Raw genomic sequence first — 115343 nt, 5'->3', positions numbered from 1 at the left:
GCTGTTAAGAATGCGGGATATTCCGTTAGTATTTCTTTTGCTCCGGGCAGAATGGATGCTTCCCAGGAACAGACAGATGTTGAATCTTTTGGTTATCTGGAGCCTAAAGCAGACGGATTCCGTAATTATAGAAGTACAAAATCGACAGTATCTACTGAGGAACTTCTTATAGATAAAGCAAATTTACTGACACTTACTGCACCTGAACTTACCGTACTTTTAGGTGGGTTACGTGTTCTGGATATAAACACTGACGGAAGTAAAAATGGTGTTTTCACCCATCGTCCGGGTCAGCTTACCAATGATTTCTTTGTGAATTTACTGGATATGAATACAAAATGGCAGGCTTTATCTGATGACAAGGAACTTTATGCCGGAAACGATCGCAATACGGGTCAGCCAAAATGGATTGGTACACGTGCAGATCTTGTTTTTGGATCTAATTCAGAATTAAGAGCTATTGCCGAGGTTTACGCAAGCAGTGATGCACAGGAAAAATTTATCAATGATTTTGTTGCTGTATGGAATAAAGTAATGAATCTGGATCGATTTGATTTAATTAGATAAAATCATGTTAAGTTAAAAAATAAAGGGGCCTGATCATGGCTCCTTTTCTAGTTTAATCCTGTAGTAAAATGGAAGTGTTTTACAAACGTAGTTCCTAATTATATTCGTAAATTAGTAATAGACAGAAATATCATTCAGATAAATAGTATTAAAGAATATAATTTGCATAGTAAGAGAAGTACTAATATTGTTTTTTTATTATAATTTTAATGTTGTATTTTTTTTATATTCAAAATAATAAGGAAATATAATGGCCTTTTTTGTGATTATTCAAAGAAATTCAATACATATTTGCTGAAAAATTAAAAATACATAGATTTGTTTTTTGTAGCTTATTTGCTTTTTTATACTTACTTTGGAAATAGATATTGTCTTAAAAGAACTTCAAAATCAAAATAAATCCGTTTACAAAAATGTATTTAACCATTTTTATAAAGGGCTGGTTATCTATGCCAACAATTTTTTATTCGATCAGGAAGCAAGTGAAGATGCTGTGCAGGAAGTATTTATTTCGTTATGGGAAAATGCAAAAAATATAGAAATAAAAACTTCTCTTAAAGCTTACCTGTATGCAATGGTACGCAACAAATGCTTGAATTATCTGAAGTTGGTAAAAATAACAGATGATTTAAATGTAATTGATTTAAATTCAATGCTGGTTTTAGAAGAAGATTTGGATTTGATTTCTGAAGAAGAGAAAACAATTCTTTACCATCATATTTTAAAGATTGTAGAAACTTTTCCGGAAAGCATGCAGCAGGTTTTCAAACTTAAATTTATTGAAAATTATAAATATGAAGAAATCGCCGATGAAATGGGTATTTCTGTAAACACTGTAAAAACGCAGCTTAAGAGAGCAAAGGTAAAAATAAGCGAATCATTGGTTATTATATTAGCTTTATTATCTATTTATTCGTAAGAAAGTTACCTTGTTTGTTGGTAAATTTAATTTTTTCTTCACTTTTTCTTAAACTTTTGTCACCCATTCTTTAGTTTCGGTTGTCTTAGTTATAAATTACATCAGGTAATTGTTAATTTAAAGAGATTCTGAAAATGGAATTTAAACTGATCATAAAGAAAATACATAATACTCTTACCCCCGAAGAAGAATCCGTTTTTGATTTATGGTACAATCAATCTGCAGCCAATAGAGCTTATTTTGCGAAAGTTCAAAATAACTATCAAACGGACATCAAGGATATAAATCTGGATGACGCATGGAAAGCTATTGACAAAAACATTAGTCCGGAAAAAAATAAAAATCAGTTTTATAAATATGCTGCTGCAGCATCGATAGTTTTATTGCTGGGTACAGGAATATTTTATTTTACAAAACCACAACAACAAATTATTAAGGTTGCTGAAAAACCAAAAGACATTGCCCCTGGAGGTAACAGAGGGATTTTAACCCTTTCGAACGGAAAACAAATTGTTCTGTCTGATATTTCTGCAAAAGATACTATTGCCCACGAAGGAGAAAAAGAAGAAGTTACAATCAAAATGGATGCTAACGGGGTTATTACTTATACCATAAATCCTGATGCTGATGTTTCAAAAGCTGATGCTAACTCTTTCAATACGCTTTCAACGCCTACTGGAGGGCAATACAATATTGTTTTGGCAGATGGAACGAAGGTTTATTTAAACACCGTTTCTTCTATTAAATACCCAACCCGTTTTAATGGCAAGGAAAGAATCGTAGAATTAGAAGGGGAGGCTTACTTTGAAGTAGCTAAAAATAAAAATAAACCCTTTATCGTAAAATCAGATACTCAGACTATAGAGGTTCTGGGAACTCATTTTAATGTTCATGCTTACCATAATGAACCATCTGTAAAAACAACATTACTGGAAGGAAGTGTAGCAGTTACTTCTAAAGATCAAAAAGCAGTCTTAAAGCCTGGAGAACAATCTAATGTAACTGCTAATGTTAGCAGGATTACCATTCGAAAAGTGGATATAGAAGCAGCTATTGCCTGGAAAAATGGTCGATTCAAATTTGATAATGCCGACCTGAAAACAGTAATGAAACAATTGGAACGCTGGTATGGAATTAAAGTTGAGTACCGTGGTGATGTATCAGACGTGAGGTTTAATGGTGGTACATTTATGAATAAAAATTTATCTGAAGTATTAAAAGTGCTTGAGCTTAGTAATATAAAATTTAAGGTCGAAGGAAAAACGATTGTTGTGTATCCATGATCTTAAGTTTACCCGATTATATTGAGCTTAAAACTAAAAAACCAGAGGCAGTTGCGATGCTTCTGGTTGTTAAAAAGTTGATAGCCAATATGAGTTTTCCACTATTGTTTAACTATAACTAAATGTAAATGTATGAAATTTAATTTACAACCAAAAAAACCTTACAAAGAACTCAGGAAAACAATTCCGGGGTTTCATTTTTCTAATTATCCGTGGATATTGGGTGTGCTGTTTATTCTGTTATGCAGTTATACGGTTCAGGCACAAAATGTTACTATTAATTTTAAGGATGCGCCGCTTGAGACAGTACTGAAGGAAGTAGCAAAACAGGCCAATTACGAAGTTTTTTATACGCAGAAACTGCTAAAAAATTCGAAACCGGTAACTATTAATGTTAAGAATTCAGGTCTAAAAGAAGTACTGAATCAAATTTTCAACTCTCAAAATTTAAAATATTCACTTACCAATCAAACAATAGTGGTAACTGAAGTAAAAGAAAAAGAAGAGAAACGGGGAAACGGATCCGGAAGAATACAAGGAAAAGTATTAAACAGTAAAAACGAGCCATTTCCGGGAGTAAATGTTACAATTTCAGGAACAAACAAGCATAGTATAACTGATTTTGACGGTAGTTTTTCTTTTGATGATGCGCCTCTGGATGCTATATTAGAGTGTACTGGATTAACTATTGAAAAAAAATCTTTTGCCATTGATGGACGCACCCAGCTAACACTTGTTGTTGAAGATAAAGTTTCTGTAATGAAAGATGTCGTTGTGACAGGATTCCAGACGCTTACCAGAAGCCATTCTACCGGTGCTATTACCAAAATAGATGAAAAAGTATTAAACGAAAATATCAACACTAATTTAGCATCTGCCCTTGAGGGACGTGTGGCAGGTTTGATGTTTCAGAAAAACCCGACAGGAGCTTCAGCTGACACTCCAATACTAAGAGGTATTGGCACTTTTTCTGTTGGTGAAGTAGGATATAGCCCGCTTTTGGTTATAGACGGTCTGCCAACCGAATTGACTCTTGATCAGATTAATCCGTATGATATTGAAAGTGTAAATGTTCTTAAAGATGCAGCAGCAGGATCTATTTATGGTTCAAGAGCAGCAAATGGTATTATTGTTTTGACTACCAAAAAAGGGAATGGCAAGCTTAAAGTGAGCATAAATTCTGATTTTTTTATTGGTACAAAACCAAATATTAAAGATATGAATTACGCTTCTACAAGTGATTTGATTGATTTTGAACAAGCTGTGTATAACAGAGAAAGAGCCAGATTTGCCAATACAGCTACAATGTTCAATGCTTATGGCGATATTGGAAGCAGCAGCCCAAAATATTATAGCCCTTTATACCAGCTTAACAGGGATCTTGAAGACGGAAAAGTGAGCAGTACAGATTACGATACTACTATCGCTCAATGGAGAAAGAACGATTACATAAAAGATTATCGGGATAATGTATGGCAAAACGAATTCAGACAGCGTTACAATGTGGCATTTTCCGGAAGTACGAGTAAGCAGAATACTTATGTTTCATTCAATTATGACGCCGCAGATAATCGTATCGTAAACAACACAAGTCAGGCATTTAATCTTTATGCTAAAAGCAGTTTTCAGGTAAACAACTGGTTAAATGCAACTTTCGGGGTAAATGCTACCTATAGCAACGATGATGTTACTGATTTTGATTTCGGTAATTATAATATTCAAAAAAGATACGAACGTATTACAGATGATAACGGAGACCGCGTATTATCACAGTTCGTAGGTATTAAAGATGGTTTTACGGGTAGTAGTGTTATTAACCCGGCTATGGCTGCAAAAATCAACAGTTTAAGTGGTTTTAAATCAGTGAATTTTAACGTATTGGATGCACTTAATGAAGGTATCACACATGAAAACTCATTAAGTTTAAGAGCCTTTACAAACCTTCGTGCGAAGATATGGAAAGGGTTGAGCTTTAATACACAATTCCAATATGAATTACGAAAAAATGATAACGATCAATATTATGCCGTTGACTCATACAGAATGCGATATGCCATCAATGCTTTGACAGGATATAACCCAACTACAAATGTCTACACTTATGTAGATGGTTTTTCTGCAGGAGGACGCTACAAACAATGGAGCAGTCAGGCAAGTAACTATTCTTTTAGAAACCAGTTAGATTTTAATCAGGATTTTAGTGAAGGCAAGCATTCTGTTAATGCAGTTGCCGGTTTTGAAATGCGCGAAACTTTTGTTCCAAGAGGTATTGAACAAATACGATATGGTTATGATCCGGTTACACTTACTTCTGCTACATTGAATAACCTTTCACTTAGCCAAACAGGAGTTCCTAGTTATATTTATGGAAATAATACAACGTTAGCAGCTATATCAAGATCACAAACGGAAGTTTTACATCATTACTTTTCAGTTTTCAGTACAGCGGGTTATACTTATTTATCTAAATATAACGTAACAGGAAGTTACCGTGTGGATCGTGCAGATTTATTTGGTGTAGATTCTAAATATAAAAACCGTCCATTATGGTCTGCAGGTTTAGGATGGAATATTAGTAATGAAGACTTCATGAAAGAAGTAAAATGGGTTAACATGCTTAAATTCAGGGCTACTTATGGTGTAAGTGGAAATGTCGATCAAAGTACAACACCCTATGTAACTGCTACAAGAAGAAATGACAACTTATATCAGTCTTTACAATACATAAACATTACGTCTCAGCCAAATCCAATGTTAAGATGGGAAAAAACACAAACAACCAACTTGGGTTTAGATTATACAGTACTAAACCATAAACTGACAGGTAGTATTGATGTTTATCGCAAACTGAGCAGTGATTTATTGGCAACAACCGATTTAGATCCTACTGTTGGAGCTACAAGCAGAAGAATCAATGCAGGCGCCTTGTTAAACAGAGGAGTTGAATTTACTGTTGGTTCTGAATGGTTTAATAATGGTAGTTTCCGCATTAATTCCAATGTTGTTTTTGGTTACAACAAAACGACAATTGATAAAGTTACCAGAGCACAGTCAAGTTCATCAGTGTATGTCAGTGCGCCATCAAATTACTTTTTTGAAGGTGACGTATTCAATAACCTGTACGCTTACAAATACGGGGGTACAGTTAATGGATATCCTTATGTTCTGGATGAAAACGGAAATCCGTCAATCACTTTTGATGCTAATGGAAATCCGGTATCAACGAGTATAAAAACAGTTTCTAATCCGAATGCATTGGTAAAAATGGGAAGTTTAACCCCAACTTATACAGGTTCATTCTCACAGCGATTCTCGTATAAGGGATTCGATCTGAATATGTTGTTTGTTTTCTCAGGAGGAAATGTAATGCGTAAAGAGACTATTGACATGAGTACTGATGCAGTAAATCTTTCAGGGATTTCAGATCGTTATACAGATGCAAATCCAAATGGTAATACACGTTTATATGTTGATTTCGCAGAAAATGTAAGATCTTATGCAGGAACAATTAGCAGCCAATGGAGAAATTCCGATGTGAATGTGGTAGATGGAGATTATATCAAACTTAGAAACATTTCATTAGGTTATAGTCTTCCGAAAATTTTCGCAAACAAAATCAAAATGGAATCAGCAAAATTTACTTTTCAGGTAAACAATATCTGGTATTGGAGTGCAGCCGGAAACCGTATTGATCCTGAAGTTTATTCTGTGAACTCAGGAACACGTAATTTGCCATTGTCCAAAACCTACTTATTTGGTTTTAATCTAACCCTTTAAAAAAAATGAAAAAGACACATATCATAATGCTGTTGCTGGTAATGTTTGGTGCAGCATCCTGCGAAGAATATACAGACCTTACTCCTAAAGGAGCTTTAGTAATAGAGACTGCAGATCAATTTTACGAAATGGTCTCCCTGCCAAACAGAGGTTATCCGATTAATAATTTTCAGTATTTGGTAGATGACCAATGGATGAAAGAATCAAATGTTATAGGAGTAACTCCTAATATCAATACGATCAATTTTACCTTTGACGAAACAACTGACAGGGTTTCTTTAATGTCTGGTTCAAGCTTTTACAACCAGGCTTACGTTTACATTAACAGATGGAATACTATTATTTCATTGGTAGATGATAGCAAGGGTGAAGGAAGTACTAAACAATTAGCAAAAGCAGAAGCAAAAATTTACAGAGCATACGATCACTTTTTGTTAGTAAATCACTATGCAAAAGGCTATGATCCGCAGACTGCTGCTACCGATGGAGGTATTTGTATTATGGATAAATTTGATTTAGAAGCTCAGCCGTCAAAATCAACAGTAGCACAGGTTTACGATTTTATTCAAAAAGATATTGAAGAGGCATTGCCATATCTTAAAGAAACCCCTCGTGATGTTTACCATCCGTCACTGGCATTTGCTTATGCTTTCAAAGCAAAAGTTCATTTGTTCAAACGCGAAATTGCTCTTGCAAAAGAAGCCGCAGAGAAATCATTAAGCTACAATAACAAAATATTTGATTTGGTAGCCTACAGCGCTCAGGGAGGACCAACAGCTGTTGCTGTACTTGCTGCAAATAATATAGAGGTGCTTAGCTATATGTACATGACAGGTTATAACGAAATGAACTTTGCACAACAAAATATTATAAGTCCAGAACTGAGAACGCTATTCGGTACTAATGATGCACGTTTTAATTTGTTTTTTAATACAACAAGTGCAACCAATTTAGATCTTGGTTCTAATACCGCTTACTGGGCAACACAGTATACCCGATTTTTTACCCAACGGTCGGAATGAAAACGACCGAGGTTTACCTGATGCTTGCTGAATGCTATGCGAGAGAAAACAAACTTACTGAAGCTGTTGATATCTTAAATCAATTAAGAGCAAAACGTATTTTGTCTGGTACGGTAAATTTAACGGTACCGGCTACCCGAAAAGAAACAATGGAATTGGTGATAAATGAACGCAGAAAAGAATTAATGTTTGGTTTTAATCGTTTTTTCGATCTTAAAAGGTTAAATACGGAACCGGAATATGCAAAAACAATTACAAGAGTATTTCCGCTTGTTAACAAAACTGTTCCGCAAAAAACATATACGTTGCAACCGAATTCCAGATTGTACATTGTGCCGTTTCCTTTGACAGCTTTGATGAAAAATCCAAAACTTACATTAAACACAGACGAAAAAGTCCCATTTTAATCCTGATGAATAAATTATTTTTAATTTTTGCCATGCTGCTGGCCACGCAGCAGCATGGTTTTTCACAAAACACGACTGAAAAAAAAGCGGATAGTACCAGTACACAACCGAAAGGTATGCTGGCTTATAATAAAGTAATTACCGATAAAGCCAAAAGCAAAGCAGGTCTTTTTACAGTAAGTCAGGTAGATACGAAATACTACTTTCAAATTCCGGACAGTTTGTTTAACAGATACTTACTTGTAGTAACCCGATACCTTTCAACGCCTGAAGGAATGGGAATTTTTGGAGGTGAAAAAGCGAATGAGCAGACTATTTATTTTGAAAAGGGGTCTAATAATACTGTTTTTTTAAGATCACTGCAATACAGACAGGATGTTCGTAACGCAGATTCAATGCTGGCAAAAGCATTGGCGGGCAGTAACGAGAATCCTATTGTAGGCGCTTTTCCAATAAAAACAACCAATCCTGATAATGGATATGTTGTTATTGATGTTACCGATGCTTTCAAAAAAGACAATGCCATGTTTTCTCTGGAAACCAAAGAAAAAACTGAAAAAAAATTAACCACTCTTGCTGATGATAAATCTTTTATTGAAAGTATTGAAACGTATCCAATCAATATTGAGGTAAAATCAACAAGAACCTACACGAGTTCTTTAGCAAGCAGCGGAACGGTAACAATAAGATTGAATACCTCAATTGTACTATTGCCAAAAACGCCAATGCGCAAACGTTTTGCAGATGAAAGAGTCGGTTATTTTGCCAATAAATATGTTTTGTTTGATGATGACCAGCAACGTGCCGAGAAAAAATATATTATTCAGCGTTACCGTCTGGAGCCAAAAGACAAAGACATCAAAAAATACTTAAGAGGAGAACTGGTTGAACCAAAAAAACAAATCATTTATTACATTGATCCGGCAACGCCAAAAAAATGGAGACCGTATTTAATTGCAGGTATTAATGACTGGCAGAAAGCTTTTGAAGCGGCAGGTTTCAAAAATGCTATTGTGGGTAAAGAATGGCCGGAAGATGATAAAACAATGAGTCTGGAAGACGCAAGATATTCTGTAATACGATATTATGCTTCAGAAACACCTAATGCTTATGGGCCGCGTGTAAGTGACCCGAGAAGTGGGGAAATAATTGAAAGCCACGTGGGCTGGTATCATAATGTGATGAAATTGGTGCAAAGATGGTATATGATTCAGGCTGGACCTTTAGATCCAAAAGCCAGAAAAATGCATTTAGATGATGAACTAATGGGGCAGTTAATCCGTTTTGTTTCTTCGCATGAAATTGGGCATACGATTGGTTTGCGTCATAACATGGGAGCGAGTAGTGCTACTCCGGTAGAAAAACTTCGCGATAAAAAATGGGTCGAAGCGAATGGACATACGGTTTCTATAATGGATTATGCCCGTTTTAATTATGTGGCACAACCGGAAGATAATATTGGCCCGGCAGGGATTTATCCTCGAATTGGAATGTACGACAAATGGGCAATTAAATGGGGATACAGTTATCTTCCAAATGCAAAAGATGAGTTTGAAGAAGAAAAAATACTGAGCAAAATGGCCACAGACAGCCTGTCCGTTAATCCTAAATTATGGTTTGGAGGTGAAGGAAAAGACGAAGATCCACGAAGCCAGTCAGAAGATTTGGGTGATGACTCAGTGCTTGCCAGCGATTACGGAATTAAAAATTTAAAACGTGTTGTACCTAAGCTTATAGAATGGACTTACGAGCCAAACGATGCTTATGATAATTTAGAAGACATGCATAAAGCAGTTTTAGCACAATATTCAAGGTATTTGTATCATGTACTGAAAAATATTGGCAACAACTACGTTACAAAAAGAACAGTTGATGAAAAAGGCATTGTATATCAGCCAATCCCTAAAGCAAAAGTAAAAGCAGCTATCGATTATGTAGGAAGACAATTGTTTGTTGCTCCTCTGTGGATGTATCCTCAGGAAATTGACCAGCTTATTCGTTTAAAAACAGCTGACCAAATACTAGACCAGCAAAACCAGGTATTAAATATGCTATTAAGTTCAGGCATGCTTTATAATATTAGTCTTAAATCAATGCAATTTGAAGGATCTTATACGGTTCCTGAATTTTTAAACGATCTACAGCAGACAGTCTGGATAAAATTCAGCGGTGATGAAAAGCAGGATTTTTACAGAAGAAGCCTTCAGAGGGCTTATGTCGAAAAATTAGGCATGCTTTTGTTACCAAAGGAATTGGAACCGGGGAAAGCTTCAAATACAGCACAACGCAGTGATGTCGTTTTATATGGAAAACAGCATTTGGTAAAATTAAGAACTGATGTTACCAAATTAATGAATCCTGCAACAGGAATCAATAAAGATCATTTCGAAAGTATTCTGATCGAGATTGACAAAATTATTTCAAAATTAAATAAAACAGATATATGAAAAAAATACTAGCAACAGCACTTATTTGCTTAAGCACATTCATGCAGGCACAGCTAACATCAAAACAAGAAGTAACACCTGAGTTAGTAGCAAAACGTGAAGCACAAAAAAAGGAAATCACAAATAATTACCTGGCTTTAAAAAACAGCCTTGTCCTGTCAGATAGTCTTGCTGCTGCTAAAAGTGCAGATGCATTAAAGTCCTCATTAAAAAATTTCAAATTTAAAAAACTGACGCTTGAACAAATGAATGAGGCCACCGCAAAAAGAAAAGTAATCATTGATCTTGTAAGTCGGGTAGCAGCAACGAAAAATATCAATAAACAGCGTGAGATTGTTCAGGAGCTTTCGGTTAAATTCTGGGACCTGGCTCCAAAGTTTAAGGCTGAGGACGCCACATTGTATCTTCAGGTGTGCCCAATGACAGGGGCAGCGTGGACAAGCGACAGTAAGGAAATCAAGAACCCTTACTATCCAAAAAATATGCTGACTTGCGGTGAAGTAAAAGCAAGTTTATAAAAATTGAATTAGTTGGACAAATACGGTATTCTGAAAGGAGCCGTATTTGCCTTTTTAATAAATGATGTTTTTGTTTGAATAGGTATTAAAATATTCAAAAAAAAACACTTTCATTTTTAGTTTTACATATACTAATGGAACGTTAATCGGGCAAAAAGATGAATATAGATTTCGTATCTTTGTAAAATATTACAGAAATAATGAAAAGGATTTTTCTTTTATTATTATTTATTTTGGGCTTCTTGCTGATGCCCGGCAGCGGTATGGCCTGTACTATTAAATCCTTGAAATCTCCTTCTCATAAAGAGATGGCTACAAAGAATGTAAAAGAACATTCCTGCTGTAAATCATCTGATTCCAAAAATAAAAATCATAATTGTGATGGTGGAACCTGTACACATAAAAAATGTGCCTGCACTTTTTCATGCTCAGTTTTTTTATTCTTTACCCCAACAGTCACTTCAAATACTGTAATAGAAATTGCTTCTGCAGTACAAAGATTCCCGGATTTTGAAACTCTTTTATCGACAGGTTACGGATCACTTTGGCTAATCCCTAAAATAGGCTAATAGAATTGTGTGACAGCCAAAGGTCTGTCCATTTACGAGCAGTTAATGCTCAGGATTTAATTATATCAGTTCTTTTTCAATTCAACCATGCTTTGAATAAGTTGCTGTAATTTGATTTTATTATTCTTTTAAAAAAAACGATTATGTATCCATTCAAAAATATAATGATGGCAATATTCCTGTTGCTATCAGTTCGTAGCCAGTCTCAGGTTAAAAATGATAGTACTGAGAACATCAAAATATATGGAAATTGTTCCATGTGCAAGGACAATATAGAACACGCAGGTAATGAAAAAAATGTGGCTGTCGTTATCTGGGATAAAAATACCAAAATGGCTTCTGTAACCTATGATTCCAAAAAAACAAATACAGATCAGATTTTAAAACGTATTGCTCTAGCCGGCTATGATAATAGCAGTTTTTTAGCACCACAATCGTCTTACGACAAACTTCCTGATTGCTGTAAATATGTAAGGGAATTAAAAAAAGCTGAACCAAAATCTGAAATGGTGTCTACTTCTCATAAAGTTCATAATGAAGCAGCTCAAGAAGGTCCATTTCAAAGAATTTATGATGCTTATTTTGCTCTTAATGATGCTTTTATTCAGTCTGATACTGAAGCGGTGGCGGCCAAAGCAAAAGCATTTCTGGATGCTGTTTCGGCTGTAAAAATGGAGTCATTATCTGAACAGGAACATACAATCTGGATGAAAGTAAATTCAGTATTGACAGCACATTCGGGCGCGATTGCAACAGCAAAAGGAATAGATAAACAAAGGGAAAGTTTTAAGGGATTGTCTAAAAATCTTTATGAATTGCTCAAAACTGCTAAAGGAGCAACGCCTGTTTATTATCAATATTGCCCAATGGCAGATGCTAATTGGCTAAGTAAAGAGAATACCATAAAAAATCCGTATTATGGTTCCCAGATGCTAAGCTGTGGTAAAACGGTAGAAACCATTCCATAATTCAAATTTAAAGAATGAAATCAATCTATATACTATTGCTGATTGCTGTTACTGCAACCGCACAAAAAGTGGTGCGGTACGATCTTTATGTCAGGGATACTCTTGTCAATTTCACAGGCACACAAAAAAGAGCTATTGCCGTTAATGGACAAATTCCGATGCCGACACTTACATTCACAGAAGGTGATATTGCCGAAATTTATGTACACAATGAAATGGATGAAGAAACTTCGCTTCATTGGCATGGACTATTCTTGCCTAACAAGGAAGACGGAGTTCCTTATCTGACTCAAATGCCTATAAAACCTCATACAGTTTATAAATATACTTTTCCCATAATTCAGCATGGAACGCACTGGTATCACAGCCATAGTGGGCTTCAGGAACAAATTGGGATGTACGGATCCTTTATAATTAATAAAAAAACAGATGATCCTACTTTTAGAAAAGGTATTGATGATCTGCCCACCGTTCCTGTTATTTTAAGTGAATGGACTGATATGAAACCTCACAATATTCACAGGCTTCTGCATAATGCCAGTGATTGGTTTGCGATAAAAAAAGGAACAACCCAAAGTTATGGAGAAGCGATCAGGCAGGGACATTTTTTTACGAAAGTGGTCAATGAATGGAAACGAATGAACGCCATGGATGTAAGTGATGTTTATTATGACCGTTTTTTAATGAATGGCAAAAATGAAAGTCAGTTGTCTCAGTTTAAAGGAGGAGATAAAGTCCGTTTGAGGATTTCTAATGGCGGGGCTTCAAGTAATTTTTGGCTCACCTATGCAGGAGGTAAAATTACAGTTGTAGCAAACGACGGCAATGACGTAGAACCTGTAGAAGTGGATCGTCTGCTTATTGCAGTTTCTGAAACCTATGATGTTGTGGTGAAAATTCCCGCAGATCAGACAGCGTATGAATTTTTGGCTACACCAGAAGACAGAACTAAATCGGCCTCCTTATATGTTGGTTCGGGGATCAAACAGCTTGTTGAACCACTTCCTAAATTAAAATATTTTGAAGGAATGAAGATGATGAACGGTATGATGAAAATGAATGGCGATCTTGATGATATGGGTATGAGCATGTCCCTGAATCAAATGGATATGAACGTAGTCATGTATCCTGAAATTACAGGTGAAACAGTTAAAAAAGCAAATTCTTCTCATGAAAATCATACCAAGGAAGGGGCGTTGCAATACAACAGTAATGCATTGTCCGATATTGTAACCTTAAATTACAGTATGCTCAAATCTACTATTAAAACGACACTTCTTAAGGATGCACCTGTCAAAGAACTTCGGTTTGAGCTTACCGGCAATATGAATCGTTATGTCTGGAGCCTGGACAATAAAGTAGTATCTGAAACAGATAAAATCCTGATCAAAAAAGGAGAGAATGTGCGTATTGTATTGTACAATGGCTCTATGATGCGTCATCCAATGCATTTGCATGGCCATGATTTTCGTCTGATTAATGATCAGGGCGATTATGCACCGCTAAAAAATGTGGTTGATATCATGCCAATGGAAACTGATACGATAGAATTTACTGCCAATGCTGAAGGGGACTGGTTTTTTCATTGCCATATTCTTTATCATATGATGAGTGGTATGGGAAGGATTTTTAGCTATGAAAACCAAAAGTCTAACCCTGAAATTCCGAATCCTAAAGCAGCTCAAAGAAAACTCTTTGCTGATGACAGGATGTTTCATTTTATGGCAGAAAATGATTTTGCTACCAACGGTAACGATGGTGAAGCGATGTATCAAAATACGCGATGGAGTATAGGAACAGAATGGAGGTTAGGTTATACCGATATGCACGGTTACGAAACAGAAACCCATATTGGAAGGTATATTGGCAAAATGCAGTGGCTGATGCCTTTTATCGGGTTTGACTGGCGATACCGTAAGATGGAGATGGGTGAGTATGAAAAGAACCTCTTTGGACAAACCAATACTAAAAATGAGAGAGCTGTATTTAGCGCCGGGGTCAATTACACTCTGCCAATGTTAATTGTTGCGCAGGCAGAAGTTTTTACGGATGGTAATTTTCGTTTTCAGCTGGAACGCATGGATATTCCTCTTTCGAAAAGGCTTCGAATGAACCTGATGTGGAATACCGATAAAGAATATATGGCAGGTTTGAAATATATAATAGGAAAGAATTTTGGACTTACCACGCATTACGATAGTGATATGGGAGTAGGGTTTGGTCTGAACCTGAATTATTAGAACTTACAGCAATTGAAATGAATAAAAAACTCCAAAGGCCATGTCTTTGGAGTTTTTTTATGATGATTTTCCTGTATTAGAAGAATAACTGTTTTCTATTTTTATTTTACTTCTCATTGGTAGTTCAATTGCTGCATTCAAGGCATCTGGAAACAATTGTTTACACAGAGTAAATTCATACCATTTGAAAGTTTTACTTTAATTTCGCAATATACTGATCCGTATTTTTGTTTTAAAAATAGTAAAGTATCACACTAATATATGGAAGAAGATTCGGGATTAGAAAACAATGGGATGTTTGCACTTTATCAGCTTATTACACAGTATATTGATATTTCAGATTCAGAATTGGAATATTGCCTCAGTATGCTAAGCTACGAAGTTTATAAAAAAAAGATATACTTTTAAAGGAAGGTGAAATATGTTCCAAAATTTATTTTGTTGCAAAAGGACTGCTTCGTATTTATTTTATAGATGACAAGGATGAAGAGAAAACATTTCATTTTTGTTTAGAAAATACTTTTGGTACTGATTATGAGAGTTTTTTGAAAGGGATTCCTTCCAGTTTTTCAATTCAGGCTATGGAAGATACCGATGTACTTGTAATATCGTTTGAAATGCTTCAAAATATTTATCGTGTATTACAGCATGGGGAAAAATTGGGAAGACGAATCACTGAAGAATACTTTTTTTTGGTCAATGACAAAATCAAAGCAATATATGTGAATGCTCCACTGGTGCGTTACAGGGATATGGATAAACGATTTCCAAAAATACACCAGCGTGTGCCTCAGCACTGTATTGCATCTTATCTTAATATTACCCCTGTTCATTTGAGCCGTTTAAAATATATGAATGATACAGCATAAAAGTAATAACATTTGTTATTGTTTTGATAGTTGATTGTTTTCTTTATTTGCTTAGCAAAAGCAAAAAATACCGTATTATTTCGATACTTAATTTTATAATGAAAACGTAATGACAGCCGGCATAAAAGAAAATATTAAAAATATTAGGGAATTAAAGAATTATACGCAGGAATATATGGCTGAAAGGTTGAATATTAGCCAGGCCGCGTATAGTAAAATAGAAAAAGGAAAAACAGAAATAACACTTTTGAAATTACAGGAAATTGCAACTGTGTTTGAAATTACCATAGAGGATATACTACAGTTTAAAAATGATTTATCTTCGACTGGAAAGAAAACCAGTGAATGTGGGATTGAGACCAGACATTGTTCCAATCATTTTGTAGAGCAGCTTTATAAAGATAAAATAATGCTTTTGGAGCGTCTGCTGGAGAAAACAGAATGGGAACTCAAAAGGTATACTGCAAATTTGTAAATTGAGGATTACTGGATAAATAAAACCTGACCATTATTTGTTTCAAAATTAAATTAAGCAATTGAACTCTAATTTTGCTGTTTAGATGTAAGGATTAAAAAATCCGGATATTCTCTTCTTAGAAAACATCCGGATTTAGTAAAGTGTATTTTATTTTACAGCTTTAAGCATATTATTTATATTTAATATTAAGGCTTATAATATCAGAAGTCAAATTGTTAGACCTATCGTAATGTCCGTATCGGATTTCAAGGGTATTCCAGTGTTTTAGGCCAAAGATACCATCAGGAGGAGTAAATTTCATCCCCATTCCAAAAAAACTGCTGTCAAACTTAGACAGGTCATAGTTGCTGGTGTAGAAATTATCAGCACTAGTATGAGCTCCGTATGGTTTGAAATACTTTGCGGCACTCTGCGTATAATATCTGTAAAAAGGACTAAGCGAAAATGACTGGGTGAGCTTTACCGGTATTTCAAGATCAGCCGTATGGGCTTTTAAATTCCAGTCATCAGTATAATACCTGTAGTAGGCTCTTATGATAATATTATCGCCTAGAAAATAACTGGCTCTTATTCCCAATGGAATTTTAAGTCTGGTATCAGGCATTTTTTCCTGATGTACTGTATTATCTGCAAAATAAACCCTGTGAAAAGGAAGACTTAAGTAACCGTTCTGACTGATAATATCCCCTACCAGCATAACCTGAAGCCTTTGGTTGATGATTTGAGAATAACTTAGTGTTCCGGCAAAAGTGTTTCGGTTTGCGCTTCCATAATTTTCACCTGATGTACGAAGCTCAAGGGGTTCAATAAGTTTTAACTGGTCAATAAACGTTTGGAATTTAGCAGTAAATTCACCATTCTTATTTTTTGTCTTTTGTGAGAAGCTGATGTTTCCTCCAAATGACTGATAATCGAATTCAGTTGAGGATGAAACGCCTATTCCAAAAGTCCTTCCTTTTTCTTCATTCTCCCTAAGATAGCTTAAGGAAGGGTAGAAGCGGTTGTCTGAAGAAGAAGCAGAAGAGTTAGCACTAAGGTCAATCATGTCTGAAGAAGCAGAGGTATAATGGTCGATTCCTGCTTCAATATCAAAGGTGTGTTTGATTCCGGTTTCGCCGTATTTAATCAGTTTAACATCAATAGTATTCGCTATATCAGTTAAATGCTGTGATCCGATTCCTCCGCCTACAGCTGAATTATTTCCATCCTGTTTGTAATAACTGGATACCAGATTAACTTCTTCAAGTTTTAACTTTCTGCTTTTGTAACCGGTAGAATCAGCAGGTGTATTTTGTGCTCTTAATTGGAATAAAGCCAATAGTGCAAATCCTGTTATGAATATCCTTTTCATCTGTTTATGATATCAAATTAGTTACAGCCACAGCCTCCGCCGCTTTTGCCTGCATTTGCCCCGGAAGCTCCCTCGCGGTAGGATTGAAAACTTAGTTCTGTTTTTTCAATTTTCCTGTTGGCAAGCACCATTTCAGAATCATTGATTTTTCCCTTCTGATATTCTTTTACAGAAGTACATGATGATGTGAGAATGCCTGCTAAAGCAATACTGCACAAGAGTACGAGATTTTGCTGCTTTTGATTTTTCATTTTAGGCGAATGTTTTTGGAAGTGTAAATTTTATTATTGTCATCTATTATTATACAATGCAAATCCGGAATCTGATCGATTAAAAATAAACCGGCCTTAATTCCCATAACCGCTATCGGAGTGGCCATGGCATCTGCAAATTCAGCATTTGATGCGATAATAGTGACGCTTTTTATTCCTGTTATCGGAAGGCCTGTTTTGGGATCTATGGTATGCGAATATTTTTTGCCATTAATGGTTACAAATTTTTCATAATTTCCGGATGTGGCTACTGCTCTATTGGATATTTCCATGTAAGAAAAAGCGGCATTTGGAGTGTCCGGATCAGCTACTCCAATAGTCCATCTGCTGCCGTCTGGTTGTAACCCCCATGCACATAAATCACCGCTGGCATTAATGATTCCGCTCTTTACATCGCGTTTCAGCAGGATCTGTTTTGCCATTTCGGCTGCATAACCTTTTCCGATTCCTCCAAAGCCGATACGCATTCCTTTTTCTTTTAAAAATACAGTCGTATTTTCTTTATCCAGAATTATATTTCTGTAGTCAATCAGGTGTACCATCTTTAACGCTGTTTCACTATCTGGAAGTGAGGTCATGGTACGGTCAAAATTCCAAAGGGTCTTATCGATGCTTCCGTATGAAATATCAAAGGCTCCCTGGGTGATGCCAGAAATGCCAAGTGACCTTTCGATTAGATTAAAAACTTCCGGCTCAACCTTTACAGGATGAATACCGGCAGCAGCATTAATCTGATTGGTCTGACTGTCATCTTTATAGGTGGTAAGAAGTTTTTCAATGCGTTTAATCTCTTCAGTGGCAGCATTAATGTGTTCGTCAGCAGTAGCCTGATCAGCTGCTGTAACAGTAATGGTGAATATATTTCCCATCAGTTTCATGGACTGGGAATATTTCTGTACAGCTGCCATCTTATTTTTGGTTGTCACATAATGATTTGATTTCGGCAGTCCACTGCTCAGGTGAGCTTTCCGGTTTTCCATGCCAGATTTTGATAACCTTACCCTCTGCGTCCAGAAGAAGGGTTAGTGGAAAACTGCCCTCTTTGTTGTAAATTTCGGCCAGTGCCTCATTTCTTTTTACCTGATCGGCAGACGGGATATTTTTCTTTTTGCGTGGAAAATCAGCATTGACCAGTACAAGCTTTTGATCGGCCATTTCTGTAAAGCCTGGATTCTCAAGATAGTCCCTGCGCGTTAGGATACAGGGACCGCACCAGTCGGATCCCGAAAAATTAAGCAGGATGAGGCGGTGCTGCTCTCTGGCTGTCTTTTTTGCAGTATCAAAATCAGTTTCCCATTTTATAGTTCCGGGAAGAATACCTAATAAAAGGAACATTGTAATTAGTTTCATCTTGATGACATGTTTATATTATACTAATTAACGAAATATGTGTCTTTTTGGTTTTTTATCCGACTTAAGATTTGATTAAATTTTGAATCTGTAAAACTTAAACATTCTGAACCCCAAAAGATGTCCTACAAGGGCTGAAGCAGCCATTGCAAATGTACCCCAAAGGCAGATACGCAACACAGCTTTTAAAGTATGCGATCCGCCTGCTTTAGCTGCCAGGATTCCGGAGAATGCTAAGAAAAGTATTGAAAAGCAGTACTGATATAGAACCATTTTTTGTACTGGTGCAAAAACTGCTGTCAGTAGCGGCAGGAGTCCGCCAATCACAAAAGAGAGAGCTGAAGCGAAAGCAGCCATAAAAGGATTGGCCTGCGTAATTTCATTAATGCCTAGTTCATCTCGTGCGTGTGCTTCAAGCGCATTATGAGCGGTTAACTCTTCTGCAGTTTTACGGGCGAGTTCTTTATTTAATCCTCTTTGAATATAAATATTGGTGAGCTCTTCCAGTTCAGCCTCAGGGTCGGTTTCGAGCTCTAGCTTTTCACGTTTCAGGTCTGAGGTTTCAACATCTGCTTGTGAACTTACCGATACATATTCGCCTGCAGCCATCGAAAGAGCTCCTGCAGTTATACCCGCAGCAGCGGCAAGTATAATAGGCTCTCTTGTTGTACTTGCTGCCGCAATACCAATTACTAAACTCGCAGTAGATAAAATTCCATCATTTGCGCCCAGTACAGCAGCCCTTAGCCATCCACTTCTGATGATGTAATGGTTTTCTGTTTTCATTTCTTTTGAGTTATTAAGTTTCTCAGAACGAATTACTATTGCCTTTTCCTCCGCCAAAGCTTTTTCAATGAAGCCTGTCTTATTTAAAACTGATTTTGGTTTTGGAAGATATCTTTACATTGTTTTAAATCAAACAAATGATTTTTCTTTGTATTTGAATTGGTTAGGAATGTAATTCTTGATATAACACATTTATATTTTTAAATTTCATTAGAAATGTGCCTGTGAACACTACAATTCGGATGTTTCTTAGTCCGGATAATTTTTAGCGGCATCTTTTTTTTCATGTAGACCCGGAAATTTAATAAAGGCTTTTGTTTTATTATTTACGTTATCAATTTTGATAGCAATTTTTTGAGAACGGAATCTAAAGTGTTTTTATTTGTAACAGGTTTAATTTCAGTGTTTTTGGTTTTGATTCAGTATAAAATTACATTAAAAAAGAATGTAATTGTATGGGAAAAATGTAGAATGGTTCTAAATTTGAAACTTATTATTTTTAGTAAAGAATTATGTTAATTTAGATTTGAAATAATCATATTATAGTTCTAATTCTAATAATCCGGAATGAGGGTGTTATTCCAGCAAATTTTATGCTATAAAGTGATCTGTTTTTAATTGAATATTTAATTGAAATGTTAAGAGAAAACAATTCATTTAATAATTAAAATCTGAATATAGATTTAATTTTTGTAAGACTAATTTATTATTTTTTTTAAATTTGAGGAAATTATTGACTAAGCCTCTAATATCCTTAGAAAAAAGCATTTCTTTTTAACCTTCAGTCTAAACCCAAGGCTGTAAAATTATAAAATGATGAAAATACAGCTGTTTATTGTAAGTAGCCTTTTGACTTTATGCACCTTTGGACAGTCAAAAAATCCAGATAGTCTTAGCTTTAATAAAGAGCTAAAATTTAAATATGAAGCATTAATTATTCCAAGTGTTTTAATTGGATATGGAGTTATTGGACTCGAAAGTCACACACTTAAAGACATCAATTCAGATACTAAAAATGAAATAAATGAACATATTGACAAGAAGTTTACGATTGATGATTTTTCGCAGTACTCTGCTTTTTTGTCTGTTTATGCTCTGAATTCAGCAGGTGTTAAAGGTAAAAATAATTTCAAAGACCGCACGATTATCCTCGCTTCAGCTTATTTAATTATGGGTACAACGGTAAATGTAATTAAAATGACCGGAAACGAGATGAGACCTGATGGGACTTCAAACAACTCATTTCCTTCCGGACATACAGCAACTGCTTTTATGGGGGCTGAATTTCTGTATCAGGAATATAAAGATGTATCTGTCTGGTACGGCATTTCAGGATATTTGGTCGCTGCAGGTACAGGATTTTTCAGGATGTACAATGACAGGCATTGGTTTAGTGATGTTGCAGCCGGAGCCGGTATTGGAATTTTGAGTACTAAAATAGCCTATTGGCTTCATCCTGTAATTAGCAAAAAAATATTCAAAAAAAGGAAAACCTAAACGGAATGGTTCTGCCAGTATATAATGGAAGAGAGTATGGACTTGCAATGGCTGTGTCATTTTAGAAAGATTTATTAGATTTTAGGTGTGAATTTTTAGAAAAATATATGCACTTTGCGTTGCATAAAAAGGATCGATTCCAGTATTAAATACTATTATATTTTGACACACATCCAGCTTGCCTTTATAATCTTTTTATCGGCCACATATGCAATTCCTGACTGTTTGATTATCTTTTCACTTAAACGAATATTTTTTATTATAAATTTTATTTGATCTTTAAATCTTGCAGCTGTATAAAATTCTGTATCTTCTATGGATACAAGACCAAAAAAACCACTGGTTATTCCTAAAAGTTTTACACCTGCACCTCCGCATTGGGCCATTGATTCGATCAAAATTGTTCCGGGAATATACTCGGATTCAGGAACGCTTCCTCTTAACCAAAGATCTCTTTCATCAAAAGTTTTGATACCAATAATTGTTTCATTTGAAAATGATATTATTTGATCTACGAATAAAAAAGGAGTCCGATGCGGAATTAATTTTTCAATTTCACACATACTATTTTTTAGCTATATTCATTTTAGGTTAAGAAATCAGTTTATTATTGAATTGTATATTTGTGATTTTTTTATCAAACATTAATGAAATTAATGATACTTGTTATTAAGCAAAATGAATGATTCCTAATATGTCAGTCGAAATCCTAATACCGTTTTATCTAAAGTAGGTACAATGAGCAAATTATCATTTGCGATGTATTCTATATCTGCGGTAATAATTTTTTCTTTTCCCAGATCAATCAGTAATTTTTTATTTCCGTCTCCATCAATATTAAAGAGTTGTCCCTGCCAGGCTCCTGAAACTATATAGCCATTTTTTCCATTACTGACAATACCATCAAGATTATCAATTCCGCTAAAAATCTGATGAGATTTTTTGGTTAGTTTGTTTATTGCGTAAGCAGTTTTACTTTGCATATTCAGCACTAAAAGATTTTCTTTAGTGCATAACAATCCATTTGGTTTAGAAAGAAAGCCGGATTCACACCATACATTTATTTTTCCATCAGATATTTTATAAATCTTGTTCCCAAAGCAGTCAGAAACGTAAATGTCTCCATTGGTATCTGTTGTTATATCGTTAAGGAATATAGCATTTTCTACATGATATACTTTTTCAATTTTAGCTGTTTTAGTATTTATCTGCACCACTCTGTTAAGATCTGCAACATATAATTTTTTCTTATATAAGCCCATTCCCTGAGGGTTATCCAATCCATCAACCCATTTTAAAACTTCAATTTTACCATTTGTTTTAAGCATGGAAATAAATCCATTGCCATCTTTTGCCAGATATTCGCCGTTTATATTTGAGATGTAAAGAACCTGTTTTGAAGAGTCATAAAGTGCTGATTCAGGTTTTAAGAAAAGAGAATCTGATTCCCATATTTTGGTAATGTTCTGACTAAAAGTGATAGCAGGAATCAATGTTGTAAATAAAATGAGAATTATTTTTTTCATTATTTAATATTCAAATAAATAGGGTTGTACTAAATTTTGATTTCAGGTTTTTTAAAATGAAATCTTATTTATTGATAATAAGTTTCTTTACTGCTTTTAAAGAATAAATTAGTGATTAGGAACGACAAAAAAATGAAGCAGTCTTTGATAATCTTTGGGTTATAATATCTGCAAAAGTAACTTCTTGCCAAGGAAGCCGCAATAACTAAATATAACCATTTTTGAAATCTAGCGACAGAAAGGTCAGGATTTTAATGTTATACATTCAATTTTTATTTTCTGTCAGTTTTTCAAGCCGTTTTGCCATTAATAAATAAAACTTCTTAAGTAGATCATTAACCTGAAAAGTTAAAAATTATCTAATAAAAACGTTTTTATATAATAAAAAATCGTTTTTGAATAATATATTTAATCCCTGTAGATTATAAATTTGTTTTGCTTGTTTTTTACTAAATAGTTTAAAAAATATAAATAATAAAATTTTATATATGTAAATATGATTTTAATTTAAAATATATGTCAATAATTTATGTTTTTTATACTTCTAAAATTATTTGTTTTTCGATGCTTATTGTGTTGTTAAAATGATAAAAACGTAAATATATAATTAAGCTTTATTTGAAACGACTTAATAACTATTTAAACCAAACAAATTATGACCAGAAAATTTTTAAAAAAGACAATATTTTATATGATATTGTTTATTGGGCTTTTTGCTAATGCTCAGGATGTTCCTGTAAAGGGAATAGTTACTTCAGTTGATGGGCAAACAGTTCCCGGAGTAAATATTACTGTTGATGGCACAAATAAATCTACAACAACAGATTTTGACGGTAAATTTGTGATCGATGCATCAAAAAATGATGTATTAACTTTTACATTTTTAGGATATATAACTCAAAAAGTAAACGTTTCAAATAATACCTTTTTTACTATTACTTTAAAAGAAGAATTGAGCCAGCTGCAAGAAGTGATTGTAGTAGGATATGGGAGTCAAAAGAAAGTAAACTTAACAGGATCTGTAAGTTCAATTTCAGCAAAAGAAATAGAAAATCGTCCTATTACACAGGCATCACAAGCATTATCAGGTTTAGCAAGTGGTGTAACAGTTCAGCAAGGTTCAGGCCGTCCCGGAAATGATGGGGCATCTATCCGTTTGAGAGGGATAGGTACTTTTTCAGGGGCAGGAAACGATCCGCTTGTTTTAATTGACGGACTTGCGAGTTCTTTAAATGATGTTGACCCAAATAACATTAAAAGTGTTTCGATATTAAAAGATGCCGCTTCAGCTTCTATTTATGGTACTCGTGCAGCGAATGGAGTTATACTTATTGAAACTAAAAGAGGAAAAAAAGGAATGTTGACAGTGGGGTATAATACCTATGTTGGATTTCAAAAAGTAACTGCGCTTCCGGATTTTGTTGATTCTGCCACCTATGCAACTTTACGTAATGAGGCAAATTCAAATATGGGAGGGAGTCCATCCTACACAGCTGCTGAAATAGAAAAGTTTAGAAATCAATCTGACCCCGATAATTATCCGAATGTTCCTCATTTGAAAAATCTTTTAACATCAGGGTCAGGTCTGCAAATGAGCCATAACTTTAGTTTTACCGGAGGAGATGAAAAAAATACTTTTCTTTTTTCTTTAGGATATCTTGATCAGGATGGTGTTGTTGCAGAAAATAATTATAAGAGATATAATTTTCAGTTGAATTTTGATAGTCAGGTAAAAAGAAATTTAAAGCTTACAACTAATTTAAGTGGGTATTCTGCAAACACAGATGAGCCTCGTCATTACGAAGGTGATATGACCAACATGATTAGTTTTGCAGTAAGGCAAGGACCAATTTTTGCAGCAAAAAAATCAGATGGAACTTATGGCTACCAGGATAATTACAGCCCTCAGGCCTGGTTAGATAGTGAATCTTTTACTAATAGAAAAAACAAATTATTTTTAGGAGGAACGGAATTGGCGTGGGATTTCATGAAAAATTTTACCTTAAGTGGTAAAGTAGGATATCGTTACACTAATTATCGTGATAAAGAATTTGTTTCAGATTTTAGATTTGATGCAAACAAATATTTAGGTCCTAATAGTCTTAGAGTAAGTTCAGGTTTTGACAATACCCTTACATTACAATCTCTTTTAAAATATGCAGTAAATATTAATAAAAATAGTATTAATGTTTTGGCTGGATTTTCTCAGGAAGAATTTTACTCAGAATATGTAAGCGGTTATCGTGATAATTTCCCTAATAATCTTTTGTATGAACTTAATGCAGGTTCGCCAAGTAATATGCAAAATTCAGGTTCGGCTGGTGAGTGGGGATTAAGATCTTATTTTGGTAGAATTAATTACTCCTATAATGATCGTTATTTATTAGAAGTAAATGGCCGATATGACGGAACTTCAAGGTTTCCTAAAGATGGGAGATGGGGATTTTTTCCATCTGTTTCTGCAGGATGGAAAATATCTGAAGAAAATTTCTTAAAAGATGTTGGATGGATACAAAATCTAAAATTTAGAGCATCCTGGGGACAATTGGGGAATCAAAACATTGGGAATTATCCGTATCAAAATGTTCTTAGTCTAGGTCAAAATTACACTTTCGGAGGAAACCTTGCTTCAGGAGCCGCAACAACAAGCTTGTCTAACGCTAATATTACCTGGGAAACTACTGCAGTAACAGATTTAGGTATAGATGCTACTTTATTTGGTGGAAGATTAGGCGTGGTACTTGATTATTTTGATAAAAAGACTTCTGATATTTTGACTGAAATAACAGTTTCGAAAGTACTAGGTCTTGAACCGCCTACTGTAAATGGAGGTTCTGTTAGAAATACAGGTTTTGAAATTTTATTGAATTATCAAGATAAAATAGGAGCCGTTAATTTTGGTATTTCTCCTAATTTTTCTTACACAAATAATAGAGTAACTAGCATAGGGAATGGTTTAAATCAGGATATAAACAGGGGATTATTTGTAGGACATTCAGTAAATTCTACTTATGGTTATGTAGCAGATGGTTTATTTGTTGATGCCAATGATGTGGCTACCTATCCAACCCAGCCGTATGCAGCTGAGCCGGGATTTGTAAGATATAAAGACATTAGTGGACCTAATGGTGTGCCAGATGGAAAAGTAGATAATACTTATGATCGAAAAGTGATCGGTAGTTATTTTCCAAAATATGCTTTTGGAGCTAATTTACAAGTTGACTATAAAGGGTTTGATGTGTCAGTACTTTTACAAGGTTTAGCAGGATTTAACAGGCAAATTGGTTCTTATCAGGCTTTTGCATTTTATAATGGTGGTCAGGTACAACAATGGCAAGCAGATAATAGATGGACGGAAGAAAATCCAAATCCAAATGCTGAATATATTAAATTGACTAGTTTGTCAGGAGGTAGTGGAACTATTTTGCCTTCAACTTTTTGGGATAGAAATGCCAGTTTTTTAAGAATTAAGAATGTACAACTAGGATACAATTTTCCAAAATCTTTATTGGATGCATTAAAAATTCAAAAATTAAGACTATACGTAACAGGACAGAACCTATTTACATTTAATAGTTTTTACGAAGGTTGGGATCCTGAGATGAGCCAATCAACAGGAAATAGTAGTCCTTTTTACCCTATTACCAGTGTATATAGTTTAGGACTAAACTTAAATTTTTAGAGATAATAATTTGTTAAAAATATAAAATTATGATTATTAATATTAAACAGTATAGAAACATTAGAAGCCTGGCTCTAATGATTTGCTTATTTGCACTAGTTGTGTCAAATAGTGCTTGTTCTGATGATTTCTTTGATAAAAACCCGTTAGATAAAGTTTCAGATGCTACTTTTTGGAAAACAGAAGAGGATGCAAAATTAGCATTGGTGGGATGTTATAAAACTGATGGTGCATGGAGTGGAGAAGATTTTTGGTCAGCAAGAGGTGTTATGTTTCTTGATTTTATGGCAGGTTTAGGTTCTGAAAAAGAAAAAATTCCAGATCAATTTACTAATGGAACTTTAAATCCGTCTTATTGGGCAGTAGAATCATATTGGGCAAATACGTACAGAAAAATTACTACCTGCAATAATTTTTTATCCAGGATTGATGCTATCGAAATGGATGCAAATCTAAAAGCCATTATGAAAAGTGAGGTGAGAACTATTCGTGCATATCAATATTTCAATTTAGCCTTTTTCTTCTCTGATGTGCCATTTACTACCAAGGTTTTAACTGTTGAAGAAGCTAATAGTATTCCAAGAACTCCAAAATCTCAAATCATGGATTTTGTTGAAAAGGAGTTGGAGGAAAGTGCTGCTGGTTTGCCTGCAATAAGACCAACTTCTGAAGACGGACGTATCACTTCCGGGGCAGCTTTGGCAATTTTAGGACGAGTACAAATGGCGAATAAAAAATGGAGTCCGGCAGCTGTTACTTATAAAAAAATTATAGATAGTCAGGCCTACAGTTTAGTACCTAGTTTTAGAACAATGTTTAATGTTGTTAATGAGGTAAACAAAGAGTTTATTCTTACTTCTCAGTATCAGCAGGATGTGTATGGACATGTCATTACGCAGTATTTGTATCCGGAAACATATGGCGGATGGCATCAATTTTCTCCTTACAATGAATTAGTTAAACAGTATCAATGTACTGATGGTTTAAGTGTTGAAGAATCACCTTTGTTTGATCCGGCAAATCCTTATGATAACAGAGATCCAAGGTTAGATTATACTATTATGATTTCGGATAGAACAGTTTTTAAAGGCGTAACTTATGTAAGTAGACCAGGAACAAACTCTCCTGATAGATTCAATAGATATGATTGGAGTGGTTATTCTATTAATAAATTTATGGATCCGTCATTTGATGGAAATTTAATGAATTATGGAGGAAACTGGTGTATTATTCGTTATGCCGAAGTATTACTGAGTTATTTAGAGTCTAAATTAGAAGCAAGCGAAGCTATAGACCAATCTTTGTTAGACGAAACTATCAACAAAGTAAGAGCAAGAGCAGATGTAAATATGCCGGCAATAACAACTACTAATCCCAGTGAATTGAGAGAGAAAATTAGAGTCGAACGTGAGGTAGAGTTTGCCTTTGAAGGACTTCACTATTATGATATCTTAAGATGGGGAATCGCTGCAGAAAAATTGAATCGTCAGTTTACAGGCATGAAGTTAACCAATGATCCGGCTAATTACACTGCCTTTAAAGTTGATGAAGAAGGCTATTTAATTTATCAAAAAGAAATTTTGTGAAAGGGGTAAATGAATTATGGCCTATCCCTCAGTCAGAAAGAAATGTCAATACTAAATTGACTCAAAATACCGGATATCCTAATTAATTGTTTTTCTTTTCCTGTCAGAAACGACAGGAAATGATTTTTTTAGGTAGGTTAAAAACTGAATTGAGATAAAAGATGTAATTTAAAAAAATGTAAATTCTAATGATTTATCAATAAATAGTTTAAGTTTTTAACACTCAGTTTCAAAATGATTTAATAATAAATAAAATAAAAAATGAGAACAAAAAATTTATTCACGATATTATTTTTACTTCAGTTGAGTATTTATGCTCAGGATAAAAATCCTATACCTGCTGTACCAACTCCATTAGCTGTTAATAGTGTTCCAATGGGAGATTTGGAAACATTTCCAGAAGTAAAATTAGATTTGCCCATTACAAAAGGGCCTTTTGAGCCTACCTGGGAATCTATAGAGAAAAATTATCCTGGTGAGCCTGATTGGCTTCGTGATGCAAAGTTTGGAATATGGGTTCATTTTGGACCACAAGCAGCCGGAGAAAGTGGGGATTGGTATGCACGTAACCTTTATAAAAAGGATAAAGTAGCTTATCAAAACCAGATCAAAAAGTATGGTCATCCTTCGGAATCAGGATATAAAGAAGTTTTGCGTGACTGGAATCCAACAAAGCTGGATCCTGAAAAACTTACAAAAATTTACAAAGATGCTGGTGCACGTTTTTTAATGATTCAGGGTGTGCATCATGATAATTACGATTTATGGAATTCTAAGTACCAGCCATGGAATTCGGTAAATATTGGTCCTAAGAGAGATTTGATTGGTGAATGGGCAAAAGCCTGTAAAGCAGCCGGAATGCGATATGGAGTGACTTTTCATCATGAGTATACATGGTGGTGGTGGCAAACAGCATTTGGAAGTGATAAAGAGGGAGCTAAAAAAGGAATTCCTTATGATGGTCATCTTACTCTTGCCGATGGTAAAGGAAAATGGTGGGAAGGATATGATCCTAAAATGCTTTATGGTATCGATTTAAGAGAATACAAAGGTGTAGAGCAAAATGCTCATACAGATTGGTCACCGCCACCAGCAGGAATTTTTAGTAATCATTTGGAATATGCGAAATGGTATACGACAAATTGGGCTTTAAGAATGATGGATGTTGTAAAAAATTACGATCCTGATTTTATTTATACTGATGGAACTGTTCAGGGACCATTTACCGGCGATGGAACAGGAACAGGTATAAAAGCAAATGCAATGCAGAGCGTTATGGCCGATTTTTATAATACTGCTTTGCAACGCCGCGGAAAAGTAAATACTTTTAGTATAGTTAAGTTTCGTCACAAAACTAATGGTACAGTAAATACAGAGGAATTTGGTATTCCGGCAGAGATTAAAAAAGACCAGCCGTGGATTGCCGAAGCTCCTGTGGGAGACTGGTTTTATGCGCCGGATTTTACCTATGATTCCGGAATGATGATTCGTTACATAATTGAAGCCATTGCACGTGATGGAAATGCTGCAATATGTATTTCTCTATTGCCTGACGGTTCTATTAATGAAGAGAGTCAAAAGATGCTGAAAGAAGTAGGCAACTGGATGCATATTAATGGAGAAGGTGTTTATGGAAGCCATGCCTGGGTCATTCCTGCTGAAGGAGAAATGGTTAATGGAAAATTGAAAATGCTCCCAGGAGGAAAATTAGGCCAAAACCAGGCTGAATTCAAATTTAATAATCAGGATATCCGATTTACAGTAGGTAAAAACAAAAAACTATATGCTTTTTGCATGAATGTACCAGCTCCGAATAGTCAAATAAAAATTAAGTGTCTTGCTAAAAATGAAAAGAATTATGGGAAAAAAATTGTGACTGTTAAGTTGCTGGGCTATAAAGGCAAATTAAAATGGACACAAAGCGATGAAGGTTTAGTAATTACATGTCCTCAAAATATGCCATTTAACACAGCAATAGCTTTTGAAATACAATAAATATCAAAATGGTTAAGCTCAAATTTCATTTTGAGTGAAGTAAAAATACTAACTTTAGGTACTTGTAAAAAACCTCTGCACTGAAAATGCAGAGGTTTTTTTAGTTTGTATATTTGTCTTTCTATTTTCCAATGCAGAAATTAGCGAAAATATTCCCGAGTAATTCATCGTTTGAGACCTGACCTGTAATCAGCCCGAATTGGTACAAAGCTTCTTTTATATCCAGTGCAATTAGGTCGCTGGAAAGATTGCTTTCCAGTCCAAATTTTACTTTTTGTATTTCATCCAAAGCTTTCAATAAAGAATCATAATGTCTTGTATTTGTGATAATAGTTTCATTATTACGTAATGCTCCTGTGTTTACAAATGACAATAATTCATTCTTTAATTCGTCGATACCAATTTTGTTTTTTGCAGATAGTAATAAAAGTTTCGCATTTAAGTTTTCGAGTTTGTAACTAATGTTTAAAGCATCCTCCTCGGATAAAATATCTTTTTTATTTACAACTATCAGTAAAGGTTTTAAAGGGTATTTGTTTTTAATCTGTTCAATTTCATTGATAAACTCTGAACTGGATGATTTGAATTTCAAGCCATCAAACAAATAAATGACAACCTGTGCCTGATCAATTTTTTCGAATGTTTTTTTGATTCCAATACTTTCTACAACATCTTTTGTTTCGCGAATTCCCGCAGTATCGATAAATCTGAATGCGATTCCGCCAATCACCAGTTCATCTTCAATGGTATCACGGGTTGTTCCGGCAATATCAGAAACAATTGCGCGCTCTTCGTTTAGTAAAGCATTCAATAAAGTCGATTTGCCAACGTTTGGTTCTCCAACAATAGCAACCGGAATTCCATTTTTAATAACGTTGCCAACGGCAAATGAATCAATTAATCGTTTTAAAACAAATTCAATTCGGTTTAATAATTCGTTAAATTGTGTCCGGTCAGCAAATTCAACATCTTCTTCTGCAAAATCCAATTCCAGTTCAATTAACGATGCAAAATTCAAAAGCTCTTCTCGTAATTTTGCAATTTCATTACTAAAACCGCCACGCATCTGCTGCATGGCAATTTGGTGAGAAGCTTCGTTATCAGACGAAATCAAATCGGCAACGGCTTCTGCCTGCGATAAATCCAGTTTTCCGTTTAGGAAGGCTCTCAGTGTAAACTCACCCGCATCAGCCATTCGGCAGCCTTTTCTCAATAATAACTGAATAATTTGCTGCTGAATATAGGTTGAACCATGACATGATATTTCGATAGTATCCTCACCTGTGTATGAATTAGGTCCTTTAAAAACAGATACGAGCACTTCATCCAAAGTTTTTGAATCATCGACAATGTGGCCTAAATGCAGCGTATGTGTTTTTTGCTTTGTTAAATCTTTATTTTTTACAGATTTAAAAACTGAATTTCCAATAGAAATAGCTTTAGCACCTGAAATACGAATTACGGCAATAGCCCCTGCTCCGGATGGAGTAGCCAGGGCGACTATAGAATCTTGATGTATCATGTTGTAAATTGCAAGGGTGCAAAGGTACAAAGTTTTTATAAGGCTTATGAATTTGGTATTTTATATTTTATAAAGTATTAATTAAATTGAATTTTGAATGCTTTATTTAAATAGACACTTTAAATATTTATTAGATTTTCTTTTATAACCAATTAGGGTTAAATTTTTGTAAAACTGATAATTATCAGGTAACTTCTAAGTACGATTTAGTAACTTTATGTACATAACCTAAAAAATGTAATAATGAAAAAGATAATATTCCCAACCGATTTTTCTGAAGCAGCAACAAATGCATTTGTACATGCGTTAGAGTTTGCCAAAGTCGTCAACGCCGAACTTGTTCTACTGCATACCTTCGAAATTCCCGTATATGACAGCCAGTTTTTTCCTGAAAATTATGCCGCTATCTACAGTTCTATAGAGCTGGCTAATTTTGAGATGTTTAAGGATGAGATTCCTAAACTGAAAACTATTGCAATGGAAAGAAATTTAGAAGAAATTGTTATCAAGCATCGTTTGATGGATGGTGATTTGCTTTATAACTTAAAAAATGCTGTAGAAGAGGAAAAAGCAGATTTTGTTATTATGGGTACAAACGGAATTTCTGACTGGACTACCTTCTTTACAGGCTCTAATACTAGTTCAGTCATTTCAGGTGTGGATGTTCCGGTTTTATGTGTGCCGATAGATGCTAAATTCAAAAAAATAAAAGTTATCGGATTTACTACCCGTTATCGCGAAAAAGATAAAAAAGAATTGAGGAAGGTATTGAAAATAGCTAAAAAAACGAATGCTAAAGTCCGAAGCTTGTACGTTAAAACCTCTGAATCTGATGTGGCTCCCGAAACCATTAAAGAGTGGGAGGTTGAGTTTGCCAATGAAAATGTAGAATTTTTAGTATTGCCAAGTGATGATGTTAAAGAGACTATACTTGACTTTGTGCTGTACAAAGATGTTGACGTTTTGACAACTATTACACATAAAAGATCTTTTTTTGAAAGTCTTTTTACCTCCAGCTTTAGTAAAAAAATAACAAAAGAAGTTTCTATTCCGGTTTTAATAATGCATAATGACTAATTTACATTGAAATTAAATCAAACTTTGAAGTCGTAAAACCTATATTTGTGGTTCAGCAAAATTGAAAAAATGGACTATTATAAAAACAGGTTTTCCCACTATACAGATTTATTAAACAAAACCAGCAAAAAGTTTAACACCATCAGTCTTCTAAGGCTTTTAAGTATTTTTATTTTTTTGTTTCTGATGTTTTATTACATCAAAAAAGATGAAGTTATATACTTAATTGGTGCGTTATTGTTTTTTGCTGGTTTTCTTTTTTTAATGCGAATTCATTGGCGTTTATCCTTTCAGAAAAAACTTTTAACGGCACTTTTAAAAATCAATGAAAACGAAATTTCTTTCCTGAAAAGAGAAAAACTTCCTTTTGAAAATGGTTTTGAGTTCAATGATTTTCATCATCCTTATGCCTACGATCTGGATATCTTTGGAGAACATTCATTATTTCAGAATTTAAACAGAACGGCAACTTTTATAGGGAAAAAAACATTAGCAAATCAATTCTTGAAATTGAATTCTAATGAAGTTATACTTCAAAATCAGAAGGCAATAAAAGAACTTGCTTCAAAAACAGACTGGCGTCAGGAATTTAATGCACTGGGAATTGTCAGTCATGACAATAAAGATTGTTATGATTCATTAATGCATTGGAAATCATTTAGAAATAATTCGTTACCTAAAGTTTTGGATGTATTATCAATTGTTTTGCCAACGTTGTTTTTAGGTTTCCTTACAGCTTATTTTATTACTTCAAAAACGATTCTGCTCTCCTATGTGACTTATATATTTATTGCGAATCTGATTGTTTTAGGAAGGGTAACAAAACGTATTCAGTCTGAAATCGCCAAAGCAGATAATATCGATAAAATCATCAAACAATATGGTCTTTTGGTTGAGAAGATTGAACTGGAAAAATTTGAGTCTGAAAAATTAATTGATTTGCAAAACCAGCTAATCTTTAAAAATACATCAGCCAGTTTACATTTAAAACAGCTTTCAGAATTGTTTTCCCGTATGGATACAATTAGCAACCTTGTGACTGCTACTCTTTTTAACGGAAGTTTTTTATTCAATCTTCATGTGCTAAGAGCTCTTTTGAAGTGGAAATACGATTATGCTGACCAGCTTGAAAAATGGATTGATGTAATCGGGGAGTTCGAATCTTTGAGTAGTCTTGCTAATCTGGCGTATAATAATCCTGATTTTGTTTTTCCTGAAATCAATTCGGAGTATAAAATCGGATTTAAAAATCTGAGTCATCCGTTATTAAATCCGGTGAGCAGAGTAGGGAATGACACGCATTTTTATCCGGAATCGTTTATGATTTTAACGGGGTCCAATATGTCCGGAAAAAGTACTTTTTTAAGAAGTCTTGGTGTGAATATGGTTTTAGGAGGAATAGGATCAGTTGTCTGTGCTTCAGAAGCAAAAATTCACCCACTTCCAGTTTTAGTTTCGATGCGATTGTCAGATTCTTTAGCAGATAGTGAGTCCTATTTTTTTGCTGAAATAAAGCGTTTAAAACAAATTATGGATGCATTAGAAGAAAAACCGGCTTTTGTTCTATTGGATGAAATTTTAAGAGGAACCAACTCAGATGACAAACGAAACGGAACAATTGAAGTAGTTAAAAAGGTCATTGCTAAAAATGCCATTGGTGCCATTGCAACGCACGATATCGAAGTTTGTCTGACCACAAATGAATATCCTGAAATTTTGACTAATCAGTGTTTTGAAGTCGAAATAAAAGACAATGATTTGCACTTTGATTACAAACTTCGAAGCGGAATCTGTAAAAATAAAAGTGCTACTTTTTTAATGCAAAAGATGGGGGTTATTTAAAAGAAAATGCTGCCTAAATAACTAAATGATTAGGCAGCATATTTATTATATTAGGTAATTATTTTTTCGCTAGGTCGTTTTCAATTTTTGCTACGCGCAGCACCAAATCTTTTAAAGTTTCAATTTCTTTTGATTGGGCTTCAATTTTTTTATTTTGCTCAATTGAATAAAGTGTCAGTTCCTCAATTTTTTCAACAAACTCATATTCATTTCTGCCAGCATTAAGCCATTTTTTTCAATTTCCTTGGCCGATGGAATTTCAGGCAAATGACTATTCTTTTTGATGTAATCTTCAACTTCCTGTAAAGTTTTAAGCTTATAATCATCTCTAAACACATAATCCGGCGCAGGGACTGATAAATCAATTTTTACCTCTTCTGCATGTATTTTTCCTTTTACAGTAAGTTTTTCATCTGGAGCTATTGTACCAATGCCTACATTTCCAAATTTCCCTGCATTGTAGCTTTTAATCACCATTGCAGCATCTGAAAGTCCAACTGATGAAGTGTCATTTCCATTTGCCAGACAAAAAAACAAATCCTGTCGATACCATCCTGCAGCATTTGGAGCAGATATTATAGCTGATTTTGTAAAATCAGGGTTTCCTCCCAGATGTATTTCGGTCGGAAATGCTGCAGGATTTCCATTGGCTATTTTTAATGTAGTATTTGCGTTGCTGTATATTTCTAATTTTTTTGTTGGATTTGTTGTTCCAATACCAACATTTCCATTTGACTTTTTAATAAATAAATTTGCCCCTTGTCCTGGGCCATCTTGATTATATAGAAAGAAATCATTACTTGCATTTGTAGTTAAATTCCATTTGAGTGTACCATTATCAGCAAATTGAATATTTCCCGAACCAACAGTAGACCCTGTGTTATTGTTTAGTAATATCCCAACTTGTGAAACTGGATCGTAATCTATTTGTAATTTACCTATTGGTGAACTTGTACCGATACCAACATTTCCAATATCAGAAATACGAATTCTCTCTATTCCATCAGTTGAAAATCCTAAAAAACCTCCTGATACACTACCTCCTCTATAAAAAGAGATAAAACCATTATTTTCATTTTCCAGATATTTTAATCCTATCCTAAAAGATTCTAAATAAGGAACTGTATTAAATGTCTTTGTGTACAATGAAAAAGGAAATTCATTTGCATTTGCAAGAATAGCTCCATATGAATTATCTCCGTTATTGATATGTAGTTTAGCAGTAGGATTATTTGTTCCTATTCCAATGTCATTATTCCACGAAGAGCCTTGTATTGTACCGCTTGGGGTATAAATTTGTGCATTAATTGATGAAGTTAAAATAAAAAATAATAAAATTGTAAGTCTGGTTAACATAGTATCTTTATTTAATATTATTTGATTTTGATTTTTTCTAAAGCCTTGATAATTTCTTTATGAAAATTGCGAATCGTTACATTTTTTTGCATTAAAAGTTTGACTGTTTTGTAGAAATTACAAATTCGCTTTAATTTTATCTATAACAACATTATATTCAGCATCAGATAAATAAGTTTTTTGTGGGTTCATTTCAAAAACACTTCCAAATCCGTAACCGTCTTTGTATTTAGGAACAATGTGTATGTGTAAGTGAGATAAGGTGTCACTAAAAGCACCGTAATTGATTTTATCAGGATTAAAAGTCTTCGCAATAGCTTTTGCAGTTGTTGCGACATCTTCCATGAATAAATTACGTTGCTCATCGCTCAATTCATAAAATTCAACAGCATGATCTTTATACACTACATTTAAGCGGCCTGTGTAGGACTGTTCTTTAAAAAGGAAAAGCTGGGATACTTTTAAATCGGCAACTTTTATCATTAACTTGTGTAAGGTTTCGTTATTTTGACAGTAAAGGCATTCTGAAACAGGACTAGGCATTTTTTATTAAATTAAAGGTTTATAATAATTGAAAGAACTTTCTGCAAAAATACCTTTAATACCGAGTTATGCAAAAGATATTTTTGAATGGATTGTATTATTTAAATAGGAGGGAGGGATACATTAAAAAAGAAAAACTTTTTCTGCTTTTCAAATTGAAAGAGGCAGAAAAAGTTTTAGTAAAGTTAAAACCTGATTTTAGGCTATAGTTTGTATTTTAAGCTCACCATTACCTGACGAGGAGCAATTGGGTTTGTGCTATAATTTTCGTGTACGGTATAGTTTAACTCATCTGTTAGATTAGATAATTTACATAAAAGAGATACTTTTTTCCATTCGTAGCCTACAGATGCGTCAATTGTAGCGTAACCTTCTAAAGGTATGTCACGATCTCTGATCGTAATTGTATATTTAGGATCATTTGGATTAGTAGGTGCTGGTTTAATTTCTGTCCATAAGTAATCATCATTCCAGCCTCCTGTACGGTCTCCAACATAATTAGCAATTGCGCCAAAAGAAAGTCCTTTTAATAATCCGTAAGGTAATTTATAGAAAAAACTCAAATTTGCTGTGTGCTTAGGAGTTCTGGCTAAAATATCACCTACCACAAGGCTTCCGTTTGTTCCTGATGACTTTGAAACTTTAGTTTCATTAAAGCTATATCCTCCCATAATATTTAAACCTTCAACAGGTCTTGCTGTAATATCAATTTCAATACCTTTTCCTTTTGTTGCCCCTACTAATTCTTTGAAATTACTGTTTGCATTTTGAGTAATACCATCAGCTAGAAATTGTGCAGTTTGAGCCAAATTGTTATTCTCAATCATATACGCCGTCACATTCGTACTTAAATCTCCTTTCCAGAAATCTTTCTTTATTCCTACTTCATACTGATCAATTATAGAAGGATCTAAAGCTTCACCATTAACAGTAGTTCCGGTATTGGGTGTGAATGAATTTGAATAGCTGGCAAATAATGACATGTCTTTGTTTGGCTGAACAACGAGTCCTGCTTTTGGAGAAAAGGCTCTGTTTAATGCTTTGGCTGCAGCTACAGGCACTGCATTTTCATATTTAATTTTAATTTCATTTACGCCCTGATCATTTTTTGCAATTGTTTCTTTGGTTGTAGTAGCTTCACTTTCCTGCCATGACCAACGAACTCCCGCTAAAACTTTAATATAATCTGTGATCGAAATTAAATCTTGTGCAAAGGCACCAAAACGTTTGGTATCTGTAGTTATAAGTTGTGTTATCCTGTTATTGAAAGGTACATTAAGACTTTGATTGTTATAATCGTAGTTTAAAATATTTATTGCTTTTGATTCTGTAGTTATAAGATCAGCAGGTTTTGCAGAATCATAAAAACCAAAAGTATAATTTGGAGCTGTAGAATATTCATAGTCAACCCCGGTAAATATTTGATGTTTAATTATTCCGGTATTAAAGATTCCCTGAAGATTCAATTGGTCTCCAAATATATTTTCTCCGGCATCAGCTTTTGTTAAACCTCTTTTCCACAGAACTTCTTTTTCACCAGTTGAACTATTTGTAGAATAGGCTAAATTAGACAGTTGTGCTGTTGATGTCTGAGTTCGTCTATATGACTGAAAAGAAGAATTAAAACCTAATTTCCAATTATCATTAAAGCTGTGATTAAGAATTAATGACACACTTGAAGACTTCGTATTTCCGGTTGACCAAAGTGCTCCGAAAAACTGATTGCGTGGTAAATCTAAAATTTCTTTTCCAACAATTCCGGTTCCAAAATCAGGAGTCCAGTCGGCACTTAGATAATCTCCTTGTAATGTAATATGAGTTTTTTCCGTAAGATTGAATAAGAGCGAAGGATTAAAATAAATACGGTCGTTTTTCACATAATCCCTAAAGCTTTCCGAATTTTCGTAAGAAGCATTAATACGATAAGCGATTGATTTATTTAAGGGACCGTAAAAATCGATCGATGGTTTGTAAAAAGCATAACTTCCCATTTGCATGGATAATTCACCGCCTTCTGTAAATTTTGGTGTCTTGGTAACTAAGTTTAAGATTCCTCCTGGTGTAACATTTCCAAATAATAATGCTGATCCCCCTTTTAAAAATTCTACTCTTTCTAAACCTGATACATCAGGAATAGATCCTGTATTGTAGCGAAATCCATTTTTAAACATATTATTGGTATCCATCGTATAACCTCTTGACCAAAAAGATTCCTGTGCACCACCACGGGCTGAACCTACATAAACGCCATTAGCATTTTTTATAACGTCACTTAAACGAATAGCCTGCTGTTGTTCGATAACTTCACTTCCAACAATCTGAACACTTTGTGGTAAATCCATTACCTTAATTCCTGAGCGAGCTGCAGAAATTGGTTTTTTAGGTTTATTTGCAGTAATCTTAACTTCATTGAGAACTTCACCCTTTTTGTTTTTTACAGTATCATTAATAGCAGATGCAGTATCGTTATTTGAATAATCCTGACTATAAGCAGCAAAACTTAGAAATGATAAACTGAAAAGTAAAATATATTTCATGGTGTTTATTTAGAATAATTTAAAATAATTTTTTGCAAATATAGAAGGTAAGTTTATTATTTAAAAGTTTATTTAGATTAATTATTTTTAATTTTACAACTATCTGTTTGTTAATTATTTACTAAGTTTTTTTAGGATATTTTTAAAATAATGTAAGTAAAATTTTATGTAATAATAATGTTTAAACAAAAAAAGCCCTTTTCGGGATTGAAAAAGGCTTAATACAATTAAATTTTAAATTTATTTTACGGCAATTAAATAAGTTGCCATTTTCCAGATTTCATCGTATTTTTTTCCGTTGTGTTCACCGGTCGTTTTTTCAGTATAAGCAAATTCTACCATGTAATTTCCAGACCAGATTGGCGTAAAAGAGATTTCTCCTTTATCATTTGTCCATAATTCTTTTTCCCAGCCATTTGGGGCAATCACTTTTACTTTTTGCTTTTTGGCAGATGCACCTTCGTACAAAGCAAATACGTTGATGTTAGCATTTTTCTTAGCTATATCAGCATTTTCACTAAATAGTCCAATTATATTATTATTTGCTGTAGCATAATTACCTGAAGTTTTGTTTCCTACTACAACTGTAGCACTTGAGTTATAATCTAAAACCATAGTTCCGTAAACATCTTTTACTTTATGGTGCATTACAATGGTGTAAACCCCGTCTTCATCAGGAGTGAAAAATGCCTGATATTTATTATCCAATGCTTTAGAAGTTAATTTTGTTTCTTTTTTTGAAGGTGAAACTAAAACTAAAGTAAAGTCTTTTAAATCAGAAAACCATTTGTCTGCTTTAGTAATATCGTTATCTGCGAATTCTCCAAAATAGATAGATATTTCCTGAGCTTTGCCTTTTGTACCAATAGCTTTTGTTTCGATCCATAAAGCGTGAGCAAATAAGGAAGGTGTTGCTATAAGCATCAGCAATAAGAGAGTTAATTTTTTAATTGAATTTGATTTCATAGTACAATCTGTTTATGTTGGGAAATTTATATTTCACAAACTTAATATTTATTTAGAATAATTAAAAACAATTATTTGTGTTTTTAGTCATTTAACTTTTATAGAATCTTCTGAATAAATCAAAAATGTTTATCATGTTATATGGTGAACATTCGCCAAATTCAAAACATTATTTTGGTTTGTGAGCCGTTATCGATGAATAGCTGAAAAAAAAGCAATGAATTCATTGACATTTGAGTAATAGCAGAAGATGCAAATCCTTAAATTATGCAATAGATAAATTGTTTTTATAAACTGTAGCAGAAAAAAAGTTTTCATCACTTTAGATTAAAAATTAAAGGGAGCTAATTTTAAAATCAGCTCCCTTTTGAATTAATCAGATGTTTTTTAGAGTTTATAGCTAAAACTAGCCACAAGATTTCTTGGTTTTTGAGGATTTACAGTACCCCATCCACCATTAAAATATTGTTTGTTGGCAATATTATTTAGGTTTAGAGCTACTCTCAATTTGTTTGTTGCGTAAAAAACAGATCCGTTTATAACAGCATAGGATGGGAGTATAAATTTACCGAGTATATCACTATTTACGATTGCATTTTCACTCGCATAATTTCCTCCAAAACCTAAACCAAAATCTCTCAGGGTTCCAGAGTTAAATTTATAGGTTGCCCAAAGGTTTAGTAAGTTTTCAGGTCCTGAATAGGTTGGTCTTTTACCTTCTTCCAGCCAAACATTATCTGTGTCCCCTTTTGTAACTTTACTATCGTTATAGCTATATCCTGCAATTACATTCAACCCTTTCGCTGGTGACGCATTCAAATCAAATTCAAATCCTTTGCTTCGGGCTTCTCCTCCCTGAACACTATAATTGAAATTACTTGTTACCAGATTCGCAACATTTATATCATAAAAACTTACAGTTGCATGTAATTTATCTGCTAAAAGATTTGCTTTTATACCAAATTCTAACTGATTAGCGTGCTCTGGTTCAAAAGTCTGAGGATCAGATGGGTTATTATTGTTTGGTGCGACATTTTTGAAACCATTCATGTAATTGGCAAATAAGGCTAACTTGTCTTCAATTGGCTGATATACTAATCCAAATTTTGGAGATAATGCCGTTTGATTATAATCATCTTTGTCGTTAGTAATGTCAGCTTCATTATCAAAATAATCTATACGCAAACTTGCCATTGCAATCAATTTAGAGGTTATATTAATTACATCAGAAGCATAAATGCTATACGCACTGTTTCTTAAATTATCATTGCTGGTTCCGGTAGTTGATAGTAATTTATCTACAGATGAACTAGTTAGATAATATGGATTGTTATCATCATATTGTCTGATTTCTCCCTGAGGCGTAACTTTGTAAACGCCATTCCATCCCGTGCCTCCGTACATTAAATTTTTTTGAAAATAATCAAGTCCGATTACAATTCTATTGCGCATTTTTCCAATTTTGAAATCGCCTGTGAAATTTTGCTGAATATCAGTTGTGGTCGTGAAAGAATTCTCTTTTGTAATGTAAATAGAAAAATCTCCCTGTCCATCTTCATTATCGGAAAGATAAGAGTAATATCCTTTAGATTTTGTCGAACTTTTTGATAGTACTGTTTGTGAAGTCCATTGTTCCGATATTTTATAATTCATCTGGGCCTGCAAATTGTATTTAGGGTTTTTTACAGACAAATCATTGTTGGTAAAAGATAACTTTGTGTTATAATTTAATTCTTCGATATTGGCAAATTGCAAGTATTTGCTTCTTCCTAAAAATAACATTGCAGGAGTTGTTTTTTCTTCCTGCATAAATTCGGTATTAATCAGGAAAGATAATTTTTCATTAACCTTATAAGACAGGACAGGAGCTAAAAAATAGGAAGTACGGAAACCGGCATCCTGAAAACTGTTTTCTGTTTGATAGGCGGTATTAACTCTGAGTAAAACATTATCAGATTCATCTACAACAGTGTTGACATCGGCAGCAACCCTGTTAAGTCCAAAACTTCCTGCCAGATAAGATACTTCTGCACCAAAACCGGAAAAAGGGGTTTTGGTTACTGTATTGATAAGCCCTCCATAGCAAATAAGACTACTTCCGAATAAAGTTCCGGACGGCCCTTTTATCACTTCGATTCTTTCAATATTAGCAGGGTCTAAAGTACCATTTGTTAATCCAGGTAATCCATTTACAATATTTGCTTGTAGTTGAAACCCTCGCAATGAATAAAAAGATCCGCCATTTCCGGCACTACCTGTAGATTCCCATAATTTTTGAATTCCGGGAACATTTTTCAGCGCATCATCGAAATTAGTTATAGCTTGTTCTTTTAGTAAATCAGCTGATACTACATTATAAACTTGTGGATTTTCAATGTTTTTAAGAGGCATTTTGGAAACATAATTACTTTGCTTTGGGAAAAGTTTTGCTCTGTTACTATATATGGTTACTTCCTTTAGTTCCTTATTCGAAACTTTCAATTGAAAATCAACAGAGGATGTTTTATTTTCTGAAACAGTTATTTCTTGTTCTAACGTTTCGTATCCAGTCAACGATACCTGTAATGTATACGTATTTGCCTTTATTTTCTTGAATTCAAAAAAACCATCGTCATTGGTTAAAGTACCATATTTTGTATTTTTAAGAACTATGTTTATACCAGCTGCGGGTTCTCCATCTGATGTAGTTATAGTTCCTTTTAGTTTTCCACTATTTTGTGAAAAAGAGTTGGTGGTTGAAATTAAGAATATACAGATTATAAAAATAAAATGCAGCATTCTTTGGTTAAGATGGTTCATTTTTTTGGGTATTATAGGTAATTATTACAAATCTAAAAATTTAATAATACAAAAATGAATTATTGACTTATACCTCCATCTTTAGTTGTTCTCATGTATGTTTTTATAAGAAAAAAACCTCAAGATGGAAATCCAAATTGAGGCGTAGTTGTAAAAAACAAATAGATTTAAACTGATAGGTATATTAAACCTATTCAGATTTTTTAGTTGGTAAAAATTAAAGCTTTAATGTTATATTAGCAGCAACATTTCTTGGGTTTAAAGGATTGTTATTGATTCCCCACATTTCATCATTAAGAAGGTTATTAACTTTTAATCCTAAACGCCATTTTGGCTGGTCATAAAATACGGTTCCGTCTACAAGGGTATAGGATGGAATGGTTAGCTGGCCATATTGGTTATCACTATAGGCTTCGCCTACATAATTGAAACCTCCTCCAAGACCAAAATTTTTAAGAAAACCATTACTGGCTTTATAACTGATCCAGAAATTGACAAAATTTGCGGGTAGCGGGCTCTCAGTTACTGTACTAGTTGCATCGCTCAATATATATTGATAATCATTAAATCCGCATCCGGCTACAATATTTAGTCCTCTTACAGGTGTTGCTGTTATATCAACTTCTACTCCTTTGCTTCGCTGTTTTCCATCCTGTCTGGTAAAACCCTGAGCATCTGTACGGGTGGCATTGCTCAGGTCAATATTATAATAACTAATAGTTGCGCTCAAACGGTTTTGAAGGAGTTCTGACTTAAGTCCAACTTCCCATTGATTTCCATTTGAAGGCTTAAAATTTTCCGTATTCCCATCAGGCTGTTTGAAGGGACTGTTATTTTGAAAGCCGTTCATATAATTGGCAAACAAACTCAATTGATCTTTGAGAGGCTGATAGACTATACCCAGTTTTGGAGACAGGGCTGTTTGGTTATAGCCACCGATATAGTCACCTCCCAAAGTAGAAGTTCCTTTGTTGTCGAATCGATCAACACGCAAACTAAGCATTACCAATAATTTATCGGTAAGATTAGAAACGTTTGATACATAAGCTCCGTAAGTGTTCCCTTTTGTAATTTGAGTTCCCCTAAAGAGCCCTTCTCTAACTGCTTTCGCTTTTTCTAAAGAAAATGGTGAATAGGGCTGATTTATATCAATTACATCTGAATATTCCGAACCACCTACATAGCCAGTGGCTTCAGAATTAGTAGAGTAAAGATCGAGACCAAACAATATGCGGTTTTTTATGGAACCTATATTAAATTCTCCGTTAAAATTTTGTTGGAATTGAAAATCCCTGCTATCTGTAAGTGAACTTGAGGCAGTTCGGGTTATCGTTGAATTATCTGTCCAGCTTGCAATCATTGCCATAAATTCATCTTCAAAACCATGGCTCAAAGACGAGATAGTTGTTGATTTCCATTTGTCTGATATCTTGTATTCTGCTTTGACGAGAACATTTGTTCCTCCGCCAGCATTTACAGGATCATTACTGTTAATTGACTGATCATAACGTAAAGGAATCTGATTGATATTTGTAAATGTTGTACCAGAAAAATCGCTAATAGGAAGGAGAGTAGATTTTGCCTGTAGATATTCTGTCTGCAAACTAAGTGTCAGGCGTTCATCAACTTTGTAAGTAAGGGAAGGCGCTATAACAAAACGTTTTAAAAATCCCCAATCCATAAAAGTTTTTTCGTCATGATAAGCTGTGTTTACTCTGAATAATATTGTTTTTTCTTTATTCAGAGGCATATTAATATCTGCAGAGATTCGGTTTAAGCCATAGCTGCCCAGAGTATAATCTATCTGTGCCATTTTATTTTCCGTTGGCTGTTTTGCAACTAAATTAATCAGTCCTCCAAAAGAAATCAGGCTTGATCCAAATAAAGTCGATGAAGGTCCTTTTATAGCTTCAGATCTTTCTACAACAACCGGATCAATACCATTCCATCCCTGAGAAGCAACTCCGTTACGAAGACGGACACCTGTCCAAAAGCCACGCATAATTGTATACGTAAAACCATTTGAATAATTACCGTGTCCTACTGCTGCACCCGGTATGTTTCGCAATGACTGTTTATAATCTGTAATAATCTGTTCAGCCATCAATTCTTTGGTTACTAAACTGTATACCTGAGGATTTTCTAAATTTTTGATAGGCATTCTGGCTACAGATTCTGTTTTTTTAGAGGTCCATTTATTATTGTTATTAATAACAACTTCTTTTAATTCCTTGTTAGAAACCTTTAGTTGTAAACTTAACGAAGCTGTTTCATTTTGAGAAACTGTTACTTCTTGTTCTAAGGTTTCATAACCCGTCAATGAAACTTGTAATGTATAATCATTCGGCCTAACTCTGTTGAATTCAAATTCGCCATTTTCATTGGTAACTGTAGTGTACTTGGAATTTTTAAGAATAATGTTGACACCCGGAGCAGCATCTCCATCAGATGTAGCTATAGTTCCTTTTATTTTTCCATGATTTTGTTGTGCAAAAGCACTAAAAGAGAAAAGTAAAAATGAATAAATTGTCAATAAAAAACAGAGTATTCGTTTATTAGAATTTTTCATATTATTTTAATTGGTTAATGATGAAGTATAAAACTAGTAGCTATAATGTTAATTAAGCTGATGTTTTCTTTTCTTATTGTTTCGTCCCCACCAGATATAGAATCCGGTTATCGGAAGGCTGGCACAAATCAGGCTGGCAATAAAAGCTAATATTTTTCCGGGGAATCCTAAAATGCTTCCTACATGCAGATCATAATTGATGAATCTAAACTTCTCTCCATTATTTTTATCATTGTAAGTTGTTGTTTTCAGAACTTTGGCGGTATATTGGTCAAATTGAATGGCGACATCGTCAAAGCGGCTTTCGTGTTTGGTAAAGGTTCCAACAATTGCCAATGAATCATTAACTTTAGGAATGAAGAGGAAATAGCTCTTGGCATCGGGCTGTAATTGTTTTATAGTACTGTAAATTTTATCCACAGGTCTTTTATGCGTATAATAAAGGGTATCTGACTCGATGACTTTATTTTCTTTTTCAATAGTTTGGCCACCGTTAAATAGCCATTGTACTCCTTTGTCATAACACTCAAAAGCCCAGACTAATCCGGTAAGTGCTATGATTAAAGCAAATATCATCGCGTAAAATCCCAATATGTTATGCAAATCATAATTTTTACGTTTCCATTTGGTGCTATCTTTCCAACGAAACCAAAAACGTTGTTTGGCTGCACTTTTGTTTTTTGGCCACCAAAGCACCAACCCTGTGAACAATGAAATAATGAATATTATGGTCGCGGTTCCCACGATTGGATCGCCTATCTTGCTGTTAAAACACAGCGTTTGGTGCAGCATTCGTACAAAAACAAAAAACTCAAAGTTGTATTCTTCAAGTTTTTTCACACTTCCGGTATAGGGATCCAAATAGACGTAAGTGCTTTGATAATGATTCCAGTACCAAATGGCATCTTTATCCAGTTCTTCAAAAAACCATATCATTACGGTACGTTTATCATCATTTATTACTTTGCATCCCGAAAGCGTTTGTTTAGGATTGTTTTTGTTGGCTTCTTTTGCAATTTCTATTAACCGGCTAACAGGTAGTTTTTTACCTTTTACCTGGTCTGCATAATAATAGTCATGAACGATAGGGCGTAATTCTTCTTCAAAAACATATAGACAACCCGTAATACCTAGTATGACCACAATTAACCCTGATGACAATCCCAGCCATAAATGTACTTTTTTTATAAAGTTTTTAAATGTCATGTTTAGTAATGTTATAACAGTTTCAATAAAAACTGCCGCTTTATTGAAAGCACCTTAATTTTCCTAAAGTATTAAGGTGCTTTTTTGTTATAATTTGTTTTTAAAATTTTAGAGATAAATTTACCAGAAGGTTGGTTGGAGCTTGTGATGCTCCCCAAATATCCCAGTATTTTTCGTTGGTTACATTATTTAGTTTTACACCAACTCTCCAGTTCGGCTGATCATAAAATACAGTAGCATTGTAAATCATGTATGAAGGCATATAGAAAGTATTATCCACTGTAAAATAATTGTCATCTACATAATTTGCTCCTAAGCCGAAACCTAATCCCTGAAATTTATTTTGAAAAGTATAGGTAGTCCAAAAATTCACTACGTTTTCAGGAGAGCTTGCAGATTTATTTCCCTCAAGCGTAAGGTTAGTTGCTCTCAGAATACGATTGTCATTATAAGCATATCCTGCAATAATACTTAATCCGTTTATTGGTTTGGCGATTAATTCAAAATCTACTCCTTTGCTTTCTTGTTTTACATCCTGCATTGTATCTCCATTTTCAAGTGTTCTGGTGCCATTATCTATTGTAATGTTATAATAGCTAGCTGTAGCACTCAGTTTTTTATTGAAAGTTTCTGCCTTTATACCTCCCTCATACTGATTTGCATATACAGGATCCAATACGAATATATCATTTGTTGAAGGCTGATTTACAGGAGCATAATTCTGGAATCCGTTCATGTAATTTGCAAACAGTGAAACCTGATCATTAACAATTTCATATACCAATCCGAATTTAGGAGATAGGGCATTTTGGTGAAATGCAGTTGCAGTTCCGGCTTGTTCACGGTTAAAATTATCAAAACGTAAACTCAGCATTGCTGATAATCTGTCTGTAAAGCTGATTACATCACATACGTATGCACTAAAAGTTTTCTGGTCACCAACCGGAGATGTAGTCAGCGTTAATACTGCATCTACCGCTTTTCTTCTGATTGGTGCAAAATTGCTAGTTACATCAATGTTATCCAGATAGGTCGTTGCAGTTCTTCCTCCTGAAAAGTTAGACTCATATTTTCTTAAATTGATACCTGCAAGAAATTTGTGTTTGAATACCCAGGTAGAAAACCGGCCATTGATATTTTCCTGTAAATTGGTATAATTATTAAAAATAGGTCCCCAAAGTCCAACTCTTCTGGAGGCGTTGGTCGGAGAAGTCCAGTTGGCATAACTCTGATAACTGCGTTCTACGTCTTCACCTACGAAAGAGAATATAGTAGTCGATTTCCAGTTTTCAGAAATTTTATATTCTGCCTGAGAAAAAACTTTTGTTGCCGAAGTTTTTGCATCGTTATCGTCATGAAACATAGACTTTTTATAATCTATTTTTAGTTGTTCCGGATTGTTTATACCAGAAGTTGCCTCATAAGTGTTATACGTCCGTCGGGTATTGTTCGAATTATATAATTCTGCATCAAAATTGAATGTAAGTTTTTCATTTGCCTTGAAAGTAACACTTGGAGCTACAGCCAGTGATTTGTTGAAGCCATAATCGAGAAAGCTTTTTTCGTTATTTACAGCAATGTTAATTCTGAATAATACCGTTTTTTCTTTGTTTAAGGGCGTATTTACATCGGCTGTAAGACGGTTTAGGCCAAAACTTCCTCCCGTATAAGTTACTTCACTGGCTGTAGTTTCAAAAGGTTTTTTTGTTACCAGGTTTACAACACCACCAAAAGAAGATACGGATGAACCGAATAAAGTTCCGGAAGGTCCTTTCATCACCTCAATTCTCTCTACGTTTGAAAGATCAATAGAGGAGCGCCCCGTAGCGGTTTCCATACCATTTCTTGCGTTAACACCAACAGCAAAACCTCTGAATCCGATACCAATACCACCCGAAGGATAACTTACTGGTACAGCGCCAGCACTGTTTCTTATGGCAGTTTCAATGTTTACGGCAATTTGTTCCTGTAAAAGCTCCTTATGAATGATACTGTACACCTGAGGGTTTTCAAGATTTGAAAGCGGCATTCTGGCAACGTAATCTGTTTTTTTTGATAATATGCTTTTTTTACCACTTATTACAACTTCCTGTAATTCCTTATTAGAAACTTTTAATTGTAAATTAATTTTAGTTGTTTCATTTTCAGAAACATATACTTCTTGTTCTAAAGTTTCATACCCTGTTAGTGAAACTTGTAATGTGTATGTATTTGCGACGACTCTGTTAAACTCAAAACTGCCATCTTCATTCGTAGAGGCACCATATTTTGTTTTTTTAAGGATGACGTTAACATCTGCAGCGGCGGCTCCGTCTGAGGTAGTAATGATTCCTTTTATTTTTCCGTGGTTTTGTTGTGAAAACATGTTAATTGCTGAAAGTAGCATACCGATTGATAGTACAAAAGGTAAAGTTTTCATTTTTAGATACTTCATTATAATTTTTAAATTTGATTATGAATTATTTTTATTTAGAATTAATAAAAACAATGCAAATGTAAAAATTAATAACTTTTTAACAAATCTTATTTAGAATAATAAATGTAATTTTAATTAGATTTATTGTATAAGTATAAAAATGTAAATGTATAAACATCTAAAATTTTGATTTTTAAGTGTTTATTCCTATATCTGTACAATTCTTTTTTAAGAAAGGATAAAAGGAGTTATGTTGGTTTAAAATAACTAATTTTGCAGTCTGAAAAATGACTTCATGATTTTACCTTTCTTCAAAAACATTCAATATACTCCGCGTGGCTATCGAATAGCCAATACTGTCTTTTTTTTCCTTTCAGGTTTTGGATATTCTTCATGGGTATCCCGAATTCCGCATATTCAGGCACAACTGCATTTATCAGAAGCTCAGTTTGGAGCTGTTTTGTTTGCATTTCCGATTGGTTTAATGCTAACAATGCCTTTTACTGGAAAATTATTAAACAAGCACAGCAGCCGGTATATTATGCTTTTGGGAGCTATCATGTTTAACATTGTATTGTCTTTACCGGGCTTAGTGGCTTTTGTATGGCAATTAGTTATTGTACTTTTAATTTTCGGGGCTTCCCGGAATATTTTTAATTTATCGATTAACGCGCAATCACTTGAGGTGCAGAAATTATATCCAAAATCAATCATCACCCGTTTTCATGCAGTTTGGAGTATTGCCGTTTTTTCTGGAGCAGGCTTAGGGTATGTTATGGTTACACAACACATTGCGCCTTCACATCATTTATTAGGTGTGAGTGTTTTTATGTTGGCGCTTACGGCTTGTTTTTATCCGTTGAGTATTCACAATGAGCCGGTACCTGTTAAGAAGAAGTTCTTTGCAATGCCGGAAAAAAACCTGATAAAATTCGCTGTAATTTGTTTCGTTTCAATGGCTTGTGAAAATACGATGTACGACTGGAGCGGGATTTATTTTGAAAATATATTAAAAACTTCTCCAAAATTAACCAGTGCTGCATTCGTTTTTTTTGCAACAGCGGTGACTTTAGGACGCATATTTGGAGATTATGGTGTAACTAAATTTGGGATTAAAAAAATTCTGCTTTATAGTGGTATATTAATTACGGCTGGTTTTGCCATTTGTTTTATTCTTCCTTACCCTTATCCAACCATCTTTGGTTATGTTTTAATTGGTTTTGGAGTTTCATGTGTAGTTCCTTTAGTATTTAGTATTGCAGGAAGATCATCAAAATTAAACAGTGGTACAGCCATAACATCAATATCTACAATTGGTTATCTTGGCTTTTTACTGGTTCCGCCTATGGTAGGATTTATATCTGAATATTTAAGTATGAAATGGGCGTTTTTAATCATGGCGCTTTTAGGTATTCTGATGATTTTTATGGTCAATAAAATAGGGGAGAATGAGTGATTTTCTAAGCTTTTAAGTTCCTGAGACACTAAGCTTCTGAGTTTTTTTCTAAAAAAAATTAGAAGGTTTAAAAATTCCGTAGGAATGAAAACATATTGTAGCAACGGATTTTAATCAGTTGGGATTAAGATTGACAAGTTTAAAAAGTTCCGTAGGAACGAATTATATTAATTTCTTTTTATTTATAGCCCGAAGATATTTTATAATAATCACTATCAACATAATTAGTATTACTCCCAAACTAATTATCGAAATTAAATAGTATATCAAAAGAGATTTTAAAAAAGTTGCATCATCATTTTGGTTTTGAATGACTAATTGTATTTTTATTTTATTAGGATTTTGTACTGATACATAATAATTTCCTTTTTTTGAAATACTGATATTAGTTAATAAATTATACACATTACCATTCATTGTAGTAGTTTGTGAAGACCAAATGAATCTTTTTTTTCTTAATAAAGAAATTTTTAAAGAGTTTTGTTTTTTATTTTCATGAGCTTTAACTTCTAAATCTTTCTGGATGTTGGAATCAAGATTTAAACTGTACAAATTATAATTCCCTTCCTGTAATTCAATTTTAGAGTTTGGTAAAATAGGAAGTTTTATAAAACTTTTTTCAGCGTTAATAATACTACAATAATATAATATTGCACTAATTATAAATATTATGATTGGTAATCCAATTATAATATTATTTCTAAATTTCTTTGCCATTAACTTTTGTCCCTTATTTTTTTTAGAAAAAAATTATTTCTTCTTCAAAATAAACCTCTCCGTAGTCAATTTTCCTTGCAATTTCCCGGAAATCTCTGCAGTCAAAATGTTATTAGCACCTTTTGTATAAGTAATTTTTTGGGGATAATCGTGTTTCGGATTTTCGAAAACCAATTGTTTGTCTGATTCCAGAGTAGAAGGGAAAGAAACAGGTTTGTCTTCATTTTGACCTTTTACTGTTGCTTTGTAAGTCAGTGTTTCGCCTAATTGAGCCAGAATAATACTTTCAAAATGCAAAGTATCTTTTCCTTTAATAAAATAAGAAGTAGCCGAAAAAGTACTGTCGTTTACTTTTTCCCAGTTTTCGGTCAAAACCCCATCCGGAGATGTATTTTCCCAGTTTCCGATTAGCCAGTCTGCTTTTTTGATTTTGTCTTTTTCAACGGTTTCTTTTTTCTGGCAGGAAACGAAAGCTATTATAAGAACTGAAAGAGTAATTTTCTGAAACATATCTGGAAGTTTTTGATTTTGTATTGAGTTACTAAAGTATGAAAAAAGAATTGTTTATTTGTGAAATGTGAAATGTGAAATGTGAAATGTGTATCCTTTAACATCTACCATTTAACTTTTCACGTTTCACCACAAAGAATTGAATACACCAATTCTTTTGTCGGTTTTTGATCTTTTAGTTTTGCCCTGACTTCATCAAAAGTTACTTTAAAGTCACAACCCGATTTATATTCTGCGCAGCCGTAAGCGGTTTTACCTTTTAAAATTGTTCCTTTTTTACATTTTGGACAGGTTAAGGAATCCGGATTTTCTTTTGGTTCCGTTTTTTTATCAGTTTTCTTTGGTTCTAGCTTCAGTTTGTAATTTTCTTCAAAACGAATTAAGCCTTCAACTGTTTCAGATTCGAATTTAAAGCCTTTTATGTTGACAGTTGAACCTTTTTGAATCAATCGTATATATTGACTTTCTGTAATTTTTTTATCATAAAAAACAAAAGGCAGCACAAAATTACAACCCGATTTGTATTCACTGCATCCAAAAGCCGACTTCCCTTTAATTAAACTTCCTTTTTGGCATTTTGGGCAAGTTTCTGCTGAAATTCCGGTAGCTTTCTTTTTCTCCTTTTCAGTTTTTATAACTGGTGTATGAATTGTCGCGGTATGAGAAATATTAGCATGTCTTGTTTCGCTCCTGACTTCGGTTACCAAAGCTTCCACCATTCGTTTCATATTCTTAATGAAAGCTCCGGCGGTAAAAGTTCCTCTTTCAATGTCTTTGAGCTGCTTTTCCCATGAACCAGTAAGTTCGGCCGACTTGATTAGTTCGTTCTGAATTATTTCAATAAGCTGGATTCCCGTTGGTGTTGGTAATACCTGTTTTTTGTTTCGAACGATATACTGACGTTTGAAAAGGGTTTCGATAATATTTGCACGCGTTGATGGGCGACCGATTCCGTTTTCTTTCATTAACTCACGCAAATCTTCGTCATCGACTTGTTTTCCTGCCGTTTCCATGGCACGTAATAAAGTTGCTTCTGTAAACTGATTAGGCGGTTTGGTTTCTTTTTGCAAAAATGAGGGTTCGTGTGGACCTTTTTCTCCCACCACAAAACCTGGTAGTAAATCAGGTTCTTTTTCTTTAGCATTCGGATCTTCAAAAACCACCCGAAAACCCTTTTTAAGAATCTGTTTTCCTGTTGCCTTAAAAGTTACGTCCGCTGCTTTTCCGATAACGGTTGTATTAGCTACCAGACAATCATCATAAAAAACAGCAATAAAACGCTTTGTAATAATATCATAAACCTGCTGCTGGTTATAGGGCAGATTGATCTCGATTCCGGTTGGGATAATCGCATGGTGATCTGTTACTTTTTTATCGTTGAAGACCTTTGGCGATTTCTTGATTTTCTTTTCTAAAACAGGCTGAGTCAATTCCGCATAACGGGTTAATTTTTGCAGAATTCCGGGTACTTTCGGATAAATATCACCGGGTAAGAAAGTGGTATCAACTCTAGGATACGTGATTACTTTCTGCTCATATAATGTTTGCGCAATTTTAAGTGTTTCTTCTGCCGAAAACCCAAACTTTTGGTTGCAATAAACCTGTAAACCTGTAAGATCAAAAAGTTTCGGAGCATATTCATTTCCGTTCTTTTTATCAACAGAAACAATTTCAAATTCGCTTTCTTTGACTTTTTTTGCCAGAATTTCTCCGTCTTCTTTTTTCAGGAAACGTCCTTCTTCATAACTAAAAAGTGTTTCACGGTATAAAGTCTGCAATTCCCAATAGGGTTGAGGCCTGAAGTTTTCGATTTCCTTAAAGCGGTCAACAACCATTGCTAAAGTTGGTGTCTGCACACGTCCAATAGATAAGACCTGTTTATAGCCCCCATGTTTTACCGTGTACAAGCGTGTGGCATTCATGCCTAATAACCAGTCACCAATAGCCCTTGAAAACCCTGCGTAGAATAAATTATCGTAGTTGGCTGAAGGTTTTAGGTTTTCAAAACCTTCTTTTATGGCTTCGGTAGTTAGGGACGATATCCACAAACGCTGTACCTCACCTTTGTAGTGTGCTTCGTTCATCACCCAGCGCTGAATAAGTTCTCCTTCCTGACCGGCATCACCGCAGTTGATGACCATTTCAGCTTTGTCGAATAAACTTTTTATGATTTTAAACTGCTTTTCAATACCCGAATTCTGAACTACTTTAGTTTCGAATTTTTCAGGAAGCATTGGAAGGTTATTGAGATCCCAGCTTTTCCAGTGAGGCTTGTAATCATTGGGTTCTTTTAAGGTACATAAATGTCCAAAAGTGTAAGTCACAGCGTAACCGTTACCTTCATAATAGCCATCGTGTTTGTTGTTGGCTCCCAGAACGGCGGCAATTTCTCTTGCTACACTAGGTTTTTCGGCAATACAGACCTTCATTTTCTCTTGTTGTTTGAAAGCGAAATTAAGGATTTTTTACAAAAAAGCTGCTAAGGTTTTAAGATACTATCTGCATGGCCTCCGGTAAAAATCGGCAAGTAGAATTATATTTTAAAAAGATCAATTCTTTGCACCCATGAAATTCCAGATTCTAAAAACTGAAGTTTAGTTTTAACCACTTTATCGCTTTTATCTCTTGGACTTTTAGTTATAAATCGTGCTGTTGACTTATTAAAATCCAAAGTATATTTATCATCGAAATCTTCTTGTTTGTTTGCCGAAAAACTGATAAGATTATCTTTTACGCTCCATTTTCCTTTTCCGTATTTGTTTACTTCTGGTGGTGTTCCATTTTGTATTTTTGAATAGGAATGAAATAAAAATGTTCCATCCTGATTTAAAGTCAATTTATACTCGATTGTATGCTTTCCTTCTTCGCTAAGTGAACGGATGTAATCACCAGTGAATTGATTTGATTGTGCAAACAGAGTAACATTACAAAGCAGAAATAAGGTAGAAATGAATAGTTTCATAGGTTTATTTTTATTTTTTAGACACTGGGTTAACTTTTTGAAAAATATTGTATGTGAACATTCTTTTGGAATGTTGTATATTTCTATTGTAAAAGTTTCCGCAAAGTAGGAATTTTTTCACTATGAATATAAAATAATTTTCTTCATAAATAATCACTGATTTTCCGTAACCAAGTGATGAAGATGTAAAAAATAGTTTTTTATTCTTCACTAAAAAAAGCCAACATTGTTTTTAGAGAATTTTCAGAATGCATTTTTTCCCCATTTTCAAGTGATTCCTGTGCTGCTTTTGATGCTCTTTTACGCATGTTTATTTCATAAAAAGAAATAGCTTCTGCTATTGTAGTATAATCATCACAAGTTAAATATTCACTTAATTCCAAGGCATCAAGCATGGCCATATTAGCGCCTTCTCCGGCAAATGGAGGCATGACATGTGCAGCATCGCCAATGATTGTAACGTTTGACAGGGTTTTCCAGGTTTGGTCTAAGGGTATACAATTGATAAGACGGGGAATGAATGGTACAGACGCATTTTCGAATAGTTCGTACCAGATATTGCTCCATTCAGGATAACTGTTTTTGAACCAGTTTAAGATTTGTGTTTTATCAGTGTAATCCAAATCGTTGTTAACAGCCCAGTTTTCAGATGCCCTGAAACTTGCATAAAATCCAATAGAGTCATCTCCTTTTTGACCTATTAAAATATTTTTTTCGTTGCCAAAAGCCATTATTTTTCCGCCATTTAAAATTTTATGAATAACCGGTGCAGACTTTTCAGAATCATAAATTGTGCCTTCAAGCATTGTTATTCCTGAATAGAATGGTTTGATATCTGTAATATAAGGACGAATTTTTGAATTGGCGCCATCTGAACCAATCACAAGATCAGCATAAACAGAATTTCCGTTTTTGAAATGAATTAGCCAGCCATCATTTTGCTTATCCATTGAGACGAAATGACTATCCCAGATAACAGTTTTGGGCTCTAAAGATTCCAGTAAAATTTTTCTCAAAGCACCCCGGTCTATTTCAGGGCGAAAATGTTCGTTGCCAAAATCCTGTTCGATATTTGTTTCGTGATCACTGAAAAATAGGGTGCCATTTTCATCTGTAATCAGGGTTTTATCAGCTCCTGGCAGAAAATTATTTAGGAATTCATTAAATAAACCGGCTTTATGGATTGCAGCTAAACCTGATTCGTCATGCAAATCCAGAGGTGCACCTTGTACACGTGCATCTTTATTGACATCCCGTTCATACACTTTTACGTTTACATTTTGAAGTTGTAAAAGTCTGGCTAAGGTAAGTCCGCCCGGACCGCCGCCAATAATAGCGACTTTTTTATTTTCTAGTAGCATTTCTGTCCTGTTTAAAATTAATAGAGGACAAAATTATTGCTGTTTCAGAACAGATAATAGTATAAATCGGTCATCTTTATTTTTTAATAATTCACGGGGAACTACACCTGAAAATTTCTTTATTTCTTTTATAAAGTGAGTTTGATCTGTAAAGTTTAATTCTGGGAAGAGTTTTCCCTTTGCAATATGTTCTAGTGATGCTTTGAAACGCAAAATTTTGCAGAAGGCGTTTAATGAAAGACCGAATTGCTTGTTAAAATAACGATTGATTTCCCTGCTGCCCCAGGATATTTTTTCTGAAAGTTCTTTTATTTTTACTTCACCGTTTGACTCGTAAACTATTTTAAAAAGTTTGCGTTTTCTTTCATCTGTTTCTTTAGGTAACAGTTCTTTTAATTTTCTGGCTATTTTATTGTGAAAGACATCAAAATTTTTCAAATCTTCATTGGTAATACCCCAAAAGTTTTCTGGTAAAATTTTGGCACTGTTTAAAATATCTGCAATAGAAGTCTGTAAAAGATATTCAACTCCCAAAGGTTTAAAACTAATTTTAAAAGCAAGTGTTTTTGCCGGAATAATTTGTTGTTCAGGTACATTTTCAAGACCAATAAGCGCAATTTGAAATGCATTAGATTCAGATTGCATAAAAAACAAATCAATTCTTCCGTCTGGCAGTAAGACCACTTCCATGGGTTTGTCTGACTTGTTATGAAACATCCCGATGTTTTCTACAAAATCAAGAAGTTGTTCGTCTGGCTCTATAGCTTTGTAGTAGAAGTCTTTGTTCATGTTTGTATTCGTTGTTAGACGAAAGTCAAATTTATTGCAAAATATTGATGCAAGTTCATTAGTACCTTTATAAATAGAAAAAGCTGTAAGCATTACTTCCAGCAGCTTTTTTCTGTTGGCTATGATTTTTATTAGTTACTTGTTTTATATTCATTTTAGTTCAAAGCCTGGCTATTTTGTGAATGCAGAAGTTTGTGTATATTTTCATATAGGTAATTTAACTACTATTTAAATGATTTATCAGTTTGTACTTTTTAGGGAATGCTTCTTTTAACAATTTCTTTTACTCCTCCGTTCGTAATAATTACAGCATTATAATTGTCTGATTTTTCCTTAATAAATTCAATTGTTCTGTCGTTATTGTCTGATCTGAAAAATTTCGTTTTGGATTCAGGAATGAGTTCTGTTTCTATACTGTTGTAATAAAGTTTGTCGTCAATTTTTAGTATTTCAATATTGTTGTCATACTTGCCTTTATATTTGTCATATAGTGAAGTATCTATTTTAGTTCGATAGTGTTTGTAGGGAATTTCTACATCTTTTTGAAACATAATTCCCGATAGCCCATAAGCAATAATATGTGACAATGATTGATTATTCGATAAAACAGTTATAAATACATGGTCATTTGTAAATCGATTGAGAGAAGTCATTGCTCCAAAAAAACCGCCATCATGAGCAATTAGCTGATGTCCGTGGTTATAAAAAGGGTTAATCATAAAACCATATCCCCAATTTTGTTCATTATAAGAAGTAAACATAAGCTTCTTCATCTCTGTTGTTAAAATTGTTGTTCCGTAAAGCGCTTTGTCCCATAAGACCAGGTCTTCAACAGTAGAATAAATTCCATCATGCCCGATATTAAATTCCCAATTAATATAAGGATTGTTCAAATATTTATTTTCTGACCGGATATAATTTCTTGCTTTATGAGATATTAATTCATCGTTAGTGATTACGCCTGAATTATTCATTTTGCATTTCTCAAAAATGTTCACTTTTAAATAATCAGCATAGGTTTTGTTTGATACTTTTTCAATAATACGAGCAAGTAAATAATAACCTATATTACTGTAAGCTGTATTAGTACCGGGTGAAAACAAAAGTGTTTTTTTTCAATATATTTTAATGCATCATCCTGCGTAATAATATCTTTTAGTAGAATATGCCTTTTTACTTCTTCCTGTGTTATGGCCACTTTGCTTAAATATAATTCATCATAATCCATTTGTAATCCTGACATATGGCAAAGTAACATGTGAATTGAGATACTATCTCCTTTTGGAAAGTCTGGAAAAAACTTATTTAATTTATCAGTAAGTGACAGTTTTTTTTTGTCTGCCAGTTGTAAAATTGCAGCGGCTGTAAATTGTTTGGTTACTGAAGCCAAACTGAATTTTGTGTCTGTGGTGTTTTTGATATTCCATTCGTAGTCAGCTAAACCATAGGCTTTTTTAAGTAAAACAGTATCGTTTTTTGTTATTAATACTGTTCCACTAAATTGATTAATATCAACTTGTGCCTGCATATATTTTGCAAGATTGGCTGATACATTCTTTTGTCCAAAAATTAATGATGTAAAAAGTAGAAATATAAAAGCTTGTAATGATTTCTTTGGTGAGGTAAATTTTTTCATTCTATTTTTTACAATTAGTGATTATTTTTGTGAGTAATTTATCTAATAATTCAATTTCATCAATTGAAAAGCCTTGAAGTGCAGTTTGCCTGTTTTGGCTTATGATTGGCGTTAAAAGCTCTATCGTTTTCTTTCCTTTAGGAGTTATTTCCAGATTGAACTTCCTTCTGTCTAGAGGATTTATATTTCTGATTAAATAATCCTTTTTTACCATTAATTCAATTATTCGGGTAACAGAAGCATTATCTTTAAAAATTAATTCTGCAATTTCTTTTTGTGAAAGAGTAGCATTATTGTTAAGAAACATCAATAATAAGCATTGATCAATGGTAATATCATTCGTTACCTGGCTTATATTTTTCTGTGATATTTTTCTATATTCCTTTATAGTTTGTTCAACAGTGTAAAGAACTGTTACAGTTTTATTTTTTTTCATGTAAAATATTTGATACAAATATAATTGATATGTCAATTAAAAAAAACAGTTAACACTTAATTTTTAAAGTATTAATTGTTTTTTATACTACAACTTTATCAGTAAGTCAATTAAACCTTAGTTTATTACTCCAATTTTTAAATTAAATATCGAAAAAAAGGTTGGGTTTTTATTATTGAGTTTATGTATAATGCATAAAACCACAGACAAAAGCCTGTGGTTTTACATTTTATAATTTGTGATTTCTTTTAAAGTAAGGTTGGGTTATTTAGTTTTTAATTTTAAACGTAAATTAAATTCCCTAACAATTTCCTTAACATGTTCCTGCTTGATTTGTTTTCTGTTTAAACCCTGAAGATTTTGTACATATCCTGTAAAAACATGGCTAAAATAAAGTGGCGAAACATTATTAGTATTATAATAGGTATTATGGCAGGAGAAACAGTTAACAAGGTCATCTACTGAAGTCTGATGTATGGATGTTGGAGAAAACCCTGCCTGAACATAAGTTTCCATAGTAATGTTGTAGGCTGCAACTGAGCCCCTTGTCAATTTTCCGGGTTCTGAATTTGAAAGATTATAGCTTAACGAATTTAATAATGCAGCCTGTTGCTGAGGGGTTTTATACCCGGCTGTATTAATCCATATTGAACCATTATAAAAATAATTATTCCAAATGCCTTGTAGCTGTGACTTGACGCTTTGATTAATAGTTCGAATATTGTTTAAGTTTTCTGAACCATTTTGACTTGTTTTCATGAAAAGCTGAACATTAAAAGAACCTTTCATTGCTTTTTCAACAGGTACACCATATTTATAAAGTGAGAAAACATCAGTATAAATACCATTTCCTGAAGTTATATTCTTAACTGTTGCCGTGCTGTTTTTATTAAAAAACGGATAGTCAACTGTACTGGTTACCGGAGCATCGGTTGTTGGTGTAGCTTTTGACCAGTCGTAAGCAGGAGCAAGATTTTCATGTTCGAATGTAGCCCATACAAATTCGGGATGATTTTCTACAACTCCTACTACGTGCATTCCTAAAAGAGCCACTTTTGTTTTTACACCATTAATTACCCCCTGAGTAACAAAATAAGAAGACGGATCTTTGAGAATACTGGCATCAATCCAGGATGTTTTTAGTTCTAATGAACCTACAGGAAAAGTCATTTCTTTTATTTTTGAGGGATCATTTTTTGCTACAGGACCATATTTTAGCATGGTTGAGTAAAGAAGATTATCCATGAATATAGAATAATAAACTGTAGCTGATTTTGGAACAGCAGGAGTTTTTAAAATATCAGTAGTAGAACTTGCCTGGGCAGTATCTGTTAAAACTATTCCATTACTTGGATCTAATTTCTGACCAGCCGCATTCACCTGAATCATATTAGTCAAAAAGAATGGAATCCCATTTACCTCATTCGTAAGCCAAAGAAATTTTTGCCATGACCATTGATGAAAGTCACAATTAGTTACTGTTGCATTGTTCGCAAATACGCTTGTTGGTCCTTCATTTGGCGGAGGAGTCTGGCGGGTGTTGTTTACGATTGTAAACCAGTTAGCAGGAGCTAAACACTCGGAAGCAGTGACGCTATTTTTTACAGCTGTGTAAGTAGCTTTTTCTTCTTTTGCATTCTTTTTACAGGCACACAATGAAATTAGCGTAATTAAAAGTAATAGGTTTCTGGTAGTTTTCATAATTGGATTTCTTAGTTAATTTATTGCAAATCTCTTTTAAAGACCTGAAACTAACCAATTATCAAACTGACTCTAAAATTATTGTCTTAAGCCTGCTAGATTTAGGTATAAAGCAAGTAAAAACAGACATAAATAAATGGCTGTATTATCAATCATTTAAACATTTCATGAATTATATTTTTTATATGTTTTCCTTTATAATTTTAAAAGTATAAAGGAAAATCGATATTATAATTGTCTTCATTGAAAGCCCCTATTTATTTTTCTGCTCCTTTTCCGTTGTTTTTAACCAAAATATAAACTGATAATATAAAAACTATCATATACAGGCCATCTAACCAGGGTTTTTGAAAACTTATATTTTTAAAATCGAAATGTTTAAATAATGTCCATCCTAAAATGATTGCTATTATTCCAATTATAAACGAAGGTGCTTTTTTATTTTCCATCTTTTTAGTGTTTTGTTATGATATCAATTGTTATTCCTATAGCTAATATTAAGATAAAGAAGGTTATCATTCCCAGAAGATAGCTCATTAATACTTTTACATAATTGGCGGCTTTTTTTCTTCGAAAAAATTTCCGGTTGCCCAGGTTAAATAAACGATACTAATCATTCCTGCTAGGTTTAATAATTTTACGTGTAAAATTCCTTCAGCAATAGCGAAAAAGGAAAAAATTAGCATTGATATTCCCTGAACGAAACAGAGCATTATAAGCAATTCAAAAAAATTATAATTATATTTTTTAAAAAATAATTTCAGCCAGATCGCAATGAATGTACTGGTCATAATATTCAGATATCCATAATTGTTTTGCATCCATCCCAGAATTTTGAACAATGCAGATTTTTCTAATCCCTGATATTTTATGTACTCATCTTCAATATGAAAAAAATGATTTATGAAACTATAAATCAATGATGTAAGGATTATAAAAATAACAGGTTTAACCAGACGGCTTCTATTTTCGAAAATATAATTCCGGATATTTTGCCCGGGATTTATAAAAAGTTCTTTGATAGTAAATAAAATCCCACGTTCAAAATGCAATACATGTTCGATTTCATGAATTATGTAATGCCCGTCAATTCTTTTCAGTTTTGATGGTTGTCCGCATTCTGGACAAAAGTTAAAATCGAATTCACTCTTACAGTTTTTGCAAATCATTTATTTTGATAATTGATAACAGAAATAGTTTTTTGTTTAAGCTCTAAAAAAAAATTAGCTGTATATTAAAATTTTTCAAGAGTAACTCAATACTAATAATTTCTTATAGATTTCTTGATTTTATTTCTTGGTTGATTAGTTTAAAGTTGATGAAAAGTGGCAGAAGCGTTATAGGTAATACAAAAACGGGTATAAACGAACCTATAGAATTATTTTTAAGTTTATGTTCCGACCATAGATATATCAATATAGTTATTGCTAAAAAATAAACAATTGAAAGACCAATTGAAGCACCTTTTAGCAAATTTTTCTTTTTACGGAGCTGTTTATCCGTCAGTTCTTCATACATATTTTTCTTCATAATCTTAGTATTTTTTTGAATGAAAAATTTAAATCAAAATATTATAAATATTTCCCAGAGGAACTTTTGTTATTGAATTTGAACTTCATAATTAAAAGTTAAAATCAATTACAAAAGAAAGGAATCATTATAAATTTTACTTTACACTTTTGTGTAATTTTTACTACTTTTATGAGATGGAAATCGAAAAACATTCATTGCTTAACAGAGCTCGGATAAAAGAAGTATTTAAAGAGGATACGCTTCAGTTCAGCAATTATCTGGAAGTAATAAAATCTTTCGCAAAAATAACTTATCAAAGTGTTTACGTGATTGATTATGAGAAGATGAAATTTGAATACGTTTCAAATAACCCTCTGTTTTTATGTGGTTATTCTTCTGAGGAAGTTCTAGAAATGGGATACGAGTTTTATTTTAGGAATGTTCCGGAAGAGGATTTGATGTTATTGAACTTAATTAATAACGCCGGATTTGATTTTTATGATAAATTGCCAAATAATGAGGAAAGAAAATTATACAGTATTTCGTATGATTTTTCCCTAAAAGGGAAATATGAAAAACCTATTCTTATCAACCATAAATTAACCCCACTTTTTCTAAACGTAAAAGGAGATGTATGGAAATCATTATGTATTGTATCTATTTCTCATAAACGAAAATCGGGAAATGCTATTATTAACAAGGAGGGTTCAACTGATTACTGGGAACTTGACTTATCAAATAAGACATGGATTAGCAAGCATAAGCCTAAACTTAAGGACAAGGAGATTGAGGTATTACGATTGTATGCCCAGGGTTTAACAATAAATCAGATTGCCGAAAAAATGTTTGTTTCTCCTGATACGATAAAATATTACAGAAGAAAAATTTTTGAAAGTTTTGATGTTAAAAATTTTTCAGAAGCGCTTTCATTCGCAATAGACAATAAAATCATCTGAGTTCTTTAGTTTTTATATTATCTGCTGTATTTTATAGTTTTCACTTTTTTGATTTTTTTGGACTTAAAAAAAATCTATTCATCTTGTCCATTCCGAAAAGGATTGTTTTTTCATTATGGTAGTTATGTATTCCACAACCATATTCTGCAACTTCTATAAAAGTGTCAAAATAGTTGGTTCTATGTATTTTCATTGTACTTAATTTTGCTGTAAATATTTTTTTATTTTAAATGCGTTCCATTTATAATGAAAACAAAAAACTCCTCATTTTCATGAGGAGTAAAAAAAACAAAAAATAATATTTATTAAAAATTGAAAGATACTGAACCTAAAACGCTTCTTGGATTTTGCGGGTTGATTGTAGACCATCCTTTGTAATATTCTTCATTGGTTAAGTTATCAACTTTAACGGCAAGTCTGAAATGTTTTGCATCATAAAAGGCTGTAGCGCCTAAAACCAAATATTCCGGTAAATAAAACTTTCCTGCAATGTTTCTGCTTAAAGTTGCATATTCACTTCCGTAATTGGCTCCAAAACCAAAACCTAAACCTTGTACAAAATGATCAGTAAACTTATAACTTGTCCATAAATTAGCAATGTTGCGTGGGCCCGCATCTTCAGGGCGTAAACCAACAAAATCAGCATTTCCTTCTGTTAATTTACTTTCAATATAAGAGTATCCTGCAGTAATGTTCCAGCCTTTTAGAGGAACAAATAAAAATTGTGCTTCAAGTCCTGTATTGTGTTGTTTCCCGTCTTGTGTAATAAATCCGTCTGTGTAGTTCCCAACAAAAATGGTTTTGTCATTAACAGTGATATCAAAATAGCTTAAAGTTCCGCTAAGTTTCCCATCAAAGAAATCTACTTTTACACCGCCTTCGTACTGAATAGACTGTTCTGGCTTTGCAAAATAATATGTTGCTACTCCACCGTTATAATCAGCAACCTGCTGAGGACGTCCAAAACCATTTTGATAATTAGCAAAAAGAGAAACTCTTTCTTTAACAGGTTGAAAAACTAAACCAAATTTTGGCGACCAGTTAGAGAAGTTTTTGTTGAAATTATCTCCGCCTACTGTATTGTATTTGGATTCGTAAGCATCAAAACGTATTGCAGCATTAATAAATAATCGGTCAGAAATATTGAAAACATCTGAGATATAAACACTGTAATTGTCTAATGTAGCATTAGTTTCCGGTTGAGCGGTTATTACCTGATCGGCACCATTTTCTGTGAGATCGCCGGAGTCGTCTCCTTGTGCATTTAATTTCATTGGGCTTCCGTAAGCAGCATGCAGATAAGGAAGTAAAGCTTGAAACTGAACATTATTTGTTCCACCTACGTGAATAAAACCCTGATTTCCGTATGAACTGTTATTGGTAATGATTTTTTCATGATAATAATCTCCGCCTACCAATAATTTGTTGCTTAGATTATCATTGATTTTAAAATCGCCTAAAAAATTCTGCTGTACATCAAGTCCCCTGTTTCTGGCATTCTGTTTGCTCACTGATCGGGCGTAAATAGCACCATCTACTGTAAAATCATTGCCAAATGTAGGAGAAAGAGTCTGCTCAATTAGGGATGTCCCTTCATACAAATATGTATAATATCCTTTAGAATAAGAGGTGTAATTAGAGAATGATGTTTTGGAAGACCATTGATTGTTAAACTTATAATTCATCGTAGTCTGAAGATTGTAATACGGATTTTCTAAAGTTAAATCATTACTTGTATAAGATCTGTTATGGTCATATCCCGTTTTCGCTACTGTGTTTGCACGAACAGGAGAATCTCTGTCTACAAAAAGCATGGTTGGGTTAGTACCTTTTGAATTCATAATTTCTGCATTAACCACAAAGGATAGTTTATCATTAATAGTCCACAATAGAGAAGGTGCTACAAAGAATGATTTTGAGAAACCATAATCCTGAAATGATTCTCTATTGGTATAAGCAGCATTTATACGAAAGGCAGTTTTGTTATCACTGGTTAATACCTGATTATGATCAACAGTTGCTCTGTGAGTATTGAAGGAACCGAAAGTATAGGCAACCTCGGTTTTTGTGCGGTCAAAAGGCTGTTTTGTATTAATGTTGATTAAACCACCATGTGAAGTCAAAGCGCCGCCATATAATGCCCCCGATGGTCCTTTAATAACTTCAATTGTTTCAACATTTGCAGGATCCGGAGTTCCGTTACCTACGTTTGGCAATCCGTTTTTTAAACCTGGCTGAACAGAAAAACCTCTTGTACCATAATAGCCGCCTCCATCAGTGCCACGACCAGTCGATTCCCAAAGTTTTGTAACACCTGTTGCGTTATTAAGTGCATCATCAAAAGATATGTTTACCTGATCTTTTAACATTCCGGCAGTAATGGATGTCACTACTTGCGAATTTTCCATGTCTTTTAATGGCATTTTCGATACAGTAGTACTTTTTTCTCTTTTGTATTTAGATTTAGAGGTGACTTCAACTTCATGTAAAGAATTGATCGTGTCTTTTTTTACCTCTTGTGCGAAAGTGACAACAGAAAAAAGAATTGCTGTGGAAAGTAAAATTTTATGCTTCATTATTATTCAGATTAATTAAAAATAGCGAGGCAAAAATAGATACTTATTGGGTAAAGACAAAATTTATTTAGAATAATTAAAAATAATTTTCTTGAAATATTGATTTATAATGAGTTAGCGGTTGGTGTGAATTGATTTTTAAATTTTACTTTTTTCTCGCGAGTACAATCCAGTCCCGCTGATCTTTTTCTTCAATAAAATTTTCAATTGAAAATAGTGTTTCAAAACCAATTTCCTTCATTAAGTCAAGAACAAAATCTTTTGACAGGCAGCTGTAATAAAACTGCTCTCCAAACATGTTATCAATGTGTTCGTCCTCTTCTTTTCCGTGGGTAAAAAGGAAATAACCTCCAGGTGCTAATAAGTGATAGACTTTGCCATAAATTTCTTCTTGTTGCTCTTTTGGAAAATGAAAAAGGGAATCCCAGGCTATAATTCCGTCAAACTTTTCATCTGATTCAAAATCAAAAAAATCGGAGACATAAAAAACGGTATTTTTAATTCTTTGAGATTTGGCTGTTTCGATCATTTTAGTAGATTCATCTATGCCGGTTATGGAAAAATTACGATCAGAAAGATATTTGGCTATTGGTATTCCGGTTCCGCAGCCAATGTCTAAAATAATTCCTTCTGAATTTACATGGTCAGCAAAATCAATGATGGGTTTGTTTATAAAAGTGTTGTTTCTGGCAGTGATCCAGTTATTAATAATTTTATTGTATGAGTTTTTGTTTGTTGACATAACTTTTTTCAAGAGTGTTACGCTTTGTTAATCCATTATCAATATCGAATGTGAATGTATAATTGCGCCAGAGGTTTATTTCCAGTTTAAAATAAAATCAAGTAAATTTTCAACAATTATCTTGAGCCAATTTTCCCTGTAATTTTTTTATGCTGATTTAATTTAAACTCTATATAGCTATAGCGGAGGATTGCGGTGTAACTAATGTGATCTAGTTTCCATTTACCACTTAGCTCTTTGAGTTCGGGTTGTTTAGTTAAATTTTATAACGAATTTCCATAGCCGGAAATAATCATTAAAGCCATTAGATAAAATCCGTTTTTCATATTTAATTTCTTTTTCAAGTTTTCTCACTTTCAATATCTTGGATTTTTAATCTGTGGTTATGAATTGATTTTTTTTGTTTACACTATCTAACTTTTTTTTGATTTTACGTACACGGATTACAAATTCGCATTAGTGAATTTATTATAACCCAAGTTTTTTTTCAATATCGATATCTGGGAAATTGAGTTGAACATACTTTATAAAGTCTGAATTAGTACCTTTCCCATTTAAAGACCAAACTCTTGTAGGGCTTGCATTTGTTATTAATTCAAGTATTCCTTCTCTGGTTGCAAGTTTAGAAATCCAGGAAACAATTTTGTCATCAATAAATTTTACGATTGAATCAAACTTTTCTTTGTCAATTCCATAGATATTGCAATGGTGGTTGTCAATTATTTTTGATTCATTGCTATATTCATCAATGCGTTCCAATTCTTCTCCAAATATTTGTTTTACCAGTATTTGTTTTGGGTTGTCTGTATATTGATGATAGAAAAGTCCCGTGTGTCCGAATAGGAAGCCATTTATAGTACTCGTTTTAGCCAATTGTTTAGCGTAGAAATTTGGTAAAATTTCAAACGAAACCGAGCTGCCAGGGGTATTGCTTTTGGTTGACCAAAATTCAATTATAAGTTTTATGTCGCCTTTTTCAAGTGTTAATTTTGGTCGTGAACGAGAATATTTAAATCCTTTTGCTTCGTAATGTTTGCCAAGTTCATCACACATAGCCTGAAATATTTCTTTACATGGTGTGTGTGTTGAATGTTCTAATAATGTTTTATTATTTGTCCAGCTCATATTATTTGCATTGTTTACTTTAATTATCCTCGTTTTCCAATGTCTCATAGAACGCATATCACTTGCAAGAAATTATTTACAGTGATTATGGTCGTAGTTATTGCTTTATAGCTATCGCTACTCTGTAAAATTCATATCCTTTTTCGGCTCTATTTGGCAGATATTTTAAACGATATTCATTTGCGCCCATATCTTCAATAATTTTCATGTCAAATGATTTTAAATAGTTTGATATTTCCTCTGGTTGAAATCCAAAAGTCCATTTTTCTTCAAGTTTATTTAGGTCGTTCAAAAGCTTTTCACCTCCTAAAAACGAACCTGGATTCTCCAGGATATTTTGGTGCACATAAGTAAAAATCGCATAACTGTTTTTTGTGAATTTCTGAATAAAGCCAAATGTACTCTTTATTGCATCTTCTGAGAGGTAATTTGTAACGCCTTCCCAAATAACCGTTGTAGGTATTGAAAAATCAAAATTATGTTGTTCTGCCAATTCCTCCAGGCTTTGTTGATTAAAATCAATTTGATAAAACGCAACATTTTCCGGAAGTTGGCCAATGCGTTTTTTGTATATTGTAGCTTTAAAATTAGAAGTATTTGGATGATCAATCTCTATGACAGGAATTGACTTTAAAAAGCCAAGTCTCAAGGCTCTGGTGTCAAATCCAGCTCCTAAAATTATTACCTGTTTAACACCATTGGAAATTGTTGATTCTAATTGATCGTCAATATATTTTGTCCTGGCAATTGCTGAAGAAAATGCGCCCGGGATTTTCTTCTGAATCGTGGTACTAATATATTTCTTAATAATAGGATATTTAAACATCCTTGCTGCAAATCTCAATTTAGCTTCAAGAAAATGTATAGCATAATAGTCAGAAAATAATTTATCTTTTGAATCACGTTCTGTTTCCAATGCTCTAAATAAAGCCATATATTGAGCTGTTCGGCTTGTTTTCTTTATTTTCATCTCTATTTATAAAGTTTTCTTTACTATTCTTATTGATATGGCTTGTATTCTAAGAGCGTGAGGCTCGCTTTAGCGAGGAGATTATATTATTTCTTTTTAATAGGAGCAAGGAGTAAATAAAAAATCCAGGCAAACCATGATATAAAAAGCACCGCCAAAATCCATGCTAATTTTTCTCCACCAGTAGTTTTACGTGAGAAGAGAATACTTAATATTGGTAATAGCCATACAAATGCTATAACAGCCAAAACTATAAATAAACCCAAAACAGAATTATCCATATTATATTTTTTCAGAAATAAATATTGATTTTATAAATCCTTAAATTAAATCGCTCCTAAAAGATTTAGTTTGATCAGCTTATTCATTAATAGATTAGTTATTATCAAATATAATATATTTCTTGATTTTTTTTAAAGGTATATTATTTTGATTTTATAAATCGGTTGTATACAACTGATTGTATGCAATCCTCTAAAAGTGATCGATTAGATGTAATTTCGTTTGTGAAAAATCAGAATAAAAAGACTAACAAACTGAAATAGAATTTATGGAAACAAAACATAAAGAGCAAGTAGCAGAATTTCTCAAATCAATGTACGCTGCAAAAAAGTTTAAAAAGCTAAAACCACACAATAACACTAATAATTCGTTTGACGTAACACTAAAAGTATCCGGTTACAGCCAATTGAACTTAATGGTTTCAGATTTGTTAAAAGCAAGTATTCTTTTGCTTCATCATGATGCGCCAAGTTTGCCAAGTCATACCGTAAACACAGATATTAATGTAATGACTTTACTTGAAATTGCCTTGCAGTTATTGCCGGAAGAAGAAATGGAATTGTTGGATGAGTTGTGTAAGATTCAGTTGTAATATTAATATAACAAAGCGCAAAATTATCGCCCTTATGCTGGCGTGAGGGTCACGCTCGTGCCCACACAGTTGTTCAGTGTTGTTGAGTAGCTTGTGTTCACGAGCGTGACGCTCGCGCTAGCTGGGGTTCGGGCGGGTTTCGGAGCATAAAACTGTCAATAAGCACTGAACTTGAATAGAAGCACAAAGCTACAAGTTTGCACGTCAGCCCGCCTGAAACAAAACCCGTGTTATGCGTTCGGCATTCTATTTCTGTCTATAAATAACTTCCCATATTGGTTCAAATTCTAATTTTTCAAAGTCGACCAAATGTAAACTCTGTCCTTTGTAAATACCGTTACTAAAGGTGTCTTGTATCCAGTTTACAAAAGTCCAATTTCCAATGCTCTCAGGTTTGCCCCATCTTCTTGTTTTTAAAATTGTTGCCTTTGAATTTATTCTTTCTGACAATTCTCTCAATATGGGCTTTGAGTCTAAATTTAAACTTTTGGCTATTGCAATAACTATAAAATATCCGAATTCAGTCTTTCGGTTGTTTTCAAAATCTGTTTCGTTCGAAAATGTTATATAAATATCTGGCGGTGATTGTCTTTTTTCAGTAATTGTCCAAATTGGTGTCCACAGTTGAAAATCTTGAAAGTAGTTTTCTGTATTGTTAGGTACCGTCCACTTATCGTGAGATTTATTATCCCATTTCAGTCGTCCAAGTTTTATTTCTGAATGATAAACAAATTCTTGATTATTCTTTTTTGAAATGCGTTTCTCTGGTTTGTATTTAGTAACTCGTATAGCTGTGTCTTTTGAAAACTCACTTTTTTTAATTAATAAGTCAAAGAATGGTTCAAAATCTGATTTCCAATTTGTTGTTATCCAAGGCGATTTGCCCTCGTCCTTCTGTCCAAAAATTAGGTAAAAGTCATAAGTTCTGTTTTCCCAACTTGAATCAGCATTAGTCAAACTGTCGTAAAGATTTGAAAACTTATTTCCTAATTCTTTTATTAACTTCATTTTTGTCGGTTCTTATCGGTGTTCTATGCTGACGCATAACGTTTCGCGGGTTGGCGTTAGTGGCGCCAATTTAGGAAAAATATTCTACGGATGAACAAGATTGGAAAAACCGCTATATTTTCTGCGTAGCAATTAGTAGCCATTACGCCAAACCGCTGTTAGCGGCTGTGCTTAATATTTTCCCATTGTTTTTTTGACATTTCAAATTTAACTTCTTTAGTTCCGTGCATTCCATTTTTTATCCAACCAGATTTTGAATAAAATTTTTCAGCATTTGTATTCGGCGCAGTTCCAAGCCAAACATTTTCCTTTCCATTTTCAAAATACCAATCCAGCATAATGCTTTGAAGTTTTGATCCAATTCCTTTTCTTTCAAATTTAGGATTTATGAAAAGAGCCCAGATATTATCTTCTTTTAAGTCTGCAATGGCAAAACCAACTATTTGATTTTTAATTTCGCAAACCCAACCTTTTCCACGTTTAAATAAAAATTCCTCGCAATCTTTATCACTGACCAAATCAGGATTTGACAAAGTATTTTCTTTGACAGAATTTCTAACAATTTGGATTTCTTTTATATCATCAATTTTGGCTTCTCTGAATCTCATATCTTTAGTTAGTGAGTTTTGTGCATTGCCGCTAACGTTCTGGCGCTACAGCGGGTTTGGGACTAAATTAAGCCCTATTCTCGGATTTGCCAAATCATTCCAAATACAAAACCATTTTTCCATTAAGCCAAATGCCCAAATCCGTTGTAGTGGCTGTTGAACTAAACCTTCGGTAGCACTTACCGTGATTTTGTACCTTACGAATATAATTAAATTCGGTAAGATATGACTACAAAAAAAGAATGTTGAAGAATTAAGAGAAAACAAAATTCTCAACCAGGCTAAACGAGAAGTTCCAGGATTTGAGGAACTCATCAATCGTTTTGAACGTACTATTTCGGTATTGGGCAGAAGTCAAAGTACTTTTAATAATTATTCTCGACATGTTGCTTCTATATCATTGTATTTTGGGAAAATCCCAACGGATTTAGATCCTGAACAAGTACAAGATTACTTGTTTTACCAGCAGAAAAAGTCCAAAACCCCTTCACAAACTTATTTCAAACATTGTGTTTATGGTCTTCGCTTTCTTCTAAAATCAGAAGGCTTGCCTTATGAGTACTTGGGTTTACCGTCCATAAAACACGAGAAAAAACTACCCGTTGTTTTGAGTAAAGAAGAAGTTTGGGGCATGCTTCAAGGGGCTAAATTACTCAAACATCGCATTCTTATTGGATTGCTTTATGGTTGCGGATTGCGTTGTATGGAAGCACGTTCTGTACGATTACAAGATTTAGATTTCGATAGAAAGCAACTCAAAGTAGTGCAAGGCAAAGGCAAAAAAGACCGCTATGTTCCTTTATCGGTTCATTTAATACGAGGGCTCAAAAAATATATCGAAGCCGAAAAACCACAAGATTACCTTTTTAATGGGCAACCTTTGCCTAATGGAGCAGGAGGTGATTTTGACAATCGGTATTCGCAACGAGGCGTGCAATGGGTAGTGAGGCAAGTGGCCAAGGCATCTGGTGTCAAAAAAGAGGTTCACACGCACACACTTCGGCATAGTTATGCCACGCATTTACTCGAAGATGGCATGGATATTATAACCCTCAAAGACCTTTTAGGACACCAAAACCTAGAAACCACTTTGGAGTATTTACAGATTGCCCAACTCGAGAGCCAACGCATCTTTAGTCCACTGGATACCCTTTTCGAGAAATGCCACCGGAAGTAGCCGATGTACTGCGAAATATTGCCTCAAAAATCGAAAACTACGGCTTGAATACTTGGCAACTGCACACGCTTTCTGCCATCAAAAAATGTCGAACGGCCGATTTGGGCGGTCATATCGATGGGTGTGATGAATGTGGAAATCTGACCATTAGTTACAACTCTTGCAGGAACAGACATTGTCCCAAATGTCAGGGTAACAAGCGAGAGGATTGGATGGAAGCCCGAAGTACAGAACTCTTGCCAGTGCCATACTTCCACGTGGTTTTTACCTTGCCCGACAGCATTAATTCCTTGGCAATGCATCAGCCAAAAATGGTGTATGACACCCTGTTTGAAGCGACTTGGGAAACGCTTCAAAAATTTGGCAAAGCCAAAGAAATACAACTGGGAATGATTGCTGTTTTGCACACCTGGGGACAGCAGTTGAGCCTTCATCCGCACCTGCATTGTATTGTGCCTGGCGGAGGAATCGATAAAGACGGACAGTGGAAAAACAGCCGAACGGACGGCAAATTCTTGTTTCCCGTAAAAGCTTTATCGAAAGTGTTTAGGGCAAAATATTGCCAGAAACTCAAAGCAAAAGAGCCCATAAAATACGAGCAAATCCGGCAGCATTTATGGCAGAAGCCTTGGGTAGTTTTTACCAAAAAGCCTTTTGGAAGTCCCAATTCGGTGGTGGAGTATCTGGGGAGATATACCCATAAAATCGCCATCAGCAACCACCGAATCAAAAGCATTGACAACGAAAACGTGACTTTCGATTACAAGGATTACCGAGTGGCGGGAGTCAAAAAGCAAATGACATTGACCCACGGCGAGTTTATCCGTCGGTTTTCGTTGCATATTTTGCCCAAACGCTTTGTCAAGATTCGTCATTATGGCTTTTTGAGCAGCACTTGGAAGCGTGGGAAGCTAAAGCTTTTGCAAGCAAAACTCCAAGTAAAGGTCTTGGAAAAAGTAGCAAAAAAAACATTTTTGCCCAAATGTCCGTGTTGCAAAACGGGCAATTTGCACCCAATAGCGGTTTTTGACCAACGAGGCCCACCTGCTTGGTATCTTGGCGGATGCCAAAACCCAATTCCCCGTGAAAGTTAATTTTACGGGTAAGGGAACTTATGTCCTAAGGTGAAGGAAAACACGAGAAAAACCAATGAAAATCTACTCCAAAAAAAGAGGCTCAGTTGCCTCTTGTAACTCTCTCTCAAAACTTTACGATAACTCCATAGTGTTGACGGCAGGTACTCCGGTTCCCTTCAACAGGAGTTTCATTGTTCGGCTTGCAGCCGCAACGAAACTCTAGCTGTTAGTGGTAGCTTTTAATTACTTTTTACAATTAAAGGAATAGAAATATCTTTCAACTTAACGTTGTTGTTAAAAATATAAGGAATTCTAATAGTATACTGAGCAATTTCCTTTTCCGAATGAGACATTATGATATCTCCCAAGGATTGACCATCTAGTATAAAATCATTTTCAATCATTATACGTCCAGTTTGACTAGGATTTTTTATATCCATTATCCTTTTGTCTAAGTCTATATTTTTGATTTTTGACTTAATCTCAAAATTTTTGACGAAAAAAGTACTGTCGGTTACTGTAAAATTTAATATTCTTAAACTATCAAGAATATAATAAGTCCCATTTGTTGATTCAATGTTTAGTTCTGTTTGGACTGATTTATAATCAAAATCACTATCGCTAATATCAACAACAATAGGCTCAAGTCTAAAGTCTATAATAGCTGGATTTTCTATTTTCTTTTCAGTTGTAAAAAAATCCCAGGCTTGAAAACCATCGGTAATTATGCCCAACATTAATCCCATGAGAGTTAATCCTCCGATTACATATCCCCAAATTGATTGTTTCTTTTTTCCCATTTCTTTAGTTATACATCAAATCTAGTTATATGTTCTATTCTAAGCAAGTTTTGTCAAAGTTACCACTAACGTTCTCGCGCCTTGAGCCGTTTGCGACTTACGAAGACAAGTATTTTCGGCTGAACGAAAATACGATAAAAAACGGTAATTCCACTAAATTCGCAAATGGCGCAAGACGTGTGTTAGCGACAGTTGTTTATTAGGGTTTCTAAGATAATTATGGCTCCTAATATAAATGTAGAAATCGTCAAAAAGAAGAAAATATAACTACCAATTAATGTCATTTGATATATTTTACCTCTTAGTTTAACTTTTTGATTATTTTCAAATTTCTTATCTATTTTTACTTTAGATATTCCAAAATAGTCGCTAATCTTATTTTTAAATTCTTCCAATTGAACTTCAATATCATTACTTTCTGCTAAAGTTGTGTAATAATTTAAAAGTAGTTTTCTATATTCTTTAATATTTTCTTCAGATGAATTTGTAAAATCAGGTCGCTTTTCTATAATTTCAAAATCTTCTTCAAAAAAATAAATTATATCTTCTATAGTATCTGAATCTTTTATTTCTCTAGAAATAGGAAATTCAGGAGCAGTTGAATAACTGTCTGCATAATTAGTAAATTCGAGATTAATTTCAGTCAATAACATTTGTGCGAAAAACGAAAAAATTCTAAATATTAAACCAAGAATAACAACAATTAAAGAGACAATAACTATTTGATTTGATAATTCTGTTACAGTTTTATAATTCGGATTCTGAATGTTATAATCCTTTGTAAAAGCAAAACAAAAATACCAATTGAAAATTCTACAATCCAAATTATTATTTTATCAGCTCGTTCAAAATTCTGAGAACTTTTTTCACTATTATCAATTGTCGATTTACTTATTTTTAAATAAAGGTATTTTAAAAATTGATTAGTCATAATTTACTTATTTTCAGTCTGTTGTATACAATTGTCGCTAACGTTCTGGTACTACAGCGGGTTTGGGATTAAATTAAGCCCTATTTTCAGATTTGCCAAATCATCCCAAATACAAAACCAACTTTCCATTAAGCCTATTGCCCAAATCCGTTGTAGTAGCTGTTAGCAGTGGTTTATGTTCTGTTTTTATATTTTCTTACCGCTTCAATATTTGGCTCATGCAAGGATTTGTCAAATGCATTAAAAATGGAATTAGCTACAGCAAAATAAAAATTTCCCTTTCCAGTTTCTACTTCATGATAATTTGCTTCCAAAATTTCGAAAGTCACATTTAAATTTTCTCCCGTTAACCCTTCGTAATGAATTAAAAATGTTCTGAGTGCATCTATTATTTCATCTTCAAAAACTTTCGGGAAGTCTGGTTCAGGAATATTCCATATTAAAGATGCCGAATGATGGTTTTCCGTTTCTTGAATTTTCAATTTTATGTGAGCCCATTTACTTCCTCCAGTATATTTTATATATGTTCCTTCTCCAATTAATGGTAAAGAAATCGGATTTAGTAAATTCTCATTTAGCAAAAAGTACATTTTTGCAGATGGGTTTGTTCTAATTTGTATGTCTTTTCTACTCATAGGCTGGTAAATCACTGCTAACGTTTCGCCTGTAACCGCCGTCGCGGATCAAAGCGAGCAGAGCTCTCTCTGCCAAGATAAAACTTTCTTCGTGAACCAACAACTTCCGGCTACCGAAAATCTCCGCGATGACGGTTACAGGCTGTTAGCGGTTCGGCTTTAATTATAGTGCTTGTTAGCTTCTTCACTATTAAAGAAAAATTTTTATTTTTAATTCATCGCTTTTCTTTTAATTATTTTGCCCTCCTTTTTGGCGAAGTAATAAAGAACAATACCAATAATTAATAGAAATGATGCCGTAAAAATCGAACCTTCAATTCCAAATGCACCTCCTGTTAATAATTCAGGACCTGTAAATTTAGATTGGATAATATTGCCCATATCATTTGTCCCCGTGAGATTAGAGCCATAAAAAGGCTGAGCAAAATTCCAGCCTAAATGGAAGAAAAAAGGTAGCCATATTCTCTTGGTATATATAAATAGCATAGCCATGGTGAACCCCCAAATCAAATAAAAAAAAATGTCAAATAAGCCTGAGTTGGGATTGAAAATGTGCTGAAGCTCTACTAACATTGCTATGACAATCGCTATATGTGTACCTAACCAATTTTCTATCTCCCTAACGATTAGTCCTCTATGAAACAAATCTTCAACTAACGCAGCAATTATTAACATAGTAAAAAACTTTGTTGAGTAATAAGCTGTCGTAATACTAATAATTTGATAGTAACCCAAAAAATATAAAATGAAAATTGATAATGATATTGTCAAAAAACCAAGAATAAAACCCCCAAAAATTTCTTTGGGTAAATGGTTTAGCGATAGTTCGGTAATTTTTCTTTTATCATAAAAACGGAAAAAATAGTAATAACTAACTAATAATAGTACAGATGAAATACAATGAATAATTGGCTTAGCAATACTTTGATCTTGAATAATGTTAAAGAAAAAAGGTTTTAATAAAAAGTTTTGAATTACTACAAATAGTGAAAAGCAAACAGTTATTCCCAAAATTATTTTTGTAATTGGGAAATCCAGAATTTTTTTGATTGATTGATTCATAAATGATTGATTGATTGATTGATTGATTGATTGATTGATTGATGATTGATTGATTTAAATACATATGACGATAGATTGTTAACTTGTTACAAAATAGTAGTTAATCAGGATGGTTTTAATGTGTAATTTTTATTGACACATTTTTTTTTAACTCAAATGGTTTTCTATCTATTATTATCATTTCGTTTCAAGTTCGGGATGTCGTTGTTTGAGCTGACCGCTAACGTTCTGGCGCTTGGCGTGGTTGGGGAATAAAGATGCGAGATTTTTCGGTTAAACACAAATTTTCCAAATACAAAATCATCTTTAAATTCAGCCTAAAACCCCAATCACGCCAAACGGCTGTTGAACTAAACCTTCGGTAGCACTTACCGTGATTTTGTACCTTACGAATATAATTAAATTCGGTAAGATATGACTACAAAAAAAAGAATGTTGAAGAATTAAGAGAAAACAAAATTCTCAACCAGGCTAAACGAGAAGTTCCAGGATTTGAGGAACTCATCAATCGTTTTGAACGTACTATTTCGGTATTGGGCAGAAGTCAAAGTACTTTTAATAATTATTCTCGACATGTTGCTTCTATATCATTGTATTTTGGGAAAATCCCAACGGATTTAGATCCTGAACAAGTACAAGATTACTTGTTTTACCAGCAGAAAAAGTCCAAAACCCCTTCACAAACTTATTTCAAACATTGTGTTTATGGTCTTCGCTTTCTTCTAAAATCAGAAGGCTTGCCTTATGAGTACTTGGGTTTACCGTCCATAAAACACGAGAAAAAACTACCCGTTGTTTTGAGTAAAGAAGAAGTTTGGGGCATGCTTCAAGGGGCTAAATTACTCAAACATCGCATTCTTATTGGATTGCTTTATGGTTGCGGATTGCGTTGTATGGAAGCACGTTCTGTACGATTACAAGATTTAGATTTCGATAGAAAGCAACTCAAAGTAGTGCAAGGCAAAGGCAAAAAAGACCGCTATGTTCCTTTATCGGTTCATTTAATACGAGGGCTCAAAAAATATATCGAAGCCGAAAAACCACAAGATTACCTTTTTAATGGGCAACCTTTGCCTAATGGAGCAGGAGGTGATTTTGACAATCGGTATTCGCAACGAGGCGTGCAATGGGTAGTGAGGCAAGTGGCCAAGGCATCTGGTGTCAAAAAAGAGGTTCACACGCACACACTTCGGCATAGTTATGCCACGCATTTACTCGAAGATGGCATGGATATTATAACCCTCAAAGACCTTTTAGGACACCAAAACCTAGAAACCACTTTGGAGTATTTACAGATTGCCCAACTCGAGAGCCAACGCATCTTTAGTCCACTGGATACCCTTTTCGAGAAATGCCACCGGAAGTAGCCGATGTACTGCGAAATATTGCCTCAAAAATCGAAAACTACGGCTTGAATACTTGGCAACTGCACACGCTTTCTGCCATCAAAAAATGTCGAACGGCCGATTTGGGCGGTCATATCGATGGGTGTGATGAATGTGGAAATCTGACCATTAGTTACAACTCTTGCAGGAACAGACATTGTCCCAAATGTCAGGGTAACAAGCGAGAGGATTGGATGGAAGCCCGAAGTACAGAACTCTTGCCAGTGCCATACTTCCACGTGGTTTTTACCTTGCCCGACAGCATTAATTCCTTGGCAATGCATCAGCCAAAAATGGTGTATGACACCCTGTTTGAAGCGACTTGGGAAACGCTTCAAAAATTTGGCAAAGCCAAAGAAATACAACTGGGAATGATTGCTGTTTTGCACACCTGGGGACAGCAGTTGAGCCTTCATCCGCACCTGCATTGTATTGTGCCTGGCGGAGGAATCGATAAAGACGGACAGTGGAAAAACAGCCGAACGGACGGCAAATTCTTGTTTCCCGTAAAAGCTTTATCGAAAGTGTTTAGGGCAAAATATTGCCAGAAACTCAAAGCAAAAGAGCCCATAAAATACGAGCAAATCCGGCAGCATTTATGGCAGAAGCCTTGGGTAGTTTTTACCAAAAAGCCTTTTGGAAGTCCCAATTCGGTGGTGGAGTATCTGGGGAGATATACCCATAAAATCGCCATCAGCAACCACCGAATCAAAAGCATTGACAACGAAAACGTGACTTTCGATTACAAGGATTACCGAGTGGCGGGAGTCAAAAAGCAAATGACATTGACCCACGGCGAGTTTATCCGTCGGTTTTCGTTGCATATTTTGCCCAAACGCTTTGTCAAGATTCGTCATTATGGCTTTTTGAGCAGCACTTGGAAGCGTGGGAAGCTAAAGCTTTTGCAAGCAAAACTCCAAGTAAAGGTCTTGGAAAAAGTAGCAAAAAAAACATTTTTGCCCAAATGTCCGTGTTGCAAAACGGGCAATTTGCACCCAATAGCGGTTTTTGACCAACGAGGCCCACCTGCTTGGTATCTTGGCGGATGCCAAAACCCAATTCCCCGTGAAAGTTAATTTTACGGGTAAGGGAACTTATGTCCTAAGGTGAAGGAAAACACGAGAAAAACCAATGAAAATCTACTCCAAAAAAAAGAGGCTCAGTTGCCTCTTGTAACTCTCTCTCAAAACTTTACGATAACTCCATAGTGTTGACGGCAGGTACTCCGGTTCCCTTCAACAGGAGTTTCATTGTTCGGCTTGCAGCCGCAACGAAACTCTAGCTGTTAGCAGTAGTTTTTATTATTAAATCTGATGTGCATTTAATTTATTATTATTAACATAGAACAGAGTATCGTTTTTTATTAAAAATAAAGAATCATTTTCAATTTTAATGGAATTCAACAATTTATTACTTTTTCTCTCGAAAATTTCAAGCATATTGTTGTTTTTAAAAATAATTTTTTCTCGATTAAAATATACAATTTTGAGTGATTCATCTTTGATATGCACTTCTGCATTTTGAAAATTATCGATTGCTAAATCTCTAATTAAGATATTATTAGGTTTGTTATAAAGTGTGCTTTTATATGCTATTTCGTTACTATCTGGGCTAAGTATATAATCATATCCTGCATCCTCAATTTTTCCAACAAATTTAATTTGTATGTTTTTATTATTTTCAATTTTTAATATAATATAAGTACATCTAGGTTCATCACCATCTTTATCAAAAATTTCGAAACCTATAATATTGTTATATGGAAAAGTAAAAATTTCATATCTGCCTTCAGAAAAATAGAGATAAGTAAAATTGTATTCATCATCAAAATTGTCACTAATGAAATCATATAAATTATATTCTTCAAAGTTTTCCAGATTTAATAAAACCAAATCTTCTCTAAAAATATAATTTTTCAAAATATATTTATAATTCAGAGAATGGGTTTCTGTATCAAATTTTTTATGAAATATTATTTCACCATTATTTGAATCAATTTTTAAGTGACAATCAAAATCCCCATTGTAACTTCCATTTAAATATAAATATTCTAAATCGATTGAATGAAAATCTCTAATGTCTGAAATTTTTTTATCTAACAAAAATTGTTTGATTTTATTATTATCAAAGTCTAAAATTTCAATAAAAAATTCTGAGTCTAATGAATTTGTTTTAAGTACAATAATACCATCTATTTCTGGAATACTTTTTATCTTTAATATTCTCAAATTAGACATATTATTTTTCGAAACTAACTCATTTATATTATTCATTTTAATCGAAAGTTAATTTTATACGCTTCTTTTTAAAATTACTGCTAACGTTTCGCGGCTTTGCGAAGTGCCTTCTCTTCGTCGCTCACTAATTAAAGCTAAAATAGCCAAATTTTTTAATTTGTTCTATTTTATCCAAAAGAGCGAAGGCATTTTGCAAAACCGCTGTTGGGAGTAGTTACTGATCTATTGACAATCCAAATTTTTATCAGTAACGGAGTTGGATAGACTACTCGAATCTTTCTTTCAACACAATCAAAATCAATGAAACCAATTATTTATTTTGCTTAGCAAGCCTGCTAGGCGAAGTTAATAATTGGGATTTTGGGGCGCTATTATTTTTGAGATTTTAAGTTAGTAAAACTAAATGCTTTATTCTGCGGTATTGACTTTCTCATTTATTTTTAATAACTTAGCCAAGTCTTTTACGTTGTCAAACGTATTGAAAGTGAACTTTCTACGATTCCCAATCGAAAGACTTGAAGCCTAAATGCTTTATTCTTCCAGAATTCCAAAAAATATCCCCAAAATTCATTGTGCAAGAAACTCCGTAGTCTACTGCCAATTACGCCCAACTTACTTATACCAGCCATAAAATGGCTTAAATAAGTTTTATTAATGTTAGCTTTATGCCATAACTGGTTAATAATTAATTTTGCTAATATAGGAAAAACTTTTATAAATTATCATTACGTTTTACTGGAGGATAGTCCGAATCAGGGATCATTTGTTAAATTGCAAAAGCCCTAGCCCTGATAGCAGCGGCATCCTTTTTAGGTAAACGAAAATAGCTAAGTAAAGTGTAAATATTCTGCCTAAAAAGATACAGCGGATAGCAGGAATCAGCTCCTGAAAAAACCATAACGAACAACTTTTAACTATCAACTATTTTTCGTAATTTTGCAGTCCAATAAAAGGAAAAGAAAATGTTAGACAGACTTCAATATGTAAAGCAGCGTTTTGATGAGATTTCGGATTTGATTATTCAGCCGGATGTTATTGCGGATCAAAAACGCTATGTACAGCTTAATCAGGAATATAAAAGCATCAAAGCTTTGGTTGAAAAGAGAGAAGAATACATTCTTGTTTTGGCCAATATTGACGAAGCCAACGAAATTATTGCTGATGGAAGCGATGCTGATATGGTCGAAATGGCCAAAATGCAGCTGGATGAAGCAAAAGAACGTTTGCCGCAACTGGAGGAGGAAATCAAATTTATGCTGATTCCGAAAGATCCTGAGGATGCTAAAAATGTAATGGTAGAGATTCGCGCGGGAACGGGTGGGGACGAAGCGAGTATTTTTGCTGGTGATTTGTTCAGAATGTATACTAAATACTGTGAGTCTCAAGGTTGGAGAACTTCTGTGGTAGATATGAACGAAGGAACTTCAGGAGGTTTTAAAGAGGTAATTTTTGAGGTTTCTGGAGAAGATGTGTATGGAACTTTGAAGTTTGAAGCGGGTGTTCACCGTGTGCAGCGTGTTCCGCAGACCGAAACTCAGGGTCGTGTGCATACATCGGCAGCAACGGTTATGGTTTTACCGGAAGCAGAAGAGTTTGATGTACAGATTGATATGAATGATGTTCGTGTCGATTTCTTCTGTTCATCAGGACCTGGAGGGCAGTCGGTAAATACTACGAAATCGGCCGTACGTTTAACGCATATTCCAACCGGATTAGTGGCGCAATGTCAAGATCAGAAATCGCAGCATAAAAATAAAGATAAGGCACTAACGGTTTTGCGTTCCCGTTTGTACGAAATGGAATTGGCAAAGAAAGAAGCTGAAGATGCGTCTAAACGTACTTCTCAGGTTAGTTCAGGTGACCGTTCTGCTAAAATTCGTACTTACAATTATGCACAGGGGCGTGTAACGGATCATCGTATCGGACTTACACTTTATGATTTAGGAAATATCATGAACGGTGATATTCAGAAAATTGTTGCTGAGCTTCAATTGGTAAATAATATGGAGAAACTCAAAGAAGCTTCTGAGGTGTTTTAATTTTAGACTTAGTAGACTTTAATTAAGAGATAATATACAAAAATCCGAACTTATTTTAAGTTCGGATTTTTTTAATGCAAAAAAGCAAAGTTTACTAATGCAAACTTTGCTTTTCTTGTAAGGCTCTATTTATCTAAACAGAGATTTATAGTGAGGTATTATCTGTTTAACCGTTTGTTATAGCAGAAACGTATAAACTAGCTAGATACCTAAAAATACTCTCGTATATTCAAAACATTTATAGAAATTCGAGTAAATGTAAACACCATTTTTAATTATTATTTCGTTTATCTTTTCCATAATAGTTGTATTTAAGTTATACAATTACCCTTCAAATGATTCTTCCTCGTACAATTCCTTCTCTGAAGGTTCATGATGGTCTGCCGGCTTTGCTACCAAAGTGGTTACAGCAAGCTGTAATATAGACCCTAGGATGTTTTTAAATGTAGAATCGGTTTTTCCTACTACCAGTTTTTTAGCCAGGTAACCTATTCCAATGCTTATAGCAGATTGGGCCAGATCACTCTTGAAGCCCACGGCTTCATTGACTTCCTGGACTGTGTTCCGAATGAGATTAAGAGGTTTTAAATTTTCCTTAATTTCATCGATTTCGTCTTTGATATCACACCATTCCCTGTCTTGTTGTTCTTCTAAAAGCTTAATTTTTTGATTTAATGAATCAATAGTGTAAATAGCTTCCATAAATAGTCTTTTTTATAGTATTAATTATTAAATCAGTTTTTAGTGTCTTTCAGGATACTGGAAACAATTAAATTTCCAATTGGGGTTTTAATCAGCTTATGCTGTGTTTTGTGCAATACAATAGCAATGATTAAATAAAAACCTGCTATCGCAAAGAAACCATAATAATATTCACCAAGTTCTTTTCCAATCCATAAGCTAAGTCCGATATTAAGAAACAAAGTAAAAAATGCAACAACAACGCCAACCGCTATCCGTGAAGTTAATGTTGATAAAACATCTGCAGATGCTGATACCGTTTTAAGTTTAATCAATTCTAAACTTGTTTTGGTGTAGTTTTCTGCTTTTTCATACATATTTAGGTTTTCGTTTGTTGTTGCATTAGTTTCCATGATATTGGTGTTTTTTATGGTTGAAGAAAAAATCAATCTTAGTAGTTTGTTTTTACAGTTTTTGCTTCATCTTTAATAGAGTTGAAGTCTTCTTTTACCTGATTGAATTTTGCTTTTCCTTCTTCAATGATATCTTTGCCATTTGAATTAATTGTGCTTAAGATACCATCGAATTTTCCTTTAAGGTTATCTCCGTAATCTTTCGATTTGTCTTTGATTTTTTTCTTGTCTCTGAACCTTTATCCGGTGCAAATAATACTCCTAAAAAAGCTCCTGCCGCTGCGGCTCCTAAAATTCCTAAAAGTGTGCTACTAGTTTTCATAATATTTGATTTTAAAAAATTAATATAAAATGTTTAAATAATGTTTGATTTTAAATTTCGCGACCTTTGATAAGTCTGAATAGTATTGCTATGATGGCAATTACCAATAAGATGTGAATGATACTTCCTGCACTGTATACAAAGAACCCAAGGGCCCAAAGAATGACAAGAATAACCGCGATTGTATATAATAAATTTGACATGGTTCTTAATGTTTATGGTTAATAATTTATGTTTTCTAGTTTAATTTATAAGCCAAGTACAAGCTTAAGTTGCTGTTTTTAGCATCTGGAAAAGTGTAAGTGTTTCCGAAAGCTTCTCTTTCTTTTCCAATAGTTGTTAATCCGTAGTTATAACGCAATCCTATACTGATTGGGTTGAAATCTAAACCAACACCAGCTGATAAACCTGCATCAAATCTTTCGAAGTCATCTGCATCTAATTCGTCATCAAATTCAATATCTCCTTCTCCGGTTAATTTAGCATTTACAAGATATGATGCATAACCACCTACGTGAACATTAAAGTTTTCAGTTAGATTAAATCTTACTAACAATGGTACTTCAATATAATTAAGTTTAAATTTATTAGTACCTGCAACACCAGCAACGTTGTAATCTAATTCAGCACCTTTTGTAGTATATAATATCTCTGGCTGAATAAATACTTTGTCAGCGATTGGGAAGGCAGCAAAAATACCTGCATTAAAACCCCATAGCGCATTTTCGTCATCGATATCATCAGAATCTGAATATAAGTTTGACATATTAACCCCTCCTTTGATACCGAATTCAGGACCTACAACTGTACTGCTCTGAGCAGATACTACTCCAAATGAAGTCATCATAAAAAGAGATAAGGCGTATAAGAAATTTGATTGCATTTTCATAATTTAAAAATTTAGTTAATAATTCTAATTTGATTTTAATTGATTTGTTTTTTAATTTTTTCTGTTTCTCTTAAAAATTCGTATTGTTTTGGTAAATAATGAGCAACTAATTTCAGTATTACCATATCATTTGTTTCTTTTGCTATCGATTCAAATAATCCTATCATTTCAGTTAATGACTGTGTAATAGAATTCAAATAGGCATCATCAAAATCTACATCCTTTTTGTTAGCAAGCTCATACAAATCCTTATTCGTAACCGATGTATTTATTTCACTGATTATAATGAGTTTTTGAACAGCTATTTTGTTGATTTCCTGTAACAATAATTTTTGATTATTTTCTATTTTGCTACTGACAATTTTTATTGAATTTTGTAAACTTTTACGTTGTGCCAGCTGCGCTTTAGAAATAATTGTTTTTGTTACTCCTGCAGTTGCAACAAAAAAATAAGCTTCAGTTTGTTCAGTATTTTTTGTAAGAACGTATTTGTTTTCCGGTTTTCTGTTTTCCGGTTTTTCATTTTCATTACATGACGAAATAGTTATCGTTACAATGGCTATAAAAGCTGTTTTGAAGAATGATCTTTTTGATGAAAACATCTGTCTAAATAGTTACTTCATTATTACATTACAAAGATGCTAACGAATAGTAAGGTTTGCTTTACAGCATAAAAAAAGAAACGTTATATAATTCCCATTCTGGAAAAATATAACGTTTTTAATAAGGTTTTAGAAAGAGTTTATTGAGGAAGAAATACAGTAAATACGGAGCCTTCGCCTAGTTTGCTGTCAGCGGTTATGTAGCCTTTATGGTTCTCAACAATTTTTTTACAAATTGCTAATCCAATTCCTGTACCCGGATAATCATTTTTAGAATGTAGTCGTTTAAACAACACAAAAATATTGTCTTTGAATTGTGGATCAAATCCCATTCCGTTATCGGTAAATGTAATCTTATAAAATTTCTTGAAAGGATGATCAATTAATTCCGGATATTCATTAGACAATATTTTTTCGCAATCAATAGTAATCTGAGGTGGTATTTCCGGAAGACTGTATTTTAGTGAATTACCAATCAAATTAATAAAGAGCTGTTCTATCTGGTAGGGTATAACTTCTAATTTAGGTAATTTAGTAACGTTGATACTTCCTTTTTTCTCATCAGTTATTACAGCAAGTTCTAATGTTGCATTTTCCAGCAATTCATTCAGATCTGATTTAATGAATTCTTTTTTGGTAGTATTAGTTCTGGAGAATAATAATAAATCATCAATCAAAACACGCATTCTTTTGGCTGATGTTTCTACTTTTATAATGTAATCTTTTGCGCTATCAGAAAGAACTGCCTTGTCTTCTTCGGAAATTCTAGAAATAAAGGTTTGAATTTTGCGCAATGGTTCTTGTAAATCATGGCTCGCGACATGATTAAAAGAAGCTAATTCTTTATTGCTTTTTTCAAGCTGGTTGTTTCGTTCCTGAAGTTCAATGTTTAGTAAGTGTTCATCTGTAATATCAAAATTGATACCGAGTAGAATTTTGCTCCCATTCTGGTCAACCAGTAATTTACCTGTAGATTTTAAATGTCTGGTCTCGCCATTAGGCTGAATTATTTTATAGTAGATAAATGGAAGTTCTTCGTTATTGATAATTCCCTCCATAGAGGCTTTAATTGCTTCCTTGTCTTCTGGATGTACAAAATCTAAAAAGCTATCCTTTTTTGGTGCAAAAGCGTTTGGCTCAACTCCTAAAAGTCTAAACTGATTGTCAGAATAATCAATTTTCCCTGTTTCCAGATCCCATTGCCAGGTGCTAAATTTACCAATTACTTCAGATTCGGCCATAAGACCTGAAGAAATCAAGAGTTTCTTGTTGAAAATTTTTAAGCGTTCAAGGTCTTTGCTTATTTGTCTGTATGCAAGTAAAATAAAGAGAAGAGCGGCTAAGAATAATAGTATCGAAAAAATTGGACCAAGAGAAATTTCTTCATCGTATTTCTTTAAACTTTTTTTCAAAAGTTTTTTTCGATATCATTCATTTCATCTACTTTAAAACGAATGTTATCCATTAATATACGGCCGCCAAACATATGATTGTCTAGTTTTCTTTTATCATACGTTTCTGGATCACTGTACTTTAAACAATTTTCAAATGAAACATAGCGTTTAATGATCAGTTTGTATATTTTTTCGAGGTTTTGTTTTTGTACCGGATTGTCGGCAGTAAGCTTTTTCAAGGCAATAAAAGAAGTATTTACCTTGTCGCGCGAAAAAAGATAAGGAGCCAGAAAACGATGGTTTCGTGTAATCATAAAGCCACGCTGACCTGTTTCTGCATCTTTTATAGCTGACATAAGCCGCTCAAGCTCTATGTTGATTTCATAGGTGTGCATGAGCAGCTTAGTAGATTCATTAAGATCCCTGTTATGTTTGTAAGCTATTGACGAAAGAAAAATTAAAATGAAAATAGCTATTATAAAAATAACTCTCAAGTAATTTGAGGAATTAAACTTAGGAATCCATTTCATTATTATTGTAATTACTTAAGGCTTAATAAGAAATTATCACGATTTAATCCTGATGTATGATAATGCCAATTTAGCGTAACAACTTCATTAATAATTTTTTTAAGTGCATTAAAATCACTTGGCTTTTTGATATAAATATTTGCACCTTCAATAAACGTGTCTTCAATGTCTTCATCTGAAGAAGATGTTGAATAAATTGCGATTATCAGATTTTTCAGGTGCTCTGTCTTTTTTATTTCAATCAAACATTCCTTACCTGTTTTTTTGGCATGTTCAAATCCAGAAATAAAATATCAGGTAATTTAGTATCCGGATTCATAAGATGTTCCATTAACTGTAAACCATCGAAAACAAATTCGACTTTGGTTTGTACTTTTACTTCTTCGAAAGCATCCTTAAAGAAAAGTCTGTCGTCTTCGTCGTCGTCGGCGAGTAAAATGTGTAATGCGTTTTTCTGCATTGATTAAGGTATTTGGGTTTTATTTTAAATTTTCTCTACGCTTTTTAATAATTCTCAAGAATGCTGAAGGAGTTATTCCTGTTGTGTTTTTAAACTGAGTACTTAAGTGCGCAACACTCGAATAATTCAGTAAAAAAGCAATTTCGGTTAAGCTCATTTCGTTTACAATCATTAACTGTTTTGCTCTTTCGATTTTTTGAATGATTATAAAATTCTCAATAGAAGAATACGTTACTTCGGAAAATACATTTGACAGGTAACCATAACTGTGGTTTAATTTATCAGCAAGATAAGCAGAACTTTTATAATTATTATTGTCATCAGTATAAACCAATTCGATTATAGCATCCTTTATTTTTTGTACCAAAACACTTTTTTGATTCTCAACTACTTCAAAACCAAATGGCTCTAAATTATTTTTAAGCTCATCTAATGCTTCAGTACTAAGATTATCTTCTAATTCAATTTCTCCAAATCCTAAAGTAGAAAAGTTCAAATTCTGTTCCTCCAGTTTTTCTTTTAGGTAAAGTGTGCAAATTGTATTAATATCAAATTTTATAAATAATTTCATTTTGTAAAAATATGGTTAAAGATAACTATTTTATTTTGTTTTTAAGTAATTCATGTTAATTCAGAAATTTAAAGCTTTATACTTTGAAAATCAAAAAAATACCGCCTAATTTTAGTTAAGCGGCATTTATGAGAGTTGAAAGAGATTTACAAATTAGATACAATATCATTCCATTCCTCTTTCGTTTTACCTAATTTTTGCTGGATTCTTCCGTACATTTCATCTTCTTTTCCTTCTTCATATAACAAATCGTCATCAGTCAAATCAGCATATTTTTGTTTTAATTTTCCTTTTAACTCGTTCCAGTTTCCTTTTATTTCTGTACTATTCATGACTTTATTATTTAATATTTATATAATGTAAAATTCAACAACTTTTCTTTGTGTTTTGTTACATAAATTTTTAAAACTCTTTTATAATTCGCATTTATTGTAGCAATATTCTATATTTATCTACATAATTAATACAAGTTGTTATATGATTCAATGATTTGGTAACTTATTTTTAAATCTATTATTGTAGTTTTGCGGCCAATTAAACTTAAAACCCCGATTTAATGAAAAAACAATTACTCATTTTATTTATTTTTTTAACGTCTGCTGTTGCTACAGCACAGTCGTATTTAGGTTATTTTAATGATAATTATGCCGGTGTGCAAAGTGTGCTTTTTAACCCTGCATCAATAGCTGATTCCCGTTTTAAAACAGATGTTAATTTGTTTTCTGTCAGTAGTGCTGTTAGTAATGACTTGTATGGGGTTAAACTTTTTGACGTTTTTAAAGATGGTTATGACTTTGACAGTCAGTCAAAAATGACTCCTTCAAATGCAAATAATGCCATTATTAATCTGGATATTATGGGACCGTCTTTTATGTTCAATATTGCACCAAAGCATACTTTGGCACTTTTTACAAGAGCCAGATCAGTTACAAATCTTAGAGATGTTAATGGTAGTCTTGTTGATCAGGTAAAAAATGGTTTGGATCAGTCAAACGGTTTCCCTCTTATTAATGCCGGCAGTCCAAACGGTGCCTTGCATGCATGGGGAGAATTAGGACTTTCTTATGCAGCTGTTTTATTTAATAAGAACCAACATTTCTTAAAAGGAGGTTTGACGGCTAAATACCTGCAAGGTGTAGCAAATGCTTACATACAAGGAAGAGATGCTAATGCAAGTCTGATTGTAAACCCAGTTGATCCATTAAATAGTAGATTATTTACAAATGGTCAATTAACTATAGGTGGAAGCCAGGATTGGGAGGCTAATGAAGATTATGAATTCGATATCAATTCTAGCGGAGTGGGCTTTGATTTTGGATTTGTTTACGAGTGGAGACCAGATTATGCTAAATATGATTTAAATAATGCAAAACCGGCTGACAATAATTTCAGGGATCTGAATAAATATAAATTGCGTTTTGGATTGTCTGTTACGGATATTGGTTCAATAAATTATAAAAAGGCGAAACAAGATATTTACGATATAACAGGTACTCTTACTCAGGAAATGATTGATGATACTGATAATTTATATGATTTATTAAATGATCGTTATACAAAAACATCAACTTCAAAAGGAGTAAAAACAAATTTGCCTACAGCACTTCATGCTGATGTTGACTGGAATATACATAATAAATTCTATCTGAATCTTAATGGAGATATTAGTATGGTTTCAAGTACAAAGTTAAATGCGACTAATATTGCTGACAGAGTAAGTTTAACGCCTCGTTACGAAAGCAGATGGTTTAGTTTTTATGTTCCTGTTACCTGGATGGAATATAGCGGAACTCAAGTGGGTACAGGATTACGTGTAGGTACTTTCTTTGTTGGCTCAGGATCAATTGTTTCTAATTTAGTTTCTAAAGAATCAAAAGCAGCTGATTTTTACGTTGGGATTAAAATTCCGGTTTACCAAAAGAAATTTAAAGACAGAGATCAGGATGGGGTAATAGATAAACAAGATTCTTGTAAAAAAGTAGCGGGGCCAATTGAAAACAATGGTTGTCCTTGGCCAGACACTGATGGTGACAAAGTTTTGGATAAAGATGATGCTTGTCCGGATGTTGCCGGTCCTCTTGAAAACAAAGGCTGCCCATGGAAAGATAGCGACGGAGATACATTATTAGATAATGTTGACGGATGCCCAACAGTTGCAGGCCCAGTTGAAAATAAAGGTTGTCCATGGCCTGATACAGACGGAGATGGAGTTTTGGACAAAGATGACGCTTGTCCTAATGTTGCAGGTTTAGTAGAAAACAAAGGATGTCCGGTTTTAGATACTGATAAAGATGGAGTTGCTGATAACGTTGATGATTGTCCACTAGTAGCAGGTCCAGCAGAAAATAAAGGGTGTCCTGAAGTTAGTAAAGCTACTTTGGCTCAATTACAGGTTGAGGCAAAATCTATCTTCTTTACATCAGGCAAAGCTACCTTAAGTGATGCTAAGAAAGTAGAAACTTCAGGAAGACTGGATGCTATCAAAGAAATTTTGAAAAACTATCCAAACGCAAAATTTGCCATTTATGGTCATACTGATAATGTAGGTAATGCTAAGGCAAATCAAAAATTATCTGAAGAAAGAGCAAAAGTTATTATGGATGCTTTAATTGAAAAAGGAGTAAATCCTGCTAATTTAACTTCACAAGGTTTTGGGGCTTCAAAACCAGTTAAATCTAATAAAACTGCTGCAGGAAGAGCAGCAAACAGAAGAACAGAAATTGTTTATTTAGGTAATTTCTAATTCTGATTGAAATATAAATACTAAAAGCCATTCTTAATTGAGTGGCTTTTTTTATTTTTGCATACTTTCTAAAAAATCGTTTTTTGAATTGAAAAAACTAAAAAAAATACCAATGACTACACAACAACTGCACCAACAAATACTTCAAAAAAAATCATTTTTATGCGTTGGGCTGGATCCTGATTTAAACAAAATTCCTCAACATTTATTAGAAACTGAAGACCCTGTTTTTGAGTTCAATAAGGCCATAATTGATGCTACTCATGATTTGACTGTCGGCTACAAACCTAATACTGCTTTTTTTGAAGCGCATGGGATAAAAGGCTGGATTTCCCTTCAGAAAACAATTAATTATATAAATGAAAAATTTCCGGAAATTTTTACGATTGCTGATGCAAAACGTGGGGATATCGGAAACACTTCAGCCATGTATGCAAAAGCTTTTTTTGAAGATTTGAACTTTGACAGTGTAACGGTAGCTCCTTATATGGGGAAAGACTCTGTTGAACCTTTTCTGGCTTTTGAAAATAAACATACTATAATGCTGGCTTTGACTTCAAACGAAGGAGCATTTGATTTTCAAACTTTAGATGTAAACGGAAAACAATTATACGAACAAGTTCTAGAAACCTCTAAAGCATGGAAAAACAGTCATAATTTGATGTATGTTGTCGGTGCTACTAAAGCGGAGTATTTTACTGAAATTAGGAAAATAGTTCCGGATAGTTTTTTACTGGTTCCCGGAATTGGCGCTCAGGGCGGAAGTTTGTCTGAAGTTTGCAAATATGGAATGAATGATAAGATTGGTTTGCTTGTTAATTCTGCCAGAGCAATTATTTATGCTTCAAATGGAATTGATTTTGCTGAAAAGGCGAGGGATGAGGCCTTGAAAGTACAGCAGGAAATGGAGGGAATTCTTAGTTTAAAGTTTAAGGTTTAAATTTTCAGGTTTGCCTTGAATATATTTTTTAATAATAATAACTTGAATATGAACTCAGAGAAAAGTTTCATATACTCTTTAATAGTTTTAGCTCTTTTTATAGTGATGATTCTGATGCATATTTTTCAGGTGATTATTAAGTATGATTTTTCTAATTTATATAGTTTAATATCCATTGTAATAATGGTTTTGATAAGTTTTGGAAGTTATTATGCGTTCACTGGATTAAGAGATAAAAATTCTGCAAAGAAGTTTATTGGTTTAATTTTGAATACAGGCTATCTAATTTTATTTATTTCAATAATGATAGTAAATATTCAGGATCTTTATAAAGCAATTGGGTAGTAGTTTTTCTACTATTTTTAACATACTAATGTATAAACATGAAACAACTCCGAGATCAATTGGGGAAATTACATTCTTTTGAAACAGCTCCAAGCCGTATTATCTCTTTAGTGCCTTCCCAAACAGAATTGTTATATGATTTAGGTTTAGAAGATAAAATCATCGGAATTACGAAGTTTTGTGTGCATCCTTATCATTTAAAATCCACAAAAAAAATTGTAGGCGGAACCAAAAAGATTCATTTTGAAAAGATAAAATTACTGCAGCCTGATATTATTATCTGCAATAAGGAAGAAAACACTGCTGAAATTGTGGAACGGTTGAGTGAAATCTGTCCGGTTTGGGTAACGAATATTGTTTCTGTTAAGGATAATTTTCAAATGATTTCAGATTTTGGGCAGCTTTTTAACTGCCGGACTGAAGCTCAGAAATGGAATGATAAGTTAACTTTTGCTTTAAGCGATTTTAAAAAATACATTAAAGATATTGAAATCAAAAAGGCAGCCTATTTTATCTGGAAAAATCCATATATGGCGGCAGGAAATGATACTTATATTGATGAATTATTAAAGCTGAATCATTTCATAAATATCTACGGAGATAAAGATCGTTACCCTGAAATTGAACTAAAAAAAATGCGTTTGGAAGGTGATCCTGATTTGATTTTCCTTTCTTCTGAACCTTATCCTTTTAAAGAAGAAGATGCTTTTGAAATAGGACGTTTCACTCATCACGCCAAAACCATTTTTGTGGATGGTGAAATGTTTTCCTGGCATGGAAGCAGACTGTTAAAGGCTTTTTCGTATTTCAAATTACTGCACGAAAGACTTAGAAATTAACTTCAATATTTTAAAATTTCAAAATCCAAATTTCAACTCAATAAGATTGAAATTTGGATTTTTTTATCTGGAATTTAAATATAAAAAAATGCCGGCAATCTCGAAGATGCCGGCATCATTTAACTAACCAAAACCAAAATAATAAATAACCAGTTTATTACATTACAAAGGTCTGATATATATCTTTCTTTTGCTGTTAAGGTTTTGTTATTACTTTGTTGGACTTAAGTTAAGATTTTTAATATATAGTTATCGATTCAATTAGCGACTGTAAAGTTTTGCTTTTTCCTTTATTATATCAGCAATTTTACGATTTTCAATTTTGCTTTCAAGCCAAGAAATTATATCTAAATACAGGAAAGCTCTTTTTTCGTAGGTGTTTTTTTCTAACTCGATAAATCGTTCCCTCATTTTGATGAATTCCTTTTTAATATCGGCAGGATAAAAATTATTTAAGTTTCTCATAAACTTAATAATTTCTTTCTGGACCTCATGCAAATCATTCATTTTCAATAGAAACTTGTAGGTACTTTTAAGGTGGTTTTCCAGGTAATAATCTTTTCCTAATTCATAATGTGCAATTAATGACAAGAGTCTGGCAAAGCACATTAAATCTTCGCGCATCGTCAGGTTTTTGTTGTTGATTATTTTGTCCAGATAATAAATGGATTCGTTGTATTTTTCGTTTCCAAAATAGATAGAGGCAATTTTGTAAAAAAACAACATTTCGTGATGCTCATCAAGATGTTCACTGTGAATTTTAATTTTTTCTAAAATCTCAGGAATCAAATATTCGCTTTCGGCGAAAGTTCCTTCCAAAATATGATAGTTTAGTTTATTGTTATAGATATATAAAAAGGATAGCGATGCAATGTTATCATTAACAGGAAATCTGGGATCCTGAATAGTTTCCTCTAGAAGCGTTAGATATTTTTTGAAATTCGATTTGTATTTCAGCATGTAAAGCGATTCTAAAAAGTAGTGATTCCCTTTTAGAAAAAATACAGGATTCTGGTAAATCATATTTGGGTTGTCATAAAATAATCTTACCCATTTATAAGCATATTTATAACTCGCAAGAAAATCCTGAACAAGGAAACTGCGCCACAAATTGGCATTATAAAACCAATATTTTTCGCGGAAGCCAAATTTGCTTTCGTCTAATTTTGAAATATGTTTGTTGAAATAGTCATCTATATATTTGTATTCCTCATCGTTTTTTACGTAACCGGTTTTTAGCATAATTCCGTATAATTGTAGTGACAAATTGGATAATTTGCTTGAAATTGTATTTCGATAATTCAGTTCTTTAGCCTGAATAACCAATTCATCAGCACGTCCCTGGATACTCCTTGTGATATATTGTGATTCGATTAACTTTTCGAATTCAACAATTTCATATGCCATGTATTTTTCATCATTTTCAAGGGCTATCATTTTGGTTTTATCCAAAATTTTCAAGCTTTGTTTATATAACCCTTTATTGTATAGAATAACTGCAAAGTCTATTTGCTCACGTAGTTGATATCGAATATTCTGGCTGGGAATATTTAATCGGATACTAACCAGGATCTGTTTGTATAAATAGGATTTTAAGTTAGATAGCTGAACTTTTTTGATGATTCCGCTTTTTAAAATAAGCTTTTCATCATAAGTTTCAGACTTATCCAAAATATTAAATAATTCAATGAATTTAGTATTTGAACTCGTTTCTAAACGGCTTGCAAAAATTTTAAACTGTCTTTTTTCAGATTTAGAAAGTGACTTAATCAGTACAAATAAGAAATCTTTTTGATGGTTAGCCATTGTAAAATATAATAATGTAATTTATTGGTTTTTAGTATATTAAATACTTTTAAATTGTTTTATAAACAGTATAATTCCATTAAAATGAATTTCGTACTTAAGAAGTACAATATATATTTGTTTCAAGATGTGAAATTACATTAAATAAATGAATATGAATAGAGAGAAAGTTCAAATTTTTGACACCACTTTGCGTGATGGAGAACAGGTTCCAGGATGTAAGTTAGATACCAATCAAAAATTGGTTATTGCAGAACGACTAGACAAAATGGGAGTTGATATCATCGAAGCAGGTTTTCCTGTGTCAAGTCCGGGCGATTTTTTATCGGTCTCTGAGATTTGTAAAATTGTAGAAAATGCAACGGTCTGCGGGCTTACAAGAGCTGTAAAAAACGACATTGATGTTGCGGCGGCTGCCTTAAAGCATGCTAAAAGACCTAGGATTCATACTGGAATCGGAACTTCAGAATCTCACATACTCCATAAATTAAATACCACACCAGAAGATATTATCGCAAGAGCAAAATCTGCAGTTTCTCATGCAAAATCATATGTTGAAGATGTAGAATTTTACGCAGAAGATGCAGGTAGAACTGATAATGCTTTTCTTGCAAAAGTTTGTGAAGAGGTAATAAAATCAGGTGCAACTGTATTAAATATTCCGGATACAACCGGATATTGTCTGCCTGAAGAGTATGGGGCAAAAATCAAATATTTAAAAGAAAACGTAAAAGGTATTGAGAATGTAATTCTTTCATGCCACTGTCATAATGATTTAGGAATGGCAACTGCCAACTCAATTGCAGGAGCTATCAACGGAGCAAGACAAATTGAGTGTACTATTAATGGTATTGGTGAAAGAGCCGGAAATACAGCCCTTGAAGAAGTGGTGATGATTTTTAAACAACACCCTTATCTTAACTTAGATACAAATATCAATACAAGAGAATTGAACGAAATGAGTCGTTTGGTTTCTGAAAGTATGGGAATGATTGTTCAGCCAAATAAGGCTATTGTTGGAGCCAATGCATTTGCGCACAGTTCCGGAATTCATCAGGATGGTGTAATCAAAAACAGAGCAACTTACGAAATCATGGATCCGCTTGATGTTGGTGTTAATGAATCTTCAATTATATTAACCGCAAGAAGCGGACGTGCAGCTTTGGCATACAGAGCCAAAAAAAGTAGGTTATGAGCTTACTAAAACACAATTGGATACTGTTTATATTGAGTTTTTGAAATTTGCGGATATTAAAAAAGAAGTTTTAGACGAAGATATTCATCAGATTATTGAAGCTTCAAAAATTCAGGGAGATTTAATAAGAAGTTAATTAGTAAAAAAACAGATTTTAAATACATAAAGAACGAGGCATTATGAATTTGAAAATAGCAGTTTTACCAGGAGACGGAATTGGACCGGAGGTAATTGCACAAGCTAAAAAAGCATTGTATGCAATTGGCGAAGTATATAATCACGAATTTGTTTTTGAAGAAGCTCTCATGGGGGCAATTGCTATTGATAAGACAGGAAATCCACTGCCAGAACAAACACTAAATCTTTGTCTAAATACTGATGCGGTTTTGTTTGGGGCAATCGGTGATCCTAAATATGATAATAATCCAAATGCAAAAGTTCGTCCTGAGCAAGGATTACTAAAACTTCGTAAAGCACTTGGTCTATTTGCTAATATACGTCCAATTAAGCCTTATAGATCACTGATCGAATCTTCTCCTTTAAAAAGAGAAATCATTGAAGGTGCTGATTTTACTATTTTTAGGGAATTAACCGGAGGTGCTTATTTTGGTGCAAAAACACTAAATGAAGATGGAACACATGCTTCAGATTTATGTGAGTATTCAGAAGAAGAAATCACAAGAATTGCACATTTAGCGTTTAAATCTGCTCAAAGCCGCCGTAAAAAGTTAACGATGGTTGATAAAGCAAATGTTTTAGAAACCTCTAGATTATGGAGAAAAGTTGTTCAGAAAGTTGGCGAAAGCTATCCGGATGTAGTTTTAGACTTTTTATTTGTAGATAATGCCGCAATGCAGCTGATTCTGAATCCGAAACAATTTGATGTGATTTTGACAGAGAATTTATTTGGGGATATTTTATCTGATGAAGCCAGTGTAATTACCGGATCTATTGGTTTGTTGGCTTCTGCTTCGTTAGGAGAAAAAAATGCACTTTTTGAACCTATTCACGGTTCTTATCCTCAGGCAAAAGGTAAAAATATTGCTAACCCAATAGCTTCAATTTTATCAGCAGGAATGTTGTTAGAACACTTTGGGTTGTCTAAGGAAGCAAATGTGATTTATAAGGCTGTAGAAAAAGCGATTGAATTTAAGGTGGTTACAATAGATTTAAAATCTGATTCAAAATTTGGAACTAATGAGGTTGGAGAGTTTGTTTCTAACTTTATTTTTAGCAAAGATGATTTACTGTATTTTAATAATGACAACGTTCATCTCGGACAATCTACGATTGTTTAATATTTTTTGTTAAATAATGCAATAATTAACAAGAAGAGTTTAAAATGTTGAGTTTTTGTTTTTTTGATCGCATCAGTTTTACTACTTTTGTGGCATCAAAAAATAAATGATGCAAATCTCAATTATTATTACTTCTGTCATTATTGTCAATGTGTATAGCACATCTGCATAGGGAATGGTATAAATATAATTGAAAAGATATATTATAGCCTCCCACATAGTTGGGAGGTTTTTTTTAGGAATAAAATTTAGAAAATTACAAATAATACATAATGGAATTAAACAAGTACAGCAAAACAATCACGCAAGATGAAACTCAACCAGCTTCACAGGCAATGTTCTACGGAATTGGTTTGACAGAAGAGGATCTTAAAAAAGCGCAGGTAGGAATTGTGAGTATGGGTTATGACGGAAATCCGTGTAACATGCACTTAAATGACCTGGCTAAAGATATTAAGAAAGGGGTCTGGGATGCTGATTTGGTCGGTTTGATTTTTAACACTATCGGTGTTAGTGATGGTATTTCTAATGGTAATGACGGGATGCGTTTTTCTTTAGTTTCTCGTGATGTTATTGCAGATTCTATTGAAACTGTAATGGGGGCACAATGGTATGATGGGATGATTGCGGTTCCTGGTTGTGATAAAAATATGCCTGGTGCTTTAATGGCTATGGGTAGGGTAAACCGTCCTTCAATTATGGTTTATGGAGGATCTATTCACCCGGGAAAATGGAAAGGCGAAGATTTGAATATAGTTTCTGCTTTTGAGGCTTTAGGTAAAAAAATTAAGAATACAATTACTCCTGAAGATTTCAAAGGAGTAATTCAAAATGCTTGTCCGGGTGCAGGTGCTTGTGGAGGAATGTACACAGCAAATACAATGTCATCAGCGATTGAAGCATTAGGAATGAGTTTGCCTTACAGTTCTTCTAATCCTGCTTTAAGTCCTGAAAAGAAACAAGAATGTGTTGATGCAGGTAAAGCAATTAGAATATTATTAGAAAAAGATATTAAGCCTAGAGACATTATGACTCGTAAAGCATTCGAAAATGCAATTACGATGGTAGCTGTTTTAGGTGGTTCTACAAATGCAGTTATGCATTTAATTGCAATGGCGCACTCAGTAGGTATTGAATTAACATTAAAAGATTTTCAGGATATCAGTGATAAAACACCATTATTAGCCGACTTGAAACCAAGTGGTAAATATTTGATGGAAGACTTACACAATGTAGGTGGTGTTCCTGGAGTAATGAAATATTTGTTAAAAGAAGGTTTCCTGCATGGTGATTGTTTAACTGTAACAGGAAAAACAATTGCTGAAAACTTAGCTTCAGTGCCTGATTTGCATGACGGTCAGCAAGTAGTTTTTGAAATTTCAAAAGCATTAAAAGCAACGGGAAATATTCAAATTCTTTACGGAAACATAGCAACTGAAGGTTGTGTGGCTAAAATTAGTGGTAAAGAAGGAGAATTTTTTGAAGGTACAGCTGTAGTTTTTGAAGGTGAAAAAGATGTAATTAGAGGAATACAAGCGGGTGAAGTTAAACCAGGAAATGTAGTGATTATTCGCTATTGTGGTCCAAAAGGTGGTCCTGGTATGTCGGAGATGTTAAAACCAACCTCTGCTATTATGGGAGCTGGATTAGGAAGTACTGTAGCTTTAATTACTGACGGACGTTTCTCCGGAGGTTCACATGGTTTTGTAGTAGGGCACGTAACTCCGGAAGCTTATGAAGGCGGTGGGATTGCATTAATAGAAAATGGTGATGTTATTACAATCGATGCTGTAAATAACACTATAAATATGAAAGTTTCTGATGAAGAGTTAGCAAAAGAAAAGCTAACTGGAAGAGACCAGAAAACGGAATTACACAAGGAGTTTTACTTAAATATATGCGTTCGGTCTCCAGTGCCTCACATGGATGTGTTACCGACAAATAATTTAATAAAAACTATCTCTTAAAATCTTAGATGATAGATGTAAGGGATTTAAAAAGAAAACAAATGAAAATATCAGGGGCAGAAGCCGTTATTAGATGTTTATTAGCAGAAGGAGTTGACTTGGTTTATGGTTACCCTGGGGGTGCAATCATGCCAGTTTACGACGAATTATATAAATTTCAGGATCAATTGCACCATGTTTTAGTACGTCATGAACAAGGGGCAGCACATGCAGCGCAGGGTTTTGCAAGAGCTACGGGAAAAGTAGGGGTAGCAATTGCAACTTCAGGGCCGGGAGCAACTAATTTAGTAACTGGTATTGCAGATGCTCAAATTGACTCAACACCAATGGTTTGTATTACAGGCCAGGTTGGAAAGCACTTACTGGGATCAGATGCTTTTCAGGAAACTGATATTATCGGAATTTCAACTCCGGTAACTAAATGGAATTATCAGATTACTGAAGCTCATGAAATTCCTGAAATTATTGCGAAAGCATTTTACATTGCACGTTCTGGTCGTCCGGGACCTGTATTAATTGATATTACTAAAAATGCTCAATTTGATGAGTTTGAGTTTAGTTATGAAAAATGTACCGGAATTAGAAGTTATCATCCAAAACCGGTATTGGATAGTAAAAAAGTACAAGAAGCTGCTGATTTAATAAATAATGCAAAAAAACCATTTATTGTTTTTGGACAAGGTATTATATTAAGTGAAGCTGAAGAACAATTAAAAAGATTAATTGAGAAATCCGGAATCCCTGCTGCATGGACTATTTTAGGACTTTCAGCATTGCCAACTGATCATCCTTTAAATGTAGGGATGGTAGGTATGCATGGTAATTACGGGCCGAATCTTTTAACTAACGAATGTGATGTTTTAATTGCATTGGGAATGCGTTTTGATGACCGTGTTACCGGAAAATTAGCTACATATGCTAAACAGGCAAAAGTAATACACTTTGAAATTGACCCTGCAGAAATAGATAAAAACGTAAAAACCGAAGTTGCAGTTTTAGCTGATGTGAAAGAAGCATTGACTGCTTTAATTCCATTAATTGATAAAAAATCACATTCAGAATGGCATAATGAATTCAAAGAAAAATATAAAATTGAATGTGATGCGGTTATTAATGAGGAGTTAGCTCCAACAAATGGTAAAGGTATTTCAATGGGTGAAACTATTGAAATGATTAATAAGCATTCGAAAGGAGATGCTATAATGGTTTCTGACGTTGGCCAACATCAAATGTTTGCCTGCCGTTATACCAAATTCAATACAACTAAGAGTAATGTTACTTCTGGTGGATTAGGAACAATGGGATTTGCTTTACCAGCCGCTATCGGAGCTAAAATGGGAAGACCAGACCGTGAGGTTGTTGCTGTAATTGGTGACGGAGGTTTTCAAATGAATATTCAGGAGCTGGGTACAATTCACCAGACAAAAGTTCCGGTAAAAATTGTTGTACTTAACAATGAATTCCTTGGAATGGTGCGTCAGTGGCAGGAATTGTTTTTTGACTATAGATATGCTTCTACAGTAATGATTAATCCAAACTTCTGTGCTATTGCAGAAGGGTATTACATTAAATCAAGAAAAGTAACTAAGAGAGAAGAACTGGATGAAGCTGTTGCAGAAATGCTTGCTTCAAAAGAATCGTACTTCCTTGAAGTTATGGTAGAAAAAGAAAATAATGTGTTTCCGATGATTCCAACGGGAGCTTGTGTTTCAGAGATCAGATTAAGTTAAAAAGACATGGAAGAAAAAACATTTACCATATCGGTATATTCAGAGAACAATGTGGGTTTGCTTAATAGGATATCAGGAATATTCTTAAAACGTCACATCAATATATTAAGTTTAAACGTTTCAGAGTCAGAAATAGAAAATGTTTCGAGATTTATTATTGTAGTTGAAACCACGGAGAAATGGGTTAAAAACATTGTTGGACAAATCGAAAAACAAATCGAAGTTATCAAAGCATTTTATCATACAGATGAAGAAACAATTTATTTAGAAAACGCTTTATTTAAAATTGCTTCAAGTTTATTATTTGATGAAAAACAAATTCAGAATATTATTAAAGAAAGTCAATCTACAATAGTGACTGTTTCCCGTGATTTTTTTGTGATTTCTAAATCAGGCAGGCGCTCTGAAATTGAAGAATTATACGCCAAATTTAAACCTTACGGAATTATGCAGTTTGTGCGTTCTGGAAGAATTTCCGTTTCAAAAGAAAAAATGGAAATTTCATCATTATTATTAAATGAATTAAAATAGTTAAAAAGCATTCAAATTTAAACATCATACATATTAAATATTAAAAAAAATGGCCAATTATTTCAACACATTACCACTTAGATTACAATTAGAACAATTAGGGGTTTGCGAATTTATGGAGCAATCTGAATTTGCAAATGGGATAGATGCATTAGCAGAAAAAAGTCGTAATCGTAGGTTGCGGAGCACAAGGTTTGAATCAAGGTTTAAACATGAGAGATTCAGGTCTTGATATTTCTTATGCTTTACGTGCAGATGCAATTGCTGAAAAAAGAGCTTCTTTTAAAAATGCTACTGAAAATGGATTTAAAGTAGGTACTTATGAAGAATTAATCCCAACTGCTGATTTAGTTTGTAACTTAACTCCGGACAAACAACATACTGCTGTGGTAAATGCCATTATGCCATTAATGAAACAAGGATCCACTTTAGCATATTCTCACGGATTTAACATCGTTGAAGAGGGAATGCAGATTCGTAAAGACATCACTGTAATTATGTGTGCGCCTAAATGTCCAGGTTCTGAAGTACGTGAAGAATATAAAAGAGGCTTTGGTGTACCGACTCTTATTGCTGTTCACCCTGAAAATGATCCAAACGGTTTAGGTTTGGACCAGGCAAAAGCTTATGCTGTTGCAACAGGAGGACACAGAGCAGGAGTTTTGAGATCATCTTTCGTGGCTGAAGTAAAATCAGACTTAATGGGTGAGCAAACAATTCTTTGCGGATTATTGCAAACAGGATCTATTTTATGTTTTGATAAAATGGTTGAAAAAGGAATTGATGCTGCGTATGCTTCAAAATTAATTCAGTACGGTTGGGAGACTATTACAGAAGCTTTGAAACATGGAGGTATTACAAATATGATGGATCGTTTAAATAATCCTTCAAAAATTGAAGCTTATGAATTAGCAGAAGAATTGAAAGATATCATGCGTCCGTTATTCCAAAAACACCAGGATGATATTATTTCTGGGGAGTTCTCAAGAACAATGATGATTGACTGGGCTAATGATGATATTAATTTGTTAAAATGGAGAGCTGCAACCGGAGAAACTAACTTCGAAAAAACTGCTCCCCAAGAAGCTCCAATCTCTGAGCAGGAATATTTCGATAATGGGGTATTAATGATTGCAATGGTTAAAGCTGGAGTTGAATTAGCTTTCGAAACTATGACAGAAGCAGGTATTATCGAAGAATCAGCATATTATGAGTCATTGCACGAATTACCATTAATCGCAAACACTATAGCCAGAAAGAAATTATTCGAAATGAATCGCGTTATTTCCGATACAGCGGAGTATGGATGTTATTTATTTGATCATGCTTGTAAGCCATTATTGACTGAGTTTATGAAAAAAGTAGAAACTAACATTATTGGAAAACCATTTTCAACTTCAAACGCAGTAGATAACGCTGTTTTGATTGCTGTAAATAAAGAAATTCGCCAGCACCCTATCGAAGAAGTAGGAGCTTGGTTAAGAGAGTCTATGACAGCAATGAAAAAAATAGGATAATATAAATATTACACACCACGTTTGTGTGTTGGGATTTTGCACTGTATCTTAGTTTTTATATAATATTTTGAATTAGTAAGCACTTATTAAGATAATAACAGATATGGCGCATGTTACATTCACTTAACTCAAATTAATAAAGGGTTAAGTGAAGTAATCCCTAATCTTATTTAGTATATATATTTGTAGAAGTTTCTTGTTATAATTAATAATGTTGCTTGGTTATTTTCATACATGAAAAAGGTAAGCAAAAAATTAATTGTTATTGAAATTGTTAAAATTAAAAGGTGTGATATTTATATATCATACCTTTTTTTGTAATATGTTTTTTTGATTAAAACTTTATTTTTTATATTAAATTCATTAAATCGATATGTTTTTTTTATGATTTGTTTTTTTTTAATAAAATTTATGAATTAAATAATTTTAAGAATACGTTGTTATTTAATACATTTATAAAAAAATTACAACAACTATGAGTTATTATAAAATTGAAAATTTAGAACAATATTTTAAACATTACAATAAGTCAATAAGAGAGCCAAGGAAGTTTTGGGGTAAAATTGCTGAAGAAAACTTTACATGGTACCAGCAATGGGAAAAAGTTGTTGATTTTAACATGGCTGAAGCAGAAGTGAAATGGTTTACAGAGGCCAAAGTTAATATTACAAAGAATTGTATTGACAGACATTTGAGTAAAAGAGGAGAAAAAACGGCAATAATATTCGAACCGAACAATCCTTCTGAGGAAGCAATACACATTACCTATAATGAACTATATGAAAGAGTTTCAAAAATGGCTAATGTTTTGCGTGAGCAGGGCGTAACCAAAGGGGATAGAGTTTGTATTTATTTACCAATGATTCCGGAACTCGCTGTAGCAGTTTTAGCATGTGCCAGAATTGGAGCAATACATTCTGTCATTTTTGCAGGTTTTTCAGCTTCAGCAGTTTCTGCAAGAATTAACGACAGTGAATGTAAAATGGTGATTACTTCTGATGGTGGCTACAGAGGAAATAAAACTATTGATCTTAAAGGAATAGTGGATGAAGCGTTGGAAAGCTGTCCATCGGTTTCTAAAGTTTTAGTTGTAAAAAGAACAGAAACTGAAATAAAAATGCAGGAAGGCCGTGATGTTTGGTTACAGCCTTTGTTAGATGCAGCCCTTGATTATAACGTAGCCGAAATCATGGATGCAGAAGATCCTTTATTTATTTTATATACATCAGGTTCTACAGGAAAGCCAAAAGGAATGGTACATACTACAGCAGGATATATGGTTTACACTGCTTATACTTTTAAAAATGTATTCAGTCATGAAGAGAATGATATTTTCTGGTGTACAGCAGATATCGGATGGATTACAGGGCATTCGTATATTTTATACGGACCATTACTGAATGGAGGAACAACTGTAATTTTTGAAGGAGTTCCATCATATCCTGATTTTAGCCGCTTCTGGGAGATTATTGAAAAACATAAAATTACACAATTTTATACTGCCCCAACAGCAATTCGCTCTTTAGCCAAAGAAAGCCTTGATTATATTCAAAAATATCCTTTAAAATCACTTAAGGTTATTGGTTCTGTTGGAGAGCCAATCAACGAAGAAGCCTGGCACTGGTTTAATGATCACGTTGGAGATAAGAGATGTCCGGTTGTAGATACCTGGTGGCAGACAGAAACGGGTGGAATTATGATTTCGCCAATTGCTTTTGTTACACCAACAAAACCTACATATGCAACATTGCCTTTACCAGGAATTCAGCCAGTTCTTATGGATGATAAGCGTAATGAAATTGAAGGTAATCAGGTAGTAGGTAGTTTGTGTATTAAATTTCCATGGCCTGGAATTGCCAGAACTATCTGGGGAGATCATGAGCGTTATAAAAAAACTTATTTCTCTGCTTTTCCAGGTAAATACTTTACAGGAGATGGTGCATTAAGAGATGAAGTTGGATATTATAGAATTACAGGCAGGGTAGATGATGTTGTTATTGTATCCGGACATAATTTAGGAACAGCACCTATTGAAGATGCAATAAATGAGCATCCTGCAGTTGCTGAATCAGCAATTGTAGGCTTCCCGCATGATATAAAAGGTAATGCTTTATATGGCTACGTAATTTTAAAAGAAACAGGTGAAGTTAGAAATAAAGAAAATTTAGCAAAAGAAATCAATCAGTATATTGCTGATCACATTGGGCCAATTGCTAAATTGGATAAAATTCAGTTTGTGTCAGGATTACCAAAAACGCGTTCAGGTAAAATTATGCGTAGAATTTTGCGTAAAATAGCTGAGGGAGATTTTTCTAACTTTGGAGATACTTCAACTTTATTAAATCCTGAAGTTGTTGAAGGTATTATGAATGAAAGAATTTCTTAATCTATTTAAAATAATATTTGCAAAAGGAAGCCGTTTCAATTAGAAACGGCTTCCTTTTTTTATAATCTGTTCTAATTGTTTTCTTTCTTTAAACTTAATCCCATTGGAACCATTAGAATGCCTTTTTCATAAATATTAAGATAGAGTGTAACCGGTTTTTTCTGTCCTTCCCATTTCAATTCATATACATTTAAAAATCCTGCCCCCATGTCACTTCGTTTAGTTGGAAAAGGGCAACAGGTCTCTAATCTTGTATAAGTGATTTTTTCACCATTTGGCCCCGCTAAAGCATTTAAAAAACGGGTTTCATTTATTGCTTCGTCTTTGGTATTTCTGAAGAAAATATTGATAGGATAATTAGGGTTATAACCATACTTTTTGTCTTTGCTGAACTCTTTGATAATAAACGTATTATTTTTGCTTAAAACCAAGTCAGGAGCATTATCATCTACATTTTTTAATGTCGATTTTGTACTTACACATGAAACTGCTGTAATTAATAAAACAATAAGTAAAGTTATTTTTTTCATCGATTTTTAGTATTGCTGTTAATACAAATGTAAAAAGATTTTAGATCATGCCGACAGGATAAGCAAATATTGTGCCTTCAACTTAAAAAAAACATTCTATATTATTCACCAATTAGAATAAAATAGAATGCCTTTTTTTAATGTTTGTATTTGAATTTAAACAATTTCGGCGCTAAGTCCTGCTTCTAAAAGTTGCGTGCATTGTGGTTTTAATTTATCTATTGGACCAGTTTTTACTGTGCATTTCCCGTTGTAATGTACAATTAGGGAACATTGTTCTGCCTGTTCTGCTGTATGGCTGCAAACACGCATTAAAGTATCAATTACATGATCAAAAGTGTTTACATCGTCATTATAAACTATAATTTCATTATTAAAACCTACAGCTTCTTTTTCGCGAACTTTTTCTCTTACTTTTTCTTTAGTACTCATGATTTTAAATTTTGTACTGTGGCAATTACTATTAACTAATTTACGTATTTTAATGAAACCCAGTTGTTTCTTTGAAACTTTTTAACATAAGTTAATCCTTTATCAGTACAAGAGGCATCAATGAATGGAATGTCTTCTTCATAAAAACCACTGAAAAGGATGATTCCTTGTGAATTCAGGCAATCTACATAAGACTGCATATCGTTTAACAAAATATTACGATTAATGTTTGCAATAATCAAATCATATTTTTTATCAGTCAATAAGGCTGCATCTCCTTCATAAACGGTTATGTGGCTGCAATTATTACGTTCTGCATTTTCAATAGAATTCAAATAACACCAATTGTCAATATCTATGGCATCTATAGGCTGTGCACCTTTCATTTCAGCCAAAATAGCTAAAATAGCAGTTCCGCAACCCATGTCTAAAGTTTTTAAACCCTGCACATCCATTTCTAATAAATGCTGAATCATCATGTGTGTTGTTTCATGATGACCTGTTCCAAAACTCATTTTTGGTTCGATTACGATATCAAATTCCGCATCAGTTTTTGGGTGAAAAGGAGCGCGAACATGGCATTTTCCATCTACATCAATGGGTTCAAAATTCTTTTCCCATTCTTCATTCCAGTTTACCTGATCAATTTCTTCAATCGTATATTCGATTTTAAATTCTTCCGATTGTAAAATATAAATGTCATCTAAAATATTCTCGTCCCATAAATCTTTCTTTACGAAAGCCGAAATCCCGTTTTCAGTTTCGGTAAAACTCTCGAAAGCTTTTTCGCCCAATTCGGCAATTAATATTTCCGATCCCAGTTCTTTGGGCTCAATTGAAAAATGATACCCTAAATAGATATTTGACATAGATAATTTTTTTGCAAAGGTAAGAATCGAAAGCAGACTTCTTTATAAATAATTTGTAATTATTTTAATTCTGAAAAAACAAAATATCGGCTTTTTTTGATGTTTTTAGTGATTTAAATTGTTAGCTGATATAATTCCAGATGTTTTTTTCTTTGTCAATTCTATAAAAACGGCTTTTAATACAGCATGTTCAGGTTTTTGTAAAGGCCCATCTTCTTTTAAAATCTTCATAGCATAGTTTCGGGCTAAACTCAAAATATCGCGGTCACGCACAATGTCGGCTATTTGAAGATTGAGTACTCCGCTTTGCTGTGTTCCCATCATATCGCCCGGACCACGCAGTTTCAGGTCAACTTCTGCAATTTCAAAGCCGTCGTTGGTCTGTACCATTGTTTCCATTCGGGTTTTGCTGTCTGAACTGAGTCTGTGGCTTGTCATCAGGATACAATAACTTTGCTCAGCGCCACGACCTACACGTCCACGCAATTGATGTAGCTGAGATAAACCAAAACGTTCAGCACTTTCGATAATCATGACGCTGGCATTCGGAACATTTACACCAACTTCTATGACCGTTGTGGCAACCATAATATTTGTTTTTCCTTCTGAAAAGCGCTTCATTTCAGCATCTTTATCGGCAGGTTTCATCTTTCCGTGTAAAATTGAAATAGAATACTGTGGCAGCGGAAAATCACGTGAAATACTTTCATAACCATCCATCAAATCTTTAAAATCCATTTTTTCAGATTCCTGAATTAATGGATAAACGATATAAATCTGTCTCCCTTTAGCAATTTCATCACGCAGAAACTTCCAGACTTTCAGTCGGTTGCTATCATATCGATGAACCGTCTGAATAGGTTTTCTGCCCGGAGGCAATTCATCAATTACCGAAATGTCTAAATCCCCATACAAACTCATTGCTAAAGTTCTCGGAATAGGAGTGGCGGTCATTACCAAAACATGCGGTGGAATATCATTTTTCTTCCATAATTTTGATCGCTGTTCAACACCAAAACGATGTTGTTCATCAATAACGGCTAATCCTAAATTTTGAAATTTTACTTTATCTTCCAATAAGGCATGTGTGCCAATTAAAATATGTAAAGAACCATTTTCAAGCTCTTCATGAATGATTTTTCTGACTGCAGTTTTAGTAGAACCGGTTAATATTTTAATATTGATGTTTAATGTTTTTGCTAATTCAGATAAGCCGATAAAATGCTGATTGGCCAAAATCTCAGTTGGAGCCATTAAACAAGCCTGAAAGCCATTATCAATTGCCAGAAGCATACTCATGAAAGCTACAATTGTTTTTCCGGAACCTACATCTCCCTGTAATAATCGATTCATCTGGGCATTACTACCCATATCTGAACGAATTTCTTTTACTACTCTTTTTTGTGCATTTGTAAGCTCAAAAGGCAAATGATTTTGATAGAATTCATTGAAGAGTTCGCCCACTTTTGTGAATGGATGTCCTTTAATTTTATGTTTCCGAATTAGGTTTTTGGTAATTAACTGTAACTGAATAAAAAATAATTCTTCAAATTTTAAGCGGAATTGGGCTTTTGCCAAAATATCGGCACTTTTAGGGAAATGAATGTTGAATAAAGCTGCTTTCTTTGAAATTAATTTTAATTCTTCAATTAAATAAGCAGGAAAGGTTTCAGTAAACAAAACTTGTGTTTCGATGAAAAGCTGTTCCATCAATTTGTTAATCGTACGGTTTGAAATCCCTCTGTTAGTCAGGGTTTCTGTTGAAGGATACACCGGCTGCATAGCAGAGCGAAGGCTTTTTTCATGCTCACTTAAAAGCTCAATCTCGGGGTGTGCCATACTAAACTGGTTTCCATATAAAGAGCATTTTCCAAAAATGACACATAATTCATTCAGTTTTAAACTCTCCCGAATCCATTTATGGCCCTGAAACCAGTTTAAATCCATTTGTCCGGTCTCATCTGCAAAAGTAGCAACCAGACGCTTTTTATTTTTAGCAAATTCAACCGTTTTGATATGTATAATTTTGCCAATAATCTGCACTTCAGACCCTGTGTTTTGAAGTTCGTTTATTTTATAATATCGAGTCCTGTCAATGTATCTGTTTGGAAAAAGATTAACTAAATCACCGTATTTATGAATACCTAATTCCTTGCGAAGTAATTGGCCGCGACTAGGGCCGACGCCTTTTAAGTATTCGATTGGGGTATCAAGGAGATTATTGGACATTTCTTTTTTAGACTTCTTGGATTATAGATTTTAGATTGTCTTAGATATTCAAAAAATAACTAAGTTTTACATTTTATCTTTAGAATAGCGAAGATAGATTTTAATTAGGAAATTTGAAAGCTTGTGATTTTGTTTTTAGCAATTATTTTGCTGTTAAATTAAAATAACAGTATATTTGTTGTCAAAATAAATAAACAGTAAATTTATTGTCAAATGGAAAACGGTTGGAATGCACCAAAAATAATAATAGGAAAGGATGCTACAGGTCAATATTATTATAGAAGGGAATATATAGAAAATGAAATTTGGTCAGAAATTAAAAAAGGTAATAATGTATTAATAGCGGCGCCAAGAAGAGTAGGTAAGACATCTGTTATGAAATACTTAATTGAAAATACGGAATCTGGTTATAAACTTATTTTTAGAAATGTTCAGGGTATTGATACCGAAAAGGAATTTTATAAAACAATTTATGAGCTTATAATAAAATGCTTAAACAAATTTAAAAGTAATAAACAATTAATTACTGATTACTTTAAGCAAAAGAAAATTACGGAAATAAGTTGGTCTGGTGGAATAACGATTGAAGACAATGAAATCGATTATTTGTATGAAATCAATAATCTAATACCGAAGCTAGATGTTAACGGAGAGACAATTGTTTTACTAATTGATGAATTACCTGAAGTTCTTCATAATTTACATAAAAAAGGGAATAATGATATTGCTAAAAGTATCATTAAAAATTTGCGACAATGGAGGCAGGAAAATGGTTATGAGAAACTACAATTTGTATTAGCTGGTTCTGTAGGGATTCATTACGTTGTGAATTTAATAGATGGGAGAACATCTGATATTAATGATTTAAATAAAATATATTATCAGCCTTTAAATGAAAATGAAGTTGATAATTATATTGACTGGGCAACTGCCGAAGCATCGGTATTATTTAGTGATGTATTAAAGGAGTATTTGAGAACTAAAATTCAATATTTTGTACCTTATTTCATTAATTTGATGCTTGATGAAATAGATAAAACTGCAAGGAAAAATAGGGATGTTATTATTTCTGAAATAGATATTGATAATGCTTTCAATAGTATTATAAGAAACAACGATTATTTTAGTGATTGGAAAAAAAGGTTGTCTGATTATCTGCCAAAAGACGATTTTAAATTTGTTAATGACATACTTAAACATATAGCACATAGGGATCAAATTACAATTCAGGAAATTTACAATAAAGCCCAATTTTTTGATAAAGAAGAAGACTATATGAGTTTTATAAAAGACTTAACTCAAGATGGTTATATAGTTGAAAGTAATAATAAGTATATTTTTATTTCACCGTTTTTAAAAGAGTTTTGGAAATTAGATAACCCAGTATACAATGGATAATAAAGAAAAAAATAAAGGAACTTGGTTTTTAGAACAACTTAATTTGTATCAGTCAGCAAATAGTGATAGTGATTCTGTAAAAAGGAATTTTATAATTAGAGTAAATGAATTTGAAACTATTATAAATTCTTTAAAAAATAAAGGTAATAATGATCCATTACAGCATGAGTTGATTTTAGGAAGACGCGGTAGTGGAAAATCAACTTTACTGAAAAGAATTCAAATTGAGATTGATGAAAAATCTCAATTTAGCACCAAATATATTGCCGTAAATTTAGCAGAAGAGCAAGCAGGTATTTACAGATTATTTGATTTGTGGGAACAGGTAATAGAAGAGTTAATTTGTAAGTTGAATTTAGAACTAAAATTAAAAGATTTTAAAGAGTTCAAATTAGAACAAGAGTTTACCAGATATTTATACCAAGTTATTCATGAGATTTGTTCAAATGAAAATAAGAAAATAGTTCTTCTTTTGGATAATTTTGATAGAATTGTTGAGAATTTTACTGATGATGGAAACTTATTAAGAGAAACTCTGATAAACTATAATGATATTCAGATTATTGCCGGCAGTACCAGAATGGATGAACATTTTTGGCAATATGACAAGCCTTTTTATGAATTTTTCAGGAGACATCGTTTGGAAGCATTGAGTTCAGAAGAGATTAATACCTTAATTAATCATTGGAGTTTAAGCTTAGAGATTCCTGAATTGAAAGATTATGTTGAGCATAATCGTGGAAAAATAGAGAACATCAGAATTTTGACGGATGGATTGCCTAGAACCTTGCAGTTTTTTATTCAAATATTATTGCAAAATTCTCAATTATACGGATATGAGTATTTGAGAAAAGTGATGGATAATACAACACCATTATATCAGGAGAGATTGAATTATTTGACACCACAGTTGCGTAAAATAATTTCTGAAATGGCTTTTATTTGGGAAGCATGTACAACAAAACAATTGGTTGAAAAATGCAGGATGGAGAGTAAACTTATTTCTGCCAACTTAAAAACACTTATTGATAAAGGAATAGTTGAAAAAATTGAGACTTCAAAAAGAAATCATTTATATAGGATTTCTGAGCGGTTTTTTAACATGTGGCTTATAATAACTCAAGGCAATCCTGAGCAAAAGAGAAAAGCAAAATGGTTGAGTATTTTTTTAGAGAATTGGTATGATGTGAATGATTTTAAAAAACTTGCAGATGAACATATTCATAATTTAAAGGTTAATAAATTAGGTTATAACCAAGCTTTAGTTGTCTCAAAAGCATTAAGTCAATGTAAATATATTTCAATATTTGAAAGGGATACAATTATCGAGCTAACGGAAAATTTAAATGATGAACACAATTATGACAATTTATTAGAATTGCCTAAAAAATATAGTATAATTAGAAAAGAAGTTGGTAAGTTAATAAAAGAAAAAAAGAATCAAGAAGCAATAAAACTTATTCTGGAGATAGAAAATGAAGAAGATGGAATTAAATTTAGTTTGTTAGGTGATTTGTATTTTCATTCAAATGATAAAAAGAATAGCGAGAAATATTTGTTGTTGGCTATTGAAAAAGGAAAATTAAACAAAACGTATAATTTAGCTGTATTGTTTCATCAGCAAAAGAAATATTCAGAAGCAAAAAAATATTATCTATTATCAATTGAGAATAACAATAATCCTGATTCTAATTTCAATTTGGGTTTATTATTTCATGAACAAGGAAAAGTAAAAGATGCTGAAAAATATTATTTAGAGGCAATTAGAAGTGGGAATGATGATGCATTATACAATTTAGCATTATTATATGATGAAAATGAAAATTATGAACTTTCAGAAAAATATTATCTTTTAGCAATTGAAAAAAATGATGATCACGCTATGAATAATTTAGCGATTCAGTATTATTTTAATAACTACAATAAAGAAAAATCATTAGAATTAATTGAAAAATACAATAAGATAAATTTTGAGTCCAAAGCTGTTCAGCCCCAAATTATTATAGAAGTTTGGAATGGTATATTTGATAATTTAGAGGGAAGGTTAATTAATGATTTTCAAGAAAATCATTTCGAAAATTTAGATCTTATCATTTGTCAATTACTAATTCATCAACAAAAAAGATTAATACTTAAACTTTTTAACAATGAAGAATTTGGCGAGGAATTACAGGGAAGATATGCTATATTGTACTATGTTACATTAATTTTGAATAATTTAAGTAAAGAAAATTTAGAGTTGAAAATCCCACCAGAAATTTCAGTAACCGTAAATGATGTAATTTCAGAAATTTCAGAAAGACAAAAAAAATATGAATACTTGTAAAAAATTTTAAATATTCCAATATGACAACTCACTTAGCACTTTTACGAGGAATTAATGTTTCCGGCCACAATATGATGAAAATGGAAGCATTAAAAACGATGCTGCAAAATATTGGTTTTACGAATGTAAGAACCTATCTGCAGTCTGGGAATGTTTTTGTGGATACCGATGAAGAAAGTGCTTCAAAAGTAGGATTTATGATTAAGCAGGAAATTTTTAAAGTTTTTGGACACGAAGTTCCTGTTGTGGTAATTGCAAAAGAAGATTTGGAATTGTGTTTTAAAAACAATCCTTTTCTAAAAGAAAAAGAAGTTGACAGTAAAAAACTTTACGTTGCTTTTGTTTCAATTGCCTTGAAAAAAGAAAGTATAAATGATTTAAAAATCAGCCAATTTAAACCAGACGAAGCAAGTATTGACGGAAACAGAATTTTTATAAAATATGCTATTGGTGCTGGAAAAACCAGATTTGATCAAAAATATATTGAGAAAAAACTTAATGTCACGGCAACAATTAGAAACTGGAATACCGTAACGAATCTGCTTAATATTTATTCAGAGTAAAACAAAAAGCAGGTTTCAAATTAAATATGAAACCTGCTTTTTATTATGGTTGATTATGTTTTTTAGATTCTGAAAATTCCTCCAAAAGCAATAATTCGCTGAAAGAAGAAAAAGTCCTGAAAAGCACTATCGTCATTGCTTGCAGTTGTTTTGATATCCTGCATATTAATATAACCGCCTTTTAATTCTCCCTGAATATAAAAGTGTTTGTAAAAAGTCACATTAATTCCTGCTTTTGCGGATACTCCATAACCCGAAATATGAAAATCATCGTGTCGTTCTTTTCCTAAAAGCTTGGTGTTTGTTTTAGGATACAAAACGCCACCTCCTAAGCCTTCAGTTAAATTAATCTGAACCTTATCAATATTCGGGAGTCTAAACCATTTTGAAATATCATCATGTCTTGAGACTTCTGTGTTTACATAATTTAGGCCATCAGTATGCTCATAGGTTAAGAATTTCTCTGTCATGATTAGCTGTTCCGGCTGTCCTGATATTAATTCGTCATATGTACCTGAATTTGGATAATATCCTGTAACATTCGCAATCTGGTTTTGCGTCATAACATATTTCATATGGTCAACTCCAACTGCAATACTATAATGATCGTTTATGAAATAACCAAGCCTAAAATTCGTCTGCGGAATGGTCATATTAGCCGGATTAATATAATCAACATGCCACCCTTTTGGTTTATCATGTGCTTTCATATCGTGGACAGTGAACTCGTAATCTTTTCCTCTGAAAGTTACATCAGATTTAGAATAACTTTCTCTGTTACCTCCCCATGAAATAAAAAACTTTCCTTTATTGTGTGCTGTGTATTTGTCTTGTATTGCAATTTCTTCCTGGGCAAATGTATTTACAGCGAAACACATTAAGAAAAAAGGCAAGAATAAAAAATTATTTTTCAATTTATTATTATGAAATTAGAATGAATTAACCGTTTTTTTGATAGCTACCAATTTGGTCATTAGTCCTTCGAAATAGTCTAAATGAAGCATATTGGCACCATCGCTTTTAGCATTTGCAGGATCAAAATGAGTTTCGATAAAAATACCATCAACACCTACAGCAATACCTGCTTTAGCAACAGTTTCAATCATATCTGGTCTTCCTCCCGTAACACCGGCAGTTTGATTAGGCTGTTGCAATGAGTGTGTTACATCCAGAACCGTTGTAGCATATTGCTGCATAGTGGGAATCCCACGGTAATCAACAATCATATCCTGATAACCAAACATAGTACCACGGTCAGTCACTATAACATTTTCATTATTACAATCTAACACTTTTTGAACTGCATGTTTCATGCTTTCCGGACTCATGAATTGTCCTTTTTTCAAATTTACTGTTTTTCCTGTATTAGCAGCAGCTACAACCAAATCAGTCTGACGTACTAAGAAAGCAGGAATTTGTAATACATCCACATATTGTGCGGCCATATCAGCGTCTTCATTCGTATGAATATCTGTTACTGTTGGAACATGGAAAGTTTCAGAAACTTTTCGTAAAATTTTTAGTGCTTTTTCATCACCAATTCCGGAGAAACTATCAATTCTGGAACGGTTGGCTTTTTTAAATGATCCTTTAAATACATAAGGAATCTGAAGT

At 33.4% G+C, this 115343-nt stretch carries 95 protein-coding genes and 4 pseudogenes (2 of these 99 cut by a window edge); 41 read left to right on the top strand and 58 right to left on the bottom strand.

All coding sequences use genetic code 11. The features are described from left to right. The 13 genes from katG to P5P89_RS21425 all read left to right on the top strand — a co-directional run. Positions 1–567, top strand: partial view of a catalase/peroxidase HPI gene (gene katG, locus P5P89_RS21485; RefSeq protein WP_278010161.1) — the final stretch only. Its footprint begins 1710 nt before the window's first position; only the last 567 of its 2277 coding nucleotides appear in the window; the start codon falls outside the window, past its left edge; it ends in the stop codon at positions 565–567. A 355-nt stretch (positions 568–922) separates the two neighbouring features. Continuing rightward, on the top strand, positions 923–1486 hold the full coding sequence (locus P5P89_RS21480; RefSeq protein WP_278010160.1) for an RNA polymerase sigma factor: 564 nt from the start codon (positions 923–925) through the stop codon (positions 1484–1486). 134 nt (positions 1487–1620) lie between these two features. Beyond that, positions 1621–2769 carry a FecR family protein gene (locus tag P5P89_RS21475; protein WP_278010159.1) on the top strand — a complete coding sequence of 383 codons (1149 nt, stop codon included), beginning with the start codon at positions 1621–1623 and terminating at the stop codon, positions 2767–2769. 132 nt (positions 2770–2901) lie between these two features. Then, the gene (locus tag P5P89_RS21470; RefSeq protein WP_278010158.1) at positions 2902–6546 is read left to right on the top strand and encodes a SusC/RagA family TonB-linked outer membrane protein; all 3645 of its coding nucleotides are present in this window, start codon (positions 2902–2904) and stop codon (positions 6544–6546) included. Between the two features lie 5 nt (positions 6547–6551). Beyond that, complete coding sequence (locus P5P89_RS21465) at positions 6552–7568, top strand: RagB/SusD family nutrient uptake outer membrane protein (RefSeq protein WP_278010157.1); 1017 nt, start codon at positions 6552–6554, stop codon at positions 7566–7568. Next, positions 7565–7975, top strand: coding sequence for a RagB/SusD family nutrient uptake outer membrane protein (locus P5P89_RS21460; RefSeq protein WP_278010156.1), 411 nt, complete (start codon positions 7565–7567; stop codon positions 7973–7975). The genes P5P89_RS21465 and P5P89_RS21460 overlap by 4 nt, the downstream gene beginning before the upstream one ends. 5 nt (positions 7976–7980) lie before the next feature. Further along, the gene (locus P5P89_RS21455; protein ID WP_278010155.1) at positions 7981–10422 is read left to right on the top strand and encodes a zinc-dependent metalloprotease; all 2442 of its coding nucleotides are present in this window, start codon (positions 7981–7983) and stop codon (positions 10420–10422) included. Beyond that, positions 10419–10940 (top strand): DUF3347 domain-containing protein, encoded by a 522-nt coding sequence (locus tag P5P89_RS21450; protein WP_278010154.1) that lies wholly within the window; start codon positions 10419–10421, stop codon positions 10938–10940. The genes P5P89_RS21455 and P5P89_RS21450 overlap by 4 nt, the downstream gene beginning before the upstream one ends. Before the next feature lie 200 nt (positions 10941–11140). After that, positions 11141–11509, top strand: coding sequence for a hypothetical protein (locus P5P89_RS21445; RefSeq protein ID WP_278010153.1), 369 nt, complete (start codon positions 11141–11143; stop codon positions 11507–11509). Positions 11510–11652: 143 nt separating this feature from the next. After that, positions 11653–12477: a DUF3347 domain-containing protein gene (locus tag P5P89_RS21440; protein WP_278010152.1), complete on the top strand. Its 825-nt coding sequence runs from the start codon at positions 11653–11655 to the stop codon at positions 12475–12477. Between the two features lie 14 nt (positions 12478–12491). Beyond that, positions 12492–14717, top strand: coding sequence for a multicopper oxidase domain-containing protein (locus tag P5P89_RS21435; RefSeq protein ID WP_278010151.1), 2226 nt, complete (start codon positions 12492–12494; stop codon positions 14715–14717). 398 nt (positions 14718–15115) lie between these two features. Beyond that, on the top strand, positions 15116–15586 hold the full coding sequence (locus P5P89_RS21430) for a Crp/Fnr family transcriptional regulator (RefSeq protein WP_340696554.1): 471 nt from the start codon (positions 15116–15118) through the stop codon (positions 15584–15586). A gap of 109 nt (positions 15587–15695) precedes the next feature. Next, positions 15696–16061 (top strand): helix-turn-helix transcriptional regulator, encoded by a 366-nt coding sequence (locus P5P89_RS21425; protein WP_278010150.1) that lies wholly within the window; start codon positions 15696–15698, stop codon positions 16059–16061. Positions 16062–16233: 172 nt separating this feature from the next. On the opposite strand, the gene P5P89_RS21420 is transcribed toward P5P89_RS21425, so the two are convergent. The 5 genes from P5P89_RS21420 to P5P89_RS21400 form a co-directional block, all read right to left on the bottom strand. Continuing rightward, on the bottom strand, positions 16234–17415 hold the full coding sequence (locus P5P89_RS21420; RefSeq protein ID WP_278010149.1) for a DUF3570 domain-containing protein: 1182 nt from the start codon (positions 17413–17415) through the stop codon (positions 16234–16236). A 17-nt stretch (positions 17416–17432) separates the two neighbouring features. Next, positions 17433–17666, bottom strand: coding sequence for a DUF4266 domain-containing protein (locus P5P89_RS21415; RefSeq protein WP_031453335.1), 234 nt, complete (start codon positions 17664–17666; stop codon positions 17433–17435). After that, complete coding sequence (locus P5P89_RS21410) at positions 17663–18595, bottom strand: FAD:protein FMN transferase (protein WP_278010148.1); 933 nt, start codon at positions 18593–18595, stop codon at positions 17663–17665. Before P5P89_RS21410 ends, P5P89_RS21415 begins: the two co-directional genes overlap by 4 nt. Position 18596: 1 nt before the next feature. Next, positions 18597–19037, bottom strand: coding sequence for a thioredoxin family protein (locus tag P5P89_RS21405; RefSeq protein ID WP_278010147.1), 441 nt, complete (start codon positions 19035–19037; stop codon positions 18597–18599). A 75-nt stretch (positions 19038–19112) separates the two neighbouring features. Beyond that, complete coding sequence (locus P5P89_RS21400) at positions 19113–19823, bottom strand: VIT1/CCC1 transporter family protein (RefSeq protein WP_278010146.1); 711 nt, start codon at positions 19821–19823, stop codon at positions 19113–19115. Between the two features lie 813 nt (positions 19824–20636). On the opposite strand from P5P89_RS21400, the gene P5P89_RS21395 reads away from it, so the two are divergent. Further along, on the top strand, positions 20637–21320 hold the full coding sequence (locus P5P89_RS21395; protein WP_340696501.1) for a phosphatase PAP2 family protein: 684 nt from the start codon (positions 20637–20639) through the stop codon (positions 21318–21320). Positions 21321–21475: 155 nt separating this feature from the next. On the opposite strand, the gene P5P89_RS21390 is transcribed toward P5P89_RS21395, so the two are convergent. Next, positions 21476–21883, bottom strand: a complete 408-nt coding sequence (locus tag P5P89_RS21390; RefSeq protein ID WP_278010145.1) for a 3-hydroxyacyl-ACP dehydratase FabZ family protein — start codon at positions 21881–21883, stop codon at positions 21476–21478. A gap of 126 nt (positions 21884–22009) precedes the next feature. Then, positions 22010–22846: an SMP-30/gluconolactonase/LRE family protein gene (locus tag P5P89_RS21385; protein WP_278010144.1), complete on the bottom strand. Its 837-nt coding sequence runs from the start codon at positions 22844–22846 to the stop codon at positions 22010–22012. Between the two features lie 655 nt (positions 22847–23501). Here P5P89_RS21385 and P5P89_RS21380 point away from each other — a divergent pair. The 4 genes from P5P89_RS21380 (at position 23502) to P5P89_RS21365 (ending at position 30109) form a co-directional block, all read left to right on the top strand. Further along, positions 23502–26528: a SusC/RagA family TonB-linked outer membrane protein gene (locus P5P89_RS21380; RefSeq protein ID WP_278010143.1), complete on the top strand. Its 3027-nt coding sequence runs from the start codon at positions 23502–23504 to the stop codon at positions 26526–26528. A 29-nt stretch (positions 26529–26557) separates the two neighbouring features. Next, positions 26558–28114: a RagB/SusD family nutrient uptake outer membrane protein gene (locus tag P5P89_RS21375; RefSeq protein WP_278010142.1), complete on the top strand. Its 1557-nt coding sequence runs from the start codon at positions 26558–26560 to the stop codon at positions 28112–28114. Next, the gene (locus tag P5P89_RS21370; protein ID WP_278010141.1) at positions 28111–28200 is read left to right on the top strand and encodes a RagB/SusD family nutrient uptake outer membrane protein; all 90 of its coding nucleotides are present in this window, start codon (positions 28111–28113) and stop codon (positions 28198–28200) included. Before P5P89_RS21375 ends, P5P89_RS21370 begins: the two co-directional genes overlap by 4 nt. Positions 28201–28375: 175 nt before the next feature. Next, on the top strand, positions 28376–30109 hold the full coding sequence (locus tag P5P89_RS21365; RefSeq protein ID WP_278010140.1) for an alpha-L-fucosidase: 1734 nt from the start codon (positions 28376–28378) through the stop codon (positions 30107–30109). Between the two features lie 121 nt (positions 30110–30230). Here the strand turns inward: P5P89_RS21365 and mnmE are convergent, their stop codons facing one another. Further along, positions 30231–31631, bottom strand: coding sequence for a tRNA uridine-5-carboxymethylaminomethyl(34) synthesis GTPase MnmE (mnmE, locus tag P5P89_RS21360; protein WP_278010139.1), 1401 nt, complete (start codon positions 31629–31631; stop codon positions 30231–30233). 243 nt (positions 31632–31874) lie between these two features. Here mnmE and P5P89_RS21355 point away from each other — a divergent pair, with 243 nt between their 5' ends. After that, positions 31875–32708, top strand: coding sequence for a universal stress protein (locus P5P89_RS21355; RefSeq protein WP_278010138.1), 834 nt, complete (start codon positions 31875–31877; stop codon positions 32706–32708). Between the two features lie 69 nt (positions 32709–32777). Further along, a complete protein-coding gene (locus P5P89_RS21350) occupies positions 32778–34550 on the top strand; it encodes a MutS-related protein (RefSeq protein WP_278010137.1) in 1773 nt (590 codons plus the stop codon). Positions 34551–34724: 174 nt separating this feature from the next. Here the strand turns inward: P5P89_RS21350 and P5P89_RS21345 are convergent, their stop codons facing one another. The 8 genes from P5P89_RS21345 to P5P89_RS21310 form a co-directional block, all read right to left on the bottom strand. Continuing rightward, positions 34725–35906 (bottom strand): tail fiber protein, encoded by a 1182-nt coding sequence (locus P5P89_RS21345; RefSeq protein ID WP_278010136.1) that lies wholly within the window; start codon positions 35904–35906, stop codon positions 34725–34727. A 117-nt stretch (positions 35907–36023) separates the two neighbouring features. After that, positions 36024–36389, bottom strand: a complete 366-nt coding sequence (locus P5P89_RS21340; RefSeq protein WP_278010135.1) for an HIT family protein — start codon at positions 36387–36389, stop codon at positions 36024–36026. Between the two features lie 263 nt (positions 36390–36652). Beyond that, entirely contained in the window at positions 36653–38986 is a 2334-nt protein-coding gene (locus P5P89_RS21335; RefSeq protein ID WP_278010134.1) for a TonB-dependent siderophore receptor, read from the bottom strand. 240 nt (positions 38987–39226) lie between these two features. Beyond that, complete coding sequence (locus tag P5P89_RS21330) at positions 39227–39952, bottom strand: hypothetical protein (protein ID WP_223683254.1); 726 nt, start codon at positions 39950–39952, stop codon at positions 39227–39229. Between the two features lie 387 nt (positions 39953–40339). Continuing rightward, positions 40340–42751, bottom strand: a complete 2412-nt coding sequence (locus P5P89_RS21325) for a TonB-dependent receptor (RefSeq protein ID WP_278010133.1) — start codon at positions 42749–42751, stop codon at positions 40340–40342. A gap of 217 nt (positions 42752–42968) precedes the next feature. Next, a complete protein-coding gene (locus tag P5P89_RS21320) occupies positions 42969–45320 on the bottom strand; it encodes a TonB-dependent receptor (protein WP_278010132.1) in 2352 nt (783 codons plus the stop codon). A gap of 48 nt (positions 45321–45368) precedes the next feature. Then, positions 45369–46526, bottom strand: a complete 1158-nt coding sequence (locus P5P89_RS21315) for a PepSY-associated TM helix domain-containing protein (RefSeq protein ID WP_278010131.1) — start codon at positions 46524–46526, stop codon at positions 45369–45371. 100 nt (positions 46527–46626) lie between these two features. Continuing rightward, a complete protein-coding gene (locus P5P89_RS21310) occupies positions 46627–48945 on the bottom strand; it encodes a TonB-dependent receptor (protein ID WP_278010130.1) in 2319 nt (772 codons plus the stop codon). A gap of 292 nt (positions 48946–49237) precedes the next feature. Here P5P89_RS21310 and P5P89_RS21305 point away from each other — a divergent pair, with 292 nt between their 5' ends. Next, a complete protein-coding gene (locus tag P5P89_RS21305; RefSeq protein WP_278010129.1) occupies positions 49238–50398 on the top strand; it encodes an MFS transporter in 1161 nt (386 codons plus the stop codon). 162 nt (positions 50399–50560) lie between these two features. Here P5P89_RS21305 and P5P89_RS21300 read toward each other — a convergent pair whose 3' ends face one another. From P5P89_RS21300 to P5P89_RS21245, 12 genes are all read right to left on the bottom strand, one after another. Next, on the bottom strand, positions 50561–51115 hold the full coding sequence (locus P5P89_RS21300) for a hypothetical protein (RefSeq protein ID WP_278010128.1): 555 nt from the start codon (positions 51113–51115) through the stop codon (positions 50561–50563). A gap of 33 nt (positions 51116–51148) precedes the next feature. Continuing rightward, positions 51149–51625, bottom strand: a complete 477-nt coding sequence (locus P5P89_RS21295; protein ID WP_278010127.1) for a DUF6265 family protein — start codon at positions 51623–51625, stop codon at positions 51149–51151. Positions 51626–51744: 119 nt separating this feature from the next. Continuing rightward, a complete protein-coding gene (locus P5P89_RS21290; protein WP_278010126.1) occupies positions 51745–54054 on the bottom strand; it encodes a DNA topoisomerase 3 in 2310 nt (769 codons plus the stop codon). A 104-nt stretch (positions 54055–54158) separates the two neighbouring features. After that, positions 54159–54587: a hypothetical protein gene (locus tag P5P89_RS21285; RefSeq protein ID WP_278010125.1), complete on the bottom strand. Its 429-nt coding sequence runs from the start codon at positions 54585–54587 to the stop codon at positions 54159–54161. Between the two features lie 200 nt (positions 54588–54787). Next, positions 54788–55948 (bottom strand): FAD-dependent oxidoreductase, encoded by a 1161-nt coding sequence (locus tag P5P89_RS21280; RefSeq protein ID WP_278010124.1) that lies wholly within the window; start codon positions 55946–55948, stop codon positions 54788–54790. A 33-nt stretch (positions 55949–55981) separates the two neighbouring features. Then, complete coding sequence (locus P5P89_RS21275) at positions 55982–56737, bottom strand: helix-turn-helix domain-containing protein (protein WP_278010123.1); 756 nt, start codon at positions 56735–56737, stop codon at positions 55982–55984. Between the two features lie 254 nt (positions 56738–56991). After that, positions 56992–57840, bottom strand: coding sequence for a serine hydrolase domain-containing protein (locus tag P5P89_RS21270; RefSeq protein WP_278010122.1), 849 nt, complete (start codon positions 57838–57840; stop codon positions 56992–56994). Further along, a complete protein-coding gene (locus P5P89_RS21265; protein WP_278010121.1) occupies positions 57801–58373 on the bottom strand; it encodes a serine hydrolase domain-containing protein in 573 nt (190 codons plus the stop codon). The genes P5P89_RS21270 and P5P89_RS21265 overlap by 40 nt, the downstream gene beginning before the upstream one ends. Before the next feature lies 1 nt (position 58374). Continuing rightward, positions 58375–58809 carry a MarR family winged helix-turn-helix transcriptional regulator gene (locus P5P89_RS21260; protein WP_278010120.1) on the bottom strand — a complete coding sequence of 145 codons (435 nt, stop codon included), beginning with the start codon at positions 58807–58809 and terminating at the stop codon, positions 58375–58377. A gap of 264 nt (positions 58810–59073) precedes the next feature. Beyond that, a complete protein-coding gene (locus P5P89_RS21255; RefSeq protein WP_278010119.1) occupies positions 59074–60510 on the bottom strand; it encodes a hypothetical protein in 1437 nt (478 codons plus the stop codon). 257 nt (positions 60511–60767) lie between these two features. Beyond that, on the bottom strand, positions 60768–60959 hold the full coding sequence (locus P5P89_RS21250; protein ID WP_278010118.1) for a hypothetical protein: 192 nt from the start codon (positions 60957–60959) through the stop codon (positions 60768–60770). A 96-nt stretch (positions 60960–61055) separates the two neighbouring features. Next, positions 61056–61679 (bottom strand): DUF3667 domain-containing protein, encoded by a 624-nt coding sequence (locus tag P5P89_RS21245; protein WP_278010117.1) that lies wholly within the window; start codon positions 61677–61679, stop codon positions 61056–61058. A 537-nt stretch (positions 61680–62216) separates the two neighbouring features. Between P5P89_RS21245 and P5P89_RS21240 the strand changes: the two genes are divergently transcribed. Continuing rightward, positions 62217–62978 carry a response regulator transcription factor gene (locus tag P5P89_RS21240; RefSeq protein WP_379680592.1) on the top strand — a complete coding sequence of 254 codons (762 nt, stop codon included), beginning with the start codon at positions 62217–62219 and terminating at the stop codon, positions 62976–62978. 305 nt (positions 62979–63283) lie between these two features. Here the strand turns inward: P5P89_RS21240 and P5P89_RS21235 are convergent, their stop codons facing one another. The 5 genes from P5P89_RS21235 to P5P89_RS21215 all read right to left on the bottom strand — a co-directional run bounded on the left by P5P89_RS21235 (position 63284) and on the right by P5P89_RS21215 (position 68672). Beyond that, entirely contained in the window at positions 63284–65554 is a 2271-nt protein-coding gene (locus P5P89_RS21235; protein WP_278010115.1) for a TonB-dependent siderophore receptor, read from the bottom strand. Positions 65555–65699: 145 nt separating this feature from the next. Further along, entirely contained in the window at positions 65700–66296 is a 597-nt protein-coding gene (locus tag P5P89_RS21230) for a class I SAM-dependent DNA methyltransferase (protein ID WP_278010114.1), read from the bottom strand. A gap of 468 nt (positions 66297–66764) precedes the next feature. Then, on the bottom strand, positions 66765–67469 hold the full coding sequence (locus P5P89_RS21225) for a hypothetical protein (protein ID WP_278010113.1): 705 nt from the start codon (positions 67467–67469) through the stop codon (positions 66765–66767). A gap of 49 nt (positions 67470–67518) precedes the next feature. Further along, positions 67519–68355, bottom strand: coding sequence for a class I SAM-dependent methyltransferase (locus tag P5P89_RS21220; protein ID WP_278010112.1), 837 nt, complete (start codon positions 68353–68355; stop codon positions 67519–67521). A gap of 122 nt (positions 68356–68477) precedes the next feature. Further along, the gene (locus P5P89_RS21215) at positions 68478–68672 is read right to left on the bottom strand and encodes a hypothetical protein (protein ID WP_278010111.1); all 195 of its coding nucleotides are present in this window, start codon (positions 68670–68672) and stop codon (positions 68478–68480) included. A 269-nt stretch (positions 68673–68941) separates the two neighbouring features. Between P5P89_RS21215 and P5P89_RS21210 the strand changes: the two genes are divergently transcribed. Then, entirely contained in the window at positions 68942–69265 is a 324-nt protein-coding gene (locus tag P5P89_RS21210; RefSeq protein ID WP_278010110.1) for a hypothetical protein, read from the top strand. Positions 69266–69511: 246 nt separating this feature from the next. On the opposite strand, the gene P5P89_RS21205 is transcribed toward P5P89_RS21210, so the two are convergent. Both P5P89_RS21205 and P5P89_RS21200 read right to left on the bottom strand, forming a co-directional pair. Continuing rightward, positions 69512–70273, bottom strand: coding sequence for a hypothetical protein (locus tag P5P89_RS21205; RefSeq protein ID WP_278010109.1), 762 nt, complete (start codon positions 70271–70273; stop codon positions 69512–69514). 158 nt (positions 70274–70431) lie between these two features. Next, positions 70432–70881 carry a GNAT family N-acetyltransferase gene (locus P5P89_RS21200; RefSeq protein WP_278010108.1) on the bottom strand — a complete coding sequence of 150 codons (450 nt, stop codon included), beginning with the start codon at positions 70879–70881 and terminating at the stop codon, positions 70432–70434. A gap of 343 nt (positions 70882–71224) precedes the next feature. On the opposite strand from P5P89_RS21200, the gene P5P89_RS21195 reads away from it, so the two are divergent. Together P5P89_RS21195 and P5P89_RS21190 are read left to right on the top strand one after the other, a co-directional pair. Continuing rightward, entirely contained in the window at positions 71225–72058 is an 834-nt protein-coding gene (locus P5P89_RS21195) for a tyrosine-type recombinase/integrase (RefSeq protein WP_278009934.1), read from the top strand. Next, the gene (locus tag P5P89_RS21190; RefSeq protein ID WP_278009935.1) at positions 72043–73152 is read left to right on the top strand and encodes an IS91 family transposase; all 1110 of its coding nucleotides are present in this window, start codon (positions 72043–72045) and stop codon (positions 73150–73152) included. The genes P5P89_RS21195 and P5P89_RS21190 overlap by 16 nt, the downstream gene beginning before the upstream one ends. 221 nt (positions 73153–73373) lie before the next feature. On the opposite strand, the gene P5P89_RS21185 is transcribed toward P5P89_RS21190, so the two are convergent. The 4 genes from P5P89_RS21185 to P5P89_RS21170 form a co-directional block, all read right to left on the bottom strand. After that, positions 73374–73934 (bottom strand): hypothetical protein, encoded by a 561-nt coding sequence (locus tag P5P89_RS21185; RefSeq protein WP_278010107.1) that lies wholly within the window; start codon positions 73932–73934, stop codon positions 73374–73376. Between the two features lie 182 nt (positions 73935–74116). Continuing rightward, positions 74117–74758 (bottom strand): hypothetical protein, encoded by a 642-nt coding sequence (locus tag P5P89_RS21180; RefSeq protein WP_278010106.1) that lies wholly within the window; start codon positions 74756–74758, stop codon positions 74117–74119. A gap of 280 nt (positions 74759–75038) precedes the next feature. Then, positions 75039–75500, bottom strand: coding sequence for a hypothetical protein (locus tag P5P89_RS21175; protein WP_278010105.1), 462 nt, complete (start codon positions 75498–75500; stop codon positions 75039–75041). A gap of 210 nt (positions 75501–75710) precedes the next feature. Beyond that, the gene (locus tag P5P89_RS21170; RefSeq protein WP_278010104.1) at positions 75711–76562 is read right to left on the bottom strand and encodes a CPBP family intramembrane glutamic endopeptidase; all 852 of its coding nucleotides are present in this window, start codon (positions 76560–76562) and stop codon (positions 75711–75713) included. Between the two features lie 533 nt (positions 76563–77095). On the opposite strand from P5P89_RS21170, the gene P5P89_RS21165 reads away from it, so the two are divergent. Both P5P89_RS21165 and P5P89_RS21160 read left to right on the top strand, forming a co-directional pair. Next, a complete protein-coding gene (locus P5P89_RS21165) occupies positions 77096–77929 on the top strand; it encodes a tyrosine-type recombinase/integrase (RefSeq protein ID WP_278009934.1) in 834 nt (277 codons plus the stop codon). Beyond that, positions 77914–79023, top strand: coding sequence for an IS91 family transposase (locus P5P89_RS21160; RefSeq protein WP_278009935.1), 1110 nt, complete (start codon positions 77914–77916; stop codon positions 79021–79023). The genes P5P89_RS21165 and P5P89_RS21160 overlap by 16 nt, the downstream gene beginning before the upstream one ends. A gap of 228 nt (positions 79024–79251) precedes the next feature. On the opposite strand, the gene P5P89_RS21155 is transcribed toward P5P89_RS21160, so the two are convergent. Continuing rightward, the gene (locus P5P89_RS21155) at positions 79252–80220 is read right to left on the bottom strand and encodes a hypothetical protein (protein ID WP_278010103.1); all 969 of its coding nucleotides are present in this window, start codon (positions 80218–80220) and stop codon (positions 79252–79254) included. Positions 80221–81146: 926 nt separating this feature from the next. On the opposite strand from P5P89_RS21155, the gene prfA reads away from it, so the two are divergent. Further along, positions 81147–82223: a peptide chain release factor 1 gene (prfA, locus tag P5P89_RS21150; RefSeq protein ID WP_223678635.1), complete on the top strand. Its 1077-nt coding sequence runs from the start codon at positions 81147–81149 to the stop codon at positions 82221–82223. Between the two features lie 324 nt (positions 82224–82547). Here the strand turns inward: prfA and P5P89_RS21145 are convergent, their stop codons facing one another. From P5P89_RS21145 to P5P89_RS21095, 11 genes and pseudogenes are all read right to left on the bottom strand, one after another. Next, positions 82548–82925: a hypothetical protein gene (locus P5P89_RS21145; protein ID WP_278010102.1), complete on the bottom strand. Its 378-nt coding sequence runs from the start codon at positions 82923–82925 to the stop codon at positions 82548–82550. Positions 82926–82957: 32 nt separating this feature from the next. Beyond that, a complete protein-coding gene (locus P5P89_RS21140) occupies positions 82958–83317 on the bottom strand; it encodes a hypothetical protein (protein WP_278010101.1) in 360 nt (119 codons plus the stop codon). 157 nt (positions 83318–83474) lie between these two features. Next, positions 83475–83639 carry a YtxH domain-containing protein gene (locus tag P5P89_RS21840; RefSeq protein ID WP_422851758.1) on the bottom strand — a complete coding sequence of 55 codons (165 nt, stop codon included), beginning with the start codon at positions 83637–83639 and terminating at the stop codon, positions 83475–83477. Between the two features lie 50 nt (positions 83640–83689). After that, a complete protein-coding gene (locus P5P89_RS21130) occupies positions 83690–83842 on the bottom strand; it encodes a lmo0937 family membrane protein (protein WP_007811479.1) in 153 nt (50 codons plus the stop codon). 35 nt (positions 83843–83877) lie between these two features. After that, positions 83878–84528 carry a porin family protein gene (locus tag P5P89_RS21125; protein WP_223678631.1) on the bottom strand — a complete coding sequence of 217 codons (651 nt, stop codon included), beginning with the start codon at positions 84526–84528 and terminating at the stop codon, positions 83878–83880. A gap of 35 nt (positions 84529–84563) precedes the next feature. Then, positions 84564–85130 (bottom strand): DUF4142 domain-containing protein, encoded by a 567-nt coding sequence (locus tag P5P89_RS21120; protein ID WP_278010100.1) that lies wholly within the window; start codon positions 85128–85130, stop codon positions 84564–84566. 140 nt (positions 85131–85270) lie between these two features. Beyond that, complete coding sequence (locus P5P89_RS21115; RefSeq protein ID WP_278010099.1) at positions 85271–86542, bottom strand: PAS domain-containing sensor histidine kinase; 1272 nt, start codon at positions 86540–86542, stop codon at positions 85271–85273. Next, positions 86539–86880 (bottom strand): CHASE3 domain-containing protein, encoded by a 342-nt coding sequence (locus tag P5P89_RS21110; RefSeq protein ID WP_278010098.1) that lies wholly within the window; start codon positions 86878–86880, stop codon positions 86539–86541. Before P5P89_RS21110 ends, P5P89_RS21115 begins: the two co-directional genes overlap by 4 nt. A 185-nt stretch (positions 86881–87065) precedes the next feature. Then, positions 87066–87514 (bottom strand): annotated as a pseudogene (locus tag P5P89_RS21105) (response regulator). A gap of 19 nt (positions 87515–87533) precedes the next feature. Next, positions 87534–88085, bottom strand: a complete 552-nt coding sequence (locus P5P89_RS21100) for a helix-turn-helix domain-containing protein (RefSeq protein WP_223678627.1) — start codon at positions 88083–88085, stop codon at positions 87534–87536. A 146-nt stretch (positions 88086–88231) separates the two neighbouring features. Beyond that, the gene (locus P5P89_RS21095; RefSeq protein ID WP_223678626.1) at positions 88232–88417 is read right to left on the bottom strand and encodes a CsbD family protein; all 186 of its coding nucleotides are present in this window, start codon (positions 88415–88417) and stop codon (positions 88232–88234) included. 224 nt (positions 88418–88641) lie between these two features. Here P5P89_RS21095 and P5P89_RS21090 point away from each other — a divergent pair, with 224 nt between their 5' ends. From P5P89_RS21090 to P5P89_RS21080, 3 genes are all read left to right on the top strand, one after another. Beyond that, on the top strand, positions 88642–90828 hold the full coding sequence (locus tag P5P89_RS21090) for a DUF5723 family protein (RefSeq protein WP_278010097.1): 2187 nt from the start codon (positions 88642–88644) through the stop codon (positions 90826–90828). Between the two features lie 112 nt (positions 90829–90940). After that, the gene (pyrF, locus tag P5P89_RS21085; protein WP_278010096.1) at positions 90941–91768 is read left to right on the top strand and encodes an orotidine-5'-phosphate decarboxylase; all 828 of its coding nucleotides are present in this window, start codon (positions 90941–90943) and stop codon (positions 91766–91768) included. Positions 91769–92151: 383 nt separating this feature from the next. Further along, positions 92152–92952 (top strand): ABC transporter substrate-binding protein, encoded by an 801-nt coding sequence (locus P5P89_RS21080; RefSeq protein WP_278010095.1) that lies wholly within the window; start codon positions 92152–92154, stop codon positions 92950–92952. A gap of 261 nt (positions 92953–93213) precedes the next feature. Here the strand turns inward: P5P89_RS21080 and P5P89_RS21075 are convergent, their stop codons facing one another. Beyond that, complete coding sequence (locus tag P5P89_RS21075; RefSeq protein WP_223678622.1) at positions 93214–94758, bottom strand: hypothetical protein; 1545 nt, start codon at positions 94756–94758, stop codon at positions 93214–93216. A gap of 154 nt (positions 94759–94912) precedes the next feature. On the opposite strand from P5P89_RS21075, the pseudogene P5P89_RS21070 reads away from it, so the two are divergent. The 7 genes and pseudogenes from P5P89_RS21070 (at position 94913) to acs (ending at position 105382) form a co-directional block, all read left to right on the top strand. Beyond that, a pseudogene (locus P5P89_RS21070) lies at positions 94913–96089 on the top strand (2-isopropylmalate synthase). Between the two features lie 43 nt (positions 96090–96132). Beyond that, positions 96133–97251: a 3-isopropylmalate dehydrogenase gene (leuB, locus tag P5P89_RS21065; protein WP_278010094.1), complete on the top strand. Its 1119-nt coding sequence runs from the start codon at positions 96133–96135 to the stop codon at positions 97249–97251. 269 nt (positions 97252–97520) lie between these two features. Continuing rightward, on the top strand, positions 97521–99218 hold the full coding sequence (ilvD, locus tag P5P89_RS21060; RefSeq protein ID WP_422851771.1) for a dihydroxy-acid dehydratase: 1698 nt from the start codon (positions 97521–97523) through the stop codon (positions 99216–99218). A 41-nt stretch (positions 99219–99259) separates the two neighbouring features. Further along, on the top strand, positions 99260–100948 hold the full coding sequence (gene ilvB, locus P5P89_RS21055; protein ID WP_278010093.1) for a biosynthetic-type acetolactate synthase large subunit: 1689 nt from the start codon (positions 99260–99262) through the stop codon (positions 100946–100948). Between the two features lie 6 nt (positions 100949–100954). Next, positions 100955–101479 (top strand): acetolactate synthase small subunit, encoded by a 525-nt coding sequence (ilvN, locus tag P5P89_RS21050; RefSeq protein ID WP_223678617.1) that lies wholly within the window; start codon positions 100955–100957, stop codon positions 101477–101479. Between the two features lie 49 nt (positions 101480–101528). Next, positions 101529–102996: pseudogene (ilvC, locus tag P5P89_RS21045) on the top strand (ketol-acid reductoisomerase). Positions 102997–103471: 475 nt separating this feature from the next. Further along, complete coding sequence (acs, locus tag P5P89_RS21040; RefSeq protein WP_278010092.1) at positions 103472–105382, top strand: acetate--CoA ligase; 1911 nt, start codon at positions 103472–103474, stop codon at positions 105380–105382. A gap of 71 nt (positions 105383–105453) precedes the next feature. On the opposite strand, the gene P5P89_RS21035 is transcribed toward acs, so the two are convergent. The 4 genes and pseudogenes from P5P89_RS21035 to recG all read right to left on the bottom strand — a co-directional run bounded on the left by P5P89_RS21035 (position 105454) and on the right by recG (position 109442). Next, a complete protein-coding gene (locus P5P89_RS21035; RefSeq protein WP_278010091.1) occupies positions 105454–105912 on the bottom strand; it encodes a 2-dehydro-3-deoxyphosphooctonate aldolase in 459 nt (152 codons plus the stop codon). A 156-nt stretch (positions 105913–106068) separates the two neighbouring features. Continuing rightward, positions 106069–106344, bottom strand: a complete 276-nt coding sequence (locus P5P89_RS21030; protein ID WP_223678613.1) for an ATP-dependent Clp protease adaptor ClpS — start codon at positions 106342–106344, stop codon at positions 106069–106071. Positions 106345–106379: 35 nt separating this feature from the next. Further along, on the bottom strand, positions 106380–107213 hold the full coding sequence (gene prmA / locus P5P89_RS21025) for a 50S ribosomal protein L11 methyltransferase (protein WP_278010090.1): 834 nt from the start codon (positions 107211–107213) through the stop codon (positions 106380–106382). A gap of 121 nt (positions 107214–107334) precedes the next feature. Continuing rightward, positions 107335–109442 (bottom strand): annotated as a pseudogene (gene recG / locus P5P89_RS21020) (ATP-dependent DNA helicase RecG). Positions 109443–109655: 213 nt separating this feature from the next. Between recG and P5P89_RS21015 the strand changes: the two are divergent. The 3 genes from P5P89_RS21015 to P5P89_RS21005 are packed head-to-tail and all read left to right on the top strand — an operon-like array spanning position 109656 to position 113729. After that, positions 109656–110840, top strand: a complete 1185-nt coding sequence (locus P5P89_RS21015; protein WP_278010089.1) for an AAA-like domain-containing protein — start codon at positions 109656–109658, stop codon at positions 110838–110840. Beyond that, positions 110833–113166: a tetratricopeptide repeat protein gene (locus P5P89_RS21010; protein ID WP_278010088.1), complete on the top strand. Its 2334-nt coding sequence runs from the start codon at positions 110833–110835 to the stop codon at positions 113164–113166. Before P5P89_RS21015 ends, P5P89_RS21010 begins: the two co-directional genes overlap by 8 nt. 20 nt (positions 113167–113186) lie before the next feature. After that, positions 113187–113729, top strand: coding sequence for a DUF1697 domain-containing protein (locus P5P89_RS21005; RefSeq protein WP_278010087.1), 543 nt, complete (start codon positions 113187–113189; stop codon positions 113727–113729). Positions 113730–113791: 62 nt separating this feature from the next. On the opposite strand, the gene P5P89_RS21000 is transcribed toward P5P89_RS21005, so the two are convergent. Beyond that, positions 113792–114607 carry a hypothetical protein gene (locus tag P5P89_RS21000; RefSeq protein ID WP_379681169.1) on the bottom strand — a complete coding sequence of 272 codons (816 nt, stop codon included), beginning with the start codon at positions 114605–114607 and terminating at the stop codon, positions 113792–113794. A gap of 51 nt (positions 114608–114658) precedes the next feature. Further along, positions 114659–115343, bottom strand: the 3' portion of a protein-coding gene (kdsA, locus tag P5P89_RS20995) for a 3-deoxy-8-phosphooctulonate synthase (RefSeq protein WP_278010085.1). The gene runs 134 nt beyond the window's last position; 685 of the gene's 819 nt are visible here — the last part of the coding sequence; its start codon lies beyond the right edge, outside the window; its stop codon occupies positions 114659–114661.

Source organism: Flavobacterium gyeonganense (assembly GCF_029625295.1).
In the GTDB taxonomy this organism is placed as follows: Bacteria; Bacteroidota; Bacteroidia; order Flavobacteriales; family Flavobacteriaceae; genus Flavobacterium; species Flavobacterium gyeonganense.
This window is presented reverse-complemented; position numbering and strand designations above follow the sequence as displayed.

Coding starts and splice junctions, on each gene's coding strand:
- P5P89_RS21475 (WP_278010159.1), top strand. CDS start 1,621: ATGGAATTTAAACTGATCATAAAGAAAATACATAATACTCTTACCCCC.
- P5P89_RS21470 (WP_278010158.1), top strand. CDS start 2,902: ATGAAATTTAATTTACAACCAAAAAAACCTTACAAAGAACTCAGGAAA.
- P5P89_RS21465 (WP_278010157.1), top strand. CDS start 6,552: ATGAAAAAGACACATATCATAATGCTGTTGCTGGTAATGTTTGGTGCA.
- P5P89_RS21460 (WP_278010156.1), top strand. CDS start 7,565: ATGAAAACGACCGAGGTTTACCTGATGCTTGCTGAATGCTATGCGAGA.
- P5P89_RS21455 (WP_278010155.1), top strand. CDS start 7,981: ATGAATAAATTATTTTTAATTTTTGCCATGCTGCTGGCCACGCAGCAG.
- P5P89_RS21450 (WP_278010154.1), top strand. CDS start 10,419: ATGAAAAAAATACTAGCAACAGCACTTATTTGCTTAAGCACATTCATG.
- P5P89_RS21445 (WP_278010153.1), top strand. CDS start 11,141: ATGAAAAGGATTTTTCTTTTATTATTATTTATTTTGGGCTTCTTGCTG.
- P5P89_RS21440 (WP_278010152.1), top strand. CDS start 11,653: ATGTATCCATTCAAAAATATAATGATGGCAATATTCCTGTTGCTATCA.
- P5P89_RS21435 (WP_278010151.1), top strand. CDS start 12,492: ATGAAATCAATCTATATACTATTGCTGATTGCTGTTACTGCAACCGCA.
- P5P89_RS21425 (WP_278010150.1), top strand. CDS start 15,696: ATGACAGCCGGCATAAAAGAAAATATTAAAAATATTAGGGAATTAAAG.
- P5P89_RS21420 (WP_278010149.1), bottom strand. CDS start 17,415: ATGAAAAGGATATTCATAACAGGATTTGCACTATTGGCTTTATTCCAA.
- P5P89_RS21415 (WP_031453335.1), bottom strand. CDS start 17,666: ATGAAAAATCAAAAGCAGCAAAATCTCGTACTCTTGTGCAGTATTGCT.
- P5P89_RS21410 (WP_278010148.1), bottom strand. CDS start 18,595: ATGGCAGCTGTACAGAAATATTCCCAGTCCATGAAACTGATGGGAAAT.
- P5P89_RS21405 (WP_278010147.1), bottom strand. CDS start 19,037: ATGAAACTAATTACAATGTTCCTTTTATTAGGTATTCTTCCCGGAACT.
- P5P89_RS21400 (WP_278010146.1), bottom strand. CDS start 19,823: ATGAAAACAGAAAACCATTACATCATCAGAAGTGGATGGCTAAGGGCT.
- P5P89_RS21395 (WP_340696501.1), top strand. CDS start 20,637: ATGATGAAAATACAGCTGTTTATTGTAAGTAGCCTTTTGACTTTATGC.
- P5P89_RS21390 (WP_278010145.1), bottom strand. CDS start 21,883: ATGTGTGAAATTGAAAAATTAATTCCGCATCGGACTCCTTTTTTATTC.
- P5P89_RS21385 (WP_278010144.1), bottom strand. CDS start 22,846: ATGAAAAAAATAATTCTCATTTTATTTACAACATTGATTCCTGCTATC.
- P5P89_RS21380 (WP_278010143.1), top strand. CDS start 23,502: ATGACCAGAAAATTTTTAAAAAAGACAATATTTTATATGATATTGTTT.
- P5P89_RS21375 (WP_278010142.1), top strand. CDS start 26,558: ATGATTATTAATATTAAACAGTATAGAAACATTAGAAGCCTGGCTCTA.
- P5P89_RS21365 (WP_278010140.1), top strand. CDS start 28,376: ATGAGAACAAAAAATTTATTCACGATATTATTTTTACTTCAGTTGAGT.
- mnmE (WP_278010139.1), bottom strand. CDS start 31,631: ATGATACATCAAGATTCTATAGTCGCCCTGGCTACTCCATCCGGAGCA.
- P5P89_RS21355 (WP_278010138.1), top strand. CDS start 31,875: ATGAAAAAGATAATATTCCCAACCGATTTTTCTGAAGCAGCAACAAAT.
- P5P89_RS21350 (WP_278010137.1), top strand. CDS start 32,778: ATGGACTATTATAAAAACAGGTTTTCCCACTATACAGATTTATTAAAC.
- P5P89_RS21345 (WP_278010136.1), bottom strand. CDS start 35,906: ATGTTAACCAGACTTACAATTTTATTATTTTTTATTTTAACTTCATCA.
- P5P89_RS21340 (WP_278010135.1), bottom strand. CDS start 36,389: ATGATAAAAGTTGCCGATTTAAAAGTATCCCAGCTTTTCCTTTTTAAA.
- P5P89_RS21335 (WP_278010134.1), bottom strand. CDS start 38,986: ATGAAATATATTTTACTTTTCAGTTTATCATTTCTAAGTTTTGCTGCT.
- P5P89_RS21330 (WP_223683254.1), bottom strand. CDS start 39,952: ATGAAATCAAATTCAATTAAAAAATTAACTCTCTTATTGCTGATGCTT.
- P5P89_RS21325 (WP_278010133.1), bottom strand. CDS start 42,751: ATGAACCATCTTAACCAAAGAATGCTGCATTTTATTTTTATAATCTGT.
- P5P89_RS21320 (WP_278010132.1), bottom strand. CDS start 45,320: ATGAAAAATTCTAATAAACGAATACTCTGTTTTTTATTGACAATTTAT.
- P5P89_RS21315 (WP_278010131.1), bottom strand. CDS start 46,526: ATGACATTTAAAAACTTTATAAAAAAAGTACATTTATGGCTGGGATTG.
- P5P89_RS21310 (WP_278010130.1), bottom strand. CDS start 48,945: ATGAAAACTTTACCTTTTGTACTATCAATCGGTATGCTACTTTCAGCA.
- P5P89_RS21305 (WP_278010129.1), top strand. CDS start 49,238: ATGATTTTACCTTTCTTCAAAAACATTCAATATACTCCGCGTGGCTAT.
- P5P89_RS21300 (WP_278010128.1), bottom strand. CDS start 51,115: ATGGCAAAGAAATTTAGAAATAATATTATAATTGGATTACCAATCATA.
- P5P89_RS21295 (WP_278010127.1), bottom strand. CDS start 51,625: ATGTTTCAGAAAATTACTCTTTCAGTTCTTATAATAGCTTTCGTTTCC.
- P5P89_RS21290 (WP_278010126.1), bottom strand. CDS start 54,054: ATGAAGGTCTGTATTGCCGAAAAACCTAGTGTAGCAAGAGAAATTGCC.
- P5P89_RS21285 (WP_278010125.1), bottom strand. CDS start 54,587: ATGAAACTATTCATTTCTACCTTATTTCTGCTTTGTAATGTTACTCTG.
- P5P89_RS21280 (WP_278010124.1), bottom strand. CDS start 55,948: ATGCTACTAGAAAATAAAAAAGTCGCTATTATTGGCGGCGGTCCGGGC.
- P5P89_RS21275 (WP_278010123.1), bottom strand. CDS start 56,737: ATGAACAAAGACTTCTACTACAAAGCTATAGAGCCAGACGAACAACTT.
- P5P89_RS21265 (WP_278010121.1), bottom strand. CDS start 58,373: ATGAAAAAATTTACCTCACCAAAGAAATCATTACAAGCTTTTATATTT.
- P5P89_RS21260 (WP_278010120.1), bottom strand. CDS start 58,809: ATGAAAAAAAATAAAACTGTAACAGTTCTTTACACTGTTGAACAAACT.
- P5P89_RS21255 (WP_278010119.1), bottom strand. CDS start 60,510: ATGAAAACTACCAGAAACCTATTACTTTTAATTACGCTAATTTCATTG.
- P5P89_RS21250 (WP_278010118.1), bottom strand. CDS start 60,959: ATGGAAAATAAAAAAGCACCTTCGTTTATAATTGGAATAATAGCAATC.
- P5P89_RS21245 (WP_278010117.1), bottom strand. CDS start 61,679: ATGATTTGCAAAAACTGTAAGAGTGAATTCGATTTTAACTTTTGTCCA.
- P5P89_RS21240 (WP_379680592.1), top strand. CDS start 62,217: ATGGAAATCGAAAAACATTCATTGCTTAACAGAGCTCGGATAAAAGAA.
- P5P89_RS21235 (WP_278010115.1), bottom strand. CDS start 65,554: ATGAAGCATAAAATTTTACTTTCCACAGCAATTCTTTTTTCTGTTGTC.
- P5P89_RS21230 (WP_278010114.1), bottom strand. CDS start 66,296: ATGTCAACAAACAAAAACTCATACAATAAAATTATTAATAACTGGATC.
- P5P89_RS21225 (WP_278010113.1), bottom strand. CDS start 67,469: ATGAGACATTGGAAAACGAGGATAATTAAAGTAAACAATGCAAATAAT.
- P5P89_RS21220 (WP_278010112.1), bottom strand. CDS start 68,355: ATGGCTTTATTTAGAGCATTGGAAACAGAACGTGATTCAAAAGATAAA.
- P5P89_RS21215 (WP_278010111.1), bottom strand. CDS start 68,672: ATGGATAATTCTGTTTTGGGTTTATTTATAGTTTTGGCTGTTATAGCA.
- P5P89_RS21210 (WP_278010110.1), top strand. CDS start 68,942: ATGGAAACAAAACATAAAGAGCAAGTAGCAGAATTTCTCAAATCAATG.
- P5P89_RS21205 (WP_278010109.1), bottom strand. CDS start 70,273: ATGAAGTTAATAAAAGAATTAGGAAATAAGTTTTCAAATCTTTACGAC.
- P5P89_RS21200 (WP_278010108.1), bottom strand. CDS start 70,881: ATGAGATTCAGAGAAGCCAAAATTGATGATATAAAAGAAATCCAAATT.
- P5P89_RS21190 (WP_278009935.1), top strand. CDS start 72,043: ATGCCACCGGAAGTAGCCGATGTACTGCGAAATATTGCCTCAAAAATC.
- P5P89_RS21185 (WP_278010107.1), bottom strand. CDS start 73,934: ATGGGAAAAAAGAAACAATCAATTTGGGGATATGTAATCGGAGGATTA.
- P5P89_RS21175 (WP_278010105.1), bottom strand. CDS start 75,500: ATGAGTAGAAAAGACATACAAATTAGAACAAACCCATCTGCAAAAATG.
- P5P89_RS21170 (WP_278010104.1), bottom strand. CDS start 76,562: ATGAATCAATCAATCAAAAAAATTCTGGATTTCCCAATTACAAAAATA.
- P5P89_RS21160 (WP_278009935.1), top strand. CDS start 77,914: ATGCCACCGGAAGTAGCCGATGTACTGCGAAATATTGCCTCAAAAATC.
- P5P89_RS21155 (WP_278010103.1), bottom strand. CDS start 80,220: ATGAATAATATAAATGAGTTAGTTTCGAAAAATAATATGTCTAATTTG.
- prfA (WP_223678635.1), top strand. CDS start 81,147: ATGTTAGACAGACTTCAATATGTAAAGCAGCGTTTTGATGAGATTTCG.
- P5P89_RS21145 (WP_278010102.1), bottom strand. CDS start 82,925: ATGGAAGCTATTTACACTATTGATTCATTAAATCAAAAAATTAAGCTT.
- P5P89_RS21140 (WP_278010101.1), bottom strand. CDS start 83,317: ATGGAAACTAATGCAACAACAAACGAAAACCTAAATATGTATGAAAAA.
- P5P89_RS21840 (WP_422851758.1), bottom strand. CDS start 83,639: ATGAAAACTAGTAGCACACTTTTAGGAATTTTAGGAGCCGCAGCGGCA.
- P5P89_RS21130 (WP_007811479.1), bottom strand. CDS start 83,842: ATGTCAAATTTATTATATACAATCGCGGTTATTCTTGTCATTCTTTGG.
- P5P89_RS21125 (WP_223678631.1), bottom strand. CDS start 84,528: ATGAAAATGCAATCAAATTTCTTATACGCCTTATCTCTTTTTATGATG.
- P5P89_RS21120 (WP_278010100.1), bottom strand. CDS start 85,130: ATGTTTTCATCAAAAAGATCATTCTTCAAAACAGCTTTTATAGCCATT.
- P5P89_RS21110 (WP_278010098.1), bottom strand. CDS start 86,880: ATGTCAGCTATAAAAGATGCAGAAACAGGTCAGCGTGGCTTTATGATT.
- P5P89_RS21100 (WP_223678627.1), bottom strand. CDS start 88,085: ATGAAATTATTTATAAAATTTGATATTAATACAATTTGCACACTTTAC.
- P5P89_RS21095 (WP_223678626.1), bottom strand. CDS start 88,417: ATGAATAGTACAGAAATAAAAGGAAACTGGAACGAGTTAAAAGGAAAA.
- P5P89_RS21090 (WP_278010097.1), top strand. CDS start 88,642: ATGAAAAAACAATTACTCATTTTATTTATTTTTTTAACGTCTGCTGTT.
- pyrF (WP_278010096.1), top strand. CDS start 90,941: ATGACTACACAACAACTGCACCAACAAATACTTCAAAAAAAATCATTT.
- P5P89_RS21080 (WP_278010095.1), top strand. CDS start 92,152: ATGAAACAACTCCGAGATCAATTGGGGAAATTACATTCTTTTGAAACA.
- P5P89_RS21075 (WP_223678622.1), bottom strand. CDS start 94,758: ATGGCTAACCATCAAAAAGATTTCTTATTTGTACTGATTAAGTCACTT.
- leuB (WP_278010094.1), top strand. CDS start 96,133: ATGAATTTGAAAATAGCAGTTTTACCAGGAGACGGAATTGGACCGGAG.
- ilvB (WP_278010093.1), top strand. CDS start 99,260: ATGAAAATATCAGGGGCAGAAGCCGTTATTAGATGTTTATTAGCAGAA.
- ilvN (WP_223678617.1), top strand. CDS start 100,955: ATGGAAGAAAAAACATTTACCATATCGGTATATTCAGAGAACAATGTG.
- acs (WP_278010092.1), top strand. CDS start 103,472: ATGAGTTATTATAAAATTGAAAATTTAGAACAATATTTTAAACATTAC.
- P5P89_RS21035 (WP_278010091.1), bottom strand. CDS start 105,912: ATGAAAAAAATAACTTTACTTATTGTTTTATTAATTACAGCAGTTTCA.
- P5P89_RS21030 (WP_223678613.1), bottom strand. CDS start 106,344: ATGAGTACTAAAGAAAAAGTAAGAGAAAAAGTTCGCGAAAAAGAAGCT.
- prmA (WP_278010090.1), bottom strand. CDS start 107,213: ATGTCAAATATCTATTTAGGGTATCATTTTTCAATTGAGCCCAAAGAA.
- P5P89_RS21015 (WP_278010089.1), top strand. CDS start 109,656: ATGGAAAACGGTTGGAATGCACCAAAAATAATAATAGGAAAGGATGCT.
- P5P89_RS21010 (WP_278010088.1), top strand. CDS start 110,833: ATGGATAATAAAGAAAAAAATAAAGGAACTTGGTTTTTAGAACAACTT.
- P5P89_RS21005 (WP_278010087.1), top strand. CDS start 113,187: ATGACAACTCACTTAGCACTTTTACGAGGAATTAATGTTTCCGGCCAC.
- P5P89_RS21000 (WP_379681169.1), bottom strand. CDS start 114,607: ATGTGTTTCGCTGTAAATACATTTGCCCAGGAAGAAATTGCAATACAA.